Source organism: Pseudomonas sp. Irchel s3b6, from assembly GCF_900187415.1.
Lineage (GTDB): Bacteria > Pseudomonadota > Gammaproteobacteria > Pseudomonadales > Pseudomonadaceae > Aquipseudomonas.
On sequence record NZ_FYDM01000012.1, the window covers coordinates 56,297 to 149,116 of the forward strand.

The following is a 92,820-nucleotide window of genomic DNA, read 5'->3' on the forward strand; positions in this document are numbered from 1 at the left end:
AGCGGCCTGAGCACCGGCGCGGCCAACGCCGGGAGTGGCGATGGCTCGACGCCGAACGCCTTTAGTGGCAACGAGAACTATGCCTGTTACGCCGGTGGCTACTCGGCCTTCTCGGGCGGCGGCGCGACCACGGAAGACCGTGGCGCGCTGTACCTGACGCTGAAAACCACCTTCTGATTCACCCATTGCTTAGTCATGTAAGCAGGAGAATAACAAAATGAAATTCGTGAAAACGCTGCTGGCCACTTCCCTGGCCATGATGCTTGCCGCTCAGGCACAAGCCGCCGTATCCGAACAAGAGGCGGCCAAACTGGGTACCAGCCTGACCCTGCTGGGCGCGGAAAAGGCCGGTAACGGCGACGGCTCGATTCCTGCCTACAGCGGCGGCCTGACTACCGCCCCGGCAAGCTTCAAGGCGGGCGACAGCATGCGCCCGGACCCTTACGCCAGTGAAAAGCCACTGCTGGTGATCGATGGCAAGAACGTCGACCAGTACAAGGGCATGCTCACCGCCACTTCGGTTGAGCTGGCCAAGCGCTTTCCCACTTACCGCATCGATGTCTACCCGACCCACCGCTCCGTGGCATTGCCCCAGGCCATCCTCGACAACAGCCGGAAAAATGCCGGCGGCGCCAAGTCCCTTGAGGGCGGGTTGGCCATCGACAATGTGCTGCCGGGCGTGCCGTTCCCGATCCCGCAATCGGGCAGCGAAGCCATGTGGAACTTCCTGCTGCGTTATCAGGGCGTCAACATCAACTCCAAGTACGACTCCTGGAACGTCGACTCGGCCGGTGTGGCGAGCCTGGCCACCACCGGACAGGCGTTCATTACCTACCCGATCTACGAAAACCTGGCACAGCCGATCAGCAGCTCCGATGTGTACTACCAGATGAAGCTGTACTACACCGGCCCTGCACGCCGGGCCGGTGAGGCGCTGATGCTCAAGGACGCGGCCAACCCGCTCGAGCAGCCGCGCCGCGCCTGGCAATACCTGCCTGGCCAGCGCCGGGTCAAGCTGGCGCCGAACCTGGCCTACGACACGCCTAACCCGGGTACCGCCGGTGCCGGGACCTTCGACGATGTGTTCGTGTTCAACGGTGCGCTGGACCGCTACGACTGGAAGCTGGTGGGCAAGCAGGAAATGATCGTGCCCTACAACACCTACAAGCTGACCTATGCCCAGGATCCCAAGTCGCTGACCACCCCGAACCATCTTGCACCCGATTTCGTGCGCTGGGAGAAACACCGCGTCTGGGTGGTGGAGGGCAACCTCAAGGCTGGCGCGCGCCACATCTACCAGAAGCGTCGCTTCTACCTGGATGAAGACAGCTGGGCCGCTGTGGCTTCGGACCAATACGACGCACGTGGCCAACTCTATCGCGGCTCCTTTGCCTTCCTCAGCCAGAGCTATGACAAGCAGGTACCGGACACCACGCCTTTCATGATCTACGACCTGGTGGGCGGTTCCTACAACATCAACGGAGTGGTGGGCCCTTACGGTGGTATCCGCTACATCGACTCGCTGTCCAAGGCGCAATGGTCGCCTGAGTCCCTGGCGGGTGCCGGCATTCGCTAATGCTGTGACAAGGCGCCCTGCGGTCCACTGACGGTGGAGTGGCCGCATGCCGTGGGCGTCTGACTTCAACGCCGGGTTGCACCCTGGGGTGCTCCCGGCGCGGCTTTTTCAAGAGGACGCAGTATGGGTTCGTACAAGAAGTGCGTATTGCTGGCACTGGTGTTGTGGCAAGGAATCGCTCAAGCCGCCAGCTTCGTCGACGTGCTGGACCAGCCGGCCCAGCTCAGTGCCCTGGCCGTGAGCAGCCCCCTGCTCGCCGCGGCCCGTGCGGGTGAGCGCCTGGTTGTCGTAGGGCAGCGTGGTCACATTCTTTATTCCGATGATTCAGGTCACCAGTGGCAGCAGGTGAACGTGCCGGTCAGTGCCGACCTCAATGCCGTGTCTTTCCCGACTGCAGAGCAAGGCTGGGCCGTTGGCAGCGATGGCGTGGTGCTGCACAGCAGCGATGCTGGCCAGACCTGGAACAAACAACTGGACGGCCGTGAGATCGGCGCCTTGCTGGTCAAGCACTACGGCGCCCTGGCCCAGGCTGAGCCGAACAACGAACAATGGGCGCTGCGTGTCGAAGAGGGCCAGCGGCTGATTGAAGAGGGCGCCGACAAGCCGCTCCTCGATGTCTGGTTTGCCAATGATCAGGTCGGTTATGTGGTGGGTGTGTTCAACCTGATCCTGCGCACGGAAGACGGTGGCAAGCACTGGACCCCCTTCCAGGACCGTATCGACAACCCGCAGGGCTTTCACCTCAATGCCATCGCCTCCACGGGCGACGCGCTGTACATCGCCGGCGAACAGGGATTGCTGCTCAAGTGGGATGACGCGCAGCAGCGTTTCCTGGCCGTGCACTCGCCTTATCAAGGCAGCTTTTTCGGGGTCGTGGGCAAGCCGGGTGAAGTCCTGGCCTACGGTCTGCGCGGGCATGTGTTTCGCAGCACCGATGGCGGCGCCAGCTGGAGCCCGCTGAGCACCGGGCTGCAGGTCAACATTACCGCCGCCACCCTGGACGCCAATGGGCGCTACGAGCTGTTCACCCAGGCCGGGCACCGGCTGGTCAGCTTGAAAGATGGCAGTGGCCTGCAATTGCAGGCGCAACAAAACCAGTCACCCGTCGCGGGCGCCACCCTGACCGCCGATGGTGCGCTGGTGCTGGTTGGCAGCCGTGGTGCGCGTGCGCTGGGCCAAGAATAAGAACTGAACCCATTAGAGTGAGTACCCAGACATGGGCAATATAAAGCAAGACACCATGCCGGTGATTTGCGACTTGCATGACTTCGACCGAAGCTCCGGCAACCGACTGGAACGTTGGGTGTTCAACCATCGTCCGCTGTTCATGCTGCTCATGGCACTGATCACTCTGGTGCTGGGCTACATGATGGCAACCCGCCTGGAGTTGCGCCCCAGCTTCGAGAAAATGATTCCGCAGAGCCAGCCGTACATCCAGAATTTCCTGGAAAACCGCAAGTCCTTGCGCGGCCTGGGCAGCTCGGTACGGGTGGTGATCGAAAACACCGAGGGCGATATTTTCGACCCTGAGTACCTGAGCCTGCTCAAGCAGGTCAATGACGAGTTGTTCCTGACCGAAGGCGTCGATCGCGCCTGGATGAAGTCACTCTGGAGCCCGTCGGTGCGCTGGACCGAAGTCACCGAGGAAGGCTTCCAGGGTGGCCCGGTGATGCCCGATACCTATCAGGGCTCGACCAAGGATATCGAACAGCTGCGCCAGAACATCAACCGCGCCGGCATCGTCGGTAGCCTGGTGGCCAGCGATTTCAAATCGACCATGCTGATCGTGCCGCTGCTGGACACGGCGACGGCCACGGGCCATGGCATCGATTACCATGCCTTCGCCCAGCAACTGGAACAGCAGTTGCGCGACCAGATCGAGTTCGGCGGCGACAGCAAGGCGCGCAAGGCCGGGGAGGAGGGCGAGGGCAAGTACAAGGTGCGGGTGATCGGTTTCGCCAAGTTGATGGGCGACCTGATCGACGGCCTGATCCAGGTGATGATGTTCTTCGGCCTGGCCGTGGTCACCTCGTTCGTCATCATCTACCTCTATACCCGTTGCATCCGCAGCACCTTGCTGGTGATCTTCTGCTCGCTGACGGCGGTGGTCTGGCAGTTGGGCATCGTCGCCTGGCTGGGTTACGCCCTCGATCCGTACTCGATCCTGGTGCCTTTCCTGATCTTTGCCATCGGCGTGTCCCACGCCGCGCAGAAGATGAACGGCATCATGCAGGACATCGCCCGCGGCACCCACAAGCTGATCGCGGCGCGCTACACCTTCCGCCGTCTGTTCATTGCCGGTGTCACCGCGCTGCTGGCCGACGCCGTCGGTTTCGCCGTGCTGATGCTGATCGACATCCCGGTGATCCAGGACCTGGCCATTACCGCCAGCATCGGCGTGGCGGTACTGATCTTCACCTCGCTGTTGCTGATGCCGGTGGCGCTGTCCTATATCGGCGTCGGCACCCAGGCGGCCGAGCGTGCCTTGAAGATCGATTCCCGGGCCGACAATCACCGCGGTTTCGGCAAGCTGTGGGACCTGCTCGACCGGTTCACCACGCGCAAGTGGGCCACCGGCATTGTCATCGGCGCCCTGGTGTTGGGTATCGCGGGCTTTGTGGTCAGCCTGCAACTGAAAATCGGCGACCTCGACAGTGGCGCCCCGGAGTTGCGCGCGGACTCGCGCTACAACCGCGACAACGCCTACATCACCAGCCACTACGCGCTGTCCAGCGACCTGTTCGCGGTGATGATCAAGACCCCGGCCGAAGGCTGCCTGAACTACCAGACCCTGATCCTCGCCGACCGCCTGGCCTGGGAGCTGCAACAGTACCCGGGCGTGCAGGCGACCTCATCGCTGGTCAACGCGGTGCGCCAGATCACCGCGGGCTCGTTCGAAGGCAACCCCAAGCTCAACAACATCCAGCGCAACCAGGACGTCCTGAACTACGCCGCTCAACAGGCCTCGGTCAATGCGCCGGAACTGTTCAATAACGATTGCTCGGTGATGCCGGTCATTGCCTACCTCAAGGACCACAAGGCCGAGACCCTGGACGCGGTGGTGGCGATCGCCGACCGCTTCGCCAAGGCCAACAGCACCGACGATCGCCAGTTCCTGCTGGCCGCCGGCACCGCGGGCATTGAAGCGGCAACCAACATCGTGGTGCGCGAAGCCAACCGCACCATGCTGATCTATGTCTACCTGGCAGTCATCGTGTTCTGCCTGATCACCTTCCGCAGCTGGCGCGCTGTGCTGGTGGCCCTGTTGCCGCTGGTGCTGACCTCGATTCTCTGCGAGGCCTTGATGGTGGTCATGGGCATCGGCGTGAAAGTCGCGACCTTGCCGGTGATCGCCCTGGGGGTGGGCATCGGCGTGGATTACGCGCTGTACCTGCTCAGTGTGCAACTGGCCTACCAGCGCAGCGGCATGCCATTGGCCGAGGCCTATCGCAACGCGGTGTCCTTCACGGGCCGGGTGGTCGGCCTGGTCGGCATCACCCTGGCCGCCGGTGTGGTGTGCTGGGCCTGGTCGCCGATCAAGTTCCAGGCCGACATGGGCATCCTGCTGACCTTCATGTTCCTCTGGAACATGCTCGGAGCCTTGATCCTGATTCCGGCGCTGTCCTACTTCCTGCTGCGCGATACCGGCATGCCGGCCCGCGTCGCCAAGCCTGCGTGAACCTTTTTATCCATCAGGGCAGCTTCTTGCCCTGACATTGCCTGAGTGTTTGAAACATGTCTGATTACAAAGCTCCCCTGCGCGATATGCGTTTCGTACTCAACGAAGTCTTTGAAGTCTCCCGGTTGTGGGCCTCCATGCCAGCCCTGGCCGAACTGGTCGATGAAGAGACGGCCACGGCCGTGCTCGAGGAAGCCGGCAAGGTGGCTGCAGGCCTCATTGCCCCGCTCAATCGCAGTGGCGACGAGCAGGGCTGCACCTGGAGCGACGGCGCGGTGACCACGCCGGACGGTTTCCCCGCAGCCTACCGTGCCTTTGCCGAAGGCGGCTGGGTCGGTGTGGGCGGTGATCCGGCCTACGGCGGCATGGGCATGCCCAAGGTGATTGGCGCCCAGGTCGAGGAAATGGTCAATGGCGCCAACCTGTCCTTCGGCCTGTACCCGATGTTGACCGCCGGTGCCTGCCTGTCGCTCAAGGCCCACGCCAGCGAAGAGCTGAAGGCGGCCTACCTGCCGAACATGTACGCCGGCGTCTGGACCGGCTCCATGTGCCTGACCGAGCCCCACGCCGGTACCGACCTGGGGATCATCCGCACCAAGGCCGAACCTCAGGCCGATGGCGCCTACAAGGTCAGCGGTACCAAGATCTTCATCACCGGTGGTGAGCAGGACCTGACCGAGAACATCATCCACCTGGTGCTGGCCAAGCTGCCGGACGCGCCGGCCGGGGCAAAAGGTATCTCGCTGTTCCTGGTGCCCAAGTTCATGGTCAATGCCGACGGCAGCCTGGGGGCGCGCAATCCGGTCAGCTGTGGTTCGATCGAGCACAAGATGGGCATCAAGGGGTCGTCCACCTGCGTGATGAACTTCGACGAAGCCGTGGGTTACCTGGTCGGCGAGCCGAACAAAGGCCTGTTGGCCATGTTCACCATGATGAACTACGAACGCCTGGGGGTGGGTATCCAGGGCCTGGCGACCGCCGAACGCTCCTACCAGAACGCCGTGGAATACGCCCGCGATCGCCTGCAGAGCCGGGCGCCGACCGGACCGCAAGCCAAGGACAAGGTGGCTGACCCGATCATCGGGCATCCTGACGTGCGCCGCATGTTGCTGACCATGAAGGCCTGTAACGAAGGCGGCCGGGCGTTTTCCACCTACGTGGCCATGCAACTCGATACGGCCAAGTACAGCGAAGACCCGGCCACGCGCAAACGCGCCGAAGAACTGGTGGCGCTGCTGACCCCGGTCGCCAAGGCGTTCCTGACCGACCTGGGCCTGGAAACCACGGTGCACGGCCAGCAGGTGTTCGGTGGCCACGGCTACATCCGCGAGTGGGGCCAGGAACAACTGGTGCGCGACGTGCGGATCACCCAGATCTACGAAGGCACCAACGGCATCCAGGCACTGGACCTGGTGGGACGCAAGGTGGTGGGCACGGGCGGCGCGTACTACCAACTGTTCGCTGACGAGATCCGTCATTTCACGGCCACGGCAGACGCGGCGCTGGGCGAGTTCGTCAAGCCGCTCGATGCGGCCCTGGACCGCCTCGACGAACTGACGGCCTGGGTGCTGGATCGCGCCAAGGGCAACCCGAACGAAATCGGCGCGGCGTCGGTGGAATACCTGCATGCCTTCGGCTACACCGCCTACGCCTACATGTGGGCGTTGATGGCCAAGGCCGCACTGGGCAAGGAAGCGCAGGATGACTTCTACGCCAGCAAGATGGGGACTGCGCGCTTCTATTTCGCACGTTTGTTGCCGCGCATCGAGTCGCTGGCCGCGTCGGTCAGGGCCGGCAGTGAGTCGCTGTACTTGCTCGACGCCGAACAGTTCTGAGCCCGAGCATCGCAGACGACCTGCAACCTACAGAATCAGGAAGCCCCACCGTGTCGAAAACAAAAATAATCGCGCCCGCAGAAGGCGCTTACAGCTATCCCTTGTTGATCAAAAGCCTGCTGCTCTCGGGGGCCCGCTACGCGCCCGAGCAGGAGATCGTCTACGCAGACAAGCTGCGCTACAACTACCGCACGCTCAATGAGCGGATCAGGCGCCTGGCCAATGCGCTGGTCAACGCAGGCGTAAAGGCAGGGGATACCGTGGCCCTGCTCGATTGGGACAGCCACCGCTACCTGGAGTGTTTCTTCGCCGTGCCGATGATTGGCGCGGTGTTGCACACGGTCAACATCCGCCTCTCGCCCGAGCAGGTGCTCTATACCATGAACCACGCCGAGGATGACGTGGTGCTGGTGCATGATGATTTCCTGCCGTTGATGGAGCAGATTCATGGCGAGCTGACGACCGTCAAGGGCTTTATCCAGCTCAGCGACGTCGGCGCACCCGCCACCGGGTTACCGGTGTTGGGCGAATATGAAGCGCTGCTGGCCCGGAGTGAGCCGCACTTCGACTTCCCCGACTTCGACGAGAATTCGGTGGCGACCCTGTTCTACACCACCGGCACCACGGGCAACCCCAAGGGGGTGTATTTCAGCCACCGCCAGTTGGTGCTGCATACCCTGAACGCCGTGGGCACCCTGGGCGTGTACCAGGGCTTGCCGTTGCTGCGCTCGGACGACGTGTACATGCCCATCACGCCGATGTTCCATGTGCACGCCTGGGGCGTGCCATATGTGGCGACGCTGATGGGGATCAAGCAGGTTTACCCGGGTCGCTATGAACCCAATAGCCTGGTCAGGCTGCACCGCGATGAGAAGGTCACCTTTTCCCATTGCGTACCGACGATTCTGCAGATGATCCTCGATTGCAAGGAAGCGATGCAGGCTGACTTCACCGGCTGGAAACTGCTCCTGGGTGGCAGTGCCTTGACCCATGGCGTCGCGGCCCAAGCGACGGCAAAAGGCATGCTGGTCCACAGTGGCTATGGTATGTCCGAGACCTGTCCGTTGATTTGCCTTACGCACTTGCGTGAGCCGGAATCCGCGCAAAGCGCGCAGGACCAGGTGGCTGCCAGGATCAAGACCGGGGTGGCGGTGCCGATGGTCGAGATGAAAATCATCGACGCCTTCGGTAACGAGGCGCCTCACGATGGTGAATCCCAGGGCGAGATTGTGCTGCGTGCGCCCTGGCTGACCCAGGGTTACCTGAAAGAACCGGAGCAAGGCGCTCAGCTCTGGGAAAACGGCTGGATGCATACCGGCGACATCGCTTCGATCGACGCGCTGGGTGTGGTGGAGATCAAGGACCGCCTCAAGGACGTGATCAAGACCGGGGGCGAGTGGATCAGCTCGCTGGAACTGGAAAGCCTGATCAGTGAGCACCCGGCGGTTGCATCGGTCGCGGTGGTCGGTATTCCTGATCCGCAGTGGGGGGAGCGGCCGATTGCCCTGGTGGTGGGTGTGCCCGGCGAAGATATTGCTCCCGGGCAGTTGGAGGTCCATCTGCATCACTATGTCGAGAGTGGCCGCATCAACAAGTGGGCGATCCCCAAGCAGATCAGGATCGTGGACGATATCCCCAAGACCAGTGTCGGCAAGATCAACAAGCGGCTTATCCGGCAAGAGGAACTGGCCCGCCAGGTCCAGTGAACCCTGCGTCAACCCGGTGATTGCCGGCGCCCCTTCGGGGCGTCCGGCATCCCGTCAATTGCAGTGTGGTCGGGGCGGCATTCACCAGGCACCGAGGTACGCTTCGGATCATGGCCTGCTGATGTCACCCTGCCGTGTTTTTTGCCAACATCTTGAAGCACTCTCGCAGCCAAGCCTCGGGCAATTTAGATCTAGACTGACGACCCTATTTATTCAGTAACGTCTTTTTTCTGGAGGCTGCACATGAACACCCGTGGTTTGCTCGATCAGCTACTCAAGTCCGGTCAGGATATGTTGCAGAACAAGACCGGCACCCCTCAGCGTAATGCTTCAGGCTCCAGCGGATTGAGCAGTCTGTTGTCCGGCGCCACCGGCGGTGCGTTGGCCGCCGGTGCCATGGGCCTGCTGTTGGGCAGCAAGAAGGCTCGCAAGTATGGCGGCAAGGCAGTGACCTATGGTGGTCTCGCGGCCTTGGGCGTCCTGGCCTACAAGGCTTATGGCAACTGGCAGGCCCAGCAGGGCACGGCGCCACACTCCGCCCCACAAACCCTTGACCGCTTGCCGCCCGCGCAGGTCGAGGAGCATAGCCAGGCCATCCTCAAGGCGCTGGTGGCGGCGGCCAAGGCCGATGGTCATGTCGACGAGCGCGAGCGTGCGCTGATCGAAGGCGAATTCACCCGGCTGGACAACGATCAGGCACTGCAGCATTGGCTGCACGCCGAACTCAACAAGCCACTCGACCCGGCCGACGTCGCGCGCGCTGCCAGCACCCCGGAAATGGCGGCCGAGATGTACATCGCCAGTGTGATGATGGTGGACGAAGAGAGCTTCATGGAAAAATCCTACCTCGACGAACTGGCACGCCAGCTCAAGCTGGAACCGGGGCTCAAGGCCGAACTGGAGCGGCAGGTGCGCCTGGCGCAGGTCTGACGGCCGTGCCTGCCTGAACTCACTGCCCGTGGAAAGCGTGGCCATTGGGGGATGCCGTCCTCAATGGCCAATCCACAGCCTGTTTCTACACAACTATCGCTGGCAGCCCGTGGCTTGTCTGGCGGAGAGTAGCTGTCCCGGTGCATTCAAGGGTTTTCGCCCGGGATGAGACGCAGTGCGCAACCGCTGATTATTCGTGGCGCGCCCTCGGCTATACTCCCCAGCATTTGAATGGCCCCGAGGACTGACTGTGAAGAACTGGACGTTACGCCAACGCATATTGGCGAGTTTTGCGGTGATCATCACCATCATGTTCCTGATGGTTGTTGTCTCCTATTCACGGTTGCTGAAGATCGAGGCCAGTGAAAACAGCGTGCGTGACGATGCGGTGCCCGGGCTTTACTACAGTTCGATGATTCGCAGCGCCTGGGTCGACAGCTATTTGCAGACTCAGAAAATGCTGGGCCTGGAGGAGGGGCAGGGCGTCACTGCGGAAAATGTCGCCGAGTTCGAATCTTATGAGCAGCATCTTCAAACGCTGATGGCTGACTACGCCGCCACCATTCATGGCAGCGAGGACCGCAAGGAATTCGACTTGTTCGAGAAGGCGCACCAGAACTACGCCATCATTCTGGCTTCGGTCCTGGAGTTGCATAAGAACAACAAGGAAGCCGAAGCGACCAAAATGTTCACCGTACAACTGACGCCGGCCTGGACTGCAGGTCGTGTGAAGCTCAATGAGATCATCGGCGAGAACAAGGTCGTGGCCGACCATGCCACGGCGGCCATCGACGATGCCGTGGTTGCGGCAAAAATCAGCATGGGCCTGTCGCTGCTGGTGGCGATCGTCGTCGCCGGGCTCTGTGGTCTGCTGCTGATGCGCGCGATCATGTCGCCGATGAACCGCATCGTGAATATCCTCGAAACCATGCGCACCGGAGACCTGAGCAATCGCCTGAACCTGGATCGCAATGACGAATTCGGGGCGGTGGAAACCGGCTTCAACGACATGATGACCGAGTTGACCTCGCTGGTGTCCCAGGCACAGCGCTCCTCGGTACAGGTCACCACCTCGGTGACGGAAATTGCCGCGACCTCCAAGCAACAGCAGGCCACCGCCACTGAAACCGCCGCGACCACCACGGAAATCGGCGCCACCTCGCGGGAAATCGCAGCGACCTCCCGCGACCTGGTACGCACCATGACCGAGGTGTCCACGGCGGCCGACCAGGCTTCGGTGCTGGCCGGCTCCGGTCAGCAAGGGCTGGCGCGCATGGAAGACACCATGCATTCGGTGATGGGCGCCGCGGATCTGGTCAACGCCAAGCTGGCGATCCTCAACGAGAAGGCCGGCAACATCAATCAGGTGGTGGTGACTATCGTCAAAGTCGCCGACCAGACCAACCTGTTGTCGCTCAACGCGGCGATCGAAGCGGAAAAGGCCGGTGAATACGGGCGCGGTTTTGCCGTGGTGGCCACCGAAGTCCGGCGCCTGGCTGACCAGACGGCTGTCGCGACCTATGACATCGAGCAAATGGTGCGCGAGATCCAGTCCGCGGTGTCGGCCGGCGTGATGGGGATGGACAAGTTCTCCGAAGAAGTGCGCCGCGGCATGTCCGAAGTGCAGCAGGTCGGCGAGCAGTTGTCGCAGATCATTCATCAGGTTCAGGCGCTGGCGCCTCGGGTGTTGATGGTCAACGAAGGCATGCAGGCCCAGGCCACGGGTGCCGAGCAGATCAATCATGCGCTGGTGCAGTTGGGCGATGCCAGCGGCCAGACGGTCGAGTCCCTGCGTCAGGCCAGTTTCGCCATCGACGAGCTGAGCCAGGTGGCCGTCGGGCTGCGCAGCGGCGTCTCGCGATTCAAAGTCTGATGAGCGAGCTCGTGGTCAAACGGGGCGCTGGCGTGGCACCGAAGCAGTCGCTGTTCCTGGTGTTTCGCATCGGTGAGGAGCGTTATGCCGTGCAAGCGGTCGAGGTGGCGGAAGTGCTGCCCTGCCTGCCGCTCAAACCCATCGCCAGGAGCCCGCAGTGGGTCGCCGGCGTGTTTGCCTATCGCGGCCTGATCGTGCCGGTGATCGATGTGGGGGCCCTGGCGTTCGGCCAGCCGGCCCAGGCACGCACCAGTACACGCCTGGTGTTGGTGCACTATCGGCCGGACGAGACGGAACCCGCGCAACTGCTGGGTCTGATTCTTGAACAGGCCACCGATACCCTGCGTTGCGATCCCCAGGAGTTCCAGCCCTATGGCCTGGACAACCGCCAGGCGCCTTATCTGGGGCCGGTGCGCGAAGATGCCCGGGGGTTGTTGCAATGGGTGCGGGTGGCGGACCTGCTGGACGCGCAGGTTCGGGCGCTGCTGTTTCCATCGCCACCCCTGGATCTGGCGATGCTCGAGGAAGGCGCATGAGCAGCGACCAGCGTTTTTTCGACTTCCTCAAGGAACGCATCGGTCTGGACGTGAGTTCGGTCGGGCCGGCGATCATCGAGCGCGCGGTGCGCCAGCGCACGGCAGCGCAGCAGGTGGAAACCTCCGATGAGTACTGGCACCACCTGCAAGGTTCACGCGAGGAACAGCAAGCGCTGATCGAAGCGGTGATCGTTCCCGAAACCTGGTTTTTCCGCTACCCGGAGTCCTTTGCTACCCTGGCCAAGCTGGCGACCAAACGCCTGGCCGAGATCAAGGGCATGCGTGCGTTGCGGATTCTCAGCCTGCCGTGTTCCACCGGCGAGGAGCCTTACTCGATCGCCATGGCGTTGCTCGATACCGGGCTTGCGCCCCATCAGTTCAAGGTCGAAGGCCTGGATGTCAGCCCGCTGTCGGTCGAGCGAGCCAAGCGTGCGTGCTACACCAGGAACTCCTTTCGCGGGCAGCCCATGGATTTTCGCGAGCGACATTTCACTGTCGAAGGCGAGCGCTATCACCTCAGTGAGCGAGTGCGCGAGCAAGTGCGCCTGCAGGTGGGGAATCTGCTGGACCCGACGCTGCTGGCCAATGAAGCACCCTATGACTTCGTGTTTTGCCGCAATCTGCTGATCTATTTCGACCAGCCCACCCAGCAGCAGGTTTTTCAAGTGCTCAAGCGCCTGACCCATGAGGACGGCGTGCTGTTTATCGGTCCGGCCGAAGGCAGTCTGCTGGGGCGTCTGGGCATGCGCTCAATCGGGATCGCCCAGTCGTTTGCCTTCAGTCGTCACAGTGCCCCTGAACCCGAGTCGCCGGCCTTTATCGCGCCACCGCTGCCCGTCAGTTTGCCCGTGCGTAACACTGCGCCGCCGACGGTTCGCAGTCGCCCTTTCGCCACGCAAGCTCCTGCACCCGCGGCGCCGCGCAGCCTTGAGAAAACGCCGAGCAATGATGCCGCGGCGCTGTTGGCGAACATTGCGACCCTGGCCAACGAAGGCAAGAGCCTCGAGGCGCGAGCGGCTTGCGAAGACTATTTACGCGGCCACGGGCCGGTGGCGCAGGTGTTCTATTGGCTGGGGCTGCTCAGCGATGTCGCCGGCAGCGTGCTGGAAGCCCAGGGTTACTACCGCAAGGCGTTGTACCTGGAGCCGCAACACCCGGAGGCCTTGATGCACCTGGCGGCATTGCTGGCATCCCAGGGCGATGCGGCGGGCGCCCGTCGCATGCAGGAGCGTGCCGCCCGCAACGAACGTACCGCTGACAGTGAGCGTAAACGATGACCGGTTCTGTTTCATTGAACGTGACCCATGAAGATGCCCAGGCCATCGACGACTGCTGGAACCGCATCGGTATTCACGGCGACAAGTCCTGCCCATTGCTGTCCGAACATATCCATTGCCGTAACTGTGCGGTGTACTCCGCCTCGGCCACGCGTTTGCTGGATCGTTATGCCCTGCAGCAAGACGATGAGGCCCATTCGTCTGCCGCCGTCGAGGCGGATGTCGTCACGCGTTCGTTGCTGATGTTCCGCCTGGGCGAAGAATGGCTGGCGCTGAGTACCCGCAGCCTGGTGGAAGTGGCGCCCTTGCAGGCGATTCATTCCTTGCCTCATCAACGTTCGCGCGCCCTGATGGGGGTTGCCAATGTGCGAGGTGCGCTGGTGGCCTGCCTGTCGCTGGCGCAGTTGCTGGAGCTGGAAGTCACCGCGGGCGTGGCGTCAACCGCACGGGTCATGCCGCGCATGCTGATCATCGCGGCACACGGTGGCCCGGTGGTGGTACCGGTGGATGAGGTGGACGGGATTCACGCCATCGATGAGCGGATCCTCGACAGCGCTTCCCGTTCGGGGCTGCAGGCCGGCGCCAGGTACACCCGGGGCGTGCTGCCCTTCAGGGGGCGTAGTTTGCGCTGGCTGGACGAAGAGCAGTTGTTGTCCGCCGTGACCCGGAGCCTGACATGACCCCAGATCAAATGCGCGACGCCTCATTGCTGGAGCTGTTCAGTCTCGAGGCCGAAGCCCAGACCCAGGTCCTCAGCGCCGGCCTGCTGGCGCTGGAGCGCGACCCGACCCAGGCCGATCATCTGGAAGCTTGCATGCGCGCGGCCCATTCGCTCAAGGGCGCCGCGCGGATTGTCGGCGTGGATGCCGGGGTCAGTGTTTCCCACGTCATGGAAGATTGCCTGGTCAGTGCCCAGGAGGGGCGACTGTTCCTGCGTCCGGAGCACATCGATGCCTTGCTGCAAGGCACCGATCTGTTGATGCGCATTGCCACGCCGGGCAGCGCCAATATAGGACCGAACGACATTGATGCCTACGTGGCGTTGATGGGACGGTTGCTTGACCCCGCCGCGGTGGCGGCGCCGGTCATGGCGCAAACCCTGTTATCGGCCACTGCGCCGATGGCCGAGTTGCAACTCGACCCCCCAGCGCCGTCAGCGCCAGCGCTTGAGTCGCCAGACGCCGCGTCATCGCTGGCCACGCCGGGGGAGGCTGTGCACAAGACCAAGCGCGTCACCGAGAGTGGTGAGCGGGTATTGCGGGTCACGGCCGAACGCCTCAACAGCTTGCTCGATCTGTCCAGCAAGTCGCTGGTGGAAACCCAGCGCCTGAAACCCTACCTGTCGACGATGCAGCGTCTCAAGCGCATACAGAACAATAGCCTGCGTGCCCTCGAAAGCCTCAACGTCCACCTCAAAGAGCAGGCTCTGGGCCTTGAGGCGCAAGAGGCACTGGGTGATGCACGGAGGCTGCTGGCCGAGTCCCAGCAACTGCTGGCCGAGAAAACCGCCGAACTCGATGAGTTCGCCTGGCAGGCCAGCCAGCGTGCCCAGGTCCTGTACGACACGGCGCTGGCTTGTCGTATGCGGCCTTTTGCCGATGTGCTCACTGGCCAGGCGCGGATGGTGCGCGACCTGGGCCGCAGCCTGGGCAAGCAGGTCCGGTTGGAGATCGACGGCGAGAAAACCCAGGTCGACCGCGACGTCCTGGAAAAGCTGGAAGCCCCGCTGACCCATTTGTTGCGTAACGCTGTCGATCACGGCATCGAAATGCCCGAGCAGCGGTTGCTGGCCGGTAAGCCGGCCGAAGGCTTGATTCGTTTGCGTGCCTCTCATCAGGCCGGTCTGCTGGTGCTGGAGTTGAGCGATGACGGCAATGGTGTGGACCTGGAGCGGGTTCGGCGCAGCATTGTCGAGCGTCAGTTGTCGCCGAGCGAGACCGCCGCACAGTTGAGTGAGGAGGAGCTGCTGACCTTCCTGTTCCTGCCCGGCTTCAGCCTGCGCGACACCGTCACCGAGGTGTCGGGGCGCGGCGTCGGTCTGGACGCGGTTCAGCACATGGTCCGCCAACTGCGGGGCGCGGTGGTGCTGGAGCAGAAAGCGGGCGAGGGCAGTCACTTCCATCTCGAGGTGCCGCTGACGCTGTCGGTGGTACGCAGCCTGGTGGTGGAGGTTGGTGAAGAGGCCTACGCCTTCCCGTTGGCGCACATCGAGCGCATGTGCGACCTGGAACCGGACGAAATCGTTCAGGTGGAAGGTCGTCAGCACTTCTGGCACGAAGGCCGGCACGTTGGCCTGGTGGCGGCCAGTCAGCTGCTGCAGCGACCGGCGAGCCAGACCAGTCCGGCAACGCTCAAGGTGGTGGTCATTCGCGAACGGGATGCGGTGTACGGCGTGGCCGTCGAGCGTTTTATCGGTGAGCGGACCTTGGTGGTACTGCCGTTGGATGAGCGCCTGGGCAAGGTTCAGGATATTTCCGCCGGTGCCCTGCTCGATGATGGTTCGGTGGTGTTGATTGTCGATGTCGAAGACATGCTGCGCTCGGTGGAGAAACTGCTCAACACCGGGCGCCTTGAGCGGATCGCACGCCACAGCCAGCAGGCGGCGCAAGTGGCGCGCAAACGGATTCTGGTGGTCGATGACTCGCTGACGGTGCGTGAACTGCAGCGCAAGCTGCTGCTCAATCGGGGCTATGACGTGGCCGTTGCCGTGGATGGCATGGACGGCTGGAATGCCCTGCGCTCCGAAGACTTCGACCTGCTGATTACCGATATTGATATGCCGCGCATGGACGGGATCGAACTGGTCTCGCTGCTGCGTCGCGACAACCGGCTGCAATCGCTGCCGGTCATGGTGGTGTCCTACAAGGATCGCGAAGAGGATCGGCGTCGTGGACTGGAAGCGGGGGCCGACTATTATCTAGCCAAGGCCAGTTTCCACGACGATGCCCTGCTCGACGCGGTGGTTGAGCTCATAGGAGGAGCGCGGGCATGAAAATCGCAATCGTCAATGATATGCCCATGGCCGTGGAGGCCCTGCGCCGGGCCCTGGCGTTCGAGCCGGCGCATCAGGTGGTGTGGGTGGCCGGCAACGGCCTGGAGGCGGTGCAGCGTTGTGCTGAGTTGACCCCGGACTTGATCCTGATGGACTTGATCATGCCGGTCATGGACGGGGTCGAAGCCACCCGCCGGATCATGGCCGAGACACCTTGTGCGATTGTCATTGTCACGGTCGATCGCCAGCAGAATATCCACAGGGTGTTCGAGGCCATGGGCCACGGCGCGCTGGATGTGGTGGATACGCCGGCACTCGGGGCCGGTGATCCGAAGGAAGCCGCAGCACCGCTGCTGCGCAAGATTCTGAATATTGCCTGGTTGATCGGTGACCGCGGCAATCGCGTGCGCTCCAACCCGGTACCGCAGCGTAGCCCTGGGCAGTGTCAGCGCCTGGTGGCCATCGGCTCGTCTGCCGGAGGGCCCGCGGCACTGGAGGTCTTGCTCAAGGGGCTGCCCCCTGATTTTCCGGCCGCCATTGTGCTGGTGCAGCATGTCGACCAGGTGTTCGCCGCCGGCATGGCCGAGTGGCTCGGCAGTTCCAGCGGTTTGAACGTCCGCCTGGCCGAGGAAGGCGAGCCACCGCAAAACGGTACGGTTTTGCTGGCAGGCACCAACCACCACATTCGGTTGTTGAAAAATGGCACGCTGGCCTACACCGCCGAGCCGGTCAACGAGATCTATCGACCTTCGATCGATGTTTTCTTCGAAAGCGTGGCCAGTTACTGGAATGGTGATGCAGTGGGTGTGCTGCTCACCGGCATGGGCCGTGATGGGGCCCAAGGACTCAAATTGATGCGCCAGCAGGGTTACCTGACCATCGCTCAGGATCAGCACAGCAGTGCGGTGTACGGCATGCCGAAAGCCGCCGCCGCCATCGATGCGGCTGTGGAAATCCGCCCGCTGGAGAAAATAGCGCCACGATTGCTGGAGATCTTTGCAAAATGAACGACATCAGCAACGGAACAGGCCAGGTAGTAATTCAGGTGAATACCCATGGATGATTTACAGCTCGACGATTTTAAAACCGATGAAAATGCCGCCATGGTGCTGCTGGTCGACGACCAGGCCATGATCGGTGAGGCCGTGCGTCGTGGATTGGCGAGCGAAGAAAATATCGACTTCCATTTTTGTGCCGATCCGCACCAGGCAATCGCCCAGGCCATCCGGATCAAGCCGACCGTGATCCTCCAGGACCTGGTCATGCCGGGCCTGGATGGCCTGTCGCTGGTGCGTGAGTATCGCAATCACCCGGCGACCAAGGACATTCCGATCATCGTGCTGTCGACCAAGGAAGATCCCCTGATCAAGAGCGCGGCCTTTGCGGCCGGCGCCAACGATTACCTGGTGAAACTGCCGGACAACATCGAGCTGGTGGCGCGCATTCGTTACCACTCACGCTCCTACACCACGCTGATCCAGCGCGATGCCGCCTACCGGGCGCTGCGGGTCAGCCAGCAGCAGTTGCTCGACACCAACCTGGTGCTGCAACGGTTGATGCACTCCGACGGCCTGACCGGGCTGTCCAACCGCCGGCATTTCGACGAATACCTGGAGCTGGAATGGCGCCGGGCCATGCGTGACCAGAGTCAGCTGTCGCTGTTGATGATCGATGTCGACTATTTCAAATCCTACAACGACAACTTCGGCCACCTGGAGGGTGACGAAGCCCTGCGCAAGGTCGCTGCTGCGATTCGCGAGGCCAGCAGCCGACCATCGGATCTGCCGGCCCGTTATGGTGGCGAAGAGTTTGCGTTGGTGCTGCCCAATACGTCGCCGGGCGGTGCCCGGCTGGTGGCGGAAAAGCTGCGCCAGACCGTGGCGGCCCTGAAAATTCCGCACATTGCGCCGGCCGAGGGAGGCTGCCTGACCATCAGCATCGGGCTCTCGACCATCACCCCGCAACCGAGCAGTGACAGCCGGCAATTGATCTCGGCGGCGGACAAGGGGTTGTACCAGGCCAAAAACAATGGGCGCAATCAGGTGGGGATTGAATGAACCAGGCTGTTCATTCGTAGCTAAAGCCGCCAGGCGGGCTGCCGTGACGGCCTGATTACGTTATACTCGTCGGCTTTAAAAAGTTCGCCAACGAGTGCTGCCCGCCATGGAAATCAACCCGATCCTTAACAGTATCAAGGACCTGTCCGAGCGCTCCGAAACTATTCGGGGGTATCTTTGACTACGATCAAAAGCATGAGCGTCTGACTGAAGTCAATCGCGAGCTTGAAGATCCGAATGTCTGGAACAACCCGTCGTACGCTCAGGAACTGGGCCGCGAGCGGTCGCTGCTAGCTCAGATCGTCGAAACCCTCGACGAAATGCACAGCGGTCTGGCCGATGCCAAAGACCTGCTGCTGATGTCCGCCGAAGAAGAAGACCAGGCCGCCGTCGATGACGTCGCTGCCGAAGTCGAGCGCCTGCGCGAGTCCCTGGAAAAACTCGAGTTCCGTCGCATGTTCAGCGGCGAGATGGATGCCAACAACGCCTACCTGGACATCCAGGCCGGCTCCGGCGGCACTGAGGCCCAGGACTGGGCCAACATCCTGCTGCGCATGTACCTGCGCTGGGCCGACAAACGCGGTTTCGACGCGACCATCATGGAACTGTCGGCCGGTGAAGTCGCCGGGATCAAGGGCGCTACCGTGCACATCAAGGGCGAATACGCCTTTGGCTGGCTGCGGACCGAAATCGGTGTACACCGCCTGGTGCGCAAGAGCCCGTTCGACTCCGGCAACCGCCGCCACACCTCGTTCTCGGCAGTGTTCGTGTCGCCTGAAATCGATGACAACATCGAAATCGACATCAACCCGTCGGACCTGCGTATCGACACCTACCGCTCCTCGGGTGCCGGTGGTCAGCATGTAAACACCACCGACTCGGCCGTACGTATCACCCACGTACCGACCAACACCGTGGTCAGCTGCCAGAACGAACGCTCCCAGCACGCCAACAAAGACACCGCGATGAAAATGTTGCGGGCGCGCTTGTACGAGCAGGAAGTGCAGAAACGTAACGCCGCCTCGCAAGCGCTGGAAGACACCAAGTCGGACATCGGCTGGGGTCACCAGATCCGCTCCTATGTACTCGATGCGTCGCGAATCAAGGATTTGCGCACTAACATCGAACGCAGCGACTGCGACAAGGTGCTCGACGGCGATATCGACGAATACCTGGTGGCCAGCCTGAAACAGGGCCTGTAAACCGCCAGTCAAGACCTCAAGTCCCCCGTCATCGGCGGGGGCAACGAACCTGTGATGGAATTTTTAAAGACATGAGCGACCTAGAACTCGACCCGCAAGCCCTGCAACAGGAAGAAAACTCCCTGATCGCCCTGCGCAAGGAAAAGCTTGCTGCCGAGCGCGCCAAGGGCAATGCCTTCCCGAACGACTTCCGCCGCGAAAACTACTGCGATGCCCTGCAGAAGCAGTACGCGGACAAGACCAAGGAAGAGCTGGCAGAGGCTGCAATCCCGGTCAAGGTTGCCGGTCGCATCATGCTCAACCGTGGCTCGTTCATGGTGATTCAGGACATGACCGGGCGGATCCAGGTTTACGTCAACCGTAAGACCCTGTCCGAAGACACCCTGGCCTCGGTGAAAACCTGGGACATGGGCGACATCATTGCCGCCGAAGGCACCCTGGCCCGTTCCGGCAAGGGTGACCTGTACGTTGAAATGACCCACGTGCGCCTGCTGACCAAGTCGCTGCGCCCGCTGCCGGACAAGCACCACGGCCTGACCGATACCGAGCAACGCTACCGCCAGCGTTACGTTGATCTGATCGTCAACGATGACGTGCGCCAGACTTTCCGCGTGCGTTCGCAAGTGATTGCCCACATCCGCAGCTTCCTGATGCAGCGTGACTTCCTGGAAGTGGAAACGCCGATGCTGCAAACCATCCCCGGTGGTGCTGCGGCCAAGCCGTTCGAAACCCACCACAATGCCCTGGACATGGAAATGTTCCTGCGTATCGCCCCGGAGCTGTACCTCAAGCGTCTGGTGGTCGGTGGTTTTGAAAAGGTGTTCGAGATCAACCGCAACTTCCGTAACGAAGGCGTTTCGACTCGTCACAACCCTGAATTCACCATGTTGGAGTTCTACCAGGCTTACGCCGACTACGAAGACAACATGGACCTGACCGAAGAACTGTTCCGTGAACTGGCGCAGCTGGTTCTGGGCAGCACCGACGTGCCGTACGGCGACAAGGTGTTCCATTTCGGCGAACCGTTCGTGCGCCTGTCGGTGTTCGACTCGATCCTCAAGTACAACCCCGAGCTGACCGCTGACGACCTGAACGACATCGACAAGGCTCGCGCCATCGCCAAGAAAGCCGGCGCCAAGGTGCTGGGCTTCGAAGGCCTGGGCAAGCTGCAGGTGATGATTTTCGAAGAACTGGTCGAGCACAAGCTGGAGCAGCCGCACTTCATCACCCAGTACCCGTTCGAAGTGTCGCCGCTGGCCCGTCGTAACGACGATAACCCGAACGTCACCGACCGTTTCGAGCTGTTCATCGGTGGCCGTGAAATCGCCAACGCCTACTCCGAGTTGAACGATGCGGAAGACCAGGCCGAGCGTTTCATGGCGCAGGTGGCCGACAAGGACGCCGGCGACGACGAAGCCATGCACTACGACGCCGATTTCGTGCGTGCGCTGGAGTACGGCATGCCGCCAACGGCCGGTGAAGGGATCGGCATCGATCGCCTGGTGATGTTGCTGACCAACTCGCCATCGATCCGTGACGTGATCCTGTTCCCGCACATGCGCCCGCAAGCGTAAGCGTTTCAGTAAAAAAGCCGCCTAAAACAGGCGGCTTTTTATTGCCTGTCTGGTACAAATGTATCAATTGGTTACTTTTGCAGATTAGAGAGGAATACCTGTCGTGAACCGTGCAATTGCTCAAGAAGGTGCAGCGGGCATCGCCACTGCGGTCGCTGAAAGTGTTCAGTACCAGGGCCGCAAGGCCAGCCGACAGGGCAGTGAACAGCGTCGACAGGAAATTCTCGACGCGGCGATGCGTATTGTCGTGCGTGATGGCGTGCGTGCCGTGCGTCACCGTGCCGTGGCCGCCGAGGCGTGCGTGCCGCTGTCGGCCACCACTTACTATTTCAAGGATATCGATGACCTGCTCACCGATACCTTCGCCCAATACGTGGAACGCAGTGCGGCCTACATGGCCAAGCTGTGGGTGAACAACGAAGGCTTGCTGCGGGAAATGGTGGTCAGTGGCGATGGCAGCCCTGAGTCCCGCTCACAACTGGCCGACAATATTGCGCGGCTGATGGCGGACTATGTTCACCGCCAACTGGCCACCCGTCGCGAACACTTGATGGCCGAGCAGGCGTTCCGCCAGGAAGCGCTGCTCAATCCACGCCTGGCGCTGTTGGTGCGCTCCCATCAACAGATTCTCCTGCAAGGCACCTGCCAGCTTTTCCAGGTGTTGGGTTCGCGTGAACCACAGCAGGATGCCAAAGTGTTGACGGCGATTATCGGACGGATGGAATATCAAGGCCTGCTCAACGAGGCAGAGCCGCAGGCGGAAGCCGAAATGCTCGGTATCCTCACGCGGTACATGCATTTGGTGCTGGCTTCGGTGTAAGCAGGACCGTTGCCACATTGGCGGGTGTGTATTCATAGGGAGTATTGAATGAAGTGCTGGCGAGTCGTGATCGCTCTGTCGTTCCTGCTGCTCAGCGGCTGCCTGGTCTCGTTCAAGGAACCATTGCCCGCCAGTGAGGCCGCGCCTGCAGCGTTGCTCGGCAAATGGACCAGCAAGAACGCCTGGGGCGAAGCACAGAACCTGGAGCTGACGCGCATCGGCCCAGGTCGCTACCAGGCTGTCAGCTACTTCAAGGCCAACCCCAGGGAGCGTGAGGCTTATCCGTTCACGGTCTCGCGCCATGGCAACCGCTGGTACGTCTCGGCCAAGGTGCCGGCCCAGTACGGCGGTCACTTCACCATCGCCGGCTTCGAACTCACTGACCAGGACGAACTGGTGATCTATAACCTCGATCTCGACCTGATCAACCAGGCGGTCGGGCAAAAGCACCTGGGGGGCGAAACCTTCAAGACCGACGACGGCGAGGGTGTGCTGGTCAACAGCCCCATGGAGCAAGTGTTTACCTACCTGGATGATCCGGCCAATTCCGATGTATTTGTCGAAGCCGCACGTTACCAGCGGCGGGTCAAAACCCAATAAACGCAGCACGCTACGGTTTTCAAAGGGAGCAACCGGTGGACGATTACCAGCAGACGATACGTACCTTGTCTGATCGCATAGTGCTGGCGCAGACGCCGATCCGCGTCCTCGATGCGGTGAAGTGGGACGACAACATCCGCAGAGGCTTCCTCAAGGCCAAAGGCAAGGAAATGCCGGCGGTGGACCGTGACTATTACCTCAATCGGCCGCTGTCCTTCGACTCGAGCAAAGTGAAGCTGGAGTTTCAGAACATCGAGCGTGATATCACCCGCCAGTTGGGCCAGTTCAGTCCGGTCGGGCAGATCATGCGGCGCATGTGCAAGGAGTACCGCATGGTGGTGCGGATGCTCGAGGCCCGAGGCACCGAAGACTTCGGGCTGATCTCGCAGGAGCTCTATGGCGCCGCCTCCGATGCGTTCCATGCCGGTGACCCGACCCTGGCCGACCTTGGCCTGATGATGTCCGATTACCTGAACAACATTGATGGCCGGGGCGACCTGAAGGACGAACCGAAGATCCTCACCGCCAAAGAGGCGGTGCACCTGCTGCAAACCCGCTTGAACAAGGTGTTCGGTGAGACCGAGGAAACCATCCGGGTGTTTGAGTCCGACGGTATCGTTGCCGATGCAGCGGCGGGGGCCGACTACATCAAGATCCGCGCCGATGCGATGTTCAACGACCGTGACGTGCGCGCCCTGGAGGTCCATGAGGGCCTGGTGCACGTCGGCACGACGCTCAACGGGCTGAACCAGCCGATCTGCACCTTCCTGTCCAAGGGGCCGCCGTCCTCGACCGTGACCCAGGAAGGCCTGGCGATCCTGATGGAGATCATCACCTTCGCCTCCTACCCGAGTCGCTTGCGCAAACTGACCAACCGTACCCGGGCCATTCACATGGTCGAGGAGGGCGCGGACTTCCTGCAGATCTTCGATTTTTTCCGCGAGCAAGGTTTCGAGATGGCCGAAAGTTATGGCAATGCGAGCCGGGTGTTCCGCGGTTCGGTGCCCAATGGCCTGCCATTTACCAAAGACTTGTCCTACCTCAAGGGCTTTATCATGGTTTACAACTACATTCAGTTGGCCGTGCGTAAAGGCAAGCTCGAGCAGATCCCGTTGCTGTTTTGCGGCAAGACCACCCTGGAAGACATGCGCACCTTGCGTCAGCTGGTGGATGAAGGCCTGGTGGAACCGCCCAAGTACTTACCGGAGCAGTTCCGTGACATGAACGCGCTGTCGGCCTGGATGTGCTTCTCCAACTTCCTGAATCACCTGAGCCTGGACCGGATCGAAGCGGATTACTCCAATATTCTGTGACTGATAAGGATGCCCGTGGCGAGGGAGCTTGACTGATCGTTCCCACGCTCTGCGTGGGAACGATCATCACGAAATCAACTCTTCTATGCGAGGTTTCAACGGATGAGAATCCTCGGCATCGTCTGCCTGCTACTGACCTTGAGCGGTTGCAGCTCGCTGCTGTTCTATCCGGAACCCGGTCAGTTGTTCACACCGGAAAAGGCCGAGCTCGAATTCCGCGATGTCACCCTGACCACTGCCGACGGTCTTCGGCTGCATGGCTGGTGGTTGCCGGCCAAGCAGGGTGTCGAGGTCAAAGGCACGGTGCTGCACCTGCACGGCAATGGCGGCAATCTGCCGATGCACCTCGGCGGTAGCTATTGGTTGCCGAAAGAGGGTTACCAGGTGTTGCTGGTGGACTATCGCGGTTACGGTTTGTCTGAAGGCGAACCGAGCCTGCCGGCGATCTATCAGGACATCGACGCGGCGTTCACCTGGCTGGACAAGGCGCCGGAGGTCAAAGGCAAGCCGCTGATCGTCCTCGGCCAGAGCCTCGGCGGCGCGCTGACCGTGCACTACCTGGCCGAACACCCGCAGCGTCAGCGCCAGCTCAAGGCGTTGGTGCTCGATGGTGTGCCCGCCAGTTACCGCGAAGTCGGGCGGTTTGCGCTCAGTACCTCGTGGCTGACCTGGCCGTTTCAGGTGCCGTTGTCCTGGCTGGTGCCGGACGGTGACAGTGCGCTCAGCGCCATGCCGCAGATCAATGGTGTACCGAAATTGATCTACCACAGCATCGACGATCCGATCGTGCCTCTTTCCAATGGCATCCGACTGTATCAAGCTGCGCCCCCGCCCAGGGTGCTGCAGTTGACCCGGGGCGGCCACGTGCAGACGTTCGCCGACCCGGTCTGGCGAGGCGTCATGCTGCGCTTTCTTGATGATCCGCAGCATTTCAACGGTCTGCGCCGCCTGGGTGAGATCCCCAATTACCCGGCACCCCCGAATTCAGCAATCGAACCTCCAGAGAGCCCGCAATGAGTGAAGAACGTAACGCCATCCCACTGATCATCACCGGTATCTGCAGCATCCTGGGCACCGTCGCCGCCCTGTGGTGGTACGGCTACCTGCACTTTGCCAAACCGGAAGACGCGCTGCTGCTCAACGAGTTCACCATGCTCAAGACCGTGCCAGGCGAAGACTACAAAGTCTCCCTGGAGCCGGCTGCGCAAGTCGCGCAATGCATCGATGGCGTCCTGGTGTTGTTCGACACCGAACAGAAAGGCCTGACCGGTGTGCTGATCAACGCCAAGAAAAAGGCCGTGCGTTGCATGGGCCAGGAAACCCCGCAGAAGCTCGAGCCATAACGGCGGCGATGCGAAGCCTTGTGGCGGGGGCGCCAGTGCCCTCGCCACAGCGGTCCATCAGTGTTTCTGCTTGTCGCTTGTCGCCGATAATTGGTGCAGATGTTGCCGCGACAGGGTGAGGAAACGTGGCGTAGGTCCGACGTCCTCGTACAGCGGATCACCTTCTTCATCGGTCGCGACTACGTGCTTGCCCTTCACATACGGGAAGCTCGCTTCGAGCTCTTCCAGGGCCGCGCCGATCAGTTCCCCCAGCAGTTCCTCGGGGCGCCGTTTCGGGTACATTTCGCTGAGCGCCGCCAGGCGGGCAGCGGTTTCGACATCCAGGTGAAGGGTGTAGCCAGTCTCGGTCAAGCGGCCTGTGGCGGTTTCTTCCCAATGCTGGGCCAGTTCACGGATTTTCATAATGACCTCAATGTGCTTCCTGCTCGTGGCAGGGCGTGATGAGTGTCCGGCCGTGGCCGGTGGCAAGCCCTGGTATGGCTTACTTATGAGACTAGCCGCAAGCCACAGGGTTTACCGCCGATTTGTCGCCTGCTTGTAAGAACCGGCTATGGGCGGCACTCTTGGGGTTCTACGCCGGAGCCTCAAAAGCCTTCCGCCATTCGTTGGAGAACTGCTGATGACCGATATCGATGCACGCTTGCGCGAGGATGTTCACCTGTTGGGAGAGTTGTTGGGCAACACCATCCGTGAGCAATACGGCGATGGGTTTCTCGACAAGATCGAGCAGATCCGCAAAGGTGCCAAGGCCGATCGACGCGGCGCGATGGACGCGCAACTGAGCGCCAGCCTCAATCAGTTGAGCGAAGACGACCTGCTACCCGTGGCGCGGGCGTTCAACCAGTTCCTCAATCTGGCGAATATCGCCGAGCAGTATCAGTTGATTCACCGTCGTGAGGAGACGCAGCCGGCACCGTTCGAGGCGCGCGTATTGCCCGAACTGCTGGCGCGGCTGCGAGCCGAGGGGCATGGCGCGGAGGCGCTGGCCAGGCAACTGGGACGCCTGGACATCGAGTTGGTGCTGACCGCGCACCCGACCGAAGTGGCGCGCCGCACCCTGATCCAGAAGTACGACGCGATCGCCGCGCAACTGGCGGCACAGGATCATCGCGACTTGACCAGTGCCGAGCGCGAGCAGATCCGGCAGCGCTTGCAGCGCCTGATCGCCGAGGCCTGGCACACCGAAGAGATTCGTCGCACCCGCCCCACGCCGGTGGATGAAGCCAAGTGGGGCTTTGCCGTGATCGAGCATTCGCTATGGCAGGCAATCCCCCATTACCTACGCAAGGCCGATCAGGCCTTACTGGCCGCCACCGGCCTGCGCTTGCCGCTGGAAGCCGCACCGATTCGGTTCGCTTCGTGGATGGGCGGTGACCGGGACGGCAACCCGAACGTGACCGCTGCCGTTACCCGTGAAGTCCTGCTGCTGGCGCGCTGGATGGCGGCGGACCTGTACCTGCGAGATGTCGACCAATTGGCGTCCGACCTGTCGATGCAGCAGGCCAGCGCTGCCTTACGGGACAAGGCGGGGAGCAGTGCCGAACCTTACCGAGCGGTGCTCAAGCAACTGCGCGAGCGCCTGCGTGCGACCCGCCAGTGGGCACAGGCCTCGCTGGCGGCGGCGACCCCGGCAGGGGCTGACGTGCTATGCAACAACCGTGACCTGCTCGATCCGCTGGAGCTGTGCTACCAGTCGCTGCACGAATGCGGCATGGGCGTGATTGCCGATGGCCCGCTGCTGGACTGCTTGCGTCGGGCAGTGACGTTCGGCCTGTTCCTGGTGCGTCTGGACGTGCGCCAGGACTCATCGCGCCATAGCTCGGCGATGACCGAAATCACCGACTATCTGGGGCTTGGCCGCTATGAAGCCTGGGACGAGGAGGCGCGCATCAGCTTCCTGATGACCGAGCTGAACAATCGTCGCCCCCTGTTGCCCACGCACTTCAAACCCTCGGCCGACACCGCGGAAGTCCTGGCGACCTGCCGTGAGATCGCGGCAGCTCCGGCAGCGTCACTGGGGTCGTATGTGATTTCCATGGCGGGCGCGGCCTCGGACGTGCTCGCGGTGCAACTGTTGCTCAAAGAGGCTGGGGTACAGCGGCCGATGCGCGTGGTGCCGCTGTTCGAGACCCTCGCCGACCTGGACAACGCCGGGCCGGTGATCGAGCAGTTGTTGTTGCTGCCGGGCTACCGCGCCCGCTTGCAGGGCCCGCAGGAGGTGATGATCGGTTACTCCGACTCGGCCAAGGACGCCGGCACCACGGCGGCGGCGTGGGCACAGTACCGGGCGCAGGAACGGTTGGTGGAGGTCTGCCGTGAACAACAAGTTGAACTGCTGTTGTTCCATGGTCGCGGTGGCACTGTGGGGCGCGGCGGTGGCCCGGCCCATGCGGCGATTCTGTCGCAGCCACCGGGTTCGGTCGCGGGGCGTTTCCGCACCACCGAACAGGGGGAAATGATTCGTTTCAAATTCGGCCTGCCGGACATCGCCGAGCAAAATCTCAACCTCTACCTGGCGGCCGTACTCGAAGCGACCTTGCTACCGCCTCCGCCGCCTGCCCCGGCATGGCGAGGCGTGATGGACGAACTGGCGGCCGACGGTGTCAGCGCCTACCGCGCCGTGGTCAGGGACAACCCGCAGTTCGTCGAGTACTTCCGCCAGTCCACCCCTGAGCAGGAGTTGGGGCGCTTGCCGCTGGGCAGCCGTCCGGCCAAGCGCCGTGCCGGCGGTATCGAAAGCCTGCGGGCGATCCCGTGGATTTTCGGCTGGACCCAGACCCGCTTGATGCTGCCGGCCTGGCTGGGCTGGGAAGCGGCGCTGAGCAAGGCGCTGGCACGTGGCGAGGGTGAGTTGCTGGCGCAGATGCGTGAGCAATGGCCGTTCTTCCGCACCCGGATCGATATGCTGGAGATGGTGCTGGCCAAGGCAGACGCGGACATCGCACGGTCCTACGATGAGCGTTTGGTGGAGCCAGATTTGCTGCCTTTGGGTGCGCATTTACGCGACCTATTGTCGCAGGCCTGTTCGGTCGTGCTGGGGCTGACCGGTCAGTCGCAGCTACTGGCCCATAGCCCAGACACCCTGGAGTTCATCCGTTTGCGCAACACGTACCTGGACCCTCTTCATCTATTGCAGGCCGAGTTGCTAGCCCGCTCCCGGCAGCAGGACGTGGCACAGGGCAGCCCGGTGGAACAGGCGCTGCTGGTGTCTGTGGCGGGGATTGCCGCCGGTTTGCGCAATACCGGCTAAGGCCTTGCGGATACCCCTGGCGGCCGTTTCGCAGCCCAAAACGATGGCTGCGAAACGGCGGCTGGCGTTTGTCAGGCGACACTTTGTTATGGGGTTGCGACTTGGAACACCTCGTCGCAAGGGCATGGCAGGCCCGGGTTCCTCCGACTTTCGACGGCTTGTGTGGTCCGTGCCTGCTGTGTATCTTGATCAGCCTTTGGCCGTTTGGGCGGCCCACGACCCTATTTTGAGATTGGCCCCACGCGGCGAATCCGATCGTTTATCAATAAGAAATTGAGGAGCACATCGATGCGCGTCATTCTGCTGGGAGCTCCCGGGGCCGGTAAAGGTACTCAGGCTCAGTTCATCACCGAAAAATTCGCCATTCCACAGATCTCCACCGGCGACATGCTGCGTGCGGCTGTCAAGGCCGGCACCGAGCTGGGTATCAAGGCCAAGAGCATCATGGATGCCGGCGGCCTGGTCTCCGACGACCTGATCATCGCTCTGGTCAAGGATCGTATTGCCCAGCCTGATTGCGCCAACGGTTTCCTGTTCGACGGTTTCCCACGCACCATTCCCCAGGCTGAAGCCTTGGTGACTGCGGGTGTGGAGCTGGACCACGTGGTTGAAATCGCCGTCGAAGACGAAGAAATCGTGCAGCGTATCGCCGGTCGCCGCGTTCACGAGGCCAGCGGCCGCGTGTACCACACCGTTTACAACCCGCCGAAAATCGCCGGCAAAGACGACATCACTGGTGAAGAGCTGGTGCAGCGCAAGGACGACACTGAAGAAACCGTGCGTCATCGCCTGTCGGTCTACCACTCCCAGACCAAGCCGCTGGTGGATTTCTACCAGAAGCTGTCGGCTGCCAATGGCAAGCCGGTCTACAGCCACATTGCAGGCGTTGGCTCGGTTGAAGCCATCACCGGTAAAGTGCTTGAAGCACTGAGCTGAGAAAGCTGATTTGCTGTACCTTCAACGGCCCGCTTGCGGGCCGTTGTTGTTTATACTGGCGCACTTTTGACCACCTCCCTGACGGATACATCGATGAGTACCTTGCTGGCCCTGGACACCGCGACTGAAGCTTGCTCCGTTGCCTTGCTGCATGACGGCAAAGTGACGAGCCATTACGAGGTGATCCCGCGCCTGCATGCGCAGAAGCTGTTGCCGATGATCCAGCAACTGCTGGCGGACGCCGGCACCACCTTGCAGGCAGTCGATGCGATAGCGTTCGGACGTGGGCCGGGGGCGTTTACCGGGGTGCGGATTGCCATTGGCGTGGTGCAGGGCCTGGCGTTCGCCCTGGATCGCCCGGTGTTGCCCGTCTCCAACCTGGCCGTGCTGGCGCAGCGTGCGTTGCGTGAGCACGGCGCTACCCAAGTGGCAGCAGCCATTGATGCGCGGATGGATGAGGTCTACTGGGGTTGCTACCGCGAAACCGCCGGTGAAATGCGCCTGGTGGGGGCTGAAGCCGTACTGCCACCGGAAGCGGCGGCGTTGCCGGCAGAGGCTTCGGGTGACTGGTTCGGCGCAGGCACCGGTTGGGGCTATGGCGAGCGGATTGCCGTCAGCCTGAGCGGGCAGGACGCTGGCATGCTGCCGCACGCACAGGACCTGCTGACCCTCGCACAGTTCGCTTGGGCGCGCGCGGAAGCCATCCCGGCCGACGATGCGCAGCCAGTGTATCTGCGTGACAAGGTGGCGACGCCCAAGGCCCGCTGAATGGCAAGCGATTCCAATCGTCAGTTTCTTGCCTGCGCTTTTAAACCTTTTTGCTTTTATGTGTTCTAGTTATCACTTGGCAATTTGCGCACTCCGAGAAGTGCCGCTAAATTGCCATCATCGATCGTGAGCACGCACCTATGCGCATAGACGGCTTTTCTTCCCAGTCCTATCCCATTGCGCGCAAGCCCCGTAAGGGCCATGCGTCTGTGGACGAGTCCGTCGAGGACATCGATGACGAGCTGCCGATCCCTTCCGAAGAGCAACTGGCAGCCCGTGTCGCCCAGCGCTCGAGCAATCTTCCCGCCCGCCCGCAAGACCTGCTTTACCAGCGCGCCATGAGCAAAACCGTGGCGACGGCCTTGGCCAGCTACCTCAGCACCGCCACGTTTGTCGACTGGGATACGGAAGTGCTGGGTCTCGACCTGCACATCTGATGCGGCTGCCTTATTACCTCGGTTGCCCGTCCTGGAGCGAAAACGCCTGGCGCGACTACCTGTATCCACACAACGCCCGCCCCCACGAACTGCTTGGCCTGTACACCCAGGTGTTCAACGCTGTCGAAGGCAACACCACGTTTTATGCACGTCCCGCCCCGGCGACGGTAGAACGCTGGGCGCAGACCATGCCCGAGCACTTTCGCTTCACCGCCAAGTTTCCCAGTGACATCAGTCACGGCGGCGACCTGCGCGAGCAAATCACGGCGGCCGAAAGCTTCATGCAGCTTCTCGCTCCGCTCGGTGAGCGGGTCGCGCCGCTGTGGTTGCAGCTGTCAGCGGCGTTTACCCCGCAGCGCATCGCTGAGTTGGCCGGCTTTATCGATGGCTTGCAACGGCCATTGGCGGTTGAGGTCCGGCATCGGGACTTCTTTGCCAAGGGCGATGCCGAGCGGATGCTCAATCGCTTGCTGCTGGACCGTGGCGTGGAGCGCATCTGCCTGGATCCTCGGGCGTTGTTCAGTTGCACCTCGACCGAGCCTTCGGTACTCCACGCACAAGCCAAGAAGCCCAATGTCCCGACTCGCCCGGCGGCCTTCACCCGGTTTCCGCAGGTGCGCTTCATCGGTCATCCTGTGCTGGAGGCCAACGAGGCCTTTCTCACGCCCTGGGTCGAGAAAATCGCCCAATGGATCGAGGAAGACCGTACGCCGTACATCTTCCTGCATACCGCGGACAACCTGTTGGCCGCCGCATTGGCCCAGCGCTTCCATGCCCGCTTGATGGCACGACTGCCTGGCTTGCCGGCCCTGCCTGAGCTATACAGAGAACCCGTCGCGGAGCAACTGGGCTTGCTCTGACGGCGGGTCATTCCCTTCTACAGGAGCGAGCCAATGGATGCGCAAACCCTTAGAGCTCAAGCGTTCAAGGCCTTGCACGAAGGTGCCGGGGCCTTTGTGATCCCCAACCCGTGGGACGCTGGTTCGGCAAAAATGCTGGCTAGCCTGGGCTATCAGGCGCTGGCGACCACCAGTGCCGGTTATGCCTTTTCGATGGGTCGTCCGGACGGCGCGTTGAAACTCGAGGACACCCTGGCCAACGTCCGGGCAATTGTCGCGGCCACCGATCTTCCAGTGGCGGTCGATCTGGAGAACGGCTTTGCCGACGACCCGCAGCAGTCTGCACAAAGCGTGCTGGGCGCCGCCAGTGCCGGCGCCGTCGGCGGCTCGATCGAGGATGCGACCGGTCGCGAAGACGGCCCTATCTACTGCTTCGAGCATGCGGTGGCGCGGATTGACGCGGCGGTAGCGGCCGCGCGCAGCCTGCCATTCCCGTTCACCCTCACGGCCCGTGCCGAAAACTACCTGCACGGCAATCCGGATTTGGCCGATACCATTCGCCGCTTGCAGGCCTTCGCCGAAGCCGGTGCCGATGTGCTGTACGCACCGGGCCTGCGCACGGCCGAAGAGGTGTTGGCGGTGGTACGTGCGGTGGCGCCGAAGCCGGTCAATGTGCTGATGTCCGGTGGCCTGAAGTTGAGTGTGGCGCAGCTCAGTGACATGGGGGTCAAGCGCATCAGCGTTGGCTCGGCCCTGGCCCTGGCGGCTTACGGTGAGTTCTACCGGGCAGCCCGGGAGGTTCACGATCAGGGGACCTTTACCTTCACCGAACGGACCATGCCGTATTCGCAGGCCAATCAATTGTTCAAGGGCTGAGAGGCGTCGTGGCCAGGCGGGGCAGGAGCGTGCCTTGCCCGGCTCAGGCGGCGATGCGCAGGTTGTGCAGGACGATCGGGCGCGCCCAGCGGCTGTCGAAATCGAATTGTTGCTGTTGCTCCAGCAGTTCTTCAGGCGCGAAGGGCTGCGCAGGAGGCGGCAGCAGTTCGAGTTCGAACTCGGCAATCGGCAGGAATAGCGAGCGAGGTGCCGGCGCCGGGCCCGGTTCAGGCAATGGCTGGCCAGCCGTGAGCACCAGTGGGCGTACCCATTTGTTGTCGAATTCCTGCTGCGATTGCTGGGCAACGATCTCTTCAGGCGGGAACGGCGGGGCCGGTTTGTCGGCCAGCTCCATGTCGAATTCGGCGATGGGCAGGAACAGCGGCTCCGGCGGGCGAATCTCGGTGTCCACGACATCGCAGGCGCGTTGCGTGACGATCTTGTCCAGCAGGTCGGAACCGCCTGCGGGTTCGTCCGGGCTGTCGATGACAAAGGGTTGGTATGCGTCAGTAGCGGGTAGCCCGTCACCCGACTGATCGGCCAGCGCCTGGGCAAAGAAATCCTGCCACAGGTGACTGACACCGCTCAGTGTCTGGGTGTTGTGTTGGCTGTAATCGCGGTAAGGCGTAATAAAGCCTGCGGGTACGCGTTGAATGTCTGACATTTCTCTCGGTTGACGCTCAGCTCTGGCAAAATGCTCGATAGTTTGGTTATCGGCCGTTTTTGCCGATCATTAATTTTTCGAGTGTGTTTTCTGATGAGTGAGCAACCTGCGGCCAGCCGCATCAAAGTCGAGGCCCTGGCCGATGGGTTTCAGGCGCAAGCCCGGCTCTGGGCCGAGCGATTGAATTTGCCGCTGCTGCTGGACGATGCCGAGTTTGCCCTGCAAGTGGGTGAGCAGGGTTTACAGCTGCAGCAGCTGGGGCCGGATGCGCCAGGACCGGTGCGGGTGGATTTCGTTGAGGGCGGCGCGGCCCATCGCCGGTTGTATGGCGGCGGCAGTGGACAGATGATTGCCAAGGCGGTTGGCGTCGCCCAAGGCGTGCGCCCCAGAGTGCTGGATGCCACGGCAGGCTTGGGCAAGGATGGCTTCGTACTGGCGAGCCTGGGCTGTGAGATGAGCCTGATCGAGCGTCAGCCGTTGATCGGGGCTTTGCTCGAAGACGGTCTGGCACGCGCGGCCGAAGATTTTGAGGTAGCGCCGATTGTGGCGCGCATGCATTTGCTCAAGGGTAATTCGATTGAGTTGATGCGCAATTGGGAGGGTGAGCCGCCACAGGTCATCTACCTTGACCCGATGTTTCCTCATCGGGAGAAGACGGCGCTGGTCAAGAAGGAAATGCGCCTGTTCCGCCCGCTGGTGGGCGACGACCCGGATGCGCCAGCCCTGCTCGAAGCCGCCCTGGCGCTGGCCAGCCACCGGGTCGTGGTCAAGCGCCCACGCAAGGCCCCGTGCATTGAAGGGCCCAAGCCGAGCCATGCGCTGGATGGCAAGTCCAGTCGTTATGACATCTATCCGAAGAAAGCGCTCAAGGCTTAAGCGGCAATCGGCGGGCAGTGATGTTACAAGCCGCTAGCACCTAGCGGCTTGTAGTGTTCCCCGGCTGATACGCCCGCATGAACAATCCAACCACTTCCCGCACATGGGCTTCGGCGGTGTCGCCGGTCAAGGGCTCGCCGCAGCCGTAGAGCAGGCGGAAATTACCCGCGCCCTTGAGCAGGCAGAAAAAATGCTCGGCGGCGTGGCGCGGTTTGTCGATGCGCAGGGTGCCCGATTGGTCGACCTTGCTCAGCAAGCGTTCCATGCCGTGCACCATCCGTTGCGGACCGGCTTCGAAGAAGATCTGCGCCAGCTTCGGGTCCTGGCTGCCCAGCGTGATCATCAGGCGGTGCAGGTTCACCGATTCATCGCTGTTGATCAGCAGATGAAAGCCCCGGGCGATGTTCAACAGCACGCTCTCGATCGGCATCTCGTCGGGCAGTTCGAAAAACAGGGTAGGCAATTGTTCTTCGCACTTGGCCATGACGGCCGAGGAGAACAGCGTCTCCTTATCTGTGAAGTGGCTGTAGACGGTCAACTTCGAAACCCCGGCCTCAGCCGCCACCGCGTCCATGCTGGTGTTCGCGTAACCATTGCTCAGAAACAGGCGTTTGGCGGCTCCCAGGATGGCCTCGCGCTTGGCGGGATCCTTTGGGCGGCCAGGGCCGTTGGGTACAGAAAGATTCTTGGGCATTCTTCGCTTTAATACTGGACTGGTGAGTTTGCTATTAATAACATACTGGTCAGTATAATTATTCCAAGCACCATTAGCGAAAGGTCCTTCGCCATGTTCCGCTATGCCTTGCCTCTCGTGTTGCCAGCCAGCCTGGCGTTTTTGTTGGCTGCGTGTGGTCACGAAGAACCGGTGCAAGTCGCCGTTCGCCCGGCCATGGTGGTTCAGCCAGAGCCCTCCGCACAGGCGATGGACAGCTATCCTGGCGAAGTCCGCGCACGCTATGAGCCGGACCTGGCTTTTCGCATTGGCGGCAAAGTCAGCCGACGACTGGTCGAGGAGGGGGAGCGGGTCAAAGCCAATCAGGCGCTGGCCGAACTCGATCCCGAGGATGTACGGCTGCAGTTGGAAGCAACCCGTGCCCAAGTGGCGGCGGCCACTGCCAATCTGAACCTGGTGCGCACCGAGCGTGATCGCTACAAGACCCTGATGGAGCGTCAGTTGGTCAGCCGCTCGCAGTACGACAACGCGGAAAATCTCTACCGATCCGGTGAAGCACGTCTCAAGCAGATCAAGGCCGAGTTCGATGTCGCCAACAATCAGGCCAGCTACGCCGTCCTGCGCGCGCCACGTGACGGGGTGGTGGCCAAGCGTGCCGTGGAAGTGGGCCAGGTCGTGGCTGCGGGGCAAACCGTGTTCACCCTGGCCACCGACGGCGAGCGTGAAGTCTTGATCAGCCTGCCGGAGCAAGGGTTTGGCCGGTTCAAGATTGGCCAGCCGGTCACCGTTGAACTGTGGAGCCAGCCGGGGCAACGCTTTGCCGGCAGCATCCGCGAGTTGTCGCCAGCCGCTGATCCCAAGTCACGCACCTTTGCCGCACGCATCGCCTTCACTGCCGGCAAGGTGGCGGCCGAGCTCGGTCAAAGCGCTCGGGTATTCATTCAAACCACTGACGTGGTGCCGCTCTCGGTGCCGCTCTCGGCGCTCACCGCGGAAAACGGTGCGACCTACGTCTGGGTGGTGAACGCCGACAGCACCCTGCGCAAGGCGCCGGTTCGTGTCGGGGCCTTCGGTGAGAAAAGTGTACCGGTGCTTGAAGGCCTGACGGCCAGCGACTGGGTGGTGGCGGCCGGTGTCCATGTGCTCCACGACGGCCAGCCAGTGCGGCCGGTGGATCGTTCCAACCGCGTGGTCAATCTGGCGGTCAAGGAGTAATCCCCGATGGGTTTCAATCTATCCGAATGGGCGCTGCGTAATCGCCAGATCGTACTGTTTCTGATGATCCTGCTGGCGGTTGTCGGCACCTTGTCCTACACCAAGCTGGGCCAGAGCGAGGACCCGCCGTTCACCTTCAAGGCCATGGTGATCCAGACCAAGTGGCCGGGTGCGACAGCCCAGGAAGTCTCGCGGCAGGTCACCGAACGTATCGAAAAGAAACTGATGGAAACCGGCGAGTATGAACGGATCGTGTCGTTCTCCCGCCCCGGTGAATCCCAGGTGACGTTCATTGCCCGGGACTCGATGCATTCGGTGGACATTCCGGAACTCTGGTATCAGGTCCGCAAAAAGGTCGGCGATATTCGCCCGACCTTGCCACCGGGTATCCAGGGGCCATTCTTCAACGACGAATTTGGTACCACCTTCGGCAATATTTACGCGCTGACGGGGGAAGGTTTCGACTACGCGGTACTCAAGGACTACGCGGACCGCATCCAGATCCAGCTGCAACGGGTCAAGGATGTGGGCAAGGTCGACCTGCTCGGGCTGCAGGACGAGAAAATCTGGATCGAGCTGTCCAACCTCAAACTGGCCACGCTGGGCTTGCCATTGGCGGCTGTGCAGCAAGCACTGGAGGAGCAGAACGCGGTGTCCAACGCCGGGTTCTTCGAAACCACCAGTGAGCGATTGCAGTTGCGGGTGACGGGCAACTTCCAGACGGTCGAGCAGATTCGCGGTTTCCCGATTCGCGTCGGTGATCGAACTTTCCGTATCGGTGATGTGGCGGACGTGCACCGTGGTTTCAACGATCCACCGGCACCGCGCATGCGCTTCATGGGCGAGGATGCGATCGGCCTGGCCGTGGCCATGAAGGACGGCGGCGATATTCTGGTGCTGGGCAGTGCGTTGGAGCGCGAGTTCAAGCGGATCCAGGACAACCTGCCGGCGGGCATGCAGCTGCGCAAGGTGTCTGACCAGCCGGCGGCGGTAAAAACCAGCGTCGGCGAGTTCGTCCAGGTACTGGTCGAGGCGTTGGCGATTGTGTTGCTGGTGAGCTTTTTTTCCCTGGGTGTGCGCACCGGCATGGTGGTCGCCTTGGCAATACCGCTGGTATTGGCCATGACCTTTGCCTGCATGTATTACCTGGGCATTGGCCTGCACAAGATTTCCCTGGGAGCGTTGGTACTGGCTCTGGGCTTGCTGGTGGATGACGCGATCATTGCCGTGGAAATGATGGCGATCAAAATGGAGCAGGGCTTCGACCGGGTCAAGGCTGCCAGTTATGCCTGGACCAGTACGGCATTCCCGATGCTCACCGGTACCCTGATCACCGCCGCGGGTTTCCTGCCGATCGCCACCGCGCAATCGAGCACGGGCGAGTACACCCGTTCGATCTTCCAGGTCGTGACGATCGCGTTGCTGGCCTCATGGATCGCCGCTGTGGTGTTTGTACCCTATCTGGGGGAAAAGCTGCTGCCGGACCTGGCCAGGCTCCACGCGGCCAAGCACGGTGCCGGTCAGCCGGATCCTTATGGAACGCCTTTTTATCAACGGGTGCGGCGTCTGGTGGAGTGGTGTGTGCGCCGGCGTAAAACCGTGATTGCGTTGACCATCCTGCTGTTCCTGGCTTCGGTAGTGCTGTTCCGTTTCGTGCCGCAGCAGTTCTTTCCGGCCTCGGGCCGCCTGGAACTGATGGTTGACCTGAAGCTGGCGGAAGGCGCTTCGTTGAGCAATACCGCCGGTGAGGTGAAGCGCCTGGAAACAATGCTCAAGGAGCACGCCGGTATTGAAAACTATGTGGCGTACATCGGCACCGGTTCGCCACGTTTTTACCTGCCACTGGATCAACAGCTGCCGGCGGCCAGTTTTGCTCAGTTTGTTGTCCTGGCGGACACCATCGAGGAGCGTGAAAGCCTGCGCAGCTGGCTGATCGAAACCCTCAACGAACAATTTCCGGCGTTGCGCTCGCGGGTCACGCGCCTGGAAAACGGCCCGCCCGTGGGGTATCCGGTGCAGTTCCGGGTGACCGGCGAGCACATTGAAGAAGTCCGCGCCCTGGCCCGTAAAGTCGCCGCCAAGGTGCGCGAGAACCCCCATGTGGTCAACGTGCACCTGGACTGGGAAGAACCCAGCAAGGTGGTGTACCTGAATGTCGATCAGGACCGTGCACGGGCCCTGGGCGTGAGCACCGTGAACCTGTCGAGGTTTTTGCAGAGCTCGCTGACCGGCTCCAGCGTCAGCCAGTACCGTGAAGACAACGAGTTGATCGAAATCCTCTTGCGCGGCACCGTGCACGAACGCACCGAACTGTCGCAGTTGTCGAGCCTGGCGGTGCCGACCGACAACGGCAAGAGTGTGGCGTTGTCCCAGGTGGCGACCCTGGAGTACGGCTTTGAAGAGGGCGTCATCTGGCACCGTAACCGTTTGCCGAACGTGACGATTCGCGCCGATATCTATGGCAAGGAGCAACCGGCGACCCTGGTCAAACAGATTCTGCCGACCCTCGAGCCGATTCGCGCTGAATTGCCGGACGGCTACTTGCTGGACGTGGGTGGTACGGTGGAAGACTCGGCTCGCGGACAGAACTCGGTGAAGGCCGGTGTGCCGTTGTTCATCGTCGTGGTGCTGACCTTGCTGATGGTACAACTGCGCAGCTTCTCGCGCACGGCGATGGTGTTTTTGACCGCGCCGCTGGGGCTGATTGGCGTCACCCTGTTCCTGCTGGTATTCCGTCAGCCGTTCGGGTTCGTGGCCATGCTCGGTACCATTGCCCTGTCGGGGATGATCATGCGCAACTCGGTGATCCTGGTGGACCAGATCGAGCAGGACATCCTCGCCGGGCTCAAACCCTGGCAGGCGATCATCGAAGCCACGGTGCGACGCTTCCGGCCAATCGTGCTCACCGCCCTGGCTGCCGTATTGGCGATGATCCCGCTGTCGCGCAGTGTGTTCTTCGGGCCGATGGCCGTGGCAATCATGGGCGGCTTGATCGTGGCGACCGCGTTGACGTTGCTGTTTCTGCCGGCGTTGTATGCGGCGTGGTTCAGGGTCAAGAAAGAACCTGTTTGATGATCGCTCCTGCGCTCAGCGTGGGAGCGATCGACGCCTGTATTGGTCCGACCGTACTGACTCAGTGGATCCCGGCGTGTTTCAGTGTCCATGGTTTGCGAGATCATGCTTTCTGAGACAAGGGTTCGTCGTTTCGAGCGTTATCTCTCAGTTGATGGCGTTTCTGAGATGAGCTGGATGCTTGATTCGAGAAAGACAGGACGCTGCCTGGCAGCGTCCTTGTTCGGTAATCCCTCTCAACGAACCGCGTCGACGCGAACCTTTACGGGCTGCGGATCGCTTCCGTCCAGTCGCACGGCATGATTCTCAGTGGTGATGAACATCAGTTTGCCATCGACCTCAATGCGGGCGTTCACCGAGTAACGGTGGGTGGGCTCGACCTGCATCGGGTCGTAGCTGAGGTGGAAGGCCAAGGGTACCTGGCCTTTGATCGGGCCTCTTTGCTCGTCAAGGGTCTTTGCCGGAGCATCGGCCAGTGTCACGTCCTGCAGGCTGACACTCAAGATTGCTGTCGGTGGCAGTGCCATGCGTTGCAAGTAGAAGACTTCGCCGTCCAGGGTTGCTTTAGGCGCCGGTGACGGGCTTTGGCAGGCCGTCAGCAGGGTGGCGGCAGCGAGCAGGGCAAGCGTGTTTCTCTTCATTGTGGATCTCCGTATCGAGGAGACGCCAGCAGCAGGCCGGCGCCCCTCGGGAGTCTAGCGGATTTTATGCCGGGCATTGCCCCAGGGTGTTTTGCCTTCAACTGCCGAATACGGGAGCCTGTAGCGGTACTGGCCGCAGGACCAGTTCCCTGGGAGAGAGACCCAATGACGGGCGTCCCTGGCCATGAAAGCGAAGTGTTGAGTGCAGGGCGTGCTTAATTAAAGAGGGTCCAACTAATTAAAACGCCGTCTTCCAGAATTGAACCGGTTGAAGCATAGAAGACGGCGTTCAGGTGCTTACTGAAGGGCGGCGCTGTTCTGCTCAGCGGCATCCTCACTGCGATGCAGTGCCACCTGACGGATCGACAAGCGAATCTCCGCTGGCAACACCCGCTTGGCAGCGCCTTCGGCCAGTTCACCGAGCAGTTCGTGATGGCTCAGCTTGCCGGCCTCGTCGCGACGCAGTACCTCCAGGTCCAGCAGGGTCTGGATGAAGTGGCGGAACAGGCTCTTGTCGAAGAACTCCGGGGCGTTCAGGCCATGCAGGATCGACAGGCGCTGGGCCATGACCGTGCACAGGTCTTCCAGCTCTTCGGCGCTGAGGGTGTTCTGGCCGCTGTTGAGCAGCAACGAGATGGCCATGTAGAAACGCTGCAGGGTCTGCGCGATGCTCCTGGACAGCAGGGTCAGCAGCACGAAATGCCGTGAGCTTGGCGCCGGGCGCAGGTACAGGTTGTTCTCGACGCGCAACAGGCCTTGCTCGACGAACGCCTCGAGCCATTGGTCGATCACGGCGTCCAGTTCGTCCAGCGACCAACGAATGAACAGCTCTGATTGCAGGTACGGGTACAGCGCGCGGGTGTACCGCAGGATCTGTTCGCGGCTCATGCGCGAGCTGCTCTGGAAGAAACTGGCGAGCAAGGCAGGCAAGGCGAAAATGTGCAGGACGTTGTTGCGGTAGTAGGTCATCAGGACGGCGTTTTGCTCATCCAGATAGAGGATTTTGCCCAGCGCATCGCTTTGCTCGCAGAGCAGGTCCATGTCCTTGACGTGTTCGATCAGTGCACGGCCGTCGCCCTCTGGCAGCGTGGTATGCGGCGAGTAAGGGACGCGTCGCAGCAATGCCAGGTACAGATCCAGCACCCGCGCCATGGCGCGATCATCCAGCGCCAGGCGGCTGGTGGACAACAAGGCCAGCGCGACCAGGTTCACCGGGTTGATCGCAGCCGCCTCATTCAAGTGCCGGGCGACCCGTTCGCCGAGGCGATTGGTGGTTTCGTTGAGCCAGGCAGGCCTGTACTGCGGCCCCAGTTCCTGGGAGCGCCAATCCGGTTGCTCGCTGTCGAGGAACTCGGCCAGCTTGATCGGCTCGCCGAAGTTCACCGCCACCTGGCCGAAACGTTGTTTCAGCGCACCGATGACTTTGAAGATGTCGAAAATCGATTCTTTCTTCTTGCTCGCGCCGCGCAATTCACCCAGGTAGGTGCGGCCCTCCAGGACACGTTCGTAACCGATGTACACCGGGACGAAGACGATCGGCATGCGAGAGGAGCGCAGGAAGCTGCGCAAGGTGATCGCCAGCATCCCGGTTTTCGGTTGCAGCATGCGCCCGGTGCGCGAACGGCCACCCTCGACGAAGTACTCCACCGGGAAGCCCTTGGTAAACAGGGTGTGCAGGTACTCATTGAACACCGAGGTGTAGAGCGGGTTGCCCTTGAATGTGCGGCGCATGAAGAAGGCGCCGCCACGCCGCAGCAGGCTGCCGATCACCGGCATGTTGAGGTTGATCCCGGCGGCGATGTGCGGCGGGGTCAGTCCGTTGCGAAACAGCAGGTAGGACAGCAGCAGGTAGTCGATGTGGCTGCGGTGGCAGGGTACGTAGATCACTTCGTGACCCGGGGCGACCTGCTGCACGCCTTCGATGTGGTTGACCTTGATGCCGTCGTAGATCTTGTTCCAGAACCAGCTCAGCACCACTTCCAGGAAGCGGATGGCGGTGAAGGTGTAGTCCGAGGCGATCTCGTTGCCGTAGCGCAGTGCCTGGGCCTTGGCTTTTTCCGGCGAAATGTTCTCGCGCTCGGCTTCATCGAGGATCGCTTGCTTGACCAGCGGCTGATTGAGCAGGCCCTTGACCAGGTTGCGGCGGTGGGAAATGTCCGGGCCGATGACCGCCGCTTTCAGGTTGCGAAAGTGCACCCGCAGGATGCGCTGGGCCATGCGCACGGTGCGCTCGTGGCCCTTGTCGTGCTCGATCAGCTCGCGCAGGTGGATGGGGGCGGAGAATTGCACGCGGGTCTTGCGCCCCAGAATCATGATGCTCAGCAGTCGACGCAGGCGTCCGGTCACCGCCCAGCTGTCGGCAAACAGCAGTTTCCACGGGCTCGATTCGCTGTCTGGCGATTGGCCCCAGAACACGCTGACGGGGATGATTTGCGCGTCTTCGGCGGCATTCTGGCTCAGGGCACTGACCAGTCGGGTCAGGGTCGGCGGCGCGCCGCGCTTGTCCTGGCGACCGAGCCAGTCGGGTGCGGGTGTCAGGTAGAAGAACGCCGCTGGCTCCAGCAGGTTACCCACCGACACCGGCAGCACCGGACGTGGCAAACCGGCCTTGGTGCACTCGGTGTCGAGCACGGCCAGGTCGGTCAACGAGGGATTTTGCAGGACGTAGAACACCGGACGACTGCGGTCGAGGTTGAGGGTAAAGGACGACTGGTTGATCGTCTCCGAGCGAACCCAGAGGTACAACAGTCGGCGCAAGGCGCCAAACACAAGACGGCGGAACGGGGAACGGGTCATAGGCTTGCTGCTTTAGTTGAAAAAAAACCGAGCAAGTGCTCGGGAGCGGTAGTGTGACGTATTCGTCGAAAATCGGCAAAAAAGCACCGAAGTAATCTTGAGTTGAGAGTTTTTACCGCTGTCATATACTCGGCCGGCCGTTTGCCACTATCGACCCTGTTTTTGACAGTCAGTCGAGTGTGCGCACTGGCTCAGACGGCGTGTCTGTGAACAGGCCGACCAATAATAAAAAGGGAGTACCGATAGATGGCAACGCGCGAGACCGGCAACGTGAAGTGGTTCAACGACGCTAAGGGTTACGGCTTCATTCAGCGTGAAGGCGGGGCGGATGTGTTCGTGCACTACCGCGCAATCCGTGGCGAAGGCCACCGCTCGTTGGCCGAGGGCCAGCAGGTTGAGTACGCCGTGGTGGACGGGCAGAAAGGTTTGCAGGCAGAAGACGTAGTCGGCCTGTAAGACCAAGCTGCAAGCTACAAGCGGTTTAGCTTGCAGCTTGCAGCTTGCAGCTTTTAGCTCAAGCCGTTTTCCAGGTGATCTCTTCTTCACCGTCGACGCTGATGCGAATCCAGCGATCGGCGGACTCTTCACCCTCTTCCTCGACCCAGGTACCCGGTGCACAGCGCACTTCAACGTTCAGCGCGGCAAACGCGGCGCGGGCGCAGGCGATGTCGTCGTCCCATGGAGTCTGGTCGCTTTCCAGGTACAGGCTGTTCCATTTGCCCACCGCTTTCGGCAGCCAGGTGACCGGCACGTTGCCGGCCTTGCACTTGTAGGTCTGGCCTTTTTGAACCCAGTCGGTGCAAGGGCCCAACGCCGCGCCCAGCCAGGCCGAGATGGCCTTGTGGTCGACGTCGGCGTCTTTGAGGTAAATCTCGATATCGGGTTGGCGCATGGATGTTCCTCACTGCGGGTTTCGAAAAATCCATTCGCGGATTTAGCCGGCCTCAAGCTGCTGCCCAAGGCCAAAAGTTAAAGGGTTGCTCTCAAGCAATTACTGCAGAACGAAGTAATCGTAGCGCATCGATACACTGACCTCGAATGGCTCGGCCTGTTCGATAACGGCTGCCCGGCGTTCGGCGCTGGCGCGCCAGCCATGGGGGGTCATGGCTAGCAGATTGGCACGATCCTGAGGGTTGCTCAGGGTCAGCTTGAATTCCAGGGTTTCGCTGTGTTGCAGCGACATGCCCTCGGGTACCAGGGCCAGGTGCTTGTCGTCGGTGTACTCGCGCACTTCGTCGTACAGGCGCTCGCGCAATTCCATCAAGTGACCGCTGGTCGGGCCGACTTTCATCAAACCGCCGCCAGGGCTGAGCAGGCGCTTGGCCTCCAGCCAGTCGAGGGGGCTGAACACACTGGCCAGGAACTGGCAGCTGGCGTCGGCCAGCGGCACCCGGGCCATGCTGGCAATCAACCAGGTCAGTGCCGGGTTGCGCTTGCAGGCACGCTTGACCGCTTCGCGGGAGATGTCCAGCGCATAGCCATCGGCATCGGGCAGGGCCTCGGCGATTTGCGCGGTGTAGTAACCCTCGCCACAACCGATGTCCAGCCAGCGTTGTGGCGCGCGTTCCGCGGCCAGTTCCGCCAGGCGCCTGGCCACCGGGGCATAGTGCCCGGCGTTCAGAAAGTCGCGACGGGCCTCGACCATGGCCTGGTTGTCGCCTGGGTCGCGGCTGTTCTTGTGCTGCACCGGCAACAGGTTCAGGTAACCCTGGCGGGCACGGTCGAAGCGATGCCCGGCGGGGCACGCCACGCCATTGTCGACCGCGTTCAGCGGCGCGCTGCAGATAGGGCAGGCAAGCATCAGGCGAGCAACTTGATCAGGGTCTGGTAGTAGATTTCGGTCAGCACATCGAGATCGCTGGCCAGGACCCGCTCGTTGACCTGGTGGATCGTTGCGTTGACCGGGCCCAGCTCGACCACCTGGGTGCCCATGGTGGCGATGAAACGCCCGTCCGAGGTGCCGCCACTGGTGGAGGCCAGGGTTTCACGGCCGGTGATGGCCTTGATGCTGGCCGACACGGCGTCGAGCAGCGCGCCCGGTTCGGTGAGGAACGGCAGGCCGGACAGTGCCCAGTCGATGTGCCAGTCCAGGTCGTGTTTGTCGAGGATATCGGCCACGCGCTGTTGCAGGCCCTCAACGGTCGACTCGGTAGAGAAGCGGAAGTTGAACACCGCGACCAGGTCGCCCGGGATAACGTTGGTGGCGCCGGTACCGGAATTGACGTTGGAGATCTGGAAACTGGTGGGCGGGAAGAACGCATTGCCGTTGTCCCAATGCTCGGCGGCCAGTTCGGCCAGGGCCGGGGCGGCGAGGTGGATCGGGTTCTTTGCCAGGTGCGGGTAGGCCACGTGACCTTGCACGCCGCGCACCGTGAGCTTGGCGCCCAGGGAGCCGCGGCGGCCGTTCTTGACTACGTCACCCACCAGGGTGGTGCTCGACGGCTCGCCGACGATGCACCAGTCCAGGCGTTCCTTGCGCGCAGCCAGGCGCTCGATCACCGCTTTGGTGCCGTGATGTGCCGGGCCTTCTTCGTCGCTGGTGATCAGGAACGCCACCTTGCCCTTGTGGTCCGGGTAGTCGGCGACAAAACGCTCGGCCGCCACGGTCATGGCCGCCAGGCTGCCTTTCATGTCAGCCGCGCCACGGCCGCAGAGCATGCCGTGCTCATCGATCACCGCATCGAACGGATCGATCTGCCAGGCCGCCACCGGGCCGGTCGGGACCACATCGGTGTGACCGGCGAAGCACAGTACCGGACCTTCGTGCGTGCCGTGGGTAGCCCAGAAGTTATCCACGTCTTCGATGCGCATGGGTTCCAGGTTGAAACCGGCATCGCCCAGGCGCTGCATCATCTGCTTCTGGCAATCAGCGTCCACCGGCGTCACGGACGGACGGCGGATCAGGTCGATGGCGAGCTGGAGGGTCGGCGAAAGGTCGGCGTGGGCCGTCATGTAGAACTCCGGAAGCTGTCAATGTGTAGGAGCGAGCTTGCTCGCGATGAACGTCAACGATAACGCGTGCGATCTAGATAACCGCGTTGCCCTTACGTTTCTCGCGAGCAAGCTCGCTCCTACAGGTATTGGGTTTGGCCCTTGAGCCACGCCCCGCAAAATGGCGGTTATCTTAAAGCAAAACGGCGACCATTGGCCGCCGTTTAGTGCATCGGTAGCGATTTAGACCGCGGGTAGCGTTTCGGCCTCGGCCACAGGTTTTGGCAGCGACGACAGGAACGCCATGATCAGCGCCGCCACATAAGGCAGCGACTGCACCAGCAGCATGGTCACCCAGAAACGCATGTCGTTGCTCGGCAGGCCTTGCACCAGGAAAATCCCCAGCGCCGCGCCCCATAACAGAAACATGATGAACATCTCTTCACGGGCTTCCGAAATGGCTAGCCAAAAGCCGTGGCTGTCGGCATTTTTCGGGGTGCGGATGAACGGAATGTTGCTGGTGAAGAAGCCGTACAGCACCGCTTTGGCAATGGTGTGGGACAACGCCAGGCCCGCCAGTGCCGCGCAGAACGCGTCCTTGAGGTTAACCCCCACCGCACGACGGTAGAGGAAGATGATCTTGCCGACCTTGAACACGAACAACGCCAGGGGCGGGATCGCGAAAATCAGCAGCGGTGGATCCACCCGGTGCGGCACGATAATCATCGCCGCGGACCACAGCAAGGCGCCCACGGTGAAGAAGATGTTCATGCCGTCGGCCACCCACGGCAGCCAGCCTGCCAGGAAGTGGTAACGCTGGCCGCGGGTCAGTTTGGTGTCTTTGCCACGGATCAGGCTGGCGGTGTGCCGCTTGATGATCTGGATGGCGCCGTAGGCCCAACGGAAACGCTGTTTCTTGAAGTCGATAAAGGTATCGGGCATCAAGCCCTTGCCATAGCTGTCGTGGTAGTACGCCGCCGACAAACCTTTCTCGAACACCCGCAGCCCCAACTCGGCGTCTTCACAGATGCACCAGTCCGCCCAGCCAAGCTCTTCGAGCACGGAGCGACGGGTCATGGTCATGGTGCCGTGCTGAATGATCGCGTCGCGGTCGTTGCGGGTCACCATGCCAATGTGGAAGAAGCCTTTGTACTCGGCATAGCACAGCTTCTTGAAGGTGCTTTCGTTCTGGTCGCGGTAATCCTGCGGCGACTGCACCACGGCGATTTTCGGATCGGCGAAGTGCGGCACCATGTGTTTGAGCCAGTTCGGATGAACGCAGTAGTCCGAGTCGATGACCGCGATCACTTCGGCGTCCTTGGCGGTGTGCGGGATCAGGTAGTTCAGCGCACCGCCCTTGAAACCGGCCAGTGGCGCGACGTGGAAGAACTTGAAGCGCGGGCCGAGGGTTTCGCAATAGGCCTGCACCGGCTCCCAGACCGCCGGGTCCTTGGTGTTGTTGTCGATGATCAGGACTTCAAAGTCCGGATAGTCGAGGTTGGCCAGGGCGTTGAGGGTCTGTTTGACCATCTCCGGCGGCTCGTTGTAGCACGGCACGTGAATCGAGACTTTTGGCCGATAGGTCGAATCGCCCACTACCGGCAGGAACTCGCGCCGGCGCTTGTGAATCCACACCGCTTCGGCCAGCTCGTGGGCCTCGGTCAGCAACACGATAAACACTCCGAGGGCACCGAGGGCGAGCAGGAATCCTACCGTCAGGCTGAACCAGGTGCTGTATTGCTGGCTGTAGTCGTAGCCGATCCAGACCAGCACCGACCCGCAGAGGAAGGCGGTGAAGGTCAGGAAGGTGCGGCCACGCTGGCGCAGCGCCGAGCCGTCGATCATCAGCAGGGTCAGCGACAACAGCGCCAGCACCACGGAGCCGATGGCCAGCACGCGCCATTGCGGGATTGCCACCACCGGGCCTTCGAAGTTGAACTTCTGCTGGCGCGCCGCGTTGAACACGCCCCAATAGGCACCGACCGAACCTTCGTCGCTGACTTTCCAGGGCTGGTCAAAGGCCTCGATCACAAAGTAGTTGAAGCCCTGGCGGTTGAGCTTGTTCACCAGTGTGCGCAGGTAAATGGCCTGGTCGGCCGGGGTCGCGTCCGCGCCACCGCGCATGCGGCCGTTGCTCGGCCAGCCCACTTCCGAGAGCAAGAGCGGCTTTTTCGGGAACATTTTCTTCAGGTCGCGGGCGCGGTCCAGGACGAACTGGCCGGCCTGGTCCATCGGGACGAACTCCCAGTAGGGCAGGACGTGGGCGGCGATCAGGTCGACGTGCTTGGCCAGCATCGGGTTTTCTTCCCACACGTGCCACTGTTCGGACGTGGTGACCGGGACCTTGACCGCGGCGCGTACACGATCGAGAAGCACGCTCAGCTGTTCGGCGGTGATTTCCTTGCGGAAGATCGCTTCGTTACCCACGACCACGCGAACCACGCTGCGCGAGTTGTTGGCGATCTCGATGGCGCGCTGGATTTCGCGTTCGTTGCGCTCCTGGTCCGGGCTGATCCAGATTCCGAGGGTCACGCGCAAGCCGAACTCTTCCGCCAGCTTGGGAATGTCGCCCAGGGTGCCGTCGACCGAATAGATCCGGATGTTGTCGGTCAGTTTGCTCATGATCTCCAGGTCACGACGCATTTCCTCATCGGACGGGAACTGGTTTTTCTGTGGGAACTGGCCTTGCTGGAACGGCGAGTAAGAAAAACCGGAGATCTGCTCTGGCCAGTTGGGGGTTGTGACCGGGCGGTTGATCAGCGCCCAGAAACCGGTGAACAGCGCGGCAATCGCCAGCACTACCACCAGGTTGAGTCCAAATTTACGCGATGACATAGCTATTTCGGGTTCCAAAGGCTGTGGAACGAAGGAACGGTCGGCCGCCGCCGAGGGGCGCGCATCCTACACCGGGTGTTCCCAGACCGTACAGCGGGCGGGGATATGCCGGACGTTAGGCAATTTACTTTGACTTAAGTTCTTTCACTTGTAGCGTGTAGCTTAAAACTTACCGCCGTGTAGCCCTATAATGCGCGCCGGTTTTTAGGGTAGTGGTCATGAGTACAGAAGATCCGCGGTTTGCTGGCATTGCCCGCTTGTATGGCATTGAAGGCCTGGGGCGTTTGCGCGCCGCCCATGTGGCGATTGTGGGCGTCGGCGGTGTCGGTTCCTGGGCGGCGGAAGCCATTGCCCGTTGTGGCGTGGGCGAGATTTCGCTGTTCGACCTGGACGACGTTTGCGTCAGCAATGTCAATCGCCAGTTGCACGCACTGGACAGCACCGTCGGCAAACCCAAGGTCGAGGTGATGGCCGAGCGTCTGCGGGGGATCAACCCGGACTGCACGGTACACGCGGTACCGGACTTCGTGACGCGCGAGACCATGGCCGAGTACATCACGCCGAACATCGATTGTGTGATCGACTGCATCGACAGCGTCAATGCCAAGGCCGCATTGATCGCCTGGTGCAAGCGCCGCAAGATCCAGATCATCACCACCGGTGGCGCAGGCGGGCAGATCGACCCGACGCTGATTCAGGTGTGTGACCTGAACCGGACCTTCAACGACCCGCTGGCCTCGAAAGTGCGTTCCACCCTGCGTCGCGATTACAATTTCTCCCGCACCGTGACCCGTCACTACAGCGTGCCGTGCGTATTTTCCACGGAGCAACTGCGCTACCCGAAACCCGATGGCAGCATTTGCTTGCAGAAAAGTTTTGTCGGCGATGGCGTGAAGTTGGACTGCGCGGGCGGGTTTGGCGCGGTAATGATGGTGACGGCGACCTTTGGCATGGTTGCCGCGACCAAGGCGGTGGACAAGATCGTCGCCGGGGTCCGACGCCCGGCGGACAAGATTAAGCCCGAGCAATAAGACGGCTCCCTCTTCACAGGGTCAGGCGGATAATTCGCGCATTCGCTGCAACACCGCATTCAGGCCATTGCTGCGTGACGACGAGAGTTGTCGCGACAAGCCCAACTGATTAAACCAGTCCGGCAAATCCACCTGCTGCAACTCTTGCGCGGACAAGCCATTGACCCGCGCCAGCAGCAACGCCACCAGGCCACGAATCAATCGCGCATCGCTGTTGGCGACGAACTGCCAATGGCCGTCGTGCAGCGCCCCCACCAGCCAGACCTGACTTTCGCAACCGTGTACGCGGTTGGCCTCGGATTGGTCGGTATCGCTCAAGGCTGGCAGGCGATCGCCCCATTGCATCAGCAAGCGTGCACGCTGCTCCCATCCGGCGGCGGTTTGAAAGACTTGCAGCGCGGTAACCGCGTCGGCTGGCAGGCTCATCGCAACAGCTCCAGGGCTTGATCAAGGGCTTCGAAGAAACGCTCCAGATCTTCAGAGTCGTTGTACAGCGCCAGTGAAACCCGGATTGCCCCGGCCAGTTCATAGCTTTTGAGCAGCGGCATGGCGCAGTGGTGACCGGCACGCACGGCAATGCCCTGTTCGGTCAACAGGTGTGCCAGATCCGAGTTGTGGACCCCTTCCACCACAAAGCTGGCCAGGGCCAGTTGTGGCTTGCCCAGCAGGCGAATGCCATTGCGCGCCTGTAAACCCTTGATCAGGTAATCATGCAGCGCCGCTTCATGGGCGGACACGGCGTCCTGATCCAGCCCGGCCAGGTAGTCGAGAGTCGCGCCCAAGCCGATCACGCTGGCAATCGGCGGGGTGCCGGCTTCAAAACCCAGCGGTGCCGGGCGAAAGCGGGCGTCGTGGTAGTTGGCATCCAGCACCATCTCACCGCCGAACTGCCAGGGGCGCAGATGCTCCAGGGCCTCATTGCGGCCAAAGACCACGCCCAGGCCATCGGGCCCGTAGAGTTTGTGGCTGGAGAACACGTAGAAATCACAACCCAGCGCCTGGACGTCGTGGCGACCGTGAACCACGCCCTGGGCGCCGTCGACCACGGTCAAGGCGTTTTGCGCCTTGGCCAGCGCCAGCAACTGAGGCAATGGCTGCCAGGCACCCAGGACGTTGGACAGTTGACTGACCGCCAGCAACCGGGTGCGTGGGCCGATCAAGCCAGCGGCGGCATTGAGATCGATCAGGCCGTCGGCGTCCAGGGGTAAGACCACCAGCGTCAGCTCGCGGCGTTTTGCCAGTTGCTGCCAGGGCAGCAAGTTGGCGTGGTGCTCCAGGGCGCTGATGACAATTTCATCGCCCGGGTGGAAAAGGTGTTCCAGGCCATAGGCCAGGAGATTCAGCGCGGAGGTCGCGCCGTGGGTGAAGATGATTTGCCCGCAGTGGCCGACGTTGAGCCAGTGGGCCACTTTGCTGCGGCTGCCTTCGAACGCTTGCGTGGCATGGGCGCCAGGCAGGTGTTGCGCACGATGGACGTTGGCCGCGCCATTGGCGTAGTAATGCGCCAGCGCGTCGAGCAGGGCCTGGGGTTTCTGAGTGGTGGCGGCATTGTCCAGATAGGTCTGGTCCTGCCGTTGCAGGGCGGCGATGGCCGGGAAATCGGCACGCCAAGGTGAGGGAATCATCATGCTATCGGGCCCTGGTGACATGGGCGGGTGTACGCCTGACCTGTAGGAGCGAGCTTGCTCGCGATGGACGTTAACGATAACGCGCGGCATCAGGCAGCACGTGTCGTCTATATGTTCTTCGCGAGCAAGCTCGCTCCTACAGGGTGATCGTTTGACGCTCTGCTTAGTTGTGAGCGTGCAGCGCTTCGTTCAGTTCGATGGCCGATTTGTGGGTTTTGCACTCCACGGCACCGGTCTCCGAGTTGCGGCGGAACAACAGGTCGGTCTGGCCGGCCAGTTCGCGCGCCTTGACCACTTTGACCAGTTGGTTGTTCTCGTCCAGCAGGGCCACTTTGGTGCCGGCGGTCACGTACAGGCCGGACTCGACGGTGTTGCGGTCGCCCAACGGGATACCGATACCGGCGTTGGCACCGATCAGGCAGCCTTCGCCCACCTTGATCACGATGTTGCCGCCGCCCGACAGGGTGCCCATGGTGGAGCAACCGCCGCCCAGGTCCGAACCCTTGCCGACGAACACGCCAGCAGAGACGCGGCCTTCGATCATGCCCGGGCCTTCGGTACCGGCGTTGAAGTTGACGAAGCCTTCGTGCATCACGGTGGTGCCTTCGCCCACGTAGGCGCCCAAGCGGATACGAGCGGCGTCAGCGATACGCACGCCGGCCGGTACCACGTAGTCGGTCATTTTCGGGAACTTGTCTACCGAGAACACTTCCAGCAACTCGCCCCGCAGACGGGCTTCGAGTTGATGCTCGGCCAGTTCGCTCAAGTCGATGGCGCCCTGGCTGGTCCAGGCGACGTTCGGCAGCAGCGGGAAAATGCCCGTCAGGTTCAGGCCGTGAGGCTTGACCAGGCGATGGGACAGCAGGTGCAGCTTGAGGTAGGCCTCAGGGGTGGAGCTCAACGGGGCATCTTCGGCCAGCAATGTGGCGACCAGCGGCTTGTGGCTTTCTGCCAGGCGGGTCAGCAGGGCGGCCTGGGTCGCGTCGACGCCCTTAAGGGCTTCGGCCAGTTGCGAGGCTTGGGCGGTGCTGAACGCGATGGCCTGATTGCCTTCGGTGTAGCCCAGGATCGGGGCAATGGCGGCAACTACTTCAGCCGAAGGCTTGAGCACGGGAGCGGCGTAGAACACTTCCAGCCACGCGCCTTGACGATTCTGGGTGCCGACACCGAAGGCCAGGCTGAACAGGGTAGTGGACATGCAATTACCTCTTACGAAATTGAACGGGCGGGCTTACTTGAGCGCTGCCGCGTAGATATCTGGCTTGAAGCCAATCAGGGTTCGGTCACCGAGATCGAGCACCGGGCGCTTGATCATCGACGGTTGTGCGAGCATCAATTCGATCGCTTTCGCCTGGTCGAGATCGGCTTTGCATTCGTCATCGAGTTTGCGAAAGGTCGTGCCTGCACGGTTGAGCACCACCTGCCAGCCGTGCTCGTTGCACCACTGGGTCAGGTGTTCACGGTCGATTCCGGCCGTTTTGTAATCATGGAAATCAAAGCTGACAGCGTGTTCATCCAGCCAGGTGCGCGCCTTTTTCATGGTGTCGCAGGCTTTGATGCCGAAAAGGTGCAACGTTTTGCTTGAAGCGGTCAAGGAATTGCCCCCCTTTGGAGGTGCTGAAGATAAAAATGGTGAAGGATTATGCCATGACCGGGCGGGTTCGGCGTCGACCGGGATCCGGCTTTGAGCGATTGTGCGACAGGTTGCCCGGTCAGGTGCGACCTTTGTGCAAGGGCCAGCCCCTAGTCTAAGCGTCTAATATGGCACTTCGACGGCAACTTGTTGCCTGATGTGTGCTGGACCTCAGTGAGGCCAATCTGGGGCTGATGAAGTGAGGCACGCGTCCGAAAGGGGGGGCGCGTGCCTGCCGCCAGGATGTCGCTTATGTGCGGCGCTGGATGAACTCGCGAATCCGCTCTGCCGCCTCGACGCATTCGGCCAGCGGCGCAACCAGTGCCATGCGCACACGGCCGGCGCCCGGGTTGACGCCGTCGACCTCACGGGACAGATAAGAGCCAGGCACGACGGTCACGTGCTCTTCGACGAACAGGTCGCGGCAGAACGCCGCGTCGTCGCCTGCAACGTTCGGCCACAGGTAGAAACTGCCATCCGGACGCTGCACGTCCATGACCGGGCTGAGGATCTCCAGCACCGCATCGAACTTCTCGCGGTACAGCGCACGGTTGGCGCGCACATGGACTTCGTCATTCCATGCCGCAACGCTGGCCAGTTGGGTCTGAACCGGCATGGCGCAGCCATGGTAGGTGCGGTACAGCAGGAATCCCTTGAGGATCTCGGCATCCCCGGCCACGAAGCCCGAGCGCAGGCCCGGCAGGTTGGAGCGCTTGGACAGGCTATGGAACACCACGCAGCGTTTGAAGTCCTTGCGGCCCAGTTCCGCACAGGCACTGAGCAGGCCCGGTGGGGGTGTCTGCTCGTCGAAGTAGAGTTCGCTGTAGCACTCGTCGGCCGCGATCACGAAGTCATACTCGTCGGCCAGGGCGATCAGCTTTTTCAGGGTGTCGAGCGGAATCAGCGCACCGGTCGGGTTGCCCGGCGAGCACAGGAACAGGATCTGGCAGCGTTTCCAGATGTCCGGTGAGACGGCGTCGAAATCGGGGTTGAAGCCGTTTTCGTCCAGGCACGGCAGGTAGTGGGGCTTGGCGCCAGCGAGGAACGCAGCACCTTCATAGATCTGGTAGAACGGGTTCGGGCTGACCACCAGCGCGTCGTCACCCCGGTTGACCACGGTCTGGGTGAAGGCGAACAGTGCTTCACGGGTACCGTTGACGGGCAGCACGTTGCGGGCCGGATCGATCCAGCCTGCGGGCACGTTGAACCGACGCTCGCACCAGGCCGCAATGGCTTCGCGCAGGGCGGGAACACCCAGGGTCGTGGGGTAGACGGCCATCTGGTCCAGGTTGCTGGCCAGGGCTTCTGCGACAAAGCTTGGCGAGCGGTGTTTCGGCTCGCCGATGGACAGGGCGATAGGGCGCTTGTCGGGGTTGGGCGTCACCGCGCCGAGCAGGGCGCGCAGTTTTTCGAACGGGTAGGGCTGGAGTTGGTTCAGAGCGTTGTTCATCGGTGCGCAGGTCTCACTCAAAGCGGTTAAATCATGTCGCACGTCAGATGCTGATGCGCGACAGTTCGATTGAAGGTTGCGGGCTGACGCTCAGTTGTTCGACGATCGCATCCTGCAAGCGGCTGCACAGCTGGGGGTCGGACAATGGGTGGTTGTCGGCGTCGGTGATGAAGAACACGTCTTCGACCCGTTCGCCGAGGGTGGCAATCTTGGCGTTCTGCAGCGATAGGTCGAACTCGAGGAAGATTCGTCCTATTCGCGCGAGCAGGCCAGGGCGGTCCGGTGCGCTGAGTTCGAGCACGGTGACCGGGCGCTGGGCATCGTTGTGGATCGTCACTTGTGGTGCGAACGCAAAATGCTTGAGCTGGCGTGGCACCCGACGCTGGATGATGGTCGGGTAGTTGTCCGGGTTGCGCAGGGCTTCGGTCAGGCCGTCACGGATCTGTTTGACCCGCGCAGGGTTGTCGCCAATCGAGTCGCCGTCGGTGTCGAGCACGATGTAGGTGTCGAGGGTGAACTGGCTGCTGGAGGTGATGACCCGGGCATCGTGAATGTTCAGGTTGAGCTGGTCCATCGCGGCCACGGTCACGGCGAAGAAGTCGTGCTGGTCGGGGGCATAGATGAAAATCTGCGTGCCACCCTCGAACTCCCGTTGGGTGGTCTCCTTGATCAGCACCAGCGGGCCGCCATCGGCCGGTTGCTGCAGGATCGCGTCCGAGTGCCAGGCCACGTCGCCAGCGGTGTGACGCAGGAAATAGTCATCGCCCAGTTGCGACCAGAGTTGCTCGACGTCGTCCGGGTCGGTGCCGCCGCGCACCAGAATGTCCAAGGCCGCGCTTTGGGTCTGGCGAATCTGCTCTTCGCGGTCCACCGGGTTCTCCAGGCCGCGACGCAAGGCACGCTTGGTCTCGGTGTAGAGTTGGCGCAGCAGGCTGGCGCGCCAGGAGTTCCACAAGGTCGGGTTGGTGGCGTTGATGTCCGCGACGGTCAGCACGTAGAGGTAGTTGAGGCGGGTCTCGTCGCCCACGGTCTGCGCGAAGTCATGGATCACCTGCGGGTCGGACAGATCCTTGCGCTGGGCCGTGGTCGACATGACCAGGTGGTTTTGCACCAGCCAGACGATCAGCCGGCTGTCCCAGGTCGGCAATTGATGGCGCTGGCAGAAGGCTTCAGCGTCGACGGCGCCAATATCCGAATGGTCGCCATGGCGCCCCTTGCCGATGTCGTGATAGAGCCCGGCGAGGTAGATCAGTTCAGGCTTGGGCAGCTTGCCCATGAGCTTGCTGGCCAGCGGGAATTTCTCGGACACCTGAGTGTATTGCAGCTTACGCAAGTGCTTGATCAGGTTCAGGGTGTGGGCGTCGACCGTATAGATGTGGAACAGGTCGTGCTGCATTTGCCCGACGATGAATCCGAACTCCGGCAGGTAGCGCCCAAGAATGCCGTAACGGTTCATCCGCCTGAGGTTTCGGTGAATGCCGATCTTGCACTTGAACAGTTCGATGAACAGGCTCGTGTTGCGAATGTCATGGCGGAAGTCGTCATCGATCAGATGACGGTGCTCCCTTAGCAGGCGGATGGTATCGGCGCGTACGCCCTTTATTTCCGGCTGCTGAGCCATCAGTACGAAGATTTCCAGCATGGCAAACGGCGTGCGCTTGAACACGTTGTTGTTGATGGCTTCGATGTAGCCGTCATGCAGCTGGAAGCGCGAGTTGATCGGCTGCGGCGGCGCTTCGTCTTCCGGGGCGAGGATGATTTCCTCGAAGTGCTGGATGATCAGGTCGCTGAGCTGGGCAATGCTCATCACCACCCGGTAGTACTGCTGCATGAAGTTTTCGATGGCGTGTTTCGCGTCGTCCCCGGCAAAGCCCAGCAAGCTGGCGATCGAGCGCTGGTGATCGAACAGCAGACGGTCCTCGGCGCGGTCGGCCAGCATGTGCAGGGCATAGCGGACTTTCCACAGGAATTCCTGGGAGGACGCCAGCAGGGCGTTTTCGCTTTCCACCAGGAAACCTTCGCCCGCCAGTGCCCGCAGGTTCAGCGTGCCGTACTGGCGGCGGGCTACCCACAGAATCGTCTGGATATCCCGCAGGCCACCAGGCGAGCCTTTGACGTTGGGTTCCAGGTTGTATTCGGTGTCGTTGTATTTGTGGTGACGTGCTTTTTGTTCGGCACGCTTGGCCAGGAAGAACTCCTTGGCCGGCCACATGTGCTCGGTGCTGGTGACGTCGAGCATCCGCTGGCGCAAGCGCTCGGGACCGGCGATGGTGCGGCTTTCCATCAGGTTGGTGACCACCGTCAGGTCGGCGCGGGCTTCTTCGGCGCATTCGTCCACCGAGCGAACGCTCTGGCCGACTTCCAGGCCGATGTCCCATAGCAGTGTCAGAAAGCGCTCGATGGAGTCACGGAAGACTTCGTGGTCGGCGCTGTCGAGCAGGATCAGCAAATCGATGTCGGAGTAGGGGTGCAGCTCGCCGCGACCGTAGCCGCCGACCGCGACCAGCGCGATGTCGGCGTCAGCGTTCCAGTCGAACTGCTCCCAGGCCTTTTGCAGGATGTTGTCGACGAACCAGGCGCGGTCCTCGATCAGGCGGCGGATATCCCGGCCACTGCGAAAACGCCCGTCGAGCACCTCGCGCGCTTGGCGGATCGCCTTCTTGAAGGCTGCGATCGGGCTCGCCTTCAGGGCCAGTTCAGCCTGGAACTGGCCGCGGTCGAAGAGTTCTGGATCCACCTGCGGCATCGATTGGCTTTCCTTTCTATCTATATAGGCTCAGGACGGCAGGTCAGGCTGAAACGCGCGCGATGGTGTCATCGCCGCGCAGGGTGAAGATTTCGTAGCCGGTTTCCGTCACGAGCAGAGTGTGCTCCCATTGGGCGGACAGCTTGCGGTCCTTGGTGATCGCGGTCCAGCCGTCGCCCAGTACCTTGGTGTCGGCCTTGCCCTGGTTGATCATCGGTTCGATGGTGAAGGTCATGCCGGCCTTCAGTTCCATGCCGGTGCCAGCACGGCCGTAGTGCAGGATCTGCGGCTCTTCGTGGAACACCTTGCCGATACCGTGGCCGCAGAACTCGCGGACAACGGAGAAACCGTTCTTTTCCGCATGCTTCTGGATCACTTCGCCGATATCGCCCAGGCGGCAGCCCGGTTTGACCAGTTCGATGGCCTTGTACATGCATTCCTGGGTGACTTTCGACAGTCGCTCAGCCCAGACCGGTACGTTGCCGACGTGGAACATGCGGCTGGTGTCGCCGTGGTAGCCGTCCTTGATCACGGTGATGTCGATGTTCAGCGTGTCGCCGTCCTTCAGGGCCTTCTCGTTCGGGATGCCGTGGCAGACCACGTGGTTGATCGAGGTGCAGATTGACTTCGGAAAGCCCTTGTAGTTGAGCGGGGCAGGGATGGCCTTCTGCTCATTGACGATGTAATCGTGGCAGATGCGATCGAGTTCTTCGGTGGTGATCCCCGGCTTGACGTAGTCGGCAATCATTTCCAGCACGTCGGCGGCAAGTTTGCCGGCGATGCGCATTTTTGCGATGTCCTCTGGGGTTTTGAGGGTGACGGTCATACAGGCTCTCTCTACGCTCAGTGGCGCTTTCAATTCGGAATGGGCTCGGCGTGATATGGCTCGCGGCCCTGAAAAAGGCAATTCTAACAGACGCCCGGGGCAAATCTGCGCTTGCGGCATCGCTTCTGCTTATAGAATGGCGCATTCTTGGAGGATTCCAAGGGCTGGAACAACCGCGCTGACCTGGTTTTGAGAATCCGGGTTCCGTTTTCAGCCTTGCTGTGGTATAAAATGCGCCGCTTTCCGGGGATGCCCCGAAAGGCTTAAATCCACACACGTGTCGACACGATGACCTGGGTGCCTTCAGCTGAAGCTGCTGGTTGGTCATTGGGATACGTGGAGGCCAAACCCGACTTATTAAGGAACTATCATGTCCCAAGTCAACATGCGCGATATGCTGAAGGCCGGTGTGCACTTCGGTCACCAGACCCGTTACTGGAACCCGAAAATGGGTAAATACATTTTCGGTGCGCGTAACAAGATTCACATCATCAACCTTGAAAAAACCCTGCCAATGTTCAACGAAGCTCTGACTTTCGTAGAGCGTCTGGCCCAGGGCAAAAACAAGATTCTGTTCGTCGGCACCAAGCGTTCCGCTGGCAAGATCGTTGCTGAAGAAGCAGCACGTTGCGGTTCGCCGTACGTCGATCACCGCTGGTTGGGCGGCATGCTGACCAACTTCAAGACCATCCGTGCTTCCATCAAGCGTCTGCGTGACCTTGAAGTACAAGCCGAAGACGGTACTTTCGCCAAGCTGACCAAGAAAGAAGCGCTGATGCGCTCCCGTGACCTGGAAAAGCTCGATCGTTCCCTGGGTGGTATCAAGGACATGGGCGGTCTGCCTGACGCACTGTTCGTTATCGACGTTGATCACGAGCGCATCGCGATCACCGAAGCCAACAAGCTGGGCATCCCGGTTATCGGCGTAGTCGATACCAACAGCAGCCCGGAAGGCGTTGACTACATCATCCCAGGCAACGATGACGCAATCCGCGCTATCCAGCTGTACATGGGTTCGATGGCTGACGCTGTTATCCGTGGTCGCAACAACGTTTCTGGCGGCACTGAAGTCTTCGTTGAAGAAGCTCCGGTAGCTGCGGCTGAGTAATTGACGCCTTGGCGTTGACTCAGTAAGCAAAAAGGGGGCTTGGCCCCCTTTTTGCCACCTCGAAAACCATTTGTCGGCGCCCACTGCTCTATCTGTAACGTGCGGCAGCTAACAAGGGTGGTTCGGGAAGAATTGAACGCCCGTTCGATCGGGTGGAATGGTTGATAACCTATCCAAGAGGAATTTTGAAATGGCAGAGATTACTGCAGCGTTGGTCAAAGAACTGCGCGAGCGTACCGGCGAAGGCATGATGGACTGCAAGAAAGCCTTGACCAAGGCTGGCGGCGACATCGAAAAAGCCATTGATGACATGCGTGCTTCGGGCGCCATCAAGGCTGCCAAGAAAGCAGGCAACATTGCTGCTGAAGGCGCTATCGCCATCAAGGCTGACGACAAGTCGGCCGTGCTGCTGGAAGTGAACTCGCAGACCGACTTCCTGGCCCTGCAAGATGACTTCAAAAACTTCGTTGCTGCCAGCGTAGAAAAAGCCTTCGCCGAAAAACTGACCGACGCAGCTCCGCTGATCGCCGCTCAGGAATCGGCTCGTGAAGCCCTGGTGGCCAAAGTTGGCGAAAACGTCAACATCCGTCGCCTGGTGCGCGTAGAGGGTGACGTTGTCGGCACCTACCTGCACGGTAACAAGATCGGTGTTGCTGTTGTTCTCAAGGGCGGTGATGTTCAACTGGCCAAAGAGATCGCCATGCACGTGGCGGCAAGCAACCCTGAGTTCCTGCTGCCATCGCAGGTTTCGCCAGAAGCCATCGAGCGTGAAAAAGCGGTCTTCCTGAGCCTCAACGAAGACAAGATGAAAGGCAAGCCAGCTGAAATCGTCGAGAAGATGATTGGCGGCCGTATCACCAAGTTCCTGGCTGAAGCCAGCCTGGTCGAGCAAGCTTTCGTCATGAATCCAGAGCTCACCGTGGGTGCCTTGGCCAAGAAAGCCGGCGCTGAAATCGTTTCCTTCACCTACTTCAAAGTAGGCGAAGGCATCGAGAAGCCAGTTGATAACTTCGCAGAAGAAGTTGCAGCTCAGCTGGCTGCCGCCAAGCAATAAGACGGTTTTTTAACTGTCGCCCGAAAGAGGCTGCCCGCTCACGCGCGCAGCCTCTTTTCAGATGCAAAGGCCAATTTATTTGGCTTCTCATCGGAACTGGCTTACAAAGCCGTGTTCTGATGGCGCTGTGATAGCGTCAAGCTAGAGTGAACGCAGGCTGCAAACAGCCCGCAAAGAATTTTTTAAAATACGCCGCAGGAGAGATTCGCAATGGCTCAGCAGGGCAGTGGTTATCAGGCTCGCTATAAACGCATTCTACTCAAGCTTAGCGGCGAGGCCCTGATGGGCTCCGAAGAGTTCGGGATTGATCCCAAGGTGCTGGACCGCATGGCGCTGGAAGTCGGCCAGTTGGTCGGTATCGGCGTTCAGGTTGGTCTGGTCATTGGCGGTGGCAACCTGTTCCGCGGCGCGGCACTGAGTGCGGCCGGCATGGATCGGGTCACCGGCGACCACATGGGCATGCTGGCCACTGTGATGAATGCCCTGGCCATGCGCGATGCGCTGGAGCGTGCCAATATCTCGGCCATCGTGATGTCGGCTATTTCCATGGTGGGCGTAACCGATCACTATGATCGCCGCAAAGCCATGCGCCACCTGAACGCCAAGGAAGTGGTGATCTTCGCTGCCGGTACTGGCAACCCGTTCTTCACGACCGACTCGGCAGCGTGCCTGCGAGCGATCGAGATCGATGCCGACGTGGTACTGAAAGCGACCAAGGTTGACGGTGTGTACACTGCAGACCCATTCAAGGACCCGCATGCCGAGAAGTTCGATCATCTGACCTACGATGAAGTGCTGGATCGCAAGCTGGGTGTGATGGATCTGACGGCAATTTGCCTGTGCCGCGACCACAAGATGCCGCTGCGCGTATTTAACATGAACAAGCCCGGCGCCCTGCTGAACATCGTACATGGCGGCGCTGAAGGGACTCTGATCGAGGAAGGCGAACAATGATCAACGAAATCAAGAAAGACGCTCAAGAGCGCATGAGCAAATCCATGGATTCCCTGGCTAAAGCATTCAGCCAGATCCGTACCGGCAAGGCGCACCCGAGCATTCTGGGCAGCGTGATGGTGCCTTACTACGGCGCCGATACCCCGATTAGCCAAGTGGCTAACGTGACCGTGAAGGACTCTCGCACCCTGCAAGTCGTCGCTTTCGAGCGCAACATGCTGGCGGCCGTCGACAAGGCGATCCAGAGCGCCGGTCTGAACCTGAATCCGACCAACCTGGGTGAGCTGCTGCTGATCTCCATGCCAGCGCTGACTGAAGAAACCCGTAAGGGCTTCACCAAGCAGGCGCGTGAAGCGGCGGAAGATGCTCGTGTGGCGGTGCGTAATATCCGTCGTGACGCGCTGAGCCAGCTCAAGGATCTGGTCAAAGAGAAAGAAATCAGCGAAGACGAAGAGCGTCGTGCTGCTGACGATGTCCAGAAGCTGACCGACAAGTTCGTTGCTGAAATCGAAGTCGCCGTGAAGCAAAAAGAAGCGGATTTGATGGCCGTATAAGGGTCGCGCTTTCATGGAAAAGACCAAGCAGCCTGTGCTGTCCACGGTGCCGCGCCACGTCGCGATCATCATGGATGGCAATAATCGCTGGGCAAAAAAACGTTTCTTGCCCGGCGTTGCCGGGCACAAGGCGGGTGTCGATGCGGTGCGCGCCGTTATCGAGGTGTGCGCTGAGTCGGGTGTCGAGGTTCTGACGTTGTTCGCGTTCTCCAGTGAAAACTGGCAGCGCCCGGCCGATGAAGTCAGTGCCTTGATGGATCTGTTTTTCAAGGCGTTGCGTCGCGAGGCCAAGCGCCTCAACGATAACAACATCGCCTTGCGTATCATCGGTGATCGTTCGCGCTTTCATCCAGAGCTTCAGGCTGCCATGCGCGAGGCCGAGGCGATGACGGCCGGTGCCAATCGCTTTGTCCTGCAGATCGCGGCCAACTACGGTGGGCAGTGGGATATCGCCCAGGCCGCACAGCGCCTGGCGCGGGAAGTCCAGGCCGGTCACTTGCGTCCCGAGGACATCACGCCCGAGTTGCTGCAGACCTGCCTGTCCACGGGGGATCTGCCGTTGCCGGACTTGTGCATTCGTACCGGCGGCGAGCATCGCATCAGCAACTTCCTGTTGTGGCAGCTGGCCTACGCCGAGTTGTATTTCTCCGACCTGTTCTGGCCGGACTTCAAACACGAAGCCATGCGCAATGCGCTGGTCGATTTCGCCTCTCGTCAGCGTCGCTTCGGTAAAACGAGCGAGCAGGTCGAAGCTGGAGCCCGGGTTTAATGCTTAAACAACGAATCATCACGGCACTGATCCTGCTGCCCATCGCCTTGTGCGGCTTTTTTCTGCTCGAAGGCTCCGGCTTTGCGCTGTTCATCGGCCTGGTCGTGACCCTCGGTGCCTGGGAGTGGGCGCGCCTGGCAGGTTTCACCGAGCAACCGATCCGTGTGGCCTATGCGGCAGTGGTGGCGGCGATCCTGTTTGTCATGCACCTGGTGCCGGGCCTGGCGCCGTGGGTGCTGGGGGCAGCCGTGCTGTGGTGGGCGGTGGCGACCTTCCTGGTGCTGACCTATCCCAGAACCAGCGAGCATTGGGCCAGTGCGGCCTGCAAGCTGGTGATCGGCCTGTTGATCCTGTTGCCAGCCTGGCAGGGCCTGATCCTGATCAAGCAGCAGCCGTTGGGTAACTGGCTGATCATGGCGGTCATGGTGCTGGTCTGGGGCGCTGACATTGGTGCTTACTTCTCCGGTCGGGCTTTTGGCAAGCGCAAGCTTGCACCGCAGGTCAGTCCCGGCAAGAGCTGGGAGGGCGTGTACGGTGGCTTGCTGCTGAGTCTGGTCATCACCCTGGTCGTAGGGCTGGTGCGCGATTGGACGCTCGGTGAGATGCTCAAGGGGTTGATCGGTGCTGCTGTCATCGTCTTCATTTCGGTGGTGGGTGATTTGACCGAGAGCATGTTCAAGCGCCAGTCGGGGATCAAGGACAGCAGTAACCTGCTGCCTGGCCATGGCGGGATTTTGGATCGTATCGACAGCCTGACGGCGGCGATTCCCGTGTTTGCAGTGTTGCTGTGGATGGCGGCACCGTGAGCCGTCCACAACAGATTACCGTCCTGGGGGCGACCGGCTCCATTGGTCTGAGTACCCTGGATGTGATTGCCCGTCATCCGGAGCGTTATCAGGTTTTCGCCTTGAGCGGCTTCTCGCGGCTGAATGAGCTGCTGGCGTTGTGCATTCGTCATGTGCCGCGCTTTGCCGTTGTTCCCGAGCCTGTGGTGGCTCGAAGTCTTCAGGAGGCGCTGAAGGCTGCCGGCCTGTCGACGCGCGTGCTGGTGGGGGAGGAGGGATTGTGCCAGGTGGCCTCCGACGCCGAAGTCGATGCGGTGATGGCGGCCATTGTCGGCGCGGCGGGCCTGCGTCCGACGCTGGCGGCGGTCGAGGCGGGCAAGAAGATCCTGCTGGCCAACAAGGAGGCGCTGGTGATGTCCGGCGCCCTGTTCATGCAGGCGGTGCACAAGAGTGGGTCAGTGCTGCTGCCCATCGATAGCGAGCACAACGCGATCTTTCAGTGCATGCCCGCCGATTTTTCCCGCGGGCTCGGCGCTGTCGGCGTTCGGCGGATATTGCTGACTGCTTCTGGCGGCCCGTTCCGGCAAACCTCCATGGCAGAGTTGGCGCATGTGACGCCTGACCAGGCCTGCGCTCATCCCAACTGGTCGATGGGGCGCAAGATTTCGGTCGATTCGGCCAGCATGATGAACAAGGGCCTGGAGCTGATCGAGGCTTGCTGGTTGTTCGATGCCCGGCCGTCGCAGGTCGAGGTGGTGATCCACCCGCAAAGCGTGATTCATTCGCTGGTCGACTATGTTGACGGTTCGGTGCTGGCGCAATTGGGCAATCCGGATATGCGCACACCCATCGCCAATGCGCTGGCATGGCCTGAGCGGATCGACTCCGGTGTCGCACCGCTTGACCTGTTTGCCATTGCGCGCCTGGATTTCCAGGCGCCCGACGAGGCGCGCTTCCCGTGCTTGCGTCTGGCGCGTCAGGCCGCGGAGGCGGGAAACAGCGCCCCGGCCATGCTCAATGCCGCCAATGAAGTGGCGGTTGCAGCCTTTCTGGACGGGCGTGTCCGTTACCTTGAGATCGCGAGTATCATTGAAGAGGTGTTGAACCTTGAGCCTGTTGTGCCGGTCGATGACCTTGATGCGGTGTTCACGGCGGACGCCAAGGCTCGGCTGCTGGCCGAGCGTTGGATGAGTCGTCACGGGCGATAAGTGTTGCCGCGCGTTTGCTCGCGGCGGCGCTGAATAGGATTGCGGAGAAAAAAGTAGATGAGCGCGCTCTATATGATTGTTGGCACCCTGGTGGCCTTGGGCGTGCTGGTCACCTTTCACGAATTTGGCCATTTCTGGGTCGCGCGTCGCTGTGGCGTCAAGGTGCTGCGTTTCTCCGTGGGCTTCGGCATGCCGCTGCTGCGCTGGCATGATCGGCGTGGCACCGAGTTCGTGATCGCAGCCATCCCCTTGGGTGGCTACGTGAAAATGCTCGATGAGCGTGAAGGCGAAGTACCAGCGGATCAGCTTGATCAATCCTTCAATCGCAAATCGGTCCGTCAGCGCATTGCAATCGTTGCGGCGGGCCCTATCGCTAACTTCCTGTTGGCCTTCGTGTTCTTCTGGGGCCTGGCGATGCTGGGCAGCGAGCAGGTGCGTCCGGTCATTGGTGGTGTCGAGGCCGGTAGTATTGCCGCGAAGGCGGGCTTGAGTCCGGGGCAGGAAATCACGGCTGTCGACGGCGAGGCGACGACAGGGTGGGGGGAAGTCAATTTGCAGTTGATCCGGCGCCTGGGTGAAAGCGGGACCGTTCATCTGTTGGTGCGTGAGCAGGGCTCCAGTGCCGACTCTCCTCGTGAGCTGGTGCTTGATCAATGGCTCAAGGGTACCGATGAGCCAGATCCTATTCGTTCGCTCGGTATTCGTCCGTGGCGTCCGGCCTTGCCGCCGGTGTTGGCTGAGCTCGACCCCAAAGGGCCGGCGCAAGCCGCCGGCTTGAAGACCGGTGACCGCCTGCTGGCGCTGGATGGCCAGGCGTTGAACGACTGGCAACAAGTGGTGGACCAGGTTCGTGTACGTCCTGATACCAAAATTGTGCTGCGTGTCGAGCGTGACGGTGCTCAAATCGACGTCCCTGTCACCTTGGCTGCGCGTGGTGATACGAAAGCGGCCAGCGGTTACCTGGGCGCCGGCGTGAAAGCTGTCGAATGGCCACCAGAGATGGTTCGTGAAGTCAGCTTTGGTCCTGTCGCGGCCATTGGCGAAGGTGCGCGACGCACCTGGACCATGAGTGTGCTGACCCTCGATTCGCTCAAGAAAATGTTGTTCGGTGAGCTCTCGGTAAAAAACTTGAGTGGACCGATAACCATTGCTAAAGTGGCGGGCGCTTCTGCCCAGTCGGGTGTTGCTGATTTCCTGAATTTCCTTGCTTATCTGAGTATTAGCCTGGGGGTTCTGAATTTGTTGCCCATTCCTGTACTGGATGGGGGGCATTTGTTGTTTTATCTGATCGAGTGGGCGCGTGGTCGTCCCTTGTCGGATCGGGTGCAAGGTTGGGGGATACAGATCGGTATCAGTTTGGTGATCGGGGTGATGTTGCTTGCTCTGGTCAACGATCTGGGTCGACTGTAACGCTTCGCTGAATTGCGAATCTGCCGCATTTTGCGGCAGTTTGTTTATTGCCAGTTGGAATAAGAAAGGACTTCATGAAACGTCTGCTGCTAACTGCGGTTTTCACCGTATTGATGATCGCCGAAGTTCACGCCGAGTCCTTCACTATCTCCGATATTCGCGTCAATGGCCTCCAGCGGGTATCCGCGGGTAGCGTCTTTGGTGCCTTGCCGTTGAACGTCGGTGACCAGGCGGACGATCGTCGCTTGGTGGAGTCTACTCGTGCGCTGTTCAAAACCGGTTTCTTTCAGGATATCCAGCTGGGTCGTGATGGCAATGTCCTGGTCATCACGGTAGTCGAGCGCCCGTCGGTTGCCAGTATCGAGATCGAAGGCAACAAGGCGATCTCCACTGAAGACTTGATGAAAGGCCTCAAGCAGTCCGGTCTGGCTGAAGGCGAGATCTTCCAGCGTGCGACCCTTGAAGGGGTGCGTAACGAACTGCAGCGTCAGTACGTAGCCCAGGGCCGCTACTCGGCGACCGTCGATACCGAAGTCGTTCCTCAGCCGCGCAACCGCGTTGGCCTCAAGGTCAATATCAACGAAGGCACCGTTGCCGCGATCCAGCACATCAACGTGGTGGGTAACACGGTATTTGCCGATGAAGACCTGATCGACCTGTTCGAACTCAAGACCACCAACTGGTTGTCGTTCTTCAAGAACGACGACAAGTACGCGCGTGAAAAACTGTCCGGTGACCTGGAGCGTCTGCGTTCCTACTACCTGGACCGTGGCTATATCAACATGGATATCGCCTCGACCCAGGTGTCCATCACCCCGGATAAAAAGCACGTCTACATCACCGTCAACGTCAACGAAGGCCAGAAGTACAACGTTCGTGACGTGAAGCTCAGTGGTGACCTGAAAGTCCCTGAAGACCAGGTCAAGGCGCTGTTGCTGGTGCAAAAAGGCCAGGTGTTCTCGCGCAAGCTGATGACCACCACCTCCGACCTGATCACCCGCCGCCTGGGTAACGAGGGCTATACCTTCGCCAACGTCAACGGCGTGCCTCAGCCCCATGACGACGATCACACGGTTGATATCACCTTTGTGGTCGATCCGGGCAAGCGCGCTTACGTGAACCGCATCAACTTCCGTGGCAACACCAAGTCGGAAGACGAAGTGCTGCGTCGTGAAATGCGTCAGATGGAAGGTGGCTGGGCTTCGACCTACCTGATCGACCAGTCCAAGGTCCGCCTGGAACGTTTGGGCTTCTTCAAGGAAGTCAACGTCGAGACGCCGGCCGTGCCGGGTGTCGATGACCAGGTTGACGTGAACTACAGCGTTGAAGAGCAGGCCTCCGGCTCCATTACCGCCAGCGTCGGTTTTGCCCAGAGCGCCGGTCTGATCCTGGGTGGCTCGATCACGCAGAACAACTTCCTGGGTACGGGTAACAAGGTCAGCATCGGCTTGACCCGCAGTGAATACCAGAGCCGCTATAACTTCGGTTATGTGGACCCCTACTGGACGGCCGATGGCGTGAGCCTGGGCTACAACGCGTTCTATCGCACCACCGACTACGATGAGCTCGATACTGACGTTTCCAGCTATTCGGTTGACAGCCTGGGTGCCGGTGTCAGCGTCGGTTATCCGATCAGCGAGACGTCGCGCCTGACCTTTGGCCTGACCGCGCAGCAGGACGAGATCCAGACCGGTCAGTACACCGTCGACGAGATCTTCGACTTCGTGAACCGTGAAGGCGACAAGTACCTGAACTTCAAGGCGTCGGCCGGCTGGTCCGAATCGACACTGAACAAAGGTGTATTGGCAACCCGTGGACACTCTCAGAGCGTGACCGTGGAAGCGACCACCCCGGGTAGCGACCTGTCGTTCTTCAAGCTCGATTACCGTGGCCAGTTGTTCCAGCCGCTGACCGACACCTACACCATGCGTTTCCATACCCAACTGGGTTACGGTGACGGTTACGGTTCGACCGATGGCTTGCCATTCTACGAAAACTACTATGCTGGTGGCTTCAACTCGGTTCGTGGCTTCAAGGACAGCAGCCTGGGTCCTCGCAGTACGCCGAGTCGTGGCGCAGGTAGTACGGGTAACGTAGGCACCGTGGAAGACCCGGATCAGGATCCATTGCCGTTTGGTGGTAACGTCCTGATCCAGGGGGGGGCGGAGCTGTTGTTCCCGATGCCATTCGTCAAGGACCAGCGTTCGTTGCGTACATCCCTGTTCTGGGATGTGGGTAACGTATTCGACTCCAAGTGCGAGCAGACCACCAACACCAATGGCTCGAAGTCCAACACGCAGTGCAACGACGTCAGCCTGAGCAACCTGGCCAGTTCCGTGGGGGTTGGCGTGACCTGGGTTACCGCATTGGGTCCTTTGAGCTTTGCTCTGGCCATGCCGGTGAAGAAGCCTGACGACGCTGATACTCAAGTGTTCCAATTCTCCCTCGGTCAGACGTTCTAAGAGTCTGACCCAAGATAACGACAATGGATTTTGTAGGAGTGCATCGTGCGTAAGTTGACTCAATTGGTTCTCCTGGCAACTGTCCTGGTAGCAACCCCGGCATTTGCCGAGATGAAAATCGCGGTACTGAACTACCAGATGGCCCTGCTGGAGTCTGACGCGGCGAAGAAATACGCCGTGGATGCCGAGAAGAAGTTCGGCCCGCAGCTGTCCAAGCTCAAGAGCCTGGAAAGCAGTGCCAAAGGCATCCAGGATCGTCTGGTGAGCGGTGGCGACAAGATGGCCCAGGGCGAGCGTGAGCGTCTTGAGTTGGAGTTCAAGCAAAAGGCCCGTGACTTCCAGTTCCAGTCCAAGGAACTGAACGAAGCCAAAGCCGTTGCCGACCGTGAAATGCTGAAGCAGCTCAAGCCGAAACTGGACAGCGCTGTGGAAGAAGTCATCAAGAAAGGTGCTTTTGACCTGGTCTTCGAGCGTGGCGCAGTGATTGATGTCAAGCCTCAGTACGACATCACGCGCCAGGTTATCGAGCGCATGAATCAGCTGAAGTAATCCATGACAGTGACTAAAAAGCTCGGCCAGTTGGCCGAGTTCCTCGGCGCCACCCTTCGTGGCGACCCGGAAAAAGACATTACTGGGCTGGCCACTTTGCAAGAGGCTGGCCCAGCTCAGTTGAGCTTTCTGGCAAACCCCCAATACCGTAAATACCTGGCCGACAGCCAGGCCGCAGCCGTGTTGCTGAAGGCCGCTGATGCCGAAGGGTTTGCCGGGGATGCGCTGGTCGTGCCTGACCCCTATGCCGCCTATGCGCGGGTTTCCCACCTGTTTGATCCCAAGCCCAAGTCGGCAGCCGGTATTCACCCGACAGCGGTGATTGCGGCGGATGCGGTGGTTGATCCGGCCGCGAGTATTGGCCCTTTTGTCGTGATCGAGAGTGCGGCGCGAATTGCTGCCGGGGTGACCCTCGGTGCGCATTGCTTCGTGGGCGCTCGCAGCGAGATCGGTGAAGGTGGCTGGCTGGCTCCGCGGGTGACGCTGTACCACGACGTGCGCATCGGCAAGCGCGTGGTCATACAGTCCGGTGCGGTGCTGGGCGGCGAAGGTTTCGGTTTTGCCAACGAGAAAGGCATCTGGCAGAAAATTGCCCAGGTCGGTGGTGTATCGATCGGCGACGACGTGGAGATTGGCGTAAATACCGCTATCGACCGCGGCGCGTTGGCTGACACCATCATCGGCAACGGTGTGAAGCTGGATAACCAGATTCAGATCGCCCACAACGTACAGGTCGGTGATCACACCGCCATGGCGGCGTGCGTGGGGATTTCCGGCAGCACCAAGATCGGCAAGCATTGCATGCTGGCTGGCGGTGTTGGCCTGGTTGGGCATATCGATATCTGCGACAACGTATTCCTGACCGGCATGACCATGGTCACCCATTCGATCACCGAACCGGGTGCCTATTCGTCCGGTACCGCCATGCAACCGGCTGCCGAGTGGCGCAAAAGCGCGGCACGCATCCGTCAGCTCGATGATATCGCGCGACGCCTGCGACAGCTGGAAAAGCACGTAGGGGAAGTGACCCCTGGCGGCAATGCTTCATCAGATGGCTGATACCATTTCCACATCAAGTGTGCACAGCCGTTAGACTGCCTCCTTGATTTGCTAGAGGAGTGTGCGTCCGTCGCGCGCTCCCAATCTTTACATAGGCTTCCCCCCGAAATGATGGACATCAACGAGATTCGCGAATACCTGCCTCACCGTTACCCGTTCCTGCTGGTGGACCGGGTAGTGGACCTGGATGTTGAGGGCAAGTGCATTCGTGCCTACAAGAATGTCAGCATCAACGAACCCTTCTTCAATGGTCACTTCCCTGCGCATCCAATCATGCCGGGCGTACTGATCATCGAGGCGATGGCTCAGGCTGCCGGAATCCTTGGTTTCAAAATGCTCGACGTGAAGCCGGCCGATGGCACGCTTTACTACTTTGTCGGCTCTGACAAATTGCGCTTCCGCCAGCCGGTGCTGCCGGGCGACCAGTTGATTCTTGAAGCCAAGTTCCTGAGCTGCAAGCGCCAGATCTGGAAGTTCGAATGCCAGGCTTCGGTCGATGGCAAGCCGGTCTGCTCGGCTGAAATCATCTGTGCGGAACGCAAACTATGAGTTTGATTGACCCTCGCGCAATCATCGATCCGACGGCCATTCTGGCTGACGGCGTCGAGGTCGGCCCTTGGTCGATCATCGGCGCAGGTGTGGAAATCGGCGAGGGAACAGTGATCGGCCCGCACGTGGTGCTCAAGGGGCCGACCCGGATCGGCAAGCATAACCGTATCTACCAGTTCTCCTCGGTAGGTGAGGACACGCCTGATCTGAAGTACAAAGGTGAGGAAACTCGCCTGGTGATCGGTGATCACAATGTCATCCGTGAAGGGGTGACCATTCACCGGGGTACCATTCAGGATCGTTCAGAAACCACCCTGGGTGACCACAACCTGATCATGGCCTATGCCCACATCGGCCATGACAGCGTTATCGGTAATCACTGCATTCTGGTGAACAACACGGCGTTGGCCGGCCACGTGCACGTGGATGACTGGGCGATCCTGTCCGGTTTCACCCTGGTTCATCAGTACTGCCACATTGGCGCCCACAGCTTTTCCGGCATGGGTACCGCCATTGGCAAGGACGTTCCGGCCTATGTCACGGTGTTCGGTAACCCGGCGGAAGCGCGCAGCATGAATTTCGAGGGCATGCGCCGTCGTGGATTCAGTGAGGAGGCGATCCATGCCCTGCGTCGTGCCTACAAGGTGGTGTACCGCCAGGGGCTGACCGTCGAGCAGGCGCTGGCCGAACTGGCCGAGCCTTCGGCGCAGTTTCCTGAAGTCGCCGTGTTCCGCGACTCGATCCAGTCGTCGACTCGCGGCATTACTCGCTGATCATGGCCAATCTGCGGATTGCGCTGGTGGCGGGTGAAGCCTCCGGCGATATTCTGGGCGCCGGATTGATGCGCGCACTCAAGGCTCAGCATCCGGTGGTCGAGTTCATCGGGGTCGGTGGCCCGCTGATGGAGGCCGAAGGCCTGGTGTCCTACTTTCCCATGGAGCGCTTGTCGGTCATGGGGTTGGTGGAGGTTCTGGGGCGGTTGCGTGAACTCCTGGCCCGGCGCAAAAAGCTGATCAAGACGCTGGTCGCCGAAAAGCCCGATGTGTTCATTGGCATCGATGCGCCGGACTTCACCCTCAATATCGAACTGAAATTGCGTCAGGCCGGGATCAAGACGGTGCACTACGTCAGCCCTTCGGTCTGGGCCTGGCGTCAGAAGCGTGTGCTGAAGATCCGCGAAGGCTGCGATCTGATGCTGACGCTGCTGCCGTTCGAAGCCCGATTCTATGAAGAGAAGGGCGTGCCGGTGCGGTTTGTCGGCCATACCCTGGCCGATGCGATCCCGCTGGAGGCTGACCGCTCGGCGGCACGCGCCGAACTGGGCCTGCCGGACGGCCCGCTGGTTGCCCTGATGCCGGGGAGCCGTGGCGGTGAGGTCGGGCGCCTGGGGGGCTTGTTCCTCGATGCCGCCGAGCGTTTGCGCGCCATGCGCCCCGGTGTTCGGTTTGTCATACCCTGTGCCAGTCCTCAGCGCCGTGTGCAGCTCGAAGAACTGCTGGCCGGTCGCGATTTACCGGTGACCCTGCTCGACGGGCGTTCTCACCAGGCGCTGGCGGCCTGTAATGCGGTATTGATTGCATCGGGTACTGCGACGCTGGAGGCGCTGTTGTTCAAGCGGCCGATGGTGGTGGCCTACCGCCTGGCGCCGCTGACCTACTGGATTCTCAAGCGCATGGTCAAAAGCCCTTATATCTCGCTGCCCAACTTGCTGGCCCAGCGTCTGCTGGTGCCCGAGTTGCTGCAGGACGACGCAACGCCCGAGGCGCTGGCGTTGACCCTGTCGCCGCTGATCGATGGTGGGGAAGAGCAAACCACCGGGTTTGACCAGATCCACCGGACCTTGCGCCGCGATGCCTCCAACCAGGCGGCCGAAGCTGTACTCACGCTGATCGGCAGCCCGCAATGAGTAATGTGAAGATGCAAATGGGGCTGGACTTTACCCTGGTCGCAGACGCCGAGGACCTGGTCGCTGGCGTGGACGAGGTTGGCCGTGGCCCGTTGTGTGGCGCGGTGGTGACGGCGGCGGTGATCCTGGATCCGAACCGGCCGATTCTCGGGCTCAATGACTCCAAGAAACTCACCGAAGCGCGTCGCGAGAAGCTCTACGACGAAATCCGTGAAAAGGCCCTGAGCTGGTGCATTGCCCGCGCCGAGGTCGAGGAAATCGACGAACTGAACATTCTGCATGCCACCATGCTGGCCATGCAGCGTGCGGTCGAAGGGCTGCATGTCACGCCGAAACTGGCGATGATCGACGGCAACCGCTGCCCGAAGCTGGCGATGCCGGCCGAGGCCGTGGTCAAGGGCGATAGCAAGGTGCCGGCGATCGCGGCGGCCTCGATCCTGGCGAAAGTCAGCCGTGATCGGGAAATGGCGGCATTTGAATTGATTTACCCGGGGTACGGCATCGGTGGCCATAAGGGCTATCCGACTCCCGTTCATCTGGAAGCCTTGGCCCGCCTGGGACCGACGCCGATTCACCGGCGCTCGTTCGCCCCCGTGAGGCTGGCGTACGAGGCGCGCGAGGGTTTGCTCGAGACCTAGGGTCTGTTGACGTTGGCTTCGTCACCCAACGTCAACAGACCCTAGTCGCAAGGCTGATGTTTTTGCCAAGGCCCGGTACAATCCGGGCCTTGTTGTCTTTACGTTTCTGGACAGGATCACTATGCCGGCTTCATTCGTTCACCTGCGCCTGCACACTGAATACTCCCTGGTCGACGGCCTGGTGCGGATCAAGCCGCTGGTCAAGACGCTGGTCGGCATGAACATGCCCGCCGTGGCCGTGACCGACCAGAACAACATGTGTTCCCTGGTCAAGTTCTACAAAAACACCATGGGTGCCGGGATCAAGCCGATCTGCGGTGCCGACTTGTGGCTGTCGAACAAGGACCCCGATAACCCGCTCAGCCGGATCAGCTTTCTGGTGATGAATGCCGCTGGCTATCGCAACCTCACCGAGCTGATTTCCCGCGGCTTTATCGATGGTCAGCGCAATGGCCAGATCATCATCGAGCGCGAGTGGGTGGCCGAGGCCAACGAAGGCTTGATCATGCTGACGGCGGCGAAGGAGGGCGAGATTGGTATCGCGCTGCTCAGTGGCAACCCGGAAGAAGCCGAAACCCTGGCCCGCGAGTGGATGGCGGTGTTCCCGGATCGTTTCTATCTGGAGATCCAGCGCACCAACCGGCCAAACGACGAAGAACAACTGCACGCCGCTGTAGCCCTGGCCGATAAGATCGGCGCGCCGCTGGTCGCCACCAACGACGTGCGCTTCATCAAGCAGGAAGACTTCGCCGCCCACGAAACCCGCGTGTGCATCGGCGAGGGCCGTGCCCTTGACGATCCGCGGCGCTCGAAGAACTACAGCGACCAGCAATACCTCAAGAGCGCCGAGGAGATGGCCGAGCTGTTCAGCGACCTGCCCGAGGCGCTGGAAAATACGGTCGAGATCGCCAAGCGCTGCAACATCGAAGTGAAGCTGGGGACACACTTCCTGCCCAACTTCCCGATTCCCGATGGCATGACCATCGACGAGTATTTCCGCAAGGTGTCCTTCGATGGCCTGGAAGAACGCTTGTCCGTTCTGCTGCCCAAGGACACCACCGAAGACTACGAGGCCAAGCGCCAGGTCTACGTGGATCGGCTGAATTTCGAGCTGGATATCATCATCCAGATGGGGTTCCCCGGTTACTTCCTGATCGTGATGGACTTTATCCAGTGGGCCAAGAGCAACGGCGTCCCGGTGGGCCCCGGCCGTGGGTCGGGTGCCGGATCGCTGGTGGCCTATGTGCAGAAGATCACCGACCTCGACCCGCTGGAATATGACCTACTGTTCGAACGTTTCCTTAACCCGGAACGGGTCTCCATGCCCGACTTCGACGTTGACTTCTGCATGGACGGCCGCGACCGCGTTATCGACTACGTGGCCGAGAAGTATGGTCGCAACGCGGTCAGCCAGATCATCACCTTCGGTTCCATGGCCGCCAAGGCGGTGGTCCGTGACGTGGCGCGGGTGCAGGGCAAGTCCTACGGCCTGGCGGATCGCCTGTCGAAGATGATCCCCTTCGAAGTCGGCATGACTCTGGAAAAAGCCTACGAGCAGGAAGAAATCCTGCGTGACTTCATCAAGGTCGATGAAGAGGCCGCGGAAATCTGGGAAATGGCCCGCAAGCTTGAAGGCGTTGTGCGTAACGTCGGCAAGCACGCCGGTGGCGTGGTGATCGCGCCGACCAAGCTGACCGACTTCTCGCCGATCTATTGCGACGAAGAGGGCGGAGGCCTGGTTACCCAGTTCGACAAGGATGACGTCGAGGCTGCCGGCCTGGTGAAGTTCGACTTCCTCGGTCTGCGGACCCTGACCATCATCGACTGGGCGCTGAAAACCATTAACCGTGACCGCGCCAAGGTCAACGAGCCGCCGCTGGATATCGCGTTCATCCCGCTGGACGACAAGCCGACCTACAGCCTGCTGCAAAAGGCCGAGACCACGGCGGTGTTCCAGCTTGAGTCGCGCGGCATGAAAGAGCTGATCAAAAAGCTCAAGCCCGACTGCCTGGAAGACTTGATCGCACTGGTGGCGTTGTTCCGTCCCGGCCCGTTGCAGTCGGGCATGGTTGATGACTTCATCAACCGTAAGCACGGTCGCGCGGAACTGGCGTACCCACACTCGGACTACCAGTACGAAGGCCTCAAGCCTGTATTGGCGCCGACCTACGGCATCATCCTGTATCAGGAACAGGTGATGCAGATTGCCCAGGTCATGGCCGGCTACACCCTCGGTGGCGCGGACATGCTGCGACGGGCCATGGGCAAGAAAAAGCCTGAGGAAATGGCCAAGCAGCGCGGCGGTTTCATCGAAGGTTGTGCATCCAACAATATCGATGCCGACCTTGCGGGTAACATTTTCGACCTGGTGGAGAAATTCGCCGGTTACGGCTTCAACAAATCTCACTCCGCGGCCTACGGGCTGGTGTCTTACCAGACCGCCTGGCTGAAGGCTCACTACCCGGCACCGTTCATGGCGGCGGTACTGTCGGCGGATATGCACAACACCGACAAGGTCGTGACCTTGATCGAAGAAGTGCGGACCATGAAGTTGCGCCTCGATGCGCCGGACGTGAACACGTCGGAGTTCAAGTTCACGGTGAACGACGAAGGCCGCATTATCTACGGTCTGGGCGCGATCAAGGGGGTTGGCGAAGGGCCGGTGGAGGCGATTACCGAAGCGCGTCAGAACGGGCCATTCGAGGACCTGTTCGATTTCTGCGCCCGGGTCGACCTCAAGCGCATCAACAAGCGTACCCTCGATGGCTTGATCCGCAGCGGCGCGCTGGATCGCCTGGGGCCGTACTTCCATGATGAGCCGAAAGCCTACCAGGCCAACATCGACCGCAATCGCGCGGTCTTGCTGACGGCCATGGAGGAAGCGATCAAGGCGGCCGAACAGACCGCGCGGACCCACGACAGTGGCCATGCCGACCTGTTTGGCGGTCTGTTCGTGGAAGAAGACGCCGATGTCTACGCCAATCACCGCAAGGCCAAGGAGCTGACGCTCAAGGAACGCCTCAAAGGCGAGAAAGATACCCTGGGCCTGTACCTGACCGGACACCCGATCGACGAGTATGAGGGCGAGATTCGCCGTTTTGCCCGTCAACGCATCATCGACCTGAAGCCGGCCCGCGATACCCAGACCGTCGCCGGCATGATCATCGCCCTGCGCGTGATGAAGAACAAAAAGGGCGACAAGATGGGCTTCATCACCCTCGACGACCGTTCCGGCAGGATCGAAGCGTCCTTGTTTGCCGATGCCTTCCACTCGGCGCAGTCGTTGTTGCAGACCGATGCGATGGTGGTGGTCGAAGGCGAGGTCAGCAATGACGACTTCTCCGGAGGCCTGCGGTTGCGCGTCAAGCGGGTGATGAGCATGGAAGATGCACGCACTAACCTGGCCGAAAGCCTGCGCCTGAAGGTCCAGACCCAGGATCTCAAGGGCGATCAGTTGCGCTGGCTGGGTGAGTTGTTCAAGCGTCATCGCGGTGCGTGCCCGATTACCCTGGAGTACACCCGTCCCGACGCCAAGGCCCTGCTGCAGTTTGGCGAAGGCTGGCGAATCGATCCGGCAGACAGCTTGATTCAAGCGCTGCGTGACCAGTTCGGGCGAGACAACGTCTTCCTCCAATACCGTTGACGGTCAGGGGCCATTGAAGCGCCCTGACCCTGACCCGAATTTTTAATCTCGACCTGAACGCGCCTGTCCCTTAAGGTAGGGCGCGAATAGACAATCGGCCGACCCAAGGACACTTGGACGTCGACCCAAGACGGACGCCTATGAACCCGAATTTTCTAGATTTCGAACAGCCGATCGCCGACCTGCAAGCCAAGATCGAAGAGTTGCGCTTGGTCGGTAATGACAATTCGCTGAATATCGGCGATGAGATCTCCCGCCTGCAGGACAAGAGCAGCACGCTGACCGAGGACATCTTCGGCAAGCTGACCAGCTGGCAGATCGCACGTCTGGCGCGTCATCCGCGTCGTCCGTACACCCTGGACTACATCGAACACATCTTCACCGAGTTCGACGAGTTGCACGGTGACCGTCACTTCTCCGATGACGCCGCGATTGTCGGGGGCGTTGCCCGCCTGGATGACCAGCCAGTGATGGTCATCGGTCACCAGAAAGGCCGCGAAGTGCGCGAGAAGGTGCGTCGCAACTTCGGCATGCCCCGTCCGGAAGGCTACCGCAAGGCCTGCCGCCTGATGGAAATGGCCGAGCGTTTCAAAATGCCGATCCTGACCTTCATCGACACGCCGGGTGCCTACCCGGGTATCGACGCTGAAGAGCGTAACCAGAGCGAGGCCATTGCCTGGAACCTGCGTGTCATGGCGCGCCTGAAAACCCCAATCATCGCCACCGTGATCGGTGAAGGTGGTTCTGGTGGTGCATTGGCGATCGGCGTTTGCGATCAGTTGAACATGCTGCAGTATTCGACCTACGCGGTGATCTCGCCGGAAGGCTGTGCTTCGATCCTGTGGAAAACCGCGGAAAAGGCACCGGATGCTGCCGAAGCCATGGGTATTACCGCAGAGCGCCTCAAAGGCCTGGGTATCGTCGACAAAGTGATCGGTGAGCCGTTGGGTGGTGCGCACCGTGATCCGGCCACCGCTGCCGCCTCGATCCGTGCCGAACTGAGCTCGCAACTGAAGATGCTGAAGAAGTTCGATAACGACGCGCTGCTGGCCCGCCGTTATGAGCGTCTGATGAGCTACGGTCTCTGATCTGATCTCGCTTTGATGTGGGAGCGGGCTTGCTCGCGAAAGCGGTATAACAATCAACTGATGTGTTGACTGTTGAGCCGCCTTCGCGAGCAAGCCGCTCCCACATTTGATTTGTGCAAAGTGATCGATATGAGTCAGCCCATGATTGATCTTTCTGCCAAGCTCCTGCTGAACTTGACGCCCTGGCGCACCGCGCCAACCTGGCGTATCGCCTTCTCCGGCGGCCTCGACTCCACCGTCCTGCTGCACCTTCTGGTGCAACTCGCAAAAAAACAGACGTTGCCCGCGCTCAAGGCCATCCATGTCCATCACGGCCTTCAGGCTGCGGCCGATGTGTGGCCGGCACATTGTCAGGCAGTGTGTGATGCGTTGGGCGTGCCGTTGACGGTCGCTCGCGTTCAGGTGCCGATGGGGGCGAGTCGCGAGCGGGCGGCCCGTGAGGCGCGCTATGGCGCCTTCGTCGAGGCGACTCAAGCCGGTGATGTGTTGCTGACCGCCCAGCACCGCGACGATCAAGCCGAAACCCTGCTGTTTCGCCTGTTGCGCGGGGCAGGGGTGCGAGGGCTTGCGGCGATGCCAGTGCAACGCCCGTTGGGGCACGGGCATCTGGTGCGGCCATTGCTGGAGGTCTCCCGGGCTGACCTTGAGGCCTACGCCGCCGAGCATCGGTTGAGCTGGGTTGAGGACCCTTCGAACGCCGACCAGCAGTTCTCCCGCAATTTCCTGCGGCAACAGATCATCCCGGCGCTCACTCAACGTTGGCCCCAGGCTGTTGCGACCATGGCGCGTAGCGCCGCACACTTGAGTGAGGCACAAGGATTGCTCGATGAGCTGGCCCGGATGGACTTGGCGCAGGCTGCCACCGTCAGTGAGTTCGATTGGCTGGGCGTGCCTTCTCTGGAGATGGACGCGTTGGAAAAACTGTCCGCTGCCCGCCAGCGCAATGCGCTCAGTCATTGGCTGAGCCCGTTATCGCGCTTGCCCGACAGTGACCATTGGTCGGGTTGGACCGACGTGCGTGAGGCCGCCATGGATGCTCGGCCGGTCTGGCGCCTGGCCGACGGTGAACTGCATCGAGCCAATGGACGCATCTGGTGGTTGTCCCGTGACTGGCTGGCGCTCGCGCCGCTTGGTCTGTGCTGGGCTGATCCGTCGATGCCACTGTTGCTGCCTGACAACGGCCAACTCACCATTCGCGGAACCGCGCCCCAAGGCCCGCTCAGCGTGCGCTACCGGCAGGGCGGGGAGGTCATGGCATTACCCGGTCGCGGGCATCGCGATCTCAAGCGACTGCTCAATGAAAGTCGTTTGCCGTTGTTTGCCCGTGGCAGATTGCCGCTGCTGTACTGCGATGAGCAATTGATCGCGGTGGCAAACCTGCCCGGGCTGGACGGTAGCGCTGGCGGGAGCTACGTTTTGCAATGGCAGCCAGCAATCAACGATCAAGGTTTGAGCTGAAAGGGGCTTTCCGGTAGACTACGCTCCCTTCTTGATACAACTTCTGTGGATTCGACTGAATTGCAGGAGTTGCCGATTACCAAGCAGTCTTTGCTGGGCGATTCCAAAAAATGTGTAGCGAGCAACGTACCGGTGTTTCATCTTCCGGTCTGTCCCAACGCGGCGGTTTTTTTGAAAGATGCACTGTAATTAATGCAGGTGATCGGGGGCTTCGGCCTTCCTTCGCTTTCCCCGGCGGCTCGGACCGCTTTAACGCAGACTTCTAGGGTTTTTCATGACGCGCTACATATTCGTCACGGGCGGTGTTGTTTCTTCTTTGGGGAAAGGCATTGCATCGGCTTCATTGGCGGCCATCCTGGAGGCGCGGGGACTTAAGGTCACCATGCTCAAGCTGGACCCGTACATCAACGTTGACCCGGGCACCATGAGCCCGTTCCAGCACGGTGAAGTGTTCGTCACCCACGACGGCGCCGAGACCGACCTGGACCTGGGCCACTACGAGCGGTTCATCCGCACGACCATGACCCAGAACAACAACTTCACCACGGGGCGTGTCTACGAGCACGTGCTGCGCAAAGAGCGCCGTGGTGACTACCTGGGTGCAACCATCCAGGTGATTCCGCACATCACCGACGAAATCAAGCGCCGCATCATCAAGGGTGCTGGCGATGCCGACGTGGCGATGGTCGAGATCGGTGGCACCGTAGGTGACATCGAGTCCCAACCGTTCCTCGAAGCCATCCGTCAATTGCGTTTCGAAGTCGGCGCCAAGCGCGCGATGCTGATGCACCTGACGCTGGTGCCGTATATCGCCACTGCCGGCGAAACCAAAACCAAGCCTACCCAGCACTCGGTCAAGGAACTGCGTTCCATCGGCCTGCAGCCTGACGTACTGGTATGCCGTTCCGACCACCCGATCGACCTGTCTTCGCGTCGCAAGATCGCGCAGTTCACCAACGTTGAAGAGCGTGCGGTCATCGGGCTGGAAGACGCCGATACCATCTACAAGATCCCGGGCATCCTGCACGCCCAGGGCCTGGATGATTTCGTCGTGGAGCGCTTCGGCCTGCAATGCGACAGCGCCGATCTGTCCGAGTGGGAAGCCGTGGTTGATGCCAAGCTGAACCCGGAGCACGAAGTCACCATCGCGATGGTCGGCAAGTACATGGAACTGCTCGATGCCTACAAGTCGCTGATCGAAGCGATGAGTCACGCCGGCATCAGCAACCGCACCAAGGTCAACCTGCGCTACATCGATTCGGAAGACATCGAGAACCAGGGCACCGCGCTGCTCGAAGGCGTGGACGCGATCCTGGTGCCTGGCGGCTTCGGTCTGCGTGGCGTGGAAGGCAAGATCACCGCCGTTCAATACGCTCGCGAAAACAAGATTCCATACCTGGGTATCTGCCTGGGCATGCAAGTGGCCGTGATCGAGTTCGCTCGTAACGTGATGGGCTGGAAAGACGCCAACTCCACCGAATTCGATCGCACCAGTGGTCACCCGGTCGTGGGCCTGATCACCGAGTGGGAAGATGCCACCGGCGCCGTTGAAACCCGTACCGAGTCGTCCGACCTGGGCGGCACCATGCGCCTGGGTGCCCAGGACTGCCTGCTGGAAGCCGGCTCCCTGGTTCATGATTGCTATGGCAAGGACGTGATCGTCGAGCGTCATCGCCATCGTTATGAAGTGAACAACAACCTGCTGCCACAAATCATGGAGGCCGGTCTGAAAATCTCCGGTCGTTCCGGTGATGGCGCGCTGGTCGAAGTGGTCGAAGCCCCGAACCACCCATGGTTCGTGGCTTGCCAGTTCCACCCGGAGTTCACCTCGACTCCGCGTGACGGTCACCCGCTGTTCAGTGGTTTTGTCAAAGCAGCTTTGGCTCAACACCAGAAGAAGGCTTGAACCTGATGGCTCAAAAGATCATCCGCGTCGGCAACATCGAAATCGCCAACGACAAACCGATGGTGCTGTTCGGTGGCATGAACGTGCTGGAAAGCCGTGAAATGGCGATGCAGGTCTGTGAAGAATACGTCAAGGTCACCGAAAAGCTCGGTATCCCTTACGTGTTCAAGGCCAGCTTCGACAAGGCCAACCGCTCGTCGGTCGCTTCCTATCGGGGCCCGGGCCTCGAGGAAGGCATGCGGATTTTCCAGGACATCAAGCAAGCCTTTGGCGTGCCGGTCATCACCGATGTCCATGAGCCTGAGCAGGCTGCAGTGGTTGCTGAAGTCTGCGACATCATCCAGTTGCCGGCCTTCCTGTCGCGCCAGACCGACCTGGTCGTCGCGATGGCCAAGACCGGCGCTGTGATCAACATCAAGAAGGCCCAATTCCTCGCCCCTCAGGAAATGCGACACATCCTGAGCAAGTGCGAAGAGGCGGGTAACGATCAGTTGATCCTCTGCGAGCGTGGTTCGAGCTTCGGCTACAACAACCTGGTGGTGGACATGCTCGGCTTCGGCATCATGAAGCAGTTCGAGTACCCGGTGTTCTTCGACGTGACCCACGCGCTGCAAATGCCCGGCGGTCGCTCCGATTCTGCCGGTGGTCGCCGCGCCCAGGTGACAGACCTCGCCAAGGCCGGCATGAGCCAGTCGCTGGCCGGCCTGTTCCTGGAGGCTCATCCGGATCCGGATAACGCCAAGTGTGACGGCCCTTGCGCCTTGCGCCTGGACAAGCTGGAGCCATTCCTGACCCAGCTCAAGGCTCTGGACGATCTGGTGAAGAGTTTTCCGACGGTAGAAACCGCGTAACCCTCGATTCTCCGGTAAAGTACCGCACGATTTAACGCTCGGACCTTCTGGTCCGGGCCTTATCGTCCGCAAGTCTGCCCGCTGCATATTACTTGCCGACGGTAAAAAGCTTTCCTACAGCTGCGTCGTTTTCGTCAACTTTGGAGTGTTTACAACAATGGCAAAAATCGTCGACATCAAAGGTCGTGAAGTTCTCGACTCCCGTGGCAATCCCACTGTCGAAGCGGACGTGCTTCTCGACAACGGCATCATCGGCAGCGCCTGCGCGCCGTCCGGTGCTTCCACTGGCTCGCGCGAAGCGCTGGAGCTGCGTGATGGCGACAAGAGCCGTTACCTGGGCAAAGGTGTATTGAAGGCCGTGGCCAACATCAATGGCCCGATCCGCACCGCGCTGCTGGGTAAAGACCCGATTGACCAGAAAGCCCTCGATCGCATCATGATCGAGCTGGACGGTACCGAGAACAAAGGCAGCCTGGGCGCCAACGCCATCCTCGCCGTGTCCCTGGCCGCCGCCAAGGCTGCCGCTCACGACCAGGACCTGCCGCTGTACGCTCACATCGCCAACCTGAACGGCACCCCGGGTGTCTACTCGATGCCGGTTCCGATGATGAACATCATCAACGGTGGCGAGCACGCCGATAACAACGTCGACATCCAGGAATTCATGGTTCAGCCAGTTGGCGCCAAGACTTTCTCGGAAGGTCTGCGCATGGGCACCGAGATTTTCCATCACCTCAAAGCTGTTCTGAAGGCCCGTGGCCTGAGCACTGCCGTGGGTGACGAAGGTGGTTTCGCGCCGAACCTGGCGTCCAACGAAGACGCACTGAAAGTGATCTCCGAAGCGGTGGCCAACGCTGGCTACAAACTCGGCACCGACGTGACCCTGGCACTGGACTGCGCGGCCAGCGAATTCTTCGAAGACGGCAAGTACAACCTGTCCGGTGAAGGCCAGGTGTTCACCGCTGAAGGTTTCGCTGACTACCTCAAAGGTCTGACCGAGCGTTACCCGATCATCTCCATTGAAGATGGCCTGGACGAGTCCGACTGGGCAGGCTGGAAAATCCTCACCGACAAGATCGGCGAAAAGACCCAGCTGGTGGGCGACGACCTGTTCGTGACCAACACCAAGATCCTGAAAGAAGGCATCGACAAAAAGATCGCCAACTCGATCCTGATCAAGTTCAACCAGATCGGCACCCTGACCGAGACCCTGGAAGCGATCCAGATGGCCAAGGCTGCTGGTTACACTGCGGTGATCTCGCACCGTTCCGGCGAAACCGAAGATTCGACCATTGCCGACCTGGCCGTGGGCACCTCGGCTGGCCAGATCAAGACCGGTTCGCTGTGCCGCTCCGACCGCGTTTCCAAGTACAACCAACTGCTGCGTATCGAAGAGCAATTGGGCGCCAAGGCCAAGTACAATGGCCGTAGCGAGTTCCGCGGCTAAGCCTGGACGCGTAAAAAGACACCGGATTGTGTCGAAAAAAAACGCTACAGCGGGTTTTTTGCCACTAATCTGATGCTTTAGAGTACGAGCCTGGTTCTTCCAGGCTTCGTGCTATCAGACGCTTCAAAGTCTTGGCATGGCTGTTTTTTTTCACTGGATACCTGATATTCGATGCGCAGTCCCTACTGGTTGTTTCTTGTCTTGCTCTTGCTCCTGGGTGGTTTGCAGTACCGCCTGTGGGTGGGAAACGGCAGCCTGGCGCAGGTGGCCGACCTGACTCAGCAAATTGCCGATCAGCAAGCTGAAAACCAGACCCTGCTGGAGCGCAATCGAGTGATGGATGCAGAAGTCATGGAGCTGAAAAAAGGCATGGAGACCGTTGAAGAACGGGCCCGCCATGAGTTGGGCATGGTCAAGGACGGTGAAACGCTTTACCAGTTGGCCCAATGATGCACACCTTGCCGGCCTTCTGGGCCGTGATTCCCGCCGCGGGCGTCGGTGCCCGTATGGCCGCGGACCGTCCCAAGCAGTATTTGCAACTGGGCGGACGCACTATTCTTGAACACAGCCTTGGCTGTTTCCTCGATCACCCGGCCTTGAAGGGGTTGGTGGTCAGTCTTGCTGTTGATGATCCTTATTGGCCGAACCTGGCCTGCGCTGCCGACCCTCGCATTCAGCGGGTGGAGGGCGGCGAAGAGCGCTCGGGGTCTGTGCTCAATGCCTTGCTGCACCTGCACGCGCAGGGCGCTGCCGATGAGGACTGGGTGTTGGTCCATGATGCTGCGCGACCGAACCTGACCCGCGACGATCTCGACAAGCTGCTGTCGGAGCTGGCGGATGACCCTGTCGGTGGGCTGCTGGCGGTGCCGGCCCGTGACACCCTCAAACGAGTGGACAAGCATGGCCGGGTGCTCGAAACCGTTGATCGCAGTGTGATCTGGCAGGCTTATACGCCGCAGATGTTCCGTTTGGGGGCTTTGCATCGGGCGCTGGCTGACAGCCTGGTGGCTGATGTGACCATTACCGATGAGGCGTCCGCCATGGAGTGGTCGGGGCAGGCGCCGCGCTTGATTGAGGGGCGGGCGGATAACCTCAAGGTGACGCGGCCTGAAGATCTTGAGTGGTTGCGTCAGCGGTGGGCTCATCGGGGTTCTTTGTAGGTAACCCATCTCTGTGGGGCGGGTTGGCCCGCGAAGGCGGCCTGGTAGCCGGCCATTCTCTTGCGGGTGCGGTGTACATATCCGTTGCTGCGGTCATGGCGACTTATGGTTTCGCCCGACGGCGACTCACTTTTTTTACAAGCGCCTAAAAAAAGTAAGCAAAAAAACGTTTCGCCCCGAGCGTCCGGCCCCTCGCCTAGGCTCGGGGTTCCTTCACTCCGGCATCCATCCGGGGGCATTGCCCTCCGGTCTGCTTCGCGACGACCTCCATGCAATGAGTTCGACTGCGTCGAACGGCGCTGCGCACCAATCCCCGGATGAATACCTGCGCTCAGCCTCCCGAGGGGGCGGGTGAATCAAGATCAAAAGCCAGAGCCAGAGCCAGAGCCAGAGCCAAAGCCAGAGCCAAAGCCAAAGCCAGAGCCAGAGCCTGCTTTAGTCAGCTTCAGCCACTGTACTCCGGTCGTTTGGCCAGCCCGTCCTTGAGGTAGTCCACCAGTTTGCGCACTTTCGGCGATAGATGGCGTTGCTGCGGGTACAGGGCCCATACGGCGGTGTTCGGCGGTTGATGGGTATCGAGCAGCGATACCAGTGCGCCGCTGTTCAGGTGTTCCAGCACGTAGTAGTCCGGCAGTTGGCACAAGCCAACACCCTGTAGTGCCGCATCCAGCACCGCTTGCCCGCTGTTGCAGCGCCAGTTGCCTTGTACTCGCTGGGAAAATTCTCGCCCGTCCTGTTCCAGCTGCCAGAGGTCCGAACTGCCGATCAGGCAGTTGTGGCGACTCAGTTCAGACAGGCTGTGGGGGCGGCCGTAGCGTTCGAGGTAGGACGGCGAGGCGCACAGGAACATGCGTCGTGGGGCCAGGCGGGTGGCGACCAGTCGTGAGTCTTGCAGGCGGCCCAGGCGAATCGCCAGGTCCAGGCCTTCGTGCACCAGGTCCAGGGGGCGGTTGCTCAGCTCGATATCGACGCGCAGTTGCGGGTAAAGCGCCATGAAGCTGGTCACCAGTGGCACGATGAAACGTTCGCCGTAGGCCACTGCGCAGGTCATGCGCAGCATGCCCTTGGGTTCGCTGGTCAAGTCGCCGACGGCACGCAAAGCCTCTTCACGACCGTCCTGCAAGCGTTGGCAGTGTTGCAGGAAGGTTTGTCCGGCTTCGGTGAGGGTCACTCGCCGCGTGCTGCGATAGAGCAGGCGGGTTTGCAGGCGCTCTTCCAGGCGTACGATTTGTCGACTGATATGGGAAGACGAAACCCCGAGGCGTTCGGCGGCTGCGGTGAACTGGCTGCATTCAGCGACGGCTACGAACTCGTCGATACCTTCCCAGCGGTTGTCGGACATTTAGATTATCCCTGTACGGCAATAATGTTTTGCTTTTGGCTGGATTATTAATCGTCCGGCAGTGTTTTACACTCGTTGCCTCGTTTTTATTCACTGGAGAGTCAGGATGATCAAGTCGCGCGCTGCCGTTGCCTTCGAGGCCAGGAAACCCCTCGAGATCGTTGAAGTCGATGTCGCCATGCCCAAGGCCGGTGAAGTCCTGTTACGTGTCGTCGCCTCCGGTGTGTGCCATACCGATGCCTACACCTTGTCCGGTGCGGACCCGGAAGGCATCTTCCCGTCGATCCTGGGTCACGAAGGCGGAGCCATTGTCGAAGCCATCGGCGAGGGTGTGACCTCGGTCGCGGTGGGTGATCACGTGATCCCGCTGTATACCCCGGAATGTGGCCAGTGCAAGTTCTGCAAGTCGGGCAAGACCAACCTCTGCCAGGCCATTCGTGCCACCCAGGGCAAGGGTTTGATGCCTGACGGCACTACGCGTTTCTCCTACAAAGGTCAGCCGATTTTTCACTACATGGGCACCTCGACCTTTTCCGAGTACACCGTGCTGCCGGAAATTTCCGTCGCGAAAATTCAAAAAGAGGCGCCGCTGGAAAAAGTCTGCCTGCTGGGCTGTGGTGTCACCACCGGGATTGGTGCGGTGATCAACACTGCCAAGGTCAAGCCGGGTGACACCGTGGCCATCTTCGGTCTGGGCGGTATCGGTCTGTCGGCGGTCATCGGTGCGGTCAAGGCCAAGGCGGCCCGTATCATCGCCATCGACATCAACCCGGCCAAATTTGAAATCGCCAGGCAGTTGGGGGCCACGGACTGTGTGAACCCGAAAGATTTCGACCGTCCGATCCAGGAGGTCATTGTCGACATGACCGATGGCGGCGTGGATTTTTCCTTCGAGTGCATCGGCAATGTTCAATTGATGCGCGCGGCGCTGGAATGCTGTCACAAAGGCTGGGGCGAGTCGGTGATCATCGGCGTGGCCGGTGCTGGCCAGGAAATCGCTACCCGTCCGTTCCAACTGGTGACCGGTCGCGTCTGGCGCGGTTCGGCGTTTGGTGGCGTACGCGGTCGTAGCGAATTGCCAAGCTATGTGGAAATGGCCCAGAGCGGCGAGATTCCTCTGGATACCTTCATCACCCACACCATGGGCCTGGAAGACATCAACAAGGCATTTGACCTGATGCATGAAGGCAAAAGCATCCGTTCGGTCATCCACTTCTAAGAGCAGCGACAAGCTGCAAGTCACAAGCGGCAAGTGGGCTCGCCCCTCTTGCAGCTTGACGCTTGCAGCTTGCAGCTGGGAGGTCCCATGAGTCTGGAAAATCTCTCATGCCAGAAGAGTTTTGGTGGCTGGCATAAGCGTTACAAACACCGCAGCGAAGTGCTCGGTTGCGACATGGTGTTTGCCGTGTACCTGCCGCCCCAGGCGGAGCAGGGCGGCAAGCTGCCAGTGCTGTACTGGCTGTCGGGCCTGACCTGCACCGACGAGAATTTCATGCACAAGGCCGGCGCCATGCGCATGGCGGCCGAGCTTGGGCTGATCATCGTGGCGCCGGACACCAGCCCGCGGGGCATGGATGTGCCGGGTGACCCGGACGGCGCCTGGGATTTCGGCCTGGGAGCCGGGTTCTACCTGAACGCTACACAGGAACCCTGGGCCAGGCACTATCGGATGCACGACTACGTCGTCGAGGAATTGCCGGCGTTGGTCGAAGCGAGTTTTCCTGCATCGGATAAGCGCGCCATCAGCGGGCACTCAATGGGCGGGCATGGTGCGCTGGTGTGTGCCCTGCGCAATCCGGGTCGCTATCAGTCGGTGTCGGCCTTCGCGCCCATCAACAATCCCATGGATTGCCCGTGGGGCCAGAAAGCGTTTTCACGCTACCTGGGCGAAGAGCGCTCGAAGTGGCGTGAGTGGGATGCGTGTGTGTTGATCAGCGAGGCCGGCGAAAAACTGCCATTGCTGGTAGACCAGGGTGACCGGGATGATTTCCTGGCCACCCAGCTCAAGCCCGAAGCCTTGCAGCAGGCCGCAAAACTGGCGGGTCATCCGCTGACCTTGCGCCTGCAACCTGGCTACGACCACAGCTATTTCTTCATCGCCAGCTTCATTGATGATCACTTGCGGCATCACGCCCACGCCCTTGGCGCCTAAAGCAGGTAGAATCACGCCCTGACTAAATCGGGGCGTTTTTTATGCGTATTGGCCACGGCTATGATGTGCACCGTTTCGCTGAAGGCGATTTCATCACTCTGGGCGGCGTGCGGATTGCTCACAGCTTCGGGCTGCTCGCCCACTCCGACGGCGACGTGCTGCTGCATGCGTTGAGCGATGCCTTGCTGGGCGCCGCCGCACTCGGCGACATCGGCAAGCATTTCCCGGATACCGACCCACAGTTCAAGGGCGCTGACAGCCGTGTGCTGTTGCGTCATGTCGTTGCACTGATCCATGCCAAGGGCTGGAAAGTGGCCAACGTCGATAACACCATTGTCGCTCAGGCGCCAAAAATGGCCCCGCATATCGAATCGATGCGCGCGCTGATTGCCGCGGATCTTCAAGTTGAATTGGATCAAGTGAACGTGAAAGCCACCACCACCGAAAAGCTCGGCTTTACCGGTCGCGAAGAAGGCATTGCCGTACACGCCGTTGCCTTGTTGTCGCGCGCATGAACGAATTGCAACTGCTCGGCCCGCGAGCCTACGGTGAACCCCTCGGCACGGCAGTATTGAAAGCGATCGCGGAAGATTTCCAGGTCGATGAAGTGCTCGACATTCCGTTGACCGGCGAAGGCGAACACCTGTGGATCTGGGTGGAAAAACGTGGCCTGAATACCGAGGAAGCGGCACGGCGAATTGCCAAGGCTGCTGGTGTGCCATTACGCACGGTCAGCTACGCCGGTCTGAAGGACCGCCAGGCGCTGACTCGCCAGTGGTTCAGTGTGCAATTGCCAGGCAAGGCTGATCCTGACTTGTCCGCGGCAGAAAACGACACGCTGAAAATCCTCAAGACCGCCCGGCACAAACGCAAGCTGCAGCGCGGTGCGCATTCGGCCAACGGTTTCACCTTGCGCCTGACCCAGTTTGCCGGCGACAAGGCGGCCATTGACGCGCGTCTGCAACTGATCGCCAAGCAAGGTATTCCCAACTACTTCGGTGCCCAGCGGTTCGGCCATAACGGCGGCAACGTGGTTGACGCGCGGGAGTGGGCGGCACGCAAGGCGCTGCCGGAGCAGCGCAATGTGCGCTCGCGGTTGCTGTCCACGGCGCGCAGCTTTCTGTTCAATAAAGTGCTGGCGGCGCGTGTGGCCGATGGCAGTTGGCAGCGTGCCCAGGTAGGCGATTTGCTGGCCTTCACCGACAGCCGGAGCTTTTTCCCGGCCGGTATCGAGGAATGCAACGACCCGCGCCTGGCCATACTCGACCTGCACCCGACCGGGCCGCAGTGGGGCGAGGGCGACTCACCTGCCGCCGGTGCGACCCATGAACTGGAACAGCGAATCGCATCCGGGGAAGCCGACTTGCGCGACTGGTTGGTGAATGCCGGAATGAGCCATGAACGTCGCATCCTGCGGCTGCCCATTGGCGGGTTGACGTGGCATTATCCCGTGCCTGACATTCTGCAACTGGAATTCGTCCTGCCGGCCGGATGCTTCGCCACCGTATTGGTGCGTGAACTCGTCGATCTGGTGCCGGTGGGGCAGACGGACAGCCCATGCGTATTCTGATTTCTAACGATGATGGGGTAACAGCACCCGGTCTTGCCGCGCTTTATGCTGCGCTGGCGGATTACAGCGAGTGCGTGGTTGTCGCCCCGGACCAGGACAAAAGTGGCGCCAGCAGTTCGCTGACGCTCGATCGTCCGCTGCATCCGCAAACCCTGGCCAATGGTTTCATCAGCATCAACGGTACACCGACCGATTGCGTGCACCTGGGCCTCAATGGCCTGCTGGCGCACGAGCCGGACATGGTGGTTTCCGGTATCAACCTTGGTGCCAACCTGGGCGATGACGTGCTGTATTCCGGCACGGTCGCGGCCGCCCTCGAAGGGCGATTCCTGGCCAGGCCTTCCTTTGCCTTTTCGCTGGTATCGCGCCAGGTTGAAAATCTGCCGACGGCGGCCTACTTTGCGCGCAAACTGGTAGAGGCCCACGCCGAACTCGATCTGCCGCCACGCACGGTGCTGAACGTGAATATTCCGAACTTGCCCCTGGATCATATTCGCGGCATTCAACTGACTCGCCTGGGCCACCGCGCCCGTGCGGCGGCGCCAACGAAGGTGGTCGATCCGCGTGGCAAGTCCGGCTACTGGATTGCGGCGGCCGGTGACGCTGAAGATGGCGGGCCTGGCACGGATTTCCACGCGGTGATGCAGGGATACGTTTCGATCACCCCGCTGCAACTCGACCGGACCTTCAATAGTGCCTTTGCAAGTCTCGATGGCTGGCTGGAGGGGCTGCGCTGATGGCTCGTGAGCAAGACGATATTCTGCGCCGCGGTATCGGGATGACCTCCCAGCGTACCCGTGAGCGATTGATTCAGCGGCTGTACGAGGAAGGCCTGAGCAACGCCCAGGTACTGGAAGTGATCCGCCGTACACCACGTCATCTGTTTGTCGATGAAGCGCTGGCGCACCGCGCCTATGAAGACACGGCGTTGCCGATCGGCCATAACCAGACCATTTCCCAGCCCTACATGGTGGCGCGCATGAGCGAGCTGCTACTGGAGGCCGGTCCTCTGGATAAAGTGTTGGAAATCGGTACGGGGTCCGGTTATCAGACGGCGGTGCTGTCGCAGTTGGTCGAGCGGGTGTTCTCGGTTGAGCGCATCAAGGTCCTGCAGGATCGGGCCAAGGAGCGTCTGGTCGAGTTGAACCTGCGCAACGTGGTGTTCCGCTGGGGCGATGGCTGGGAAGGCTGGCCGGCACTGGCGCCCTACAACGGCATCATTGTTACGGCAGTTGCCACCGACGTGCCTCAGGCACTGCTTGATCAGTTGGCGCCGGGAGGGCGTCTGGTGATTCCGGTAGGGTCGGGCGAGGTTCAGCAGTTGATGTTGATCATTCGCGAGGAACAGGGCTTTTCCAGGCGTGTTCTGGGCGCAGTACGCTTCGTCCCGTTGCTCAACGGGCCATTGGCCTGAGCATTTGTTCAAGGGCGCTGAATTCTCTTCGATTGCCCGGGTCTTATAGCGTCAACGATCGGTTAAACGCAGTTGAACAACAGCAAGCAAACGTGTGCGTGTCTTGATTTCGCCTTACCGACGGAAAAGTGCAAACGGCCAGTTATACTTGCGACATTTCATGCCTGAACAAGGCATATTCTATTTTCAGCCACCAGAAAGGGAGCGGCGGGTGAGTCTCACGGACATTGCACAGCGTATCGGTACCACAAGCTTTCAGTGCCTGGTGACTGGCCTTGTCTTGAGTTCATTGTTGGTCGGTTGTTCCAGCACGAAATCGAGTGATGTACGAGTCGTCGACGGCGGCAGTGCGGCGGCCAAGCGTCCCGCGGTTACTACCGGTCAGTATGTCGTGCGCAAGGGTGACACCCTGTTTTCCATTGCCTTTCGTTACGGTTGGGACTACAAGGCGCTGGCTGCACGCAACAACATTCCCGCGCCCTACACCATTCGCCCGGGCCAGACGATTCGCTTTGACGGGCGCTCCGGTTCAACGTCGAACCAGACTGTGACGTCGTCCACAACAACGACTTCGTCTTCCGGAAAGCTCACCGTCACTCGGAGCCCTGCTTCGGGTTCATCGGCCAATACAAAGAGCGTTGCACCGTCCGTCGCAAACAAGCCGGCCCCCGCGCCGCTACCGCCGGCCGGCCCCGCGCCCAAGGGCTGGGGATGGCCATCTAATGGCATTCTGATTGGAAAATTCTCTTCAAACGGTAGTTTGAATAAAGGAATTGATATCGCCGGAGATTTGGGACAGCCTGTTTTAGCTGCGTCTGATGGGACGGTGGTTTACGCCGGGAGTGGCTTGCGGGGCTACGGCGAACTGGTCATCATCAAACACAGCGATACCTACGTCAGTGCCTACGGTCATAACCGCAGGTTGTTGGTTCGGGAGGGGCAGCAGGTCAAGGTCGGACAGACAATTGCCGAAATGGGGTCAACGGGTACAGACCGGGTGAAACTGCATTTTGAGATTCGCCGACAAGGTAAGCCTGTAGATCCGCTGCAATTCCTGCCTGCGCGTTGATTTGTTACCAGCCTGTTCCATCACGTAGAGGGAACAGGCTCCAGCGTTGCCAAGGATAAAGGCGCCGCTTGAGCTTGAGGTCGAACTCACCAAAGGACTATAACAATGGCTCTCAGTAAAGAAGTGCCGGAGTTTGACATCGACGATGAGGTTCTCCTGATGGAGACCGACGTCGCATCGGATCAGACGTTGAACGAAGGCTCTGCCATGCCTTCGGCTCGCGCCAAATCCAAACACTCCGCCTCACTTAAACAACATAAGTACATTGACTACACGCGGGCGCTCGACGCGACGCAGCTGTACCTCAATGAAATCGGCTTTTCCCCCTTGTTGTCCCCGGAAGAAGAAGTGCATTTTGCGCGCCTGTCGCAACGTGGCGATCCGGCCGGGCGCAAGCGCATGATTGAAAGCAACCTGCGACTGGTGGTGAAAATCGCCCGGCGCTATGTCAATCGTGGGCTGTCGTTGCTCGACCTGATCGAAGAGGGCAACCTGGGGCTGATCCGGGCGGTGGAGAAGTTTGATCCAGAGCGCGGTTTCCGCTTTTCGACCTACGCGACCTGGTGGATCCGTCAGACCATCGAACGCGCCATCATGAATCAGACCCGCACCATCCGGTTGCCGATTCATGTGGTCAAGGAGCTCAACGTCTACCTTCGGGCGGCGCGAGAGCTCACTCAAAAGCTCGATCACGAACCCTCTCCCGAAGAAATCGCCAACCTGCTGGAAAAACCGGTGGGCGAGGTCAAGCGCATGCTCGGCTTGAATGAGCGGGTTTCTTCGGTCGACGTCTCGCTGGGTCCGGATTCGGATAAGACCTTGCTGGACACCCTTACCGATGACCGTCCCACCGATCCCTGTGAGCTGCTTCAGGACGATGACCTGTCGCAGAGCATCGATCAGTGGCTCTCGGAGTTGACCGACAAGCAGCGCGAGGTAGTGATTCGCCGCTTCGGCTTGCGCGGTCATGAAAGCAGTACGCTGGAAGACGTTGGCCTGGAAATCGGCCTGACCCGTGAAAGGGTCAGACAGATACAGGTCGAAGGTCTCAAGCGCCTGCGTGAGATCCTTGAGAAGAATGGATTGTCGAGCGAGTCGTTGTTCCAGTAGCTGGAGCCAGCCCGCGCGACCACAACAAGCCCCGTTAGCCTCGGGGCTAATGAGATGGTCAGCCTGACCGAGAAGCCCTGCAGGTTTACGCTTGCAGGGCTTTTCTCGTTTTCGGACGGAGGATCTCTCATGAATACGATGACGCTTCTCGGTATCGACATCGGCAAAC

The 92,820-nt window shown here is 60.8% G+C and carries 80 protein-coding genes (1 of these 80 running past the window's edge); 63 read left to right on the forward strand and 17 right to left on the reverse strand.

All coding sequences use genetic code 11. The features are described 5' to 3' along the window. The 21 genes from CKW07_RS18840 to CKW07_RS18940 form a co-directional block, all read left to right on the forward strand. A protein-coding gene (locus CKW07_RS18840) for a DUF1302 domain-containing protein (RefSeq protein ID WP_095146492.1) crosses the window boundary here: on the forward strand, positions 1–177 show its end. The gene continues 1,836 nt to the left of window position 1, outside the view; the window shows 177 of its 2,013 coding nt (coding positions 1,837–2,013); its start codon lies off the left edge, out of view; its stop codon occupies positions 175–177. 40 nt (positions 178–217) lie between these two features. Beyond that, the gene (locus CKW07_RS18845; protein WP_095146493.1) at positions 218–1,576 is read left to right on the forward strand and encodes a DUF1329 domain-containing protein; all 1,359 of its coding nucleotides are present in this window, start codon (positions 218–220) and stop codon (positions 1,574–1,576) included. A gap of 123 nt (positions 1,577–1,699) precedes the next feature. Further along, positions 1,700–2,761 carry a YCF48-related protein gene (locus CKW07_RS18850; RefSeq protein WP_095146494.1) on the forward strand — a complete coding sequence of 354 codons (1,062 nt, stop codon included), beginning with the start codon at positions 1,700–1,702 and terminating at the stop codon, positions 2,759–2,761. Positions 2,762–2,792: 31 nt separating this feature from the next. Further along, complete coding sequence (locus CKW07_RS18855; protein WP_095146495.1) at positions 2,793–5,255, forward strand: RND family transporter; 2,463 nt, start codon at positions 2,793–2,795, stop codon at positions 5,253–5,255. Between the two features lie 56 nt (positions 5,256–5,311). Then, entirely contained in the window at positions 5,312–7,090 is a 1,779-nt protein-coding gene (locus tag CKW07_RS18860) for an acyl-CoA dehydrogenase C-terminal domain-containing protein (RefSeq protein WP_095146496.1), read from the forward strand. A 50-nt stretch (positions 7,091–7,140) separates the two neighbouring features. Further along, complete coding sequence (locus CKW07_RS18865) at positions 7,141–8,796, forward strand: fatty acid--CoA ligase (protein ID WP_095146497.1); 1,656 nt, start codon at positions 7,141–7,143, stop codon at positions 8,794–8,796. A gap of 243 nt (positions 8,797–9,039) precedes the next feature. Beyond that, positions 9,040–9,726 (forward strand): tellurite resistance TerB family protein, encoded by a 687-nt coding sequence (locus CKW07_RS18870; RefSeq protein ID WP_095146498.1) that lies wholly within the window; start codon positions 9,040–9,042, stop codon positions 9,724–9,726. A 250-nt stretch (positions 9,727–9,976) separates the two neighbouring features. Next, positions 9,977–11,599, forward strand: coding sequence for a methyl-accepting chemotaxis protein (locus CKW07_RS18875; protein ID WP_095146499.1), 1,623 nt, complete (start codon positions 9,977–9,979; stop codon positions 11,597–11,599). Then, positions 11,599–12,135: a chemotaxis protein CheW gene (locus CKW07_RS18880; protein WP_095146500.1), complete on the forward strand. Its 537-nt coding sequence runs from the start codon at positions 11,599–11,601 to the stop codon at positions 12,133–12,135. Before CKW07_RS18875 ends, CKW07_RS18880 begins: the two co-directional genes overlap by 1 nt. After that, positions 12,132–13,412: a protein-glutamate O-methyltransferase CheR gene (locus tag CKW07_RS18885; protein WP_095146501.1), complete on the forward strand. Its 1,281-nt coding sequence runs from the start codon at positions 12,132–12,134 to the stop codon at positions 13,410–13,412. The genes CKW07_RS18880 and CKW07_RS18885 overlap by 4 nt, the downstream gene beginning before the upstream one ends. Beyond that, positions 13,409–14,092, forward strand: a complete 684-nt coding sequence (locus tag CKW07_RS18890; RefSeq protein WP_095146502.1) for a chemotaxis protein CheW — start codon at positions 13,409–13,411, stop codon at positions 14,090–14,092. The genes CKW07_RS18885 and CKW07_RS18890 overlap by 4 nt, the downstream gene beginning before the upstream one ends. Beyond that, a complete protein-coding gene (locus tag CKW07_RS18895; RefSeq protein WP_095146503.1) occupies positions 14,089–16,404 on the forward strand; it encodes a hybrid sensor histidine kinase/response regulator in 2,316 nt (771 codons plus the stop codon). Before CKW07_RS18890 ends, CKW07_RS18895 begins: the two co-directional genes overlap by 4 nt. Continuing rightward, complete coding sequence (locus CKW07_RS18900) at positions 16,401–17,411, forward strand: chemotaxis response regulator protein-glutamate methylesterase (RefSeq protein ID WP_095146504.1); 1,011 nt, start codon at positions 16,401–16,403, stop codon at positions 17,409–17,411. Before CKW07_RS18895 ends, CKW07_RS18900 begins: the two co-directional genes overlap by 4 nt. Before the next feature lie 48 nt (positions 17,412–17,459). Further along, positions 17,460–18,461, forward strand: a complete 1,002-nt coding sequence (locus CKW07_RS18905; RefSeq protein ID WP_095146505.1) for a PleD family two-component system response regulator — start codon at positions 17,460–17,462, stop codon at positions 18,459–18,461. Between the two features lie 106 nt (positions 18,462–18,567). Then, positions 18,568–19,663, forward strand: a protein-coding gene (gene prfB / locus CKW07_RS18910; RefSeq protein ID WP_141234461.1) for a peptide chain release factor 2 whose coding sequence is annotated in 2 segments (ribosomal slippage) — positions 18,568–18,639 and positions 18,641–19,663 — 1,095 coding nt in all. Because the reading frame shifts where the segments join, the coding sequence is not laid out codon by codon here. Positions 19,664–19,734: 71 nt separating this feature from the next. Then, on the forward strand, positions 19,735–21,237 hold the full coding sequence (gene lysS / locus CKW07_RS18915) for a lysine--tRNA ligase (protein WP_095146506.1): 1,503 nt from the start codon (positions 19,735–19,737) through the stop codon (positions 21,235–21,237). Positions 21,238–21,352: 115 nt separating this feature from the next. Beyond that, entirely contained in the window at positions 21,353–22,057 is a 705-nt protein-coding gene (locus CKW07_RS18920) for a TetR/AcrR family transcriptional regulator (RefSeq protein WP_095146559.1), read from the forward strand. A 48-nt stretch (positions 22,058–22,105) separates the two neighbouring features. Next, positions 22,106–22,657 carry a hypothetical protein gene (locus CKW07_RS18925; protein ID WP_095146507.1) on the forward strand — a complete coding sequence of 184 codons (552 nt, stop codon included), beginning with the start codon at positions 22,106–22,108 and terminating at the stop codon, positions 22,655–22,657. Between the two features lie 35 nt (positions 22,658–22,692). Continuing rightward, a complete protein-coding gene (locus tag CKW07_RS18930) occupies positions 22,693–23,970 on the forward strand; it encodes a flavohemoglobin expression-modulating QEGLA motif protein (RefSeq protein WP_095146508.1) in 1,278 nt (425 codons plus the stop codon). A 102-nt stretch (positions 23,971–24,072) separates the two neighbouring features. Then, on the forward strand, positions 24,073–24,987 hold the full coding sequence (locus tag CKW07_RS18935) for an alpha/beta hydrolase (RefSeq protein WP_095146509.1): 915 nt from the start codon (positions 24,073–24,075) through the stop codon (positions 24,985–24,987). Beyond that, complete coding sequence (locus CKW07_RS18940; protein WP_095077513.1) at positions 24,984–25,313, forward strand: hypothetical protein; 330 nt, start codon at positions 24,984–24,986, stop codon at positions 25,311–25,313. Before CKW07_RS18935 ends, CKW07_RS18940 begins: the two co-directional genes overlap by 4 nt. A gap of 57 nt (positions 25,314–25,370) precedes the next feature. On the opposite strand, the gene CKW07_RS18945 is transcribed toward CKW07_RS18940, so the two are convergent. After that, positions 25,371–25,715: a pilin assembly protein gene (locus tag CKW07_RS18945; RefSeq protein ID WP_095146510.1), complete on the reverse strand. Its 345-nt coding sequence runs from the start codon at positions 25,713–25,715 to the stop codon at positions 25,371–25,373. Between the two features lie 217 nt (positions 25,716–25,932). On the opposite strand from CKW07_RS18945, the gene ppc reads away from it, so the two are divergent. The 6 genes from ppc (at position 25,933) to CKW07_RS18975 (ending at position 32,419) form a co-directional block, all read left to right on the forward strand. Beyond that, positions 25,933–28,563, forward strand: coding sequence for a phosphoenolpyruvate carboxylase (ppc, locus tag CKW07_RS18950; protein ID WP_095146511.1), 2,631 nt, complete (start codon positions 25,933–25,935; stop codon positions 28,561–28,563). Positions 28,564–28,851: 288 nt separating this feature from the next. Continuing rightward, on the forward strand, positions 28,852–29,499 hold the full coding sequence (gene adk, locus CKW07_RS18955) for an adenylate kinase (RefSeq protein WP_095146512.1): 648 nt from the start codon (positions 28,852–28,854) through the stop codon (positions 29,497–29,499). Positions 29,500–29,592: 93 nt separating this feature from the next. Further along, a complete protein-coding gene (tsaB, locus tag CKW07_RS18960; protein ID WP_095146513.1) occupies positions 29,593–30,267 on the forward strand; it encodes a tRNA (adenosine(37)-N6)-threonylcarbamoyltransferase complex dimerization subunit type 1 TsaB in 675 nt (224 codons plus the stop codon). A gap of 140 nt (positions 30,268–30,407) precedes the next feature. Then, positions 30,408–30,704, forward strand: coding sequence for a hypothetical protein (locus CKW07_RS18965; RefSeq protein WP_095146514.1), 297 nt, complete (start codon positions 30,408–30,410; stop codon positions 30,702–30,704). Beyond that, complete coding sequence (locus tag CKW07_RS18970; protein WP_095146515.1) at positions 30,704–31,564, forward strand: DUF72 domain-containing protein; 861 nt, start codon at positions 30,704–30,706, stop codon at positions 31,562–31,564. Before CKW07_RS18965 ends, CKW07_RS18970 begins: the two co-directional genes overlap by 1 nt. Before the next feature lie 33 nt (positions 31,565–31,597). Next, positions 31,598–32,419 carry an isocitrate lyase/phosphoenolpyruvate mutase family protein gene (locus CKW07_RS18975; RefSeq protein ID WP_095146516.1) on the forward strand — a complete coding sequence of 274 codons (822 nt, stop codon included), beginning with the start codon at positions 31,598–31,600 and terminating at the stop codon, positions 32,417–32,419. 43 nt (positions 32,420–32,462) lie between these two features. On the opposite strand, the gene CKW07_RS18980 is transcribed toward CKW07_RS18975, so the two are convergent. Next, complete coding sequence (locus tag CKW07_RS18980) at positions 32,463–33,083, reverse strand: energy transducer TonB (protein ID WP_095146517.1); 621 nt, start codon at positions 33,081–33,083, stop codon at positions 32,463–32,465. 93 nt (positions 33,084–33,176) lie between these two features. Between CKW07_RS18980 and CKW07_RS18985 the strand changes: the two genes are divergently transcribed. After that, positions 33,177–33,959 (forward strand): class I SAM-dependent methyltransferase, encoded by a 783-nt coding sequence (locus tag CKW07_RS18985; protein WP_095146518.1) that lies wholly within the window; start codon positions 33,177–33,179, stop codon positions 33,957–33,959. A gap of 40 nt (positions 33,960–33,999) precedes the next feature. On the opposite strand, the gene CKW07_RS18990 is transcribed toward CKW07_RS18985, so the two are convergent. After that, complete coding sequence (locus CKW07_RS18990; protein ID WP_095146519.1) at positions 34,000–34,653, reverse strand: TetR/AcrR family transcriptional regulator; 654 nt, start codon at positions 34,651–34,653, stop codon at positions 34,000–34,002. 93 nt (positions 34,654–34,746) lie between these two features. On the opposite strand from CKW07_RS18990, the gene CKW07_RS18995 reads away from it, so the two are divergent. Then, positions 34,747–35,847 carry an efflux RND transporter periplasmic adaptor subunit gene (locus CKW07_RS18995; protein WP_095146520.1) on the forward strand — a complete coding sequence of 367 codons (1,101 nt, stop codon included), beginning with the start codon at positions 34,747–34,749 and terminating at the stop codon, positions 35,845–35,847. A gap of 6 nt (positions 35,848–35,853) precedes the next feature. Continuing rightward, on the forward strand, positions 35,854–38,919 hold the full coding sequence (locus CKW07_RS19000; protein WP_095146521.1) for an efflux RND transporter permease subunit: 3,066 nt from the start codon (positions 35,854–35,856) through the stop codon (positions 38,917–38,919). Positions 38,920–39,155: 236 nt separating this feature from the next. Here CKW07_RS19000 and CKW07_RS19005 read toward each other — a convergent pair whose 3' ends face one another. Both CKW07_RS19005 and plsB read right to left on the reverse strand, forming a co-directional pair. After that, positions 39,156–39,560, reverse strand: a complete 405-nt coding sequence (locus CKW07_RS19005) for a YbaY family lipoprotein (protein WP_095146522.1) — start codon at positions 39,558–39,560, stop codon at positions 39,156–39,158. Between the two features lie 297 nt (positions 39,561–39,857). Next, positions 39,858–42,356: a glycerol-3-phosphate 1-O-acyltransferase PlsB gene (plsB, locus tag CKW07_RS19010; RefSeq protein WP_095146523.1), complete on the reverse strand. Its 2,499-nt coding sequence runs from the start codon at positions 42,354–42,356 to the stop codon at positions 39,858–39,860. Positions 42,357–42,602: 246 nt separating this feature from the next. On the opposite strand from plsB, the gene CKW07_RS19015 reads away from it, so the two are divergent. Further along, entirely contained in the window at positions 42,603–42,812 is a 210-nt protein-coding gene (locus CKW07_RS19015) for a cold-shock protein (protein ID WP_019692071.1), read from the forward strand. 58 nt (positions 42,813–42,870) lie between these two features. Here CKW07_RS19015 and CKW07_RS19020 read toward each other — a convergent pair whose 3' ends face one another. The 4 genes from CKW07_RS19020 to CKW07_RS19035 all read right to left on the reverse strand — a co-directional run bounded on the left by CKW07_RS19020 (position 42,871) and on the right by CKW07_RS19035 (position 48,122). Next, positions 42,871–43,248, reverse strand: a complete 378-nt coding sequence (locus CKW07_RS19020; RefSeq protein WP_095077496.1) for a hypothetical protein — start codon at positions 43,246–43,248, stop codon at positions 42,871–42,873. Positions 43,249–43,347: 99 nt separating this feature from the next. Continuing rightward, positions 43,348–44,157: a putative RNA methyltransferase gene (locus tag CKW07_RS19025; protein ID WP_095146524.1), complete on the reverse strand. Its 810-nt coding sequence runs from the start codon at positions 44,155–44,157 to the stop codon at positions 43,348–43,350. Next, complete coding sequence (dapE, locus tag CKW07_RS19030) at positions 44,157–45,308, reverse strand: succinyl-diaminopimelate desuccinylase (protein WP_095146525.1); 1,152 nt, start codon at positions 45,306–45,308, stop codon at positions 44,157–44,159. The genes CKW07_RS19025 and dapE overlap by 1 nt, the downstream gene beginning before the upstream one ends. Positions 45,309–45,530: 222 nt before the next feature. Then, on the reverse strand, positions 45,531–48,122 hold the full coding sequence (locus tag CKW07_RS19035) for a glycosyltransferase (RefSeq protein WP_095146526.1): 2,592 nt from the start codon (positions 48,120–48,122) through the stop codon (positions 45,531–45,533). Positions 48,123–48,340: 218 nt separating this feature from the next. On the opposite strand from CKW07_RS19035, the gene tcdA reads away from it, so the two are divergent. After that, on the forward strand, positions 48,341–49,153 hold the full coding sequence (gene tcdA, locus CKW07_RS19040) for a tRNA cyclic N6-threonylcarbamoyladenosine(37) synthase TcdA (protein WP_176465340.1): 813 nt from the start codon (positions 48,341–48,343) through the stop codon (positions 49,151–49,153). Between the two features lie 21 nt (positions 49,154–49,174). Here the strand turns inward: tcdA and CKW07_RS19045 are convergent, their stop codons facing one another. The 7 genes from CKW07_RS19045 to map all read right to left on the reverse strand — a co-directional run bounded on the left by CKW07_RS19045 (position 49,175) and on the right by map (position 57,436). Next, the gene (locus tag CKW07_RS19045) at positions 49,175–49,579 is read right to left on the reverse strand and encodes a SufE family protein (RefSeq protein ID WP_095146528.1); all 405 of its coding nucleotides are present in this window, start codon (positions 49,577–49,579) and stop codon (positions 49,175–49,177) included. Next, on the reverse strand, positions 49,576–50,781 hold the full coding sequence (locus tag CKW07_RS19050; RefSeq protein ID WP_095146529.1) for an aminotransferase class V-fold PLP-dependent enzyme: 1,206 nt from the start codon (positions 50,779–50,781) through the stop codon (positions 49,576–49,578). The genes CKW07_RS19045 and CKW07_RS19050 overlap by 4 nt, the downstream gene beginning before the upstream one ends. Positions 50,782–50,944: 163 nt before the next feature. Beyond that, entirely contained in the window at positions 50,945–51,979 is a 1,035-nt protein-coding gene (dapD, locus tag CKW07_RS19055) for a 2,3,4,5-tetrahydropyridine-2,6-dicarboxylate N-succinyltransferase (protein ID WP_095077487.1), read from the reverse strand. Between the two features lie 33 nt (positions 51,980–52,012). Next, a complete protein-coding gene (locus CKW07_RS19060; RefSeq protein WP_095146530.1) occupies positions 52,013–52,375 on the reverse strand; it encodes an ArsC family reductase in 363 nt (120 codons plus the stop codon). 289 nt (positions 52,376–52,664) lie between these two features. Then, a complete protein-coding gene (gene dapC / locus CKW07_RS19065) occupies positions 52,665–53,864 on the reverse strand; it encodes a succinyldiaminopimelate transaminase (RefSeq protein ID WP_095146531.1) in 1,200 nt (399 codons plus the stop codon). 43 nt (positions 53,865–53,907) lie between these two features. Then, positions 53,908–56,610 (reverse strand): [protein-PII] uridylyltransferase, encoded by a 2,703-nt coding sequence (locus tag CKW07_RS19070; protein ID WP_095146532.1) that lies wholly within the window; start codon positions 56,608–56,610, stop codon positions 53,908–53,910. Between the two features lie 43 nt (positions 56,611–56,653). Beyond that, positions 56,654–57,436 (reverse strand): type I methionyl aminopeptidase, encoded by a 783-nt coding sequence (gene map, locus CKW07_RS19075; protein ID WP_095146533.1) that lies wholly within the window; start codon positions 57,434–57,436, stop codon positions 56,654–56,656. Between the two features lie 370 nt (positions 57,437–57,806). Here map and rpsB point away from each other — a divergent pair, with 370 nt between their 5' ends. The 23 genes from rpsB to ispD all read left to right on the forward strand — a co-directional run bounded on the left by rpsB (position 57,807) and on the right by ispD (position 83,994). After that, positions 57,807–58,544, forward strand: coding sequence for a 30S ribosomal protein S2 (rpsB, locus tag CKW07_RS19080; RefSeq protein ID WP_047526298.1), 738 nt, complete (start codon positions 57,807–57,809; stop codon positions 58,542–58,544). Between the two features lie 190 nt (positions 58,545–58,734). After that, positions 58,735–59,598 (forward strand): translation elongation factor Ts, encoded by an 864-nt coding sequence (gene tsf, locus CKW07_RS19085; protein ID WP_095146534.1) that lies wholly within the window; start codon positions 58,735–58,737, stop codon positions 59,596–59,598. A 210-nt stretch (positions 59,599–59,808) separates the two neighbouring features. Further along, a complete protein-coding gene (gene pyrH / locus CKW07_RS19090; protein WP_019692086.1) occupies positions 59,809–60,552 on the forward strand; it encodes a UMP kinase in 744 nt (247 codons plus the stop codon). Next, positions 60,549–61,106 (forward strand): ribosome recycling factor, encoded by a 558-nt coding sequence (gene frr, locus CKW07_RS19095; RefSeq protein ID WP_095146535.1) that lies wholly within the window; start codon positions 60,549–60,551, stop codon positions 61,104–61,106. Before pyrH ends, frr begins: the two co-directional genes overlap by 4 nt. Positions 61,107–61,119: 13 nt before the next feature. Next, a complete protein-coding gene (gene uppS, locus CKW07_RS19100; RefSeq protein WP_095077478.1) occupies positions 61,120–61,875 on the forward strand; it encodes a polyprenyl diphosphate synthase in 756 nt (251 codons plus the stop codon). Beyond that, positions 61,875–62,681 carry a phosphatidate cytidylyltransferase gene (locus CKW07_RS19105; protein WP_095146536.1) on the forward strand — a complete coding sequence of 269 codons (807 nt, stop codon included), beginning with the start codon at positions 61,875–61,877 and terminating at the stop codon, positions 62,679–62,681. Before uppS ends, CKW07_RS19105 begins: the two co-directional genes overlap by 1 nt. After that, positions 62,678–63,868 carry a 1-deoxy-D-xylulose-5-phosphate reductoisomerase gene (ispC, locus tag CKW07_RS19110; protein ID WP_095146560.1) on the forward strand — a complete coding sequence of 397 codons (1,191 nt, stop codon included), beginning with the start codon at positions 62,678–62,680 and terminating at the stop codon, positions 63,866–63,868. The genes CKW07_RS19105 and ispC overlap by 4 nt, the downstream gene beginning before the upstream one ends. A gap of 57 nt (positions 63,869–63,925) precedes the next feature. Beyond that, entirely contained in the window at positions 63,926–65,278 is a 1,353-nt protein-coding gene (rseP, locus tag CKW07_RS19115; RefSeq protein WP_095146537.1) for a sigma E protease regulator RseP, read from the forward strand. Positions 65,279–65,352: 74 nt separating this feature from the next. Continuing rightward, positions 65,353–67,740: an outer membrane protein assembly factor BamA gene (gene bamA / locus CKW07_RS19120; protein ID WP_095146538.1), complete on the forward strand. Its 2,388-nt coding sequence runs from the start codon at positions 65,353–65,355 to the stop codon at positions 67,738–67,740. Positions 67,741–67,785: 45 nt separating this feature from the next. After that, complete coding sequence (locus tag CKW07_RS19125) at positions 67,786–68,289, forward strand: OmpH family outer membrane protein (protein ID WP_095146539.1); 504 nt, start codon at positions 67,786–67,788, stop codon at positions 68,287–68,289. A gap of 3 nt (positions 68,290–68,292) precedes the next feature. After that, positions 68,293–69,348, forward strand: coding sequence for a UDP-3-O-(3-hydroxymyristoyl)glucosamine N-acyltransferase (lpxD, locus tag CKW07_RS19130; RefSeq protein WP_095146540.1), 1,056 nt, complete (start codon positions 68,293–68,295; stop codon positions 69,346–69,348). A gap of 108 nt (positions 69,349–69,456) precedes the next feature. Next, positions 69,457–69,897: a 3-hydroxyacyl-ACP dehydratase FabZ gene (gene fabZ / locus CKW07_RS19135; protein WP_095146541.1), complete on the forward strand. Its 441-nt coding sequence runs from the start codon at positions 69,457–69,459 to the stop codon at positions 69,895–69,897. Further along, entirely contained in the window at positions 69,894–70,670 is a 777-nt protein-coding gene (gene lpxA / locus CKW07_RS19140; protein ID WP_095146542.1) for an acyl-ACP--UDP-N-acetylglucosamine O-acyltransferase, read from the forward strand. Before fabZ ends, lpxA begins: the two co-directional genes overlap by 4 nt. A gap of 2 nt (positions 70,671–70,672) precedes the next feature. Next, positions 70,673–71,803, forward strand: coding sequence for a lipid-A-disaccharide synthase (gene lpxB / locus CKW07_RS19145; RefSeq protein ID WP_095146543.1), 1,131 nt, complete (start codon positions 70,673–70,675; stop codon positions 71,801–71,803). Positions 71,804–71,814: 11 nt separating this feature from the next. Next, positions 71,815–72,441 (forward strand): ribonuclease HII, encoded by a 627-nt coding sequence (rnhB, locus tag CKW07_RS19150; protein ID WP_095146544.1) that lies wholly within the window; start codon positions 71,815–71,817, stop codon positions 72,439–72,441. Positions 72,442–72,562: 121 nt separating this feature from the next. Further along, entirely contained in the window at positions 72,563–76,084 is a 3,522-nt protein-coding gene (gene dnaE / locus CKW07_RS19155) for a DNA polymerase III subunit alpha (protein ID WP_095146545.1), read from the forward strand. Between the two features lie 140 nt (positions 76,085–76,224). Further along, on the forward strand, positions 76,225–77,172 hold the full coding sequence (locus tag CKW07_RS19160) for an acetyl-CoA carboxylase carboxyltransferase subunit alpha (protein WP_095146546.1): 948 nt from the start codon (positions 76,225–76,227) through the stop codon (positions 77,170–77,172). 129 nt (positions 77,173–77,301) lie between these two features. Then, a complete protein-coding gene (tilS, locus tag CKW07_RS19165) occupies positions 77,302–78,630 on the forward strand; it encodes a tRNA lysidine(34) synthetase TilS (RefSeq protein ID WP_095146547.1) in 1,329 nt (442 codons plus the stop codon). A 274-nt stretch (positions 78,631–78,904) separates the two neighbouring features. After that, positions 78,905–80,536, forward strand: a complete 1,632-nt coding sequence (locus CKW07_RS19170) for a CTP synthase (protein ID WP_095146548.1) — start codon at positions 78,905–78,907, stop codon at positions 80,534–80,536. Positions 80,537–80,541: 5 nt separating this feature from the next. Beyond that, positions 80,542–81,387 carry a 3-deoxy-8-phosphooctulonate synthase gene (gene kdsA, locus CKW07_RS19175; protein WP_095146561.1) on the forward strand — a complete coding sequence of 282 codons (846 nt, stop codon included), beginning with the start codon at positions 80,542–80,544 and terminating at the stop codon, positions 81,385–81,387. Positions 81,388–81,544: 157 nt separating this feature from the next. Continuing rightward, on the forward strand, positions 81,545–82,834 hold the full coding sequence (gene eno, locus CKW07_RS19180) for a phosphopyruvate hydratase (protein WP_095146549.1): 1,290 nt from the start codon (positions 81,545–81,547) through the stop codon (positions 82,832–82,834). Between the two features lie 171 nt (positions 82,835–83,005). Beyond that, positions 83,006–83,284: a cell division protein FtsB gene (gene ftsB, locus CKW07_RS19185; protein ID WP_027619031.1), complete on the forward strand. Its 279-nt coding sequence runs from the start codon at positions 83,006–83,008 to the stop codon at positions 83,282–83,284. Continuing rightward, positions 83,281–83,994, forward strand: a complete 714-nt coding sequence (ispD, locus tag CKW07_RS19190) for a 2-C-methyl-D-erythritol 4-phosphate cytidylyltransferase (RefSeq protein ID WP_095146550.1) — start codon at positions 83,281–83,283, stop codon at positions 83,992–83,994. The genes ftsB and ispD overlap by 4 nt, the downstream gene beginning before the upstream one ends. Positions 83,995–84,439: 445 nt before the next feature. On the opposite strand, the gene CKW07_RS19195 is transcribed toward ispD, so the two are convergent. Continuing rightward, positions 84,440–85,336 carry a LysR substrate-binding domain-containing protein gene (locus CKW07_RS19195; protein WP_095146551.1) on the reverse strand — a complete coding sequence of 299 codons (897 nt, stop codon included), beginning with the start codon at positions 85,334–85,336 and terminating at the stop codon, positions 84,440–84,442. Between the two features lie 106 nt (positions 85,337–85,442). Here CKW07_RS19195 and CKW07_RS19200 point away from each other — a divergent pair, with 106 nt between their 5' ends. From CKW07_RS19200 to rpoS, 8 genes are all read left to right on the forward strand, one after another. Further along, complete coding sequence (locus CKW07_RS19200) at positions 85,443–86,555, forward strand: S-(hydroxymethyl)glutathione dehydrogenase/class III alcohol dehydrogenase (RefSeq protein WP_095146552.1); 1,113 nt, start codon at positions 85,443–85,445, stop codon at positions 86,553–86,555. Positions 86,556–86,642: 87 nt separating this feature from the next. Next, positions 86,643–87,488 (forward strand): S-formylglutathione hydrolase, encoded by an 846-nt coding sequence (gene fghA, locus CKW07_RS19205; protein WP_095146553.1) that lies wholly within the window; start codon positions 86,643–86,645, stop codon positions 87,486–87,488. 41 nt (positions 87,489–87,529) lie between these two features. Then, positions 87,530–88,003: a 2-C-methyl-D-erythritol 2,4-cyclodiphosphate synthase gene (gene ispF, locus CKW07_RS19210; RefSeq protein WP_095077460.1), complete on the forward strand. Its 474-nt coding sequence runs from the start codon at positions 87,530–87,532 to the stop codon at positions 88,001–88,003. Continuing rightward, positions 88,000–89,058 (forward strand): tRNA pseudouridine(13) synthase TruD, encoded by a 1,059-nt coding sequence (gene truD, locus CKW07_RS19215; RefSeq protein ID WP_095146554.1) that lies wholly within the window; start codon positions 88,000–88,002, stop codon positions 89,056–89,058. The genes ispF and truD overlap by 4 nt, the downstream gene beginning before the upstream one ends. After that, the gene (surE, locus tag CKW07_RS19220; protein ID WP_095146555.1) at positions 89,046–89,795 is read left to right on the forward strand and encodes a 5'/3'-nucleotidase SurE; all 750 of its coding nucleotides are present in this window, start codon (positions 89,046–89,048) and stop codon (positions 89,793–89,795) included. The genes truD and surE overlap by 13 nt, the downstream gene beginning before the upstream one ends. A 41-nt stretch (positions 89,796–89,836) precedes the next feature. Continuing rightward, positions 89,837–90,472 (forward strand): protein-L-isoaspartate(D-aspartate) O-methyltransferase, encoded by a 636-nt coding sequence (locus CKW07_RS19225; RefSeq protein WP_172736405.1) that lies wholly within the window; start codon positions 89,837–89,839, stop codon positions 90,470–90,472. Between the two features lie 211 nt (positions 90,473–90,683). Beyond that, positions 90,684–91,541, forward strand: a complete 858-nt coding sequence (locus CKW07_RS19230) for a peptidoglycan DD-metalloendopeptidase family protein (RefSeq protein WP_095146562.1) — start codon at positions 90,684–90,686, stop codon at positions 91,539–91,541. Between the two features lie 105 nt (positions 91,542–91,646). Beyond that, positions 91,647–92,651 carry an RNA polymerase sigma factor RpoS gene (rpoS, locus tag CKW07_RS19235; protein WP_095146556.1) on the forward strand — a complete coding sequence of 335 codons (1,005 nt, stop codon included), beginning with the start codon at positions 91,647–91,649 and terminating at the stop codon, positions 92,649–92,651. Positions 92,652–92,820: the final 169 nt, after the last annotated feature.

Coding starts and splice junctions, on each gene's coding strand:
- CKW07_RS18845 (WP_095146493.1), top strand. CDS start 218: ATGAAATTCGTGAAAACGCTGCTGGCCACTTCCCTGGCCATGATGCTT.
- CKW07_RS18850 (WP_095146494.1), top strand. CDS start 1,700: ATGGGTTCGTACAAGAAGTGCGTATTGCTGGCACTGGTGTTGTGGCAA.
- CKW07_RS18855 (WP_095146495.1), top strand. CDS start 2,793: ATGGGCAATATAAAGCAAGACACCATGCCGGTGATTTGCGACTTGCAT.
- CKW07_RS18860 (WP_095146496.1), top strand. CDS start 5,312: ATGTCTGATTACAAAGCTCCCCTGCGCGATATGCGTTTCGTACTCAAC.
- CKW07_RS18870 (WP_095146498.1), top strand. CDS start 9,040: ATGAACACCCGTGGTTTGCTCGATCAGCTACTCAAGTCCGGTCAGGAT.
- CKW07_RS18880 (WP_095146500.1), top strand. CDS start 11,599: ATGAGCGAGCTCGTGGTCAAACGGGGCGCTGGCGTGGCACCGAAGCAG.
- CKW07_RS18885 (WP_095146501.1), top strand. CDS start 12,132: ATGAGCAGCGACCAGCGTTTTTTCGACTTCCTCAAGGAACGCATCGGT.
- CKW07_RS18890 (WP_095146502.1), top strand. CDS start 13,409: ATGACCGGTTCTGTTTCATTGAACGTGACCCATGAAGATGCCCAGGCC.
- CKW07_RS18895 (WP_095146503.1), top strand. CDS start 14,089: ATGACCCCAGATCAAATGCGCGACGCCTCATTGCTGGAGCTGTTCAGT.
- CKW07_RS18900 (WP_095146504.1), top strand. CDS start 16,401: ATGAAAATCGCAATCGTCAATGATATGCCCATGGCCGTGGAGGCCCTG.
- CKW07_RS18905 (WP_095146505.1), top strand. CDS start 17,460: ATGGATGATTTACAGCTCGACGATTTTAAAACCGATGAAAATGCCGCC.
- lysS (WP_095146506.1), top strand. CDS start 19,735: ATGAGCGACCTAGAACTCGACCCGCAAGCCCTGCAACAGGAAGAAAAC.
- CKW07_RS18925 (WP_095146507.1), top strand. CDS start 22,106: ATGAAGTGCTGGCGAGTCGTGATCGCTCTGTCGTTCCTGCTGCTCAGC.
- CKW07_RS18935 (WP_095146509.1), top strand. CDS start 24,073: ATGAGAATCCTCGGCATCGTCTGCCTGCTACTGACCTTGAGCGGTTGC.
- CKW07_RS18940 (WP_095077513.1), top strand. CDS start 24,984: ATGAGTGAAGAACGTAACGCCATCCCACTGATCATCACCGGTATCTGC.
- CKW07_RS18945 (WP_095146510.1), bottom strand. CDS start 25,715: ATGAAAATCCGTGAACTGGCCCAGCATTGGGAAGAAACCGCCACAGGC.
- ppc (WP_095146511.1), top strand. CDS start 25,933: ATGACCGATATCGATGCACGCTTGCGCGAGGATGTTCACCTGTTGGGA.
- adk (WP_095146512.1), top strand. CDS start 28,852: ATGCGCGTCATTCTGCTGGGAGCTCCCGGGGCCGGTAAAGGTACTCAG.
- tsaB (WP_095146513.1), top strand. CDS start 29,593: ATGAGTACCTTGCTGGCCCTGGACACCGCGACTGAAGCTTGCTCCGTT.
- CKW07_RS18965 (WP_095146514.1), top strand. CDS start 30,408: ATGCGCATAGACGGCTTTTCTTCCCAGTCCTATCCCATTGCGCGCAAG.
- CKW07_RS18970 (WP_095146515.1), top strand. CDS start 30,704: ATGCGGCTGCCTTATTACCTCGGTTGCCCGTCCTGGAGCGAAAACGCC.
- CKW07_RS18975 (WP_095146516.1), top strand. CDS start 31,598: ATGGATGCGCAAACCCTTAGAGCTCAAGCGTTCAAGGCCTTGCACGAA.
- CKW07_RS18980 (WP_095146517.1), bottom strand. CDS start 33,083: ATGTCAGACATTCAACGCGTACCCGCAGGCTTTATTACGCCTTACCGC.
- CKW07_RS18985 (WP_095146518.1), top strand. CDS start 33,177: ATGAGTGAGCAACCTGCGGCCAGCCGCATCAAAGTCGAGGCCCTGGCC.
- CKW07_RS18990 (WP_095146519.1), bottom strand. CDS start 34,653: ATGCCCAAGAATCTTTCTGTACCCAACGGCCCTGGCCGCCCAAAGGAT.
- CKW07_RS18995 (WP_095146520.1), top strand. CDS start 34,747: ATGTTCCGCTATGCCTTGCCTCTCGTGTTGCCAGCCAGCCTGGCGTTT.
- CKW07_RS19000 (WP_095146521.1), top strand. CDS start 35,854: ATGGGTTTCAATCTATCCGAATGGGCGCTGCGTAATCGCCAGATCGTA.
- CKW07_RS19005 (WP_095146522.1), bottom strand. CDS start 39,560: ATGAAGAGAAACACGCTTGCCCTGCTCGCTGCCGCCACCCTGCTGACG.
- plsB (WP_095146523.1), bottom strand. CDS start 42,356: ATGACCCGTTCCCCGTTCCGCCGTCTTGTGTTTGGCGCCTTGCGCCGA.
- CKW07_RS19015 (WP_019692071.1), top strand. CDS start 42,603: ATGGCAACGCGCGAGACCGGCAACGTGAAGTGGTTCAACGACGCTAAG.
- CKW07_RS19020 (WP_095077496.1), bottom strand. CDS start 43,248: ATGCGCCAACCCGATATCGAGATTTACCTCAAAGACGCCGACGTCGAC.
- CKW07_RS19025 (WP_095146524.1), bottom strand. CDS start 44,157: ATGCTTGCCTGCCCTATCTGCAGCGCGCCGCTGAACGCGGTCGACAAT.
- dapE (WP_095146525.1), bottom strand. CDS start 45,308: ATGACGGCCCACGCCGACCTTTCGCCGACCCTCCAGCTCGCCATCGAC.
- CKW07_RS19035 (WP_095146526.1), bottom strand. CDS start 48,122: ATGTCATCGCGTAAATTTGGACTCAACCTGGTGGTAGTGCTGGCGATT.
- tcdA (WP_176465340.1), top strand. CDS start 48,341: ATGAGTACAGAAGATCCGCGGTTTGCTGGCATTGCCCGCTTGTATGGC.
- CKW07_RS19045 (WP_095146528.1), bottom strand. CDS start 49,579: ATGAGCCTGCCAGCCGACGCGGTTACCGCGCTGCAAGTCTTTCAAACC.
- CKW07_RS19050 (WP_095146529.1), bottom strand. CDS start 50,781: ATGATGATTCCCTCACCTTGGCGTGCCGATTTCCCGGCCATCGCCGCC.
- dapD (WP_095077487.1), bottom strand. CDS start 51,979: ATGTCCACTACCCTGTTCAGCCTGGCCTTCGGTGTCGGCACCCAGAAT.
- dapC (WP_095146531.1), bottom strand. CDS start 53,864: ATGAACAACGCTCTGAACCAACTCCAGCCCTACCCGTTCGAAAAACTG.
- CKW07_RS19070 (WP_095146532.1), bottom strand. CDS start 56,610: ATGCCGCAGGTGGATCCAGAACTCTTCGACCGCGGCCAGTTCCAGGCT.
- map (WP_095146533.1), bottom strand. CDS start 57,436: ATGACCGTCACCCTCAAAACCCCAGAGGACATCGCAAAAATGCGCATC.
- rpsB (WP_047526298.1), top strand. CDS start 57,807: ATGTCCCAAGTCAACATGCGCGATATGCTGAAGGCCGGTGTGCACTTC.
- tsf (WP_095146534.1), top strand. CDS start 58,735: ATGGCAGAGATTACTGCAGCGTTGGTCAAAGAACTGCGCGAGCGTACC.
- pyrH (WP_019692086.1), top strand. CDS start 59,809: ATGGCTCAGCAGGGCAGTGGTTATCAGGCTCGCTATAAACGCATTCTA.
- frr (WP_095146535.1), top strand. CDS start 60,549: ATGATCAACGAAATCAAGAAAGACGCTCAAGAGCGCATGAGCAAATCC.
- uppS (WP_095077478.1), top strand. CDS start 61,120: ATGGAAAAGACCAAGCAGCCTGTGCTGTCCACGGTGCCGCGCCACGTC.
- CKW07_RS19105 (WP_095146536.1), top strand. CDS start 61,875: ATGCTTAAACAACGAATCATCACGGCACTGATCCTGCTGCCCATCGCC.
- rseP (WP_095146537.1), top strand. CDS start 63,926: ATGAGCGCGCTCTATATGATTGTTGGCACCCTGGTGGCCTTGGGCGTG.
- bamA (WP_095146538.1), top strand. CDS start 65,353: ATGAAACGTCTGCTGCTAACTGCGGTTTTCACCGTATTGATGATCGCC.
- lpxD (WP_095146540.1), top strand. CDS start 68,293: ATGACAGTGACTAAAAAGCTCGGCCAGTTGGCCGAGTTCCTCGGCGCC.
- fabZ (WP_095146541.1), top strand. CDS start 69,457: ATGATGGACATCAACGAGATTCGCGAATACCTGCCTCACCGTTACCCG.
- lpxA (WP_095146542.1), top strand. CDS start 69,894: ATGAGTTTGATTGACCCTCGCGCAATCATCGATCCGACGGCCATTCTG.
- lpxB (WP_095146543.1), top strand. CDS start 70,673: ATGGCCAATCTGCGGATTGCGCTGGTGGCGGGTGAAGCCTCCGGCGAT.
- rnhB (WP_095146544.1), top strand. CDS start 71,815: ATGCAAATGGGGCTGGACTTTACCCTGGTCGCAGACGCCGAGGACCTG.
- dnaE (WP_095146545.1), top strand. CDS start 72,563: ATGCCGGCTTCATTCGTTCACCTGCGCCTGCACACTGAATACTCCCTG.
- CKW07_RS19160 (WP_095146546.1), top strand. CDS start 76,225: ATGAACCCGAATTTTCTAGATTTCGAACAGCCGATCGCCGACCTGCAA.
- tilS (WP_095146547.1), top strand. CDS start 77,302: ATGAGTCAGCCCATGATTGATCTTTCTGCCAAGCTCCTGCTGAACTTG.
- CKW07_RS19170 (WP_095146548.1), top strand. CDS start 78,905: ATGACGCGCTACATATTCGTCACGGGCGGTGTTGTTTCTTCTTTGGGG.
- kdsA (WP_095146561.1), top strand. CDS start 80,542: ATGGCTCAAAAGATCATCCGCGTCGGCAACATCGAAATCGCCAACGAC.
- eno (WP_095146549.1), top strand. CDS start 81,545: ATGGCAAAAATCGTCGACATCAAAGGTCGTGAAGTTCTCGACTCCCGT.
- ftsB (WP_027619031.1), top strand. CDS start 83,006: ATGCGCAGTCCCTACTGGTTGTTTCTTGTCTTGCTCTTGCTCCTGGGT.
- ispD (WP_095146550.1), top strand. CDS start 83,281: ATGATGCACACCTTGCCGGCCTTCTGGGCCGTGATTCCCGCCGCGGGC.
- CKW07_RS19195 (WP_095146551.1), bottom strand. CDS start 85,336: ATGTCCGACAACCGCTGGGAAGGTATCGACGAGTTCGTAGCCGTCGCT.
- CKW07_RS19200 (WP_095146552.1), top strand. CDS start 85,443: ATGATCAAGTCGCGCGCTGCCGTTGCCTTCGAGGCCAGGAAACCCCTC.
- fghA (WP_095146553.1), top strand. CDS start 86,643: ATGAGTCTGGAAAATCTCTCATGCCAGAAGAGTTTTGGTGGCTGGCAT.
- ispF (WP_095077460.1), top strand. CDS start 87,530: ATGCGTATTGGCCACGGCTATGATGTGCACCGTTTCGCTGAAGGCGAT.
- truD (WP_095146554.1), top strand. CDS start 88,000: ATGAACGAATTGCAACTGCTCGGCCCGCGAGCCTACGGTGAACCCCTC.
- surE (WP_095146555.1), top strand. CDS start 89,046: ATGCGTATTCTGATTTCTAACGATGATGGGGTAACAGCACCCGGTCTT.
- CKW07_RS19225 (WP_172736405.1), top strand. CDS start 89,837: ATGACCTCCCAGCGTACCCGTGAGCGATTGATTCAGCGGCTGTACGAG.
- rpoS (WP_095146556.1), top strand. CDS start 91,647: ATGGCTCTCAGTAAAGAAGTGCCGGAGTTTGACATCGACGATGAGGTT.